The 91,881-nt window shown below is 52.7% G+C and carries 68 protein-coding genes, 1 pseudogene and 1 riboswitch; of the genes and pseudogenes, 29 read left to right on the forward strand and 40 right to left on the reverse strand.

From position 1 onward, the window contains the following. Positions 1-105: 105 nt before the first annotated feature. The gene (locus PLD04_09455; protein ID HXK68557.1) at positions 106-1,290 is read right to left on the reverse strand and encodes a sodium:proton antiporter; all 1,185 of its coding nucleotides are present in this window, start codon (positions 1,288-1,290) and stop codon (positions 106-108) included. A gap of 122 nt (positions 1,291-1,412) precedes the next feature. Further along, positions 1,413-2,441: a peptidylprolyl isomerase gene (locus PLD04_09460; GenBank protein ID HXK68558.1), complete on the reverse strand. Its 1,029-nt coding sequence runs from the start codon at positions 2,439-2,441 to the stop codon at positions 1,413-1,415. A gap of 83 nt (positions 2,442-2,524) precedes the next feature. Between PLD04_09460 and PLD04_09465 the strand changes: the two genes are divergently transcribed. From PLD04_09465 to PLD04_09480, 4 genes are all read left to right on the forward strand, one after another. Then, positions 2,525-3,232, forward strand: coding sequence for a PrsW family glutamic-type intramembrane protease (locus tag PLD04_09465; GenBank protein ID HXK68559.1), 708 nt, complete (start codon positions 2,525-2,527; stop codon positions 3,230-3,232). A 162-nt stretch (positions 3,233-3,394) separates the two neighbouring features. Beyond that, positions 3,395-5,263, forward strand: a complete 1,869-nt coding sequence (locus tag PLD04_09470) for an ATP-binding protein (protein ID HXK68560.1) — start codon at positions 3,395-3,397, stop codon at positions 5,261-5,263. Next, positions 5,260-5,724 (forward strand): response regulator, encoded by a 465-nt coding sequence (locus tag PLD04_09475; GenBank protein HXK68561.1) that lies wholly within the window; start codon positions 5,260-5,262, stop codon positions 5,722-5,724. Before PLD04_09470 ends, PLD04_09475 begins: the two co-directional genes overlap by 4 nt. Continuing rightward, entirely contained in the window at positions 5,721-7,817 is a 2,097-nt protein-coding gene (locus PLD04_09480; GenBank protein ID HXK68562.1) for an EAL domain-containing protein, read from the forward strand. Before PLD04_09475 ends, PLD04_09480 begins: the two co-directional genes overlap by 4 nt. Positions 7,818-7,832: 15 nt before the next feature. Here the strand turns inward: PLD04_09480 and PLD04_09485 are convergent, their stop codons facing one another. The 4 genes from PLD04_09485 to mscL form a co-directional block, all read right to left on the reverse strand. Next, positions 7,833-10,226 (reverse strand): ATP-binding protein, encoded by a 2,394-nt coding sequence (locus PLD04_09485; GenBank protein HXK68563.1) that lies wholly within the window; start codon positions 10,224-10,226, stop codon positions 7,833-7,835. 85 nt (positions 10,227-10,311) lie between these two features. Next, positions 10,312-11,043, reverse strand: a complete 732-nt coding sequence (locus PLD04_09490) for a DUF481 domain-containing protein (protein ID HXK68564.1) — start codon at positions 11,041-11,043, stop codon at positions 10,312-10,314. Continuing rightward, positions 11,040-11,423 carry a DUF2780 domain-containing protein gene (locus tag PLD04_09495; protein HXK68565.1) on the reverse strand — a complete coding sequence of 128 codons (384 nt, stop codon included), beginning with the start codon at positions 11,421-11,423 and terminating at the stop codon, positions 11,040-11,042. Before PLD04_09495 ends, PLD04_09490 begins: the two co-directional genes overlap by 4 nt. A gap of 23 nt (positions 11,424-11,446) precedes the next feature. Beyond that, positions 11,447-11,890, reverse strand: coding sequence for a large conductance mechanosensitive channel protein MscL (gene mscL, locus PLD04_09500; GenBank protein ID HXK68566.1), 444 nt, complete (start codon positions 11,888-11,890; stop codon positions 11,447-11,449). Positions 11,891-12,102: 212 nt separating this feature from the next. Here mscL and PLD04_09505 point away from each other — a divergent pair, with 212 nt between their 5' ends. Together PLD04_09505 and PLD04_09510 are read left to right on the forward strand one after the other, a co-directional pair. Beyond that, positions 12,103-12,975 (forward strand): DUF6498-containing protein, encoded by an 873-nt coding sequence (locus PLD04_09505; protein HXK68567.1) that lies wholly within the window; start codon positions 12,103-12,105, stop codon positions 12,973-12,975. A gap of 61 nt (positions 12,976-13,036) precedes the next feature. After that, the gene (locus tag PLD04_09510) at positions 13,037-14,671 is read left to right on the forward strand and encodes a ChaN family lipoprotein (protein ID HXK68568.1); all 1,635 of its coding nucleotides are present in this window, start codon (positions 13,037-13,039) and stop codon (positions 14,669-14,671) included. 1 nt (position 14,672) lies between these two features. Here PLD04_09510 and PLD04_09515 read toward each other — a convergent pair whose 3' ends face one another. The 4 genes from PLD04_09515 to PLD04_09530 form a co-directional block, all read right to left on the reverse strand. Continuing rightward, entirely contained in the window at positions 14,673-15,530 is an 858-nt protein-coding gene (locus tag PLD04_09515) for a transposase (protein ID HXK68569.1), read from the reverse strand. A 46-nt stretch (positions 15,531-15,576) separates the two neighbouring features. Further along, the gene (locus tag PLD04_09520) at positions 15,577-17,136 is read right to left on the reverse strand and encodes an OmpA family protein (GenBank protein HXK68570.1); all 1,560 of its coding nucleotides are present in this window, start codon (positions 17,134-17,136) and stop codon (positions 15,577-15,579) included. 93 nt (positions 17,137-17,229) lie between these two features. After that, positions 17,230-18,765: an aromatic amino acid ammonia-lyase gene (locus PLD04_09525; protein ID HXK68571.1), complete on the reverse strand. Its 1,536-nt coding sequence runs from the start codon at positions 18,763-18,765 to the stop codon at positions 17,230-17,232. A 67-nt stretch (positions 18,766-18,832) separates the two neighbouring features. Next, on the reverse strand, positions 18,833-19,954 hold the full coding sequence (locus PLD04_09530; GenBank protein ID HXK68572.1) for a hypothetical protein: 1,122 nt from the start codon (positions 19,952-19,954) through the stop codon (positions 18,833-18,835). 962 nt (positions 19,955-20,916) lie between these two features. On the opposite strand from PLD04_09530, the gene PLD04_09535 reads away from it, so the two are divergent. After that, on the forward strand, positions 20,917-21,261 hold the full coding sequence (locus tag PLD04_09535; protein ID HXK68573.1) for a hypothetical protein: 345 nt from the start codon (positions 20,917-20,919) through the stop codon (positions 21,259-21,261). Between the two features lie 176 nt (positions 21,262-21,437). Here the strand turns inward: PLD04_09535 and PLD04_09540 are convergent, their stop codons facing one another. Then, entirely contained in the window at positions 21,438-22,082 is a 645-nt protein-coding gene (locus PLD04_09540) for a hypothetical protein (protein HXK68574.1), read from the reverse strand. Positions 22,083-22,549: 467 nt separating this feature from the next. Between PLD04_09540 and PLD04_09545 the strand changes: the two genes are divergently transcribed. Both PLD04_09545 and PLD04_09550 read left to right on the forward strand, forming a co-directional pair. Further along, on the forward strand, positions 22,550-24,502 hold the full coding sequence (locus PLD04_09545; GenBank protein HXK68575.1) for a hypothetical protein: 1,953 nt from the start codon (positions 22,550-22,552) through the stop codon (positions 24,500-24,502). A gap of 151 nt (positions 24,503-24,653) precedes the next feature. Continuing rightward, positions 24,654-26,273, forward strand: coding sequence for a hypothetical protein (locus tag PLD04_09550; GenBank protein ID HXK68576.1), 1,620 nt, complete (start codon positions 24,654-24,656; stop codon positions 26,271-26,273). 15 nt (positions 26,274-26,288) lie between these two features. Here PLD04_09550 and PLD04_09555 read toward each other — a convergent pair whose 3' ends face one another. The 6 genes from PLD04_09555 to PLD04_09580 form a co-directional block, all read right to left on the reverse strand. Next, positions 26,289-27,224, reverse strand: coding sequence for a peptidylprolyl isomerase (locus PLD04_09555; GenBank protein HXK68577.1), 936 nt, complete (start codon positions 27,222-27,224; stop codon positions 26,289-26,291). A gap of 231 nt (positions 27,225-27,455) precedes the next feature. Beyond that, positions 27,456-31,727, reverse strand: coding sequence for a PKD domain-containing protein (locus tag PLD04_09560; GenBank protein ID HXK68578.1), 4,272 nt, complete (start codon positions 31,725-31,727; stop codon positions 27,456-27,458). 1,550 nt (positions 31,728-33,277) lie between these two features. Continuing rightward, positions 33,278-34,867 carry a ChaN family lipoprotein gene (locus PLD04_09565; protein ID HXK68579.1) on the reverse strand — a complete coding sequence of 530 codons (1,590 nt, stop codon included), beginning with the start codon at positions 34,865-34,867 and terminating at the stop codon, positions 33,278-33,280. A 33-nt stretch (positions 34,868-34,900) separates the two neighbouring features. Then, the gene (locus PLD04_09570; protein HXK68580.1) at positions 34,901-36,130 is read right to left on the reverse strand and encodes a permease; all 1,230 of its coding nucleotides are present in this window, start codon (positions 36,128-36,130) and stop codon (positions 34,901-34,903) included. Continuing rightward, positions 36,120-36,668 carry a hypothetical protein gene (locus PLD04_09575; GenBank protein ID HXK68581.1) on the reverse strand — a complete coding sequence of 183 codons (549 nt, stop codon included), beginning with the start codon at positions 36,666-36,668 and terminating at the stop codon, positions 36,120-36,122. The genes PLD04_09570 and PLD04_09575 overlap by 11 nt, the downstream gene beginning before the upstream one ends. Positions 36,669-36,677: 9 nt before the next feature. After that, on the reverse strand, positions 36,678-38,312 hold the full coding sequence (locus PLD04_09580; protein ID HXK68582.1) for a peptidase: 1,635 nt from the start codon (positions 38,310-38,312) through the stop codon (positions 36,678-36,680). Positions 38,313-38,534: 222 nt separating this feature from the next. Here PLD04_09580 and fsa point away from each other — a divergent pair, with 222 nt between their 5' ends. Both fsa and PLD04_09590 read left to right on the forward strand, forming a co-directional pair. Continuing rightward, positions 38,535-39,185, forward strand: coding sequence for a fructose-6-phosphate aldolase (gene fsa, locus PLD04_09585; protein ID HXK68583.1), 651 nt, complete (start codon positions 38,535-38,537; stop codon positions 39,183-39,185). Next, a complete protein-coding gene (locus PLD04_09590; GenBank protein ID HXK68584.1) occupies positions 39,179-40,357 on the forward strand; it encodes a hypothetical protein in 1,179 nt (392 codons plus the stop codon). Before fsa ends, PLD04_09590 begins: the two co-directional genes overlap by 7 nt. A 21-nt stretch (positions 40,358-40,378) precedes the next feature. Here the strand turns inward: PLD04_09590 and PLD04_09595 are convergent, their stop codons facing one another. Next, positions 40,379-41,452 (reverse strand): mechanosensitive ion channel family protein, encoded by a 1,074-nt coding sequence (locus PLD04_09595; protein HXK68585.1) that lies wholly within the window; start codon positions 41,450-41,452, stop codon positions 40,379-40,381. 219 nt (positions 41,453-41,671) lie between these two features. Here PLD04_09595 and PLD04_09600 point away from each other — a divergent pair, with 219 nt between their 5' ends. Then, positions 41,672-43,738 (forward strand): adenylate/guanylate cyclase domain-containing protein, encoded by a 2,067-nt coding sequence (locus PLD04_09600; protein HXK68586.1) that lies wholly within the window; start codon positions 41,672-41,674, stop codon positions 43,736-43,738. A gap of 621 nt (positions 43,739-44,359) precedes the next feature. Here the strand turns inward: PLD04_09600 and PLD04_09605 are convergent. Both PLD04_09605 and PLD04_09610 read right to left on the reverse strand, forming a co-directional pair. Then, positions 44,360-45,514 carry a pyridoxal phosphate-dependent aminotransferase gene (locus PLD04_09605; GenBank protein HXK68587.1) on the reverse strand — a complete coding sequence of 385 codons (1,155 nt, stop codon included), beginning with the start codon at positions 45,512-45,514 and terminating at the stop codon, positions 44,360-44,362. Between the two features lie 6 nt (positions 45,515-45,520). Next, positions 45,521-46,294, reverse strand: coding sequence for a DUF169 domain-containing protein (locus tag PLD04_09610; protein HXK68588.1), 774 nt, complete (start codon positions 46,292-46,294; stop codon positions 45,521-45,523). A gap of 117 nt (positions 46,295-46,411) precedes the next feature. Here PLD04_09610 and PLD04_09615 point away from each other — a divergent pair, with 117 nt between their 5' ends. Further along, positions 46,412-47,413 carry a DUF1028 domain-containing protein gene (locus PLD04_09615; protein ID HXK68589.1) on the forward strand — a complete coding sequence of 334 codons (1,002 nt, stop codon included), beginning with the start codon at positions 46,412-46,414 and terminating at the stop codon, positions 47,411-47,413. A gap of 30 nt (positions 47,414-47,443) precedes the next feature. On the opposite strand, the gene PLD04_09620 is transcribed toward PLD04_09615, so the two are convergent. Both PLD04_09620 and PLD04_09625 read right to left on the reverse strand, forming a co-directional pair. After that, a complete protein-coding gene (locus PLD04_09620) occupies positions 47,444-50,818 on the reverse strand; it encodes a two-component regulator propeller domain-containing protein (protein HXK68590.1) in 3,375 nt (1,124 codons plus the stop codon). A 98-nt stretch (positions 50,819-50,916) separates the two neighbouring features. After that, a complete protein-coding gene (locus PLD04_09625; GenBank protein HXK68591.1) occupies positions 50,917-51,324 on the reverse strand; it encodes a bacteriohemerythrin in 408 nt (135 codons plus the stop codon). Between the two features lie 79 nt (positions 51,325-51,403). Here PLD04_09625 and PLD04_09630 point away from each other — a divergent pair, with 79 nt between their 5' ends. Continuing rightward, entirely contained in the window at positions 51,404-51,757 is a 354-nt protein-coding gene (locus PLD04_09630; GenBank protein HXK68592.1) for a hypothetical protein, read from the forward strand. A gap of 25 nt (positions 51,758-51,782) precedes the next feature. Here the strand turns inward: PLD04_09630 and PLD04_09635 are convergent, their stop codons facing one another. From PLD04_09635 to PLD04_09675, 9 genes and pseudogenes are all read right to left on the reverse strand, one after another. Further along, the gene (locus PLD04_09635; GenBank protein HXK68593.1) at positions 51,783-52,775 is read right to left on the reverse strand and encodes a M28 family peptidase; all 993 of its coding nucleotides are present in this window, start codon (positions 52,773-52,775) and stop codon (positions 51,783-51,785) included. Positions 52,776-52,809: 34 nt separating this feature from the next. After that, entirely contained in the window at positions 52,810-54,786 is a 1,977-nt protein-coding gene (locus tag PLD04_09640; GenBank protein ID HXK68594.1) for a response regulator, read from the reverse strand. Beyond that, complete coding sequence (locus PLD04_09645; GenBank protein ID HXK68595.1) at positions 54,786-55,166, reverse strand: response regulator; 381 nt, start codon at positions 55,164-55,166, stop codon at positions 54,786-54,788. The genes PLD04_09640 and PLD04_09645 overlap by 1 nt, the downstream gene beginning before the upstream one ends. Further along, a complete protein-coding gene (locus PLD04_09650) occupies positions 55,153-57,348 on the reverse strand; it encodes a response regulator (GenBank protein HXK68596.1) in 2,196 nt (731 codons plus the stop codon). Before PLD04_09650 ends, PLD04_09645 begins: the two co-directional genes overlap by 14 nt. 32 nt (positions 57,349-57,380) lie before the next feature. Beyond that, on the reverse strand, positions 57,381-59,735 hold the full coding sequence (locus tag PLD04_09655) for a hypothetical protein (protein HXK68597.1): 2,355 nt from the start codon (positions 59,733-59,735) through the stop codon (positions 57,381-57,383). Between the two features lie 28 nt (positions 59,736-59,763). Then, positions 59,764-61,350, reverse strand: a pseudogene (pckA, locus tag PLD04_09660) (phosphoenolpyruvate carboxykinase (ATP)). Positions 61,351-61,434: 84 nt separating this feature from the next. Further along, complete coding sequence (locus PLD04_09665; protein HXK68598.1) at positions 61,435-62,367, reverse strand: metallophosphoesterase; 933 nt, start codon at positions 62,365-62,367, stop codon at positions 61,435-61,437. Further along, positions 62,360-63,322, reverse strand: a complete 963-nt coding sequence (gene trpS, locus PLD04_09670; protein ID HXK68599.1) for a tryptophan--tRNA ligase — start codon at positions 63,320-63,322, stop codon at positions 62,360-62,362. Before trpS ends, PLD04_09665 begins: the two co-directional genes overlap by 8 nt. A gap of 27 nt (positions 63,323-63,349) precedes the next feature. Further along, complete coding sequence (locus PLD04_09675) at positions 63,350-63,808, reverse strand: ferritin family protein (protein ID HXK68600.1); 459 nt, start codon at positions 63,806-63,808, stop codon at positions 63,350-63,352. 219 nt (positions 63,809-64,027) lie between these two features. On the opposite strand from PLD04_09675, the gene PLD04_09680 reads away from it, so the two are divergent. The 6 genes from PLD04_09680 to PLD04_09705 all read left to right on the forward strand — a co-directional run bounded on the left by PLD04_09680 (position 64,028) and on the right by PLD04_09705 (position 70,847). Beyond that, positions 64,028-64,771, forward strand: coding sequence for a ferredoxin--NADP reductase (locus PLD04_09680; GenBank protein HXK68601.1), 744 nt, complete (start codon positions 64,028-64,030; stop codon positions 64,769-64,771). Between the two features lie 18 nt (positions 64,772-64,789). Beyond that, entirely contained in the window at positions 64,790-65,866 is a 1,077-nt protein-coding gene (locus PLD04_09685; GenBank protein HXK68602.1) for a metallophosphoesterase, read from the forward strand. A gap of 62 nt (positions 65,867-65,928) precedes the next feature. Next, entirely contained in the window at positions 65,929-67,371 is a 1,443-nt protein-coding gene (locus PLD04_09690; protein ID HXK68603.1) for an ABC transporter substrate-binding protein, read from the forward strand. 36 nt (positions 67,372-67,407) lie between these two features. Next, positions 67,408-69,297, forward strand: coding sequence for an ATP-binding protein (locus tag PLD04_09695; GenBank protein HXK68604.1), 1,890 nt, complete (start codon positions 67,408-67,410; stop codon positions 69,295-69,297). Next, positions 69,272-69,664, forward strand: coding sequence for a response regulator (locus PLD04_09700; GenBank protein HXK68605.1), 393 nt, complete (start codon positions 69,272-69,274; stop codon positions 69,662-69,664). The genes PLD04_09695 and PLD04_09700 overlap by 26 nt, the downstream gene beginning before the upstream one ends. Then, positions 69,651-70,847 (forward strand): EAL domain-containing protein, encoded by a 1,197-nt coding sequence (locus PLD04_09705; protein HXK68606.1) that lies wholly within the window; start codon positions 69,651-69,653, stop codon positions 70,845-70,847. Before PLD04_09700 ends, PLD04_09705 begins: the two co-directional genes overlap by 14 nt. On the opposite strand, the gene thiC is transcribed toward PLD04_09705, so the two are convergent. Further along, positions 70,829-72,139: a phosphomethylpyrimidine synthase ThiC gene (gene thiC / locus PLD04_09710; protein HXK68607.1), complete on the reverse strand. Its 1,311-nt coding sequence runs from the start codon at positions 72,137-72,139 to the stop codon at positions 70,829-70,831. The genes PLD04_09705 and thiC overlap by 19 nt on opposite strands. Positions 72,140-72,163: 24 nt before the next feature. Next, positions 72,164-72,276: riboswitch (TPP riboswitch) on the reverse strand. A gap of 59 nt (positions 72,277-72,335) precedes the next feature. On the opposite strand from thiC, the gene PLD04_09715 reads away from it, so the two are divergent. From PLD04_09715 to PLD04_09735, 5 genes are all read left to right on the forward strand, one after another. Beyond that, entirely contained in the window at positions 72,336-73,295 is a 960-nt protein-coding gene (locus PLD04_09715; protein ID HXK68608.1) for a methyltransferase, read from the forward strand. A gap of 353 nt (positions 73,296-73,648) precedes the next feature. After that, a complete protein-coding gene (locus tag PLD04_09720; protein HXK68609.1) occupies positions 73,649-74,428 on the forward strand; it encodes a cyclic nucleotide-binding domain-containing protein in 780 nt (259 codons plus the stop codon). Next, the gene (gene recG, locus PLD04_09725; GenBank protein HXK68610.1) at positions 74,421-76,484 is read left to right on the forward strand and encodes an ATP-dependent DNA helicase RecG; all 2,064 of its coding nucleotides are present in this window, start codon (positions 74,421-74,423) and stop codon (positions 76,482-76,484) included. Before PLD04_09720 ends, recG begins: the two co-directional genes overlap by 8 nt. Further along, complete coding sequence (locus PLD04_09730; protein HXK68611.1) at positions 76,481-77,032, forward strand: cob(I)yrinic acid a,c-diamide adenosyltransferase; 552 nt, start codon at positions 76,481-76,483, stop codon at positions 77,030-77,032. Before recG ends, PLD04_09730 begins: the two co-directional genes overlap by 4 nt. Before the next feature lie 75 nt (positions 77,033-77,107). Further along, positions 77,108-79,609: a serine/threonine-protein kinase gene (locus PLD04_09735; protein ID HXK68612.1), complete on the forward strand. Its 2,502-nt coding sequence runs from the start codon at positions 77,108-77,110 to the stop codon at positions 79,607-79,609. Between the two features lie 54 nt (positions 79,610-79,663). Here PLD04_09735 and PLD04_09740 read toward each other — a convergent pair whose 3' ends face one another. The 5 genes from PLD04_09740 to PLD04_09760 all read right to left on the reverse strand — a co-directional run bounded on the left by PLD04_09740 (position 79,664) and on the right by PLD04_09760 (position 85,888). Then, on the reverse strand, positions 79,664-81,583 hold the full coding sequence (locus PLD04_09740) for a hypothetical protein (protein ID HXK68613.1): 1,920 nt from the start codon (positions 81,581-81,583) through the stop codon (positions 79,664-79,666). A 69-nt stretch (positions 81,584-81,652) separates the two neighbouring features. Then, a complete protein-coding gene (locus PLD04_09745; GenBank protein HXK68614.1) occupies positions 81,653-82,855 on the reverse strand; it encodes an ABC transporter permease in 1,203 nt (400 codons plus the stop codon). 1 nt (position 82,856) lies between these two features. Further along, a complete protein-coding gene (locus PLD04_09750; protein ID HXK68615.1) occupies positions 82,857-84,056 on the reverse strand; it encodes an ABC transporter permease in 1,200 nt (399 codons plus the stop codon). Further along, complete coding sequence (locus PLD04_09755) at positions 84,057-84,749, reverse strand: ABC transporter ATP-binding protein (protein ID HXK68616.1); 693 nt, start codon at positions 84,747-84,749, stop codon at positions 84,057-84,059. Further along, a complete protein-coding gene (locus PLD04_09760; protein HXK68617.1) occupies positions 84,746-85,888 on the reverse strand; it encodes an efflux RND transporter periplasmic adaptor subunit in 1,143 nt (380 codons plus the stop codon). Before PLD04_09760 ends, PLD04_09755 begins: the two co-directional genes overlap by 4 nt. Before the next feature lie 109 nt (positions 85,889-85,997). On the opposite strand from PLD04_09760, the gene PLD04_09765 reads away from it, so the two are divergent. From PLD04_09765 to PLD04_09780, 4 genes are all read left to right on the forward strand, one after another. Continuing rightward, the gene (locus PLD04_09765) at positions 85,998-86,993 is read left to right on the forward strand and encodes a hypothetical protein (protein ID HXK68618.1); all 996 of its coding nucleotides are present in this window, start codon (positions 85,998-86,000) and stop codon (positions 86,991-86,993) included. Continuing rightward, on the forward strand, positions 86,990-88,114 hold the full coding sequence (locus PLD04_09770; GenBank protein HXK68619.1) for a threonine synthase: 1,125 nt from the start codon (positions 86,990-86,992) through the stop codon (positions 88,112-88,114). Before PLD04_09765 ends, PLD04_09770 begins: the two co-directional genes overlap by 4 nt. 116 nt (positions 88,115-88,230) lie before the next feature. Continuing rightward, positions 88,231-88,806 (forward strand): hypothetical protein, encoded by a 576-nt coding sequence (locus PLD04_09775; GenBank protein HXK68620.1) that lies wholly within the window; start codon positions 88,231-88,233, stop codon positions 88,804-88,806. A gap of 21 nt (positions 88,807-88,827) precedes the next feature. After that, positions 88,828-89,487, forward strand: a complete 660-nt coding sequence (locus tag PLD04_09780) for a lysoplasmalogenase (protein HXK68621.1) — start codon at positions 88,828-88,830, stop codon at positions 89,485-89,487. 87 nt (positions 89,488-89,574) lie between these two features. Here PLD04_09780 and PLD04_09785 read toward each other — a convergent pair whose 3' ends face one another. The 3 genes from PLD04_09785 to PLD04_09795 form a co-directional block, all read right to left on the reverse strand. Then, positions 89,575-90,621: a GSU2403 family nucleotidyltransferase fold protein gene (locus PLD04_09785; GenBank protein HXK68622.1), complete on the reverse strand. Its 1,047-nt coding sequence runs from the start codon at positions 90,619-90,621 to the stop codon at positions 89,575-89,577. A gap of 424 nt (positions 90,622-91,045) precedes the next feature. Next, a complete protein-coding gene (locus PLD04_09790; GenBank protein HXK68623.1) occupies positions 91,046-91,399 on the reverse strand; it encodes a hypothetical protein in 354 nt (117 codons plus the stop codon). A gap of 56 nt (positions 91,400-91,455) precedes the next feature. Next, entirely contained in the window at positions 91,456-91,770 is a 315-nt protein-coding gene (locus tag PLD04_09795) for a hypothetical protein (protein ID HXK68624.1), read from the reverse strand. Positions 91,771-91,881 lie beyond the last annotated feature (111 nt).

Genomic DNA, 91,881 nt, shown 5'->3' on the forward strand with positions numbered 1-91,881 from the left:
ATTGGTTTGCTTTGAGCATTTTACATGCTCGGGGTGCCTCATTATGATTATCAGACCTTATATCTTTACTTTCCCGTTAGGACAAGGTGAAGGAATAAATTCCATTCAAGATTCCTTCGGCAGGGCAACCAGGGCCTTCACGCCGGCAATAAAAATTCCAGTAAGAAAGAGGTTCAACGCGAGGGATACCATTCCCACCGATACGATCCTCGGATCAATTCCATAGGAAAGGGAGATGAGGAGAACACCCGCCCCCACCTCTCCCCTGGGAAACATGGCCACGCTCACGGCAAGCCTTTCTCGCCAGCCGGTTTCCTTTCGGTAGGTCAACAGGGGAAACATCTTTCCGAGGTTGGAAAGAACCGTGATGATCGCAACATGAAAGAGAAGCGTTCCCCAGGGAAGCGGTGCAGCCCCGTCCTGAAACATGGAGGGCATGGATAACCCGACAAGAACCATAAAGATGGCTGAAATCAGGGTCGAAACCTTCTGCTCCTCCGGGCTTTCAGGCCCTTCCTGGTGACCGTTCCGTTGGTCGTCAAGATGGGGATTCTGTCCCTCGGGCCGGGCCATAATCACACCCACAACAAAGGCAGGCAGAAGAATTTCGATGTGGATCGGTACCACATCGTTCAATATTTTAGAAAACTGGTAAAGTGCTTCTGAAAAAGCAGTTATCGCTGCAGAATAGCCAAGAACCCACGGCCAGGATACGGGAATTCGTACCCTGTGCAGGTATTTCCATCCCACCCATAACAATCCGCCCATGATGACGACCACCACAACCAGCTGCCATCGGATCCCCACAATCAGCATCTTGAGGGGGATCATGAGCAGCACGGTGTCCAGATCGTCAAAAATCGCCAGAATTCTCGCCTTTTTAAAGACCCAGGTCGCGGACAGCCCGGCGGCGGCCATCATGGAAAAGAGAACCCCGGCCGATGTGGGGGCTGCGAACCTGCCGGCCAGCAGGGATTCTTTCCATACAGCACCCTGTCCCCACTGCTCGGGAGCGTAAAAGAAGAAAACAAAATAGAGCGTGCAGAAGATCCAGGGAAAGGCGGCTGCGGTTGCTGCAACCAGGTAATCCCAGCCGTAGGAGGAGAGGCGGCTCCGATCGATCTCGAATTCATATCCGACGTGAATCATGATAAATCCGAGACAGGTCATCGTCAGTATCTGGATTCCCTTTAGAACAGGGGCTGTCAGGTCCGCCAGAAAGAAGGGCAGGACCTGGGAAAGCGCCAGCCCGATAACAAGAAGAATCGAAAAGAGAACGACCTTTTTCATGGTTTAATCTCCCGCTCAACGAACATTACGCAGGATCATCTTCCACCGGGAAGAACGATCCTGCGTTGGATAACAGGAGATCGTACGGCTTTCTTCCCTCCATGACGGAGAGGGAGAAAACGTTATTTTTCTGGTTGCGCCGCCGGTGTCTGGGGCGCTGTATCCGCCGGAGGCTTCAGGCTTTCATCCATGTAAGTAATCTCAGCCTTGGATCTCATCTCCGTAATAAATTCCTGGATCTTCTCCCGAAGGCGGGAATTGCCCAGGAAGGTCTTTAAGCGGTCTTTGACTTCGTCGAAGGCCATCTTGGACTCGTCTCTGTGATCGGTGACTTTGATTACGTGCCAGCCGAACTTGGTCTTTACGGGTTCAGAGATTTCTCCAGGCTTAAGGGAAAACGCGGAAGCATCGAATTCCGGCACCATTCGGCCCTTCGCGAAGTACCCAAGGTCGCCCCCATTGGGAGCCGTCGGTCCTTCGGAGAGTGCTTTGGCCAGTTCTGCAAAGTCCTCACCCGCTTTGGCCCGTTTGCAGGCATCCTGTGCTTTCTTGTGGGCGGCTTCCGACTCCGCTTCCGGAGCATTCTCGGCGACCCGGAAAAGGATATGAGATGCCTTTACCTGTTCGGGTCTAAGAAACTGATTGGGATTGGCGTCATAATAGGCTTTGGCTTCACCATCGGTCGAGATTCCGGCGTCCTTGTATTTGTTCGAAATGAAAGCATCGATCAGAAGAGATCGCCTCACCTGGGCCAGAAAATGGTCCCTTGCAATTCCCGCATCCTGAAGCGCTTTTTCGAATTGTTCTTCTGAACCAAAGGATTGGATGACTCCGTCTACTTCCTTTTTGATTTCTTCTTCGGGAACTACGGTATTGGCGTCCCTGGCAGCCTGTTCCATGATCGCCGTTTGAATCAGTGTCTCCGCGGCCTGTTTCCGAAGGGTATCTTCAACGCCGGCGGGGATCTGGCGTCCCGAACTTTCAATCTGAAACCGAAGAAGGTTGACCTGCATGTCAACATCGTCTTCGGTGATGATCATTTTGTTAATCTTGATGGCAGCTTTGGCCTGGGTCTTAGCTTCCTGAGGTACGGCCAGAAGAAGAGTGGCCGTCAGGCAGACCAGTACACCTGTAATGGTTCGTACTTTCATGAAAAACTCCTTTTTTCAGCAATCTGGAATGTCCACTATACCACATGATGGCCTTTTTCCGGCAGGGTATACTATCAGGAACCATGAAGACCCTGATTCTCATCCTGACACTATCTTTTGGGCCCGGACTCTTCTGGCTTGGATATTTCCTCTACCGCGACCGACTTTCACCGGAACCGGCGCGTCTTGTAATGAAGGTCTTCTTTGCAGGAATTCTCTCAGCAGTGCCCGCCATATTGTTTGAGCTGCCCTTTCAGGGCCTGTTTCTGATTTCCACCGTTTTCGTGGCTCCGGTCGTGGAAGAGATCATGAAATACACGTCCGTTGTCGTTTGTGTCGGCAGAAGATCAGAATTTGATGAACCCATGGACGGAATTGTATATGCCTCTGCCGCTGCTCTCGGTTTCGCATCCATTGAAAATCTTTTTTACCTCTCAGCACTCTATGGAGAATCCTCGTTTTCAACGATTGCCTTTTTTCGCGCCGTTCTCACGGTGCCCGGACATGCCCTCTGGTCTTCCATGTGGGGGTTTGCCTATGGCATGTCCCGGTGCCGTCCCGAATCTTCCCGCACCGTTACGCTCGGCGGGGGCCTTCTGCTTGGTATAGCTTTTCACGCACTCTTTAATTTTCTTCTTCATCTGTGGATTCCGGGAACAATTCTGCTCCTTGCAGCCACGGTCTTCTTCTGGAGAAGTACCCTGAAGAGAATCTCTCTAGCCCTGCAATCACGGTCGCCGGATCCGCCCCCTCTTCCAGTCCGGAATCATCCACCTCATTCCGAATCCTGAAATTCCTCTCTGCCGCATACTCCGCGTATTGACGGGGAATCGGATTGACCAGTACAATAGAGTCAAGGGATTTGTAAGGCAATGATGGACCCGTAAGGGAAGGAGGAACATGGTTCCGAATCAGGCTGCCTTCCGCCTCATATTCGAGGTAATCTCAATCCCATGAAGGGTTTTCCGGATCTCTCCATTCAGCGCAAGCTGATGATCCTGATGGTTCTTCCGGCATTGATCTGTATCCTCATCGGCGCAGTTGTGACCATGACAGGAGATCTGCACACATTCCGCAAGGAAACCAAACGTACGACCGAACTTACGGCAAAGATCATCGCCATTCACAGTGTAAGAGATCTCGTATTTCGGTACCGCAGCTGGTCCCAGGAAACTCTGTCCAACCTTAAATCTCTCCCCTCCATTCAGCACGCCTACCTCTACGATGATCAAAATCAGCTCTTTTCCGCCTACCACCGCGAGAACCATTCTCATGGTGCTCCCTCGATCTCCGAACTGCAATCAGGATTTCATGGTGGCGGGTACTTCGTTATCGAACCGATCTTTTATCAGAACGAGCGACTGGGTACGCTTTACCTGGAGGCCTCCACGCAAGAATTACGGGATAAAATCCGTAATTATGTCGTAATCATGGTTCTCTTGATCTGCTTCCTGCTCGCCGTTGCCTTTGCGGTGGCGGCCCGAATGCGGTATGTCATTTCGCGTCCGATTCTGGATCTTGCAATGATAGCGCGGCGGATTTCGGTTGTGGGTGACTATTCTCTTCGAGCCGAGAAAAAGGGAGATGATGAAATCGGAGCCCTCTATGATGGGTTCAATGCCATGTTAAACCAGATACAGCGAAGGGAAGCAGATCTTGACGAGGCCATGAACCAGCTCAGCCTGAGTGAAGATCGAATTCGACATATTATCGAACAGTCCAATGACGCTCTCTTTGTCATGGTGGGCCGACATTTTGTTTTTGCCAACCCTAAATTTGAGGAATACTTCGGTTATTCCGTCCGTCGCGGCGATCTGGAATCCATGGATCCTCTCGAACTGATCGCTCCGGAAAGCAAAGCGCTCATTTCGGAACTGATCCAGAAAAAGCAGGAAGAAGATGCCATTCCACAACGATTTACTTTTCGCGGCATTTCAAAACAGGGACAGATTTTCGATTTTGAAGCAAGTGTCAGTGACATTGTCTGGAATGACCGACCTGCGCTTCTGGGAATCTTGAGGGACGTCACCGAACAGATTGAAACCCAGAGACGATTGCGGGATCAACAGGCAACACTCAGACTTTATGCCAATGAACTGGAGCGAAGTAACCGGGACCTTGAGAATTTTGCCTACATTGCCTCTCATGACCTCCAGGAACCTTTGCGGAAGGTCCAGGCCTTCGGCGATCGTCTGCGTGCCAGGCTGGAAGAAAAACTGGACGACCCGGGGCGGGACTACCTGGAGCGAATGCAGGGGGCGGCCGAACGAATGCAGAGGCTGATCAATGACCTTCTGGCCTACTCCCGGGTGACCAGCCGTGCTCAGCCCTTTGTACGCGTCGAACTTGCGCGCATCGCGGACGAGGTTCTTGCCGATCTTGAGATCCGGATCGAGGAGGCGGGGGCCCGGGTGGAGCGGGATGCTCTCCCGGCCATCGAGGCCGATCCGTCTCAGATTCGACAGCTTTTACAAAACCTCATAGGGAATGCCCTCAAGTTCACCCGGAATGATACCCCACCGATCATTCACATCCGCGCCAAAACCCTGGAAGGACTTCACCACTCAGGAGACCCGATGGTTGAACTGTCCATCGAGGACAATGGGATCGGGTTCGACGAAAAATACCTCGATCGCATCTTTACCGTCTTTCAACGTCTCCATTCCCGAAAAGATTACCCGGGAACGGGAATCGGACTTGCCATCTGCAGGAAGATCGCGGAACGGCATGGAGGAGACATTACGGCCATAAGCCGTGAAGGTCAGGGGTCCACATTCATTGTTCGACTTCCCCTGACCCAGCCGAAGGGAGGAAATATATGAAACCCAACCAGCTACCCATCACAATTCTTATGGCGGAGGACGATCCCGACGACAGGATGTTGACCCGGGAAGCCCTGGCAGAGAGCCGTCTGGCGAACGATTTCTACTGCGTCGAAGACGGGGAAGAACTCATGGATTATCTCTATCGCCGAGGAAAGTTTCAGGACTCCGTGAAATCCCCCCGGCCCGGGCTCATTCTCCTGGACCTAAACATGCCGCGCATGGACGGCCGGGAAGCCCTGAAGGCCATCAAGGCCGATCCCTCCCTGAGACAGATCCCAATTGTGATCCTGACCACGTCAAAGGAGGAGGAGGATATCTTCCGAACCTACGACCTGGGGGCTAACAGCTTTATTACCAAACCGGTCACCTTTGAAGCTCTGGTAGATGTCATGAAAACTCTGGGCCAGTACTGGCTTCAAATTGTAGAACTCCCGGTCGGAAAGAACGCCCAGGCATGAGCGACATCGAGATCCGGGTTCTTCTCATTGATGATGATGAAGACGATTTCATCATCACCCGGGATCTCCTTCGTGAAGTCGATCCGGAGCGTTATCATCTATCGTGGGTCGACTCCTACGATGAAGGACTTATCCAGATTGAAAAACAATTGTACGAAATCTGTCTTCTCGATTACAGGCTGGGAGCCCGGACCGGGCTTGATCTTCTCCGTGAGGCTCTCGGACGAGGCCTGAAAGCTCCCGTCATCCTATTAACTGGCCAGGGAGACCGGGACGTCGATCTGGAAGCCATGAAAATGGGTGCCGCTGACTATCTCGTCAAGGGAACTATCGACGCTCAAACCCTGGAACGTGCCATCCGTTATGCGTTGAAGCACACAAGCACTCTTCAGGCTCTGGCTGAGAGCGAAGAACGGTATGCTCTGGCTGCCAGGGGAGCCAATGACGGCCTCTGGGACTGGAACCTGGAAACCGGAGAAGTCTACTATTCTCCCCGCTGGTTTCAGATGCTTGGACTTCCTGAACTTACCGGTCTGCAAAAAATTGAAACATGGCTGGATCGGGTTCATCCCAACGATATCAATCGCCTTCGCGCGCAGATCACCGCGCATCTGAAGGGCACAACCTCGAGCCTGACCAGTGAACACCGTATTCGCCACAATGAAGGGTTCTATCTCTGGGTGTTGACCCGCGGGATTGCCGTTCGCAAGGAGGACGGGACACCCAACCGGATGGCGGGATCCCAGACGGATATTTCCGATCGAAAATTGGCGGAAGAGAAACTGCTGAAGGATGCCATGTACGATACGCTCACCGGACTGCCCAACCGGGCACTCCTCCTCGACCGTTTGGGGGTCTGTCTGAAGCGGCTCCGCCGCGATCCTGATCACAACTTCGGTCTGCTCTACCTGGATATCGATCGTTTTAAGGTGATCCACGACAGCCTTGGACATTCACTGAGTGATCAGCTTCTGATCTCCGTCGCCAGGCGTCTGGAGGATCTTCTTTCACTGCAGCATACGGTAGCCCGGCCTGGGGGCGACGAATTTGCCGTCCTTGTGGAAGGGATCGAGTCCATCGATTCGGCGAGCACGGTGGCCGACGAAATCCTGAAGACCCTCGCTCCCCCTTTTCACCTGGACGGAAAGGAAATTTTTATTTCGGTCAGCATCGGGATTGCCCAGGGACAGGCAAAATACGAGCGTGCAGAGGATATCCTTCGAGACGCAGATACGGCCATGTTCAAGGCCAAATCCCAGGGCCGCGCCCGAAGTGTTCTCTTTGAAATAGATATGCATGAAAGCGCCGTCGCCCTTCTTGAGCTGGAGACTTCCTTGAGGCGGGCTGTGGACCGTAAAGAATTTGCAATCCATTACCAGCCGATTGTCGATCTTCTGAAGGGGCGAATCATAGGATTCGAAACTCTGGTCCGCTGGCTCCACCCTACCCGCGGGATGATCCTTCCGGAGGAGTTCATCCCTTATGCTGAAGAAACGGGGCTCATCATTCCCATCGATCAGTGGGTTCTAAGGGAAGCATGCCGTCAGGTACGCACGTGGCAGGATTCCTATAAGCAGGATCCGCCCCTGATGATCACCGTCAACCTTTCCAGTCAGCAGTTCACACGATCCGATCTGATCGAAACCGTGGATTCGATCCTCCGTGAAAGCCACCTTGAAGGAAGCAGCCTCGGCCTGGAAATCACCGAAAGTACGGTAATGGGGAATCCGGAGAGTGCCGCCGCCCTCTTTCTTCAGCTGAAGACGAGGGAGATACACCTCCATATAGATGATTTCGGAACCGGGTATTCCTCTCTCAGCTATCTCCATCGCTTCCCGATCGACTCGCTCAAGATCGATCGATCCTTTGTCTCGCGCATGGGAATGGGGCATGAGAAGGTGGAAATCGTTAAGACAATCGTCACTCTGGCCCACAACCTGACGATGACGGTCATGGCGGAAGGCGTGGAGACTCCCGATCACCTTTCCCGCCTCCGTGAATTCACATGCGATTTTGCGCAGGGACACTATTTTTCGCCCCCGATGACCGCGGATCAGGCCACCGCTTTCCTGAACGATTCACCTTCCTGGTAATCGAATCTTTTCCCGTTACCGCGGAATCCAGGCCAGAGCCAGTGTCCGTATGGATATATTCTTTTTAAGAGGACGAACTTCATAGGACTCCAGCTCGGAGAGGGACTGTTCACCCATCTTTCGAATTTCGTCAATCCGGGATGTCAATTCATTTTCGAGATCCTGAAGATCTTTGCGGGCGTCTTCCAGCTCTTTCTCCGCCTGCTTTACGTCCTGGGCCTCTTTTCTTGACCGGCTCATCCCCCGGGCCGCTGTTGTGGCACGTCCAAGAGTTGTCGTACTGATCTTCTTTCTCCCCATGAGAGCACCCAGAAGAGTCGCACCCAGGGAAATGGCGGTCTGGACCTTCTGGTTTCCGGCCTGATCCTTTTCCCGCTCAACCCTTGCCCGGGTGCGCTGGATCTTGTTTTCGAGGCTGTTTCGCTTTACATCGAACTTTCTCCGCAACTCATCCATCTGACGATCGGTCCACTCCCTAAGGGCATGCATCTGACGAATGAGAAAGTCACTTTCAGATTCTCCGGGTCTGGAAATCAATCCCAGGGTCGGATTTTTCTTTAAGGTCAGGACTGCATTCCTGTAAAGCCAGTCCATGCAGTCCCGCTCCCATACAGGATAGGCGCGTCGATCCGATGCCCCGGAAGGCAGTGACAGAAACCGGGCACCATCCTCAGGTTCTCCAAGCAGATCTTCCTCCTTCATCTCCATGGCCCGGGCCTTTTCCCAGTCAGGCATGGAGGGTTCGTCGGGAATCTCGGTCAGGAGGAAGACTGGGTGCTCCAGAGCTACTCCGGCCTTCCCATCGGCGTAATAGATGCTTCCCGAAGCCACGAGCGAGGGAGCATAGGTAACGGTTGATCCCTGGAATTGTCCCTTTGGAGGAAGAAAGACCTGGGGAATGGCCGGATCAAGGGAGGGCCGGGACATTCCTTCGGGACCTGGGGGAGGTGCCGGTTTCTCCGGCAATATAACCTTTCCAACCGGTTCAGGGGTTACGGAAATGTTCTGTGTCAGGGTTCGGAGTTCTTCCCGGGTCATGGGACCCCGCAGGTAGGAAAGTGCCCACCGAGTCTGGAACAGAACGGGCTCCTCCTCATGGATGTTGTTCATGAGAAAGACGCGCTTACCGAGTCCGGAAATCAGACCATCAAGACTCTGCCGGTCATATCGGCCCCCTTCCGAAGCACGAACCCCTTCCAGACCATCGAGAAGGCGGGTTTTATCCCGTTCGGTCTGGAGCCTTCCGATGAACCAGGTCCCTGCATTGGAAAGGGCCTTGTAATCAAGATCGGCGGGATTCTGTGTCGCCAGGACCAGTCCCAGGCCGTACGCCCGGGCCTGTTTCAGGAGGGTCAGAAAGAGCGGCTTGGAGGGTGGGTTGGCCACGGGAGGAAGGTAACCGAAGACTTCGTCCATATAGAGAATGGCCCGGAGGCTTCCCGTGCCGGATTGGCTTCGCATCCACCCCACGATCTGCGTCAGGAGGAGGGTCACAAAGAACATGCGTTCCGCATCATTCAAATGGGCAATGGAAAGAATGGACATTCGCGGCTTCCCTGATGGATTCCACAGAAGATTCCGCACATCGAGGGGAGGTCCCTCCAGCCAGGAGGAGAAGTCGGGGGATGCCAGGAGTCCGTTGAGCCGGGTTGCCAGTTCAAATCGATCTTTTGCCGGATAAAAAGCCTCCAGCTCAAAGACACCGAGACGGGTGAAGGGAGGGTGCTGTACACCTTCAATGAGAGCGGCCAGGTCAAGGCTCCTGCCGGACTTCCAGGAGGTTGAAATGAAAGTGGAAAGGAAGATGAATTCCGGGCTTCGGATCGGATCAGCCTCAATCCCGAGAAGGTTGAGCAGACCGGTCACCGTGGCAGTGACCCTTTCGGAAAAGAGATCCCCATCCCGCAGAATATCTCCTTCGGGAACGGCAAAGGAATGAAGAATGGACAGGGGAATACCCGAACTGCTTCCCGGAGTGTAAAGGACTCTTTCCACTGACGATTCAAAGCGAAGAATCCGGTCTCCATCCTGACCCCAGGAGGCAAGTCCCTTCTTCCAGGTTTCTGCCTGCTCCTTTGCATACTCGGGTGCAGACATATTTTTTCGGGCTGCTTCCCCGGGATCGACCCAGGCAGAAAAATCTTCTCCGGTTAACCGGGGAAAGGTAAGCATGAGGTTGGCCATGTCGCCTTTCGGATCGATGACAATGGAAGGAATTCCATCAATAGCGGCTTCTTCCAGGAGGGTCACTCCCAGGCCGGTCTTTCCACTTCCGGTCATTCCGACACAGACTGCGTGAGTCACCAGATCCCGGGCATCGTAGAGGATCAGGTTCTCCGTATCTTTCCTGCCTTCGGGAGAGACCTCCCGGCCAAGATAAAAGAGTCCGAGCCGTTCAAAATCCTGCATGGTGACCTCCAGTCCTGAACCTTATAATCTAGGTTCTATTGTACCCTCCCGGAGTATTACGGCAGAGATCGGTTTGTACGAATGATCAAAATTTCCTGGATAGTCCCACCATGATATTCATGTCGTTCTTTTTCAAAGTGGGATCAGGGGGCTCGGAATCGTAATTGTCCAGGAGGGTCGCAGTCAGAGCCCAGCTCTGGGTGATGTTTGCGGTGAGACCCAGTTCCAGCTTCGCCAGATAGTTGCTCATATCCGAAATTTCCGGGATGATTTCAAGCTTCTGCCTGAATTCCGAAGTCTCAGAAACTTTCCAGGTAAATTCATTTCCAAGCTTTAATCCCGTAAAATCCTTCGTTTCACCGGTGGATCTGTACTTTGTGTAGACCTGCGTCAGACCGCCGAAGAACGACAGCTTTTTCGTCGGCGTTGTCATCGCAACGAAACCGATCCCGATTCCGGGCCTCAGGCTGTATTCGTAATCTTTGAAGTAGTCCCGGAGGGCCTGAAGCTCATAGTAGCTGAAAGTCCTCTCGGTGTGGTTCCATTCCAGTTTCGTGGAAAGACCCATGGTGTCCGTTGTCTTCTCACCGTCCTTCTCGCTGTAGATGGTGTAAAGGTTGTTTTTCCAGTGAAGGACGGGAGTTAAATCCCTGTTGGCGTTGAAGCTGAAGGAAACGTTGGAAGAATCCGAGTTCCCTCTTGCCATGGCCAGACCAAAACCAATGTCTCCCGTCCAGCCTTCATCGGCCCGGAGTGAGATGGAGCCTGCAAAACCTATCAGCAAAAGAATTCCGAAAATGAGTTTCAATGGTTTCATTTAAGGACTCCCTCGAGCATTGATTTCACAGTATTCCCTCCTTTACTCTGAACAAAAGAAAGGATTACAGGAACAAACTTACCAATCATATCCGCATCAAGGTGCAAACTTTTAAAACCGCCTGCTAAACTGGCCAGCTGACCTAGAGAACCGAGATCACCCCTCATCTTTCCGGCCAACCCACCCAGCATACCTCCCAGTCCAGAGCTTTTAGGTGCGGCCTTAATCAGCTGATCGACACCAGGAACGGCAGATGCAACCTGTGAAAATTCATGATCGGACAGCTTATCCTTTACCAGCTCGAAAATCAGGCCGGCTCCACCCTTCGCCTGAGATTCACTTACACCAAGGTTTTGAGACAATAATTGAAGAAGTTCCATTATCATTTTCTCCTTTGTTCTAATCAGGCAGCATGTAATTCAGAGGTACAGTGAGGACACCGGACGGCCTTAATGGGAATATCCGTGCAGCATTTCGGGCATGCCTTCGTCGTGGGTTCGGCAGGAGGTGCTTCTTCCTTCCGTTTCAGGCGATTCATTTGACGCACGACAAGAAAGATAGCGAAGGCTACAATCAGAAAATCCAAAACGGTATTGATGAAGATCCCGTAGTTGATCGTCGCGGCACCGGCTTCTTTCGCGGCATCCAGTGTCGCGTACTCTCCTCCCGAAAGGCTGATAAAGAGGTTGGAGAAATCGACTCCGCCAATCAATTTCCCAAGAGGCGGCATCAGGATGTCATTCACGAAAGACGAAATGATCTTCCCGAAAGCCGCGCCCAGGATGATGCCGATGGCCATGTCCATCACGTTACCCCGCATGGCGAATTCCTTGAATTCCTTGATCATGAGAGCCTCCCTTTTAGAATGGATCACTTAAATATCCTGTCGATATATCATACCATTCCCGATCGCATTATCAGCTGTGTACTCAGCAGAAAATCGAAAGAGTATTTCTTAAACCATTACATGATATATTGCTCTCAACCAACTGATAGCATTTAGGATAATAAACTAAACCCACTGATAGACAATGACTGTGGTATGCTTTTCCTCACACCATGAAGGCGCATTCCTACTCTCTCGACGTACTCCTCTTTGTCGCGACAGTAAGCCTGGCGGTTGTGAACCACTGGGAGGTCACCGATCTCGTCTGGAGTCTCTGGATCTCAAGCCTGACGCTGGGTTATTCCTTCCTCATGGTTCCCATCGCCTCCATGATCCTGCGCGGCGATCCCGGAACGATGATCGGTCCCGGCAAAAGTCCGAAGGTACCAGCAGGGGCTCCCCGGGCCATTCAGGCTCTTCCCATGAATATCTTTGTCCTCTTCGTTGCAATCTTCATGATCGGGTTTCACATGATCACCTTCTGGATCGTTCTCCTTGTTGGACTCAGCACCCTTCTGGGTATAGGCGGTATGCTGCGGGACCGGCCGGCCTGGTCCTGGTGTCCCGACCCGGGCGCCCTGATTCCCCGCACCCTTATCGTTCTCCCCTTTGCCCTCTTTCTCTTCGGTTTCTTCACGATTCACTTCGTCGGCTTTCATTTCGTACACGGAATTTTTCTCAACGGTTTTTTTCCCATACTCCAGGAATCTCCATTCGGCAAAACAATCGAGGGAACCTTCGAGCACTTTCTCTCCCTTGTTCAGATTTCATTTCTTCGGTATTGGCCCTTTGTCGCCTTCAGCGCGCTTTCCAGGATTCCGGATTATATTCGAGCGTGGAACCACGAAGGTGGTAATTTCATGTTCAAGCCCTACATCAATGTCGTCCGAATGCACATCATGATCTTTGTCTTCGCCTTTGCCGCTGCCGCAGGTTTGAAAGATGCCCTCCTCTATCCCCTTCTCGTGGTTTATTTCTTTCCGTGGGGTGTCCTCTGGCGTTCCCGAAAAGACAAGGTTCAGCAATCCCAGCCGCCAGAATCCTGATCCTCGGTCTTCCCGAAGCATCTGCGATAATGGGGCGAGATTCCTTTTACTGGAGGTAATGATGCGAGTTCTTCTTTTCTCTCTGATGGTTGCAGCCATGGCTTTCGTTTCCACCGGACTTTCTGCCGATGCAGAAGACGAAATCGCTCTCCTCACGCTGGGGGATCCCGGCCGAGCCTTTTCCCTGGCCGCGGCGCCTGCAGGAACCTATGTGGACTGCCGTACGGGAAAGGAACTCACCTTCGACGAGATGGTGGATATTATGGCTCAGGCGCGTATCATTCTCCTGGGCGAGGAGCATACAAACATGGAGCAGCATATCCTCCAGGGTAAGATTCTGGATGCCCTGGCCGAGCGGGGAATACCCCTGATCCTGGGAATGGAATTCTTCCAGCGGGACGATGGCGATGTGCTGAAGAAGTGGATATCCGGAGAGATGAATGAAGAATTTTTCCTTCGCGAATCGGGCTGGTACGACCGGGGCGGTTATCCCTTTGGTTATTATCGCCCGGTAATGGAAAGCGCAAAAAATAACGGCATCCCCGTCGTCGGACTCAATGTCGATCGTTCACTCATCAATTCCGTAGCGAGAAAAGGCCTGGAAGGACTGGACGAAAATGAGAGGAAGGAACTTGGGAAAATCAGGGTCGATGCCGCTCCGGGTCACCGTTTTCTCGTCAGCCTCTTCTTTGGAGAGAGCGGCCCTTCCATGCCCCCCGACTGGCTATCCCGCATGTACGCCGCCCAGGTGACATGGGACACGATCATGGCCCGCTCCATTCTGGACAACCTGATAGAGGACAGGACCATGGTTGTCATTGTCGGGTCGGGCCATGTCATTCACGGCCTGGGGATTCCACGAAGGCTTAAAGAAGAGTCGGAATGGAGAAGGATCAGCATTCCTGTCCTGTCTTTCGTTCCGGTCACTGCTCCCGTGCCGGATCCCGAAATCACCCTGCGGGGTCACCCCACGGGAATGGGAGGATATGGTTCCGACGCCCCGAAAGCCCTCTTTTCCCGTGGTGTCGCCGACATCGCCGGGATCTTCACGAACCCGGGAGAGTACGAAGCCCTCCCCACGTACGGGGTTTCCCTGCGGGAGTCGGATGGGAACATTACGGTCAGTTGGGTCACTCCCGATTCCCTCGCGGACCGGGCGGGTGTCGAACGGGGAGACCGATTCCTGGATGTCAACGGTAATACCTTCGACTCCCTGACGGACCTTCGGCTTCATCTGGCTTCATTTACATGGGGAGACCGGGTGGACATCCATTTGTTACGAGAAGAGGCAACGGTTCACGCGATATTCATTCTCGAACCGGATATCGTTGCTCAAAGGGAACTTACCGTGCCAGGCTGGATACGAATGGATGGGCTGGACGTAAACCTTTCGTATACTGATCCTGCAGATTATACAAAGCCCCTTTCGACTGAAGAGTTGGATGAGCCGCATGGCAGACGCTACCTTATCCTGGATGATCAGGATCACCCGTTACGCATTGAAGTGAGGGAAGGGAGGGATCTCCTCGAAGTCCACGAGCTGGATAAAGAAGGATATATCGTTCGGGCTCTCTATCGGAATCCCCTGGAAGACGGAACGACTGAGGTTAGAAAGGCCCGTGACATGAACGGAACATGGACGATTCAATCCTACGACCGTACCGGCCGCCTTCTCCACTCCAGGGTCAGGTCTTGAATTACGACATTTTTTCTCGACTAATGACTCGACTTATCGTTGCATAATGGAGATTAAGATAATCTGCGATTTCCTTCATTGAGTATCCGTGCTGGAAATACGCTCTAATCACAGCCTGATTCCGATCTGATTTTGATTTCATTTCATTGAATATACTATCCAGGTCTGGTCGTCCGACAAAGCGCTGCGATCGTGGAATTTCCTTCCATTTTTTCTTTTCACCTAAAAGCTGACCAACATGCCGTACAAAATCTTTACCTCCCAGTATCGGTCCTTTCATCTTCTTTTCCAGTTCTATCGTACCCGTTTTCATTCCCTCTTGAACAAAAGTTCGGAAACGACTCTGCGCTTCCTCAGGAGTCTTCCCTCCCATAACCTGTAATATCCAATGCGTAGTGAGCCAAACTGGAAAAGAACCTTTGCCTACCATAGCTCGAAAGCTGCTCCATCTCCATGCTTCTGGCTCCTCAACTAGTTTGGCCCGGACAGGGTTTAGAACAATATAACGGCTGACTTCAAGAAGGTACGCATTTTTATCGATGAGGCATGCCTTAAACCGACCCTGAAAAACTGGCCCGACTCTTTCATATCTGCGGTTGAATCCTTGCCCATACACACCATTAATATGTCTTATAGCTCTTGAAATGTTGGCTTCAGGTGTTTCAATAAGCAGATGGTAGTGATTATCCATCAGACAATACGCATGGATCAGAAAGTTAAAACGTTCTACGGCTGTTTCGAGAACGTAAAGGAAGCGTTTTCGATCTTTATCGTCCAAAAAGATAGGTTCTTTTGCTACACCTCTTGAAAAAACGTGATAAACCGCACCTGGATATTCAACACGTAAAGGTCTCGCCATGCCGACATTTTATCATAAATGTTGCATTTCAAGACCTGACCCCAATTCAGGGCTGGGCTTCCTGGACTACGCCTTCCGCGATGACGATTTCGACCCGGCGGTTTTTGGCTCTTCCTTCATCGGTGGCGTTGTCAGCCCGTGGCCTTTCCATGCCGTAGCCGGCCGCGATCATGCGTCCGGCATCCACTCCCTGCTCCTTCAGGAATTGAAGAACCGAGTCGGCCCGCTGCTCCGAAAGCTTCAGGTTGTACTCCTTTGTGCCGATGGAATCCGTGTGACCTTCGACTCTGAGGTTCAATTCCGGCATGATGATAAGGATCCCGGCCAGTTTGGCCAGAGTAATTTTTGCAGGGTCCTTCAGCGTAGCCTTATTGAAATCGAAGAGGATATCCGGCAGGTTGACGATAAGCCCGCGTGCGGACTGGTTCGTGTCGGCCACCATCTTCAGTGCACCCTCCAGACGTTGAGAGAGCTTCGCTTTCTCTTCTTTCAGGGAGTTCATCCGTTCTTCAAGGTTGACCATGGAGGCCTCGAGGTCCGCTTTCTGTGACTCGAGTTCCGCCTTGGATTCCCGAAGCTGCTCCATGGCAAGCCCGATGGAAGCTTGTTCTTCCTTCAAATTATTTACGGCGGCCTGTGCCTCGGTAACTCGCTCGGCAAGGCTTTCGCGCTCTTCCCGGACACTCTGGATCTCCCGGCTCAGGTTGGACATGTCCTCAAGCAATTGAGCCTTCTGCTGTTCCGCGGTTTCCCGGGCCGCCTGGGCTTGCTCCACCTTGCTCTGCAGGGCTTCCATTTCCGCCCTGCGCCGTGCGATTTCTTCGGCGAGGCGTTCGGCTTCGATCTTACGTTCCGTAATTCGAATCGCTTCGGAACTCAAGGCCACACTCCTGCGTGCGTAGTCCACCATCCCCTTCCGGTTTCTTTTTTCTTTGGATAATCCCCGGGCCTGGGCCAGGGTGATCTTCGCGTCCCTCATAATATCGCTGGCGTAGGTGAGCGCATCGTTCTCCTCTGCCAGTGCGTAAGTTTTTTCCGCCTGCATCAGTTCGAGGGGCATGTCTCCCTTGTATTCAAAGTGAGCGATGCTCTCCAGGTCATGATCCGGCGCGGGCGCAAATCCGCTGAAAATAAACGTTGAGTTGGAGGCTCGCTTGTTGTCAGCGGGTTCCGAGGTGTGCAGGAGAAGTTCCGAAGGTTGAGTTACGAGAAAGTGGGTCTCAGCCGTCACAATCATGGCAAAATTCTTCTGTCCGGTGGAATACTCGGCCTTTCCGCTTCCCTCGTCGATGTAAAGCTCCCCGAGATTTTCCGCAATTCCATCCCTCGTCACGGCCCAGAGAACGTACGCCGTAACATCCCCTCCGAAGAGAACCGGGGCTTTCATGTCCTTGAACTGCAGTTCTATCCTTGCCTGCCCCTGCTCGTAGGTCACCTCGGCTTCCAGTTGACCGTTGGGCGCTCGGTCAGTGTGAGTGAAAGGAATATCAACATCGACCTTTTCCGGGTATTGTACCGCCGTGAGTTTCACGTCCAGGGCAAAACCGGAAACCGCCAGTATAAGGGCAAACATCATGGAAAACATGACACGTAGATAGAATTGCATTTCGACCTCCTCAGGGAGATAGTTTCACAATGGTGCAAAAGGCTGTATTTGTCAATGGGAGAGTTTCACAAATTCTCCCACCTGGCATACGAATCAGGACCAGGAGGTTCCCATCGGCCCGACAGCCGTTTCTACCGCCTCCAGGACCGAGCAGTCTCTGACAGCCGCCATCATATTGTTATGATCCGTAAAGAGCGGGCGGTCCACATCGAGGTGTTCCACGACCTTTCGAATGGCGGAATGGGCGGCACGGGTTCCCTTTCCGGGATCGAATTCCCGGAAGTCCAGGCCCTGGGCCGCGGCAATGAACTCAATCCCCAGGACACCTCGTGCATTATCCAGGATCTGCAAAGTCTTCAGCGCCGCATTCATGCCCATGGAAACAAAGTCTTCCTGGTCGGCTGCTGCCGGAATCGACTGGACGTAGGAAGGATTGGAAAGAATCCTCTGCTCCACGATCATCATGTCGGCCGTGTACTGGCTCAACATGTGGCCGGAGAACATACCGGCTCCCTTTGTAAGGAAGGCCGGGAGGCCGACGGACAGGGCCGGGTTCAGCAGGCGGTTGAGGCGGCGTTCCGACAGGACCGAGATCATCGTGATTCCCGCACCCGCGACATCAAGCGGCATCGAGATGGGGGTCCCCTGGAAATTGGCGCCTGTAAGGACCCGATCTTCGTCGGGCAGAAAGATGGGGTTGTCCGCCACGCCGTTCAGTTCGATCTCAAACTGCTTCCTCGTGTAGGCCATCTGATCCCGGACCGCGCCGATGACCTGCGGCGTGGAGCGCATAGAGTAGGCATCCTGCACCTTGACCTTGAGCTTCCCCGTCTGCAGGTCCGATCCTTCGATCACCTTCCGGATATTGGCTGCCGTGGTCTGCGCTCCATGAAACCCTCTCAGCTGATGGAGTTTCGGATCGTAGGGTTTCAGGTTGGCCAGGAGAGCCTCCAGGCTCATCGCGGCAGCGATTTCGGCCTGGGCGATCCACCGTTCCATATCGTAAAGGAGAAGACAACCGATTCCAGTGATGAGGTTGGAGCCGTTAATGGCCGCCAGGCCATCCCTGGCCCGCAGGCCCGGAACCGGGATGCCGGCCTTCTCCATCGCCGACCGGGTGGCCATCCTCTCCCCCTCGTAGAAGGCTTCCCCCTCCCCCATCAGGCTCAGGGCAATCTGACTCATGGGAGAAAGATCCCCGCACGCACCCACGCTTCCCTTCCGGCATACAACGGGAGTCACACCCCGATTCAGCATATCGATATAGGTTTTCGTAATCTCCGGCCTGCACCCGGAGTGGCCAATGGCATGGACATTGATACGGGACAGCATGGCCGCCCGCACGTGTTCGATGGGACACGGCTCCCCGATTCCTGCGGCATGGTTGTAAATCAGATACTTCTGAAACTCCATCACCTGCTCATCGGAAAGGACCACTTCGGAGAACTCTCCGATGCCCGTATTGACACCGTACATGATCTCCCTTGCTTCAACCTTACGGTCCAGCAGACCCCGGCAGTACTTGATTCGATCCAGAGCCGTCTCATCCAATACAACCTCTTCGCCGTGCCTTGCAACACGAACGACCGCTTCAATGGTCAGGTCTTTCCCCGTGATCCTTACTGACATGTGCAGCCTCCTGGAGCGAGATTGTGAATTCTGTAACGATCTATCATAGAACCCGTCCTCCGGGCTGTCAAGAACGATCGGAATCTGTGGCCGGCGGCTCCTCTTCGTCTTCCTCGCGAGAATCGGGAGGTGTATATCCCCGGATCATATCGGACGGGCGATCCGCCAGCCGCGTAAACCAGTGCCGGAGATCGGCCGCGGAGAACCCGCTGTCCTCACTTTCCGTTTCCGCACCCCGGGTGATATATCCTGCTTCTTTCCAGTCCCTGGCTTCCCGGGCGAGAAATCCTTTCTCACTCCAGACCCGTGCGTCCCCGATACCAAACCCCAGGGACTTCCATGTCCCGGCGATCGCTGGATCGTCAAAGCCTCCATCGACCCAGGATTGAGCCTCTTCTGCAGTGAATTCGAATGCCTGCCAATATCCTGCGGATTCCGGTGTGAAGCCCCTCGCGTTCCAGATCTCTGCCTCGATATCATCGATCCCTGCCTGAAAATAGGTGAGCACACCGGCATACCTGCCCATACAGAGATCCATATCGTGAACCTGTGACCGAATCGTTCCGGTCAGGGTCATAGACATTTCTTCAAGTTGTTCCAGAAATCCATTGGAAACCGTTTCAAGAGGTGAATGAGTCTCCACAAAGTTTCGAAGCCGGAGAACTTCCTGCTCACAAAGTGCAAGATGCTGACGCCAGCGCAAAGAATCGTGAGAATGTTCGAAATGTTCAGAAAATTCCGCAATCCCCTTCAGATAATGGTAACGGGAATGAATGACCCGGGTCAGCGCCGTCAGAATAGATGCACAGTTTCCGGGGTCCCGGAGAGACTCCAGCCGCTGAAGGATCCTTCGAACTCTGGACGCTTCAGCCACCAGTTCCTTGCGAAGGCGGCCAAAGAGCTCAAGGGTGGTCACTCCCTCCCCTGATGTTTCCGATGGATTCTGATGGGTGAGAATGGTCTTCCCCTGCCAGAGATCTTCGATCCAGAGTTCGACAATCCGGATTACCTTGGTAATGTAGTCCAGATCCATCGACTCCAGAGGGTCTTGCCCCAGTTGTTCCGCCACTCCGGCACAGGCTTCCTTACCCCGGTAGCCCGAGATCAGAATGTTCAGGAAGGCATGGGAGAGCTTCAGATCTTCCAGTGAGGCCTGGCTGGCTCCCCCCGTTTCTTCGGTCTGAATCATGCAGATTCATTGTACTTGATCCATCCGGGCCAGACAACATGTGTATCGGGAGTGGGATCGGTGCGTAAAATGCAGGGTGAGAAAAATTTTTTCTTTTTGATGTCCAAGTTAATGCATCTGAAGACTGAAAGAGGACATTGACAATCCCTCAGATTTACCAGAGCTTATTTCTTTTCTACTCAATATCCTAATTCATTTGACATCCTTCCTACCTCTTTGTAGACTTAATACGAATGGGTATTACGGATATATTTCTGAGAGTCTATCGCACTTTTGCATTTGCTGATCAAGAAGTGCTATGGGTTACTACAACGAAAACATCCTTGGTGATTAAAGAGTTCCTGAATCACTTTCATGGTGCTGTTGTATACATTGAGGACATAGAGGTAACGGACCCAATTAGCACAATTGATCGTTGGTGCACGAGGAAGAACCTTGCATCTATAGTGAATTTCTCAATCTTCTATCAAGACCGGAAAATCCTGCAATTTCATGATGACTCACGCCAAATGGCTGTCTCAAGAGAAGCCTTTGATCTAGTCACAGAATTAGCTTTAAAGAGGTGGATTCGTTATGAGTGGATCAAAGGTCGGATATAAAAATTAAGAAGGTGAAGAACATTTTAATTCCAGAAACAGACACCATAATTGGAGTTATAGATAATTTGCTCACTTGAGAGCCTCATAGAGGTTATTTTCCTGCCCCTCTGTTATTCCCCTTATCGGAGACAACTTGGTCTACTGTCCATTACCCACTTACAGACATGAGGTCTTTTCCCGACTCTCTTAATGCCCAGTTGTCAATTCCATCTGGCTCGTGATCACTGCCAAGGCCCACGAGAATATAGGAATCCCCTTTTGACTGGTACAGATACTCATATCCCCAGCCATCTAAGAGTTCTGCACGTCCGAATTCCTCGAACATACTTTGCAGTTCAATATACACAATGTTATTCTTAAGCAATGACCGAACAGGAGTACAAAGACGCCATAGCCAAATTGATGCTCGACATAAGCGTTGAAGTTCCTCTAGAAGCGATTAGGCTTATTGACATTGCAGTGCAAAAGCATCCGGAATCAGCATCCCTGTGGCAGCAAAGGGCTCATCTCATTCTACTTGGCCCAGAAGAGACTCCTTACTCTTTAGATGAGGCACTCAATTGCTACCTGAGAGCACTCGAACTTGATCCTATGAATGTTGAAGTTGTCGAAGATATTGCCCACTTTCACAGCGCAGTTATGGATAATGAAATTGAAGCTCAGAAATGGTTCGAGAAGTCGAAACAAATGAGGAAAAATAGAAATTAGATGGCCCATCATTGAGCGTTCAAGGTTTTTCTCATGATCGTTTTTGGACTTTGTCGCTCATACAGCTTAATAATACTTCTTTTGATCTTAGGTTCAAGTTCCGCTGTCTTCGCTACCAATTATTCCGTTTTTTCAATCATATTTGATTAACCGTTTTCTCGCGCTTTGTATTAGCCCTATGTCTTTTTATGTTCATCTTCCACTCTTTTCATCCATTTTATTAATCTGGATTTTGCGAATATAAATCTTATAAAATACATGTGATATAAAGTAACATATTTAAATTTAGCATATTTTCCATATTTGAAAACGTGATACTTTAACAACAAATCTTTTGCCTCTTGAGAGAGTGGTTCTTGGGGCATATTCAAGTTTAAATGCTCATTTCTGAATAGCATGATCGCCTCTAATAGGGCCAATTCAAATATGGCATGTCCATGCAAATAAAAATATATAATATCAAGAATTCTAAACCACTTACCTATAAAGGAATCAGAATAAGAATAATGAATAGCGCAATAAAAGGATTCATAAATATATACATGAAGTTCACGTTTATTCTGGTTTACTGTACCATCTGGAAAATAAGTGCAACTGCTAAAATGTTCTTGTTTCACGCATGGATTTCTTGGGCCGTTATCATGAAAAATAATAAGATCCAAATCCATTATAATAGTACTGTCGATTTTTTGTAATAGAAAGTCGAGCAAAGCATTTGTATAACCGACTAGAGGCAAAAAGAAATATGTGTCCGCAAATGTGAGGACTACTGGACAAGTGACACGTTCGTGAGCAGAATAGTACACATTTGATTGCCCCATATCGATACCTCATATTATCTATTAGGTCGATCTCCAATATCAACCCCTGTTTCTTTGTCAATGTTTTCAAGGCAGCATGGAAGGCCCTCTTGTCGTCTAACAACCAATTGCAGATGTGTCATCCCCTCTCCATCCAAGAGCAGATCCATCCCCCTGGCGATCCAATTCCACCTTGTCCGCTTGAATCGTACGTACATTCATTATTGGTACTGATTCTTTCTTTTCTTATCTATTATTCTCTGTTTCCTTACGTTAGGCTGGTTCAGTCTCTGTGATGTTCTCCCGTATTTCTCATTCTTTCCCCTGTGTTACTGCACAATTTACTGCACAATCGAAGATCATACACTGACATCGCGGACAGCCTCCTCTTCCCCAGTTCTGTGTTACGATGGACCCAAATCCTGGTCGGTTATCGGGGAGCAGGTCAATATGGAAGACTTAGGATATGCTCCAGTTGGGATGAGAACATGAAGAACGTAATTATTTTCTTCTGCTGTGGCTTATTTCTTTCCTTATCACTCTATCCTGCAGACTGCCCAGAGGTACTTCGTCGGTGGCCTTTCGGTCCATCGTATTCCGTAGGTGTAGATGGCAATATTGCATATTTCGGGAGTGGTGCCTCCATAATCGCGGCAGATGTCACCGACCCTCAATATCCAATACAACTGTCTTATATTCCGGTAGATGGCATCGTCACTGATATTGAAATTTCAGGCTCCTATTTAATTGCAGCCATTGACTACAAGGGAGTAGTCATTGTAGACATTTCCAACCCGGAGCAGCCTGTTCTCGTTGGAAGGATGCAGACCGCACCTTTAGCCAGTGCTATCGATGTCAAAGGAGAGTACATCTATCTGGCGAATTACATGAACGGACTTCGTATTATTGACTGGAGCGATCCAACAAACCCCTTTGAAACAGGGCATTATGATCTTGTGGGTTATGAAGATGTCTCTGATGTGGTTGTCTCAGGTTCCTACGCCTACCTGGCAACATCCTATCCCGGACTACTGATCCTGGACATCTCTGATCCATCGCAACCGCAAGAAGTCGGGAGCTACCAAGAATTTGTATGTAAGGGTATCGCAAAAAGCGGTGACATAATCATCATGGCGTTTGGATGGAAGGGATTACGCTTCATCGATGTTTCCGATCCGACAAATCCCGTGGAGGTGAGTGCCTATTCACCTGACGCATACGTAAATAATGTCTCAGTGATGAATAACACAGTCCTGTTTACCGATCATTATCTTATGGTTCTGGACATCTCAGACCCCCATGCACCTGTGATTGTAGGGAGTTCCAGTGAAACATATAGAGCGGAAGATATTGTTGTCTCCGACAATAAAGCATTCATTGCTGCAAGCAGTTTAGGTCTGCGAATATTTGATCTATCAGAGATCACATATCCTTGTGAAGTAGGATTTTACGACGAAATTGATGCAACCGTAGCTATAAAGGTGTCAGGAAACATCGGCTATGTGGCATCATACGGCGGATTACATACAGTGGATATCACCGAAACAGAAAGACCAAATTATCTGGGTACCGTACCATTTGCATCTTATGGCACATGCAACAGTATTGAGGTCGTAGAAAACCTTGCGTATGTGGCAGCTTACGATGCGGGACTACAGATCGTTGACGTAAGTGATCCTGAAAATCCCATGGTAATCGGCAGTTATAGTACGGAGGGAAAAGCATCCGGGGTAGTGGTAAGCGGTGAGTACGCCTTTATCTCAGACTTCAACTATGGGTTGCGGGTTATCAGCATAGCAGACCCGACAAACCCAGAAGAGGTTGCAACGTACAGTACGTCCGGGGGCTGTCGAAACGTAACTTTGGATGGGAATGTAATCTACCTATCGAATGGTTACAACGGAGTCAACATCATCGACATCTCTGATCCTCACAGCCCAAGAAGTTTGGGACGATTAAGTGTTGCATACGCGTATGATGTTGCATGTTCGGGTCCTTACGCTTACGCAGCTATTGGTTATCCTCTAATGAATCGATCGCGCTCCCCATTTAGGAATAAAGATGATTACGGTGGATCACTAAGGATATATGATGTCTCCAATCCAGCTGAACCGATCTATGTCGGTCAATACAGGTTAAAAGGTCAGGCGGTGAGAGTGGAAGTCTCCGGGGATTATGCGTTGGTATCAGTAAATCCACCAGCCGGTATCTGGGATGGGGGTTCAATTGATGAATATAATGGGATGAGTATTCTCAATGTTACTGATCCATCCTATCCAGTGGAAATGGCGTTCTACACTTCGCCAGGAGTTCCCTATGATGTTACTGTGCATAATGATACTATCATTCTGGCAGAAGGAAGATCAGGATTTGAATTCTTAAGTATATCCGGTTGCACGGATCGTGAGAGAGAACATACTAGACCATTCGATGGACCATAATTTGAAAATTCAACCTCTTGTCATTCGACAACCAATTGCAGATGTGTCATCCCCTCTCCATCCAAGAGTAGATTCATCCCCCTGGCGATCCAATTCCGCCTTGCCCGCTTGAATGGTACACTCATAACAGAGCAGATCGGAGGAGGATTCAATGAAAAAGCTCATAAGCTTCAGTCTTGCTATTCTCGGTTTTTCCTGTCTGATCATGGGACAGGCAGAAGTGAAGGGAACCATTGTTTCCGCAGGACTTTTCAAGAACGGGATCGCCCTTATCACGATGGAGGCTAAACTGCCGGGAAACGGGTCATTTTATCTCTCCCCGATCCCCGAGCCCCTCCACGCAACCCTCTGGGTAGAAGGAGACACCGGGGTCACACTCCGCACCACGACCATGGAGAAGGAAGTCCAGGTGACAGATGGTTCGGCATCCATGACGGGGCGAAAGGTGACGGTCTTTTTTCGAGAGTCGGGTCTATCCCCGATATCAGGTAGGGTTGTTTCCAGCGGAACGTCTCCCGTGCAGCCCTCATGGAGTCGCGACTATTCAGCAAATTCCTACCTGTATTCCAGCCACTATCCGTCTCCACAATCTTCGGTTCCATCCTTACCCTTCATTCTTGAAACCGACCGGGGGCAGGTCAGGATTGACCCCTCTGTCGTAGCCTACACAGAGATTTCCGATCCTGTTCGAACGGTAAGGCGTTCCATTCCAGTGCTGGAAATCTCGGCTTCGGATGAAAAGAAATCTCCGCTCCCGGTCCGGCTTCACTATCTTACCCGGGGATTGTCCTGGGCCCCTGCCTACCGGGTGGATGTAACCGATCCAAAAACTCTGACAATCGAACAGACGGCCGTGATTCGGAATGAACTGAGCGACCTGGACAACACGGAACTCCTTCTCATATCCGGTTTCCCGAACATATCCTTCGGCCACGTGATATCCCCCCTTGTTCCTTCGAACTCCCTGTCAGATTTTTTTAATCAGCTTAACCGGCGTATTACTCCAGGCCATGCAGTTACATCCAACGTCATGACACAGCAGATCGCTCTACCCGATACGTCTTCGTCGGGAGCCTTCGATCCTTCGGCCGGGCTTTCCGGGGATGGACCCGACATCCATTATCAACCCGCAGGGAAGCGGTCTCTCCGCACGGGGGAAGCGCTCTTTCTTACGACCGCAATCGGAAGGGCTTCCTACGAGCGTATCGTGGAGTGGACCATTCCGGACACCCGCAGGGCTGACGGACGAACAATCGAGGAATACCAGCGGCGGGATGATCCCGATGCCTATCAGGATTCTGCGTGGGATGCCCTGATTTTCAACAATCCTCTCCCCTTTCCGATGACGACAGCTCCCGCTGCCATCATAGCCGGAGATCGATTTCTCGGACAGCAGGTCTCAACGTGGGTCAATCCCGGCGATGAGACCACGTTCCATATCACAAAGGCGTTGAGCATCAAGACCCGGACCACGGAGACCGAGGAAGAGGGAACGCGGGAGGTGATTTACATTGGCGGCGATGATTTCCGGCGAACTTCTGTGAAGGGGACCCTTATCCTTGAAAATCGCAGAAACCGTGACGCTCGGGTTGTGATCCGGCGGAGATTTTCCGGCGATCTTCTGGAGGCAGAGGAAAATCCCTCCATCACCCTGCGTGAAGAAGGTGTATGGTCCGTCAACAAACGGAACGAACTGACCTGGGATCTTGTTGTGCCGGCCGGTAAATCGATAACGTTGGGCTACCGCTACTCGGTCCTCGTCGACGTTTAGGCAAAAAAACGTCTGTCAGGGTTGGATAATCCGGGACTCTGTGGAAGCGTGATACACGATTTCCGCCTCTTCACGGAGCCGGAGGATGTGGTCCTGGATTGCCTTTCGGGTCCGTTCCTCCCGAATAAAAGTGACGATCTTATCTCTACCTTCTTCGAATGAGAGGTCGCGGGGTGCCATTTCATCCGTTTTTGTAATGATGTGATATCCAAACCGGGTTGAGACGATTCCTGAGGTTTCACCGACATTCAATCCAAATGCCGCATCCTCAAAGGCACGAACCATCTGTCCGCGATGGAAGAAGCTCAGGTCACCGCCTTCGGAAGCGCTCGGACAATCCGAGGTACTTCGAGCCAGACCCGCAAAGTCTGTCCCTTCCTCAATTCTTCGCAGAATAGCTTCTGCCTTCTCACGGGCCAATTGTTTCTCTTCCTCCGAATCCTTCTCATCACTTTTTACCAGGATATGGCTGGCTCGAATCTGCTCGGGGAGCTTGAATTCGGCTTTGTTTTCTTCATAAAACGCCTTGACTTCCTCCTCCGTCGGATCCTCTACCTCCCTGGCGATTAAGGCCAGGTAATCCTGAATAAGAAGGTTATCCCGGATCTGCCCGTCGTAGAAATCTCGAGATATTCCTGCTTCCTGAAGAAAGGTTGTCAGCTTTTCGTCGGATCCAATACTTGAAATAATTTCATCCAGAACGGCCTTCATTCTGGAATCCTCTACCTCGAGACCCTCCCGCGCACTGGCTGATTTAAGAAGACGATTCTGGACCAGGGCTTCGATCGCGCGCTGGCGCAGCTGGTCAATTTCCTTTATATCCGGCCGCGCTTTCCCCGAGTGAGCCTGTTCCAGTAGGAAGAGTCGTGTCTGCATTTCGATTTCCTCGAAGGAAATGGGACGGCCGTTGACTTCCATGGCCATCTTTTTAGATTCCTGCTGTTGATTCATGAAAAACCTCCATTTGTTGCAGGGGATGCAATAGTAAGGCAATATCCTGAATCATATAAGGATCGATCCCCCACAGAAAGATACGGTCCCCACTATACCACACGAGCAATCCTGCCCCGGTTTATACTTAAGGCACATCGGGTACCTGTTTCCTGCAGGAAGATCTGAATTTCACCAGGAAGTTTTTCCTGAGATAAGCCAAAAACAACCGCAGTCCAAACCATTTCCTTATTATCGGCTCGGGATAAAGATCGGATCCCCTGTCCGGTTATCCACGACCGAAGCATAGGCAAAGAATGTTCCTCCAGGAGTGGCTGTGGAAATTCTTGCATATCCATTTTCAATATTTTCTGTCGTAACCCGGTTAAATATGTTTGCTTCCTGCCAGTACTCCATGGGCTTGAGCGTAAATTGCACCGTTCCAATCCGTTCACCACTTTCCCGATAGAGCACAGCATCGATAACGATTTGTGACGTTGAGGCATTTACCAGACCGAGATTTGTACGATAATTCTCATCTTTTGACAACTGGATAATTGCCGTTCCAGATGAACCGAAGGGGGTACTTTCTTCCCACCGGACAGGTTGAATGAACTGGCCGTACGTCCCCTCCGTTCCCTGGTCGTTATACGTTCTGGATGTACCCATGATCGGGATCGAAGATTTCATCAGGATGGCACCAAAAACTTCCTGTCTTTCAAAAAACATATTGATGATATCGTTGTATTTTTTAGAAGTTCCGGCATTGACTGTAATCGATTTTGGCACAGCATTGCTGTTGTTCTGTCCAGCTTCAAGGAAATAGGCCTGTATCGACGCCGTATTTGAACCTGGATTGTGAAGAACCAGGTCGGTAACCCAATTTGTACCGTACGCTCCCGCCTTCTTCGCTGAAGCGGGAAAAACGTAATCATAGGTTTGTCCTGCCGATCCTCCGGTGACTGTGATGGATTTTGTTCCCGTATCTGAACCATAATCATTGGTCACATGCAGAGATATCGAGAAGGATCCGGAGTTGCTAAAACTGTGCGTTGGATTTTGAGACGAAGACGTGGAGCCATCACCGAAATTCCACGACCACGACACGGGGGAGCCAGTAGAATGGTCAGTGAATGTGACGCTCTGGCCCACATTCGGAATGGAGGGCGTCCAGGAAAAATCCGCGACGGGCGCTTCACCGGAACCACCTCCGCAGGATTGGACATCCAGGATATACACACCTGCAGATCCATCCGCTACCGCCGCGTGGGAAGAATCGGCGGACACCCAGAAGTTGTCCCCCGTAGAATCGTAATGTCCCAATTCAACGGGTGAAGAAGGATCACTGACATCGAGAACCCAGAGTCCCTTCTTGCTTACGGCCACATAGGCCGTATTCTGGTGGAGAAAAACGTTCCTGGCTGATCCGGTCGTAGAAAAATACCCCTTCAGCTTCGGGGAGGTTGGTGAGGCAACATCATATATCGACAGCCCGCTGGCACCGTCCGCCACGTATGCCAGGTTGTTCGAAACTACGATATCAAGGGCCATTCCCCTCGTCTGAAAGGATGTCATGGCCAAAACATTTGCCGGGTTTGCGATATTGATGACAACGACTTTCCCCTTCATGGCGGCCATATCAAAGGTGGCCAGATAGGCATATTGATTCTCTACATCCACACCATTCGGAGGATTCGTATCCAGGCTGTCCACTTCGGCAGGCTGTGAGTTACGAACGTCAAACACCTTGAACCCATGATCCTGGCCTGCCGCATACACATATCCGGATTGATAGGCAATATCCACAAGTCCCCAGGAACTGGAAACAGATCCGGACATTACAGGCTGCTCTGGGCTGGAGATATTTATCACCCGAAGACCGGGGCTGGTTCCCCATTCACCCAGAAAGGCGGTTGTTCCGCTGACATCCAGACTGGCCGCCTGTCCGGCGGTGTTCACCTCCCCCACCTTCACGGGGTTCGCCGGATTTGAAATATCAATGACCCGGAACCCCGCTTCATTGTATGCCGAATAGACATATGTCCCGGAGACAGATACGGCTTTTGCGTAATCAGACCCGGTATACCTGCCCCGATATTCGGGACAATCCTGACGATCGGCGTATATAGCCGATTCACTGCGGGTTTCTCCGTCCGGCGAAGTATAGGCTGATAATGGATCCTCAGAAGCGAAGTGGAAATTCTGGTCCACCAATGTCCTATACCGATCCTCTCGAATCGCGGGGATAAAGATTGGATCCCCGGATTCATTATCCACAACCGAGGCATACGCAAAGTATGCACATCCCTGGGTGGAGCTGGATACGATGGCAAAGGCATCGCTGATCGATTCCGAGGTGATGTCCTCGATAATCCGGTCATCCTGGAGATATTCGTAAGGTTTCAGGGTGATTTCCTTCGAACCGATGAGCGTTCCGGTTCCCCTGTAAAGATCAATATTGACGGTCGTGGTTTTGTCGGACATGCTGGCCAGTCCGATGTTCGTCCTGTAGGCGCTGTTGCTGACAAGCTGCACCAGACGTGCATGGATCGACGTTGTCAGTGCATCATCCCTGGAATATCCGGGGATGTACTGACCATAGGTCCCAAGGTCGGTGACATTGTAAGTTCGCGAGCTTACGGAAAGCGGTGTCGTGCTTTTCAGAAGAATCGATCCCGGAGTTTCTTCTTCCGTGAAAAAATACTGGACCATGTTGGTCATTTTCATTGAACGACCCGACTTGAGAGGAATCGGGATGCCTTCTGAAGTTCGGTTATCCTGCCCATTCTTCAGGAAAAATCCGTACGAGACGTTGTCCGAAGACTGCTCGTTATAGAGAACCACGTCCGTGTACCAGTCGGTCTGGGAGGCTCCGCTCGCCCTGGCACTGGCCGGGATGAGGTATTCGTACGGCATATCCAGATCCAGGGAAACTTTGTCAAGGATGACGTGTGTTGGACTGACGGTCAGGTCGTATGAACCGTTATTTCCCCTGTCCACATTAAGCGTTCCTCCCTTTCCATTGGCCACGGAATACTGGATGCGATCTCCCGCCTGGAGATTCACCCGGTAATAGGTAAGAATGGGAACGGGTTCCATAGTGCGCGTGGTTTCGTTGTACATGCTGCAGGTGTTCATGCTTGAAACCGGTTCAGAACAGGCAGAAGCCGAGATAAAGTCGACGGTAAAGATCGGGCAATTGATATCGGGAAACATACCAAAAGTCGATTCCGCGGCATGAAATCCAAAATTCGTATCGGGGTAAGGTGTCGTCAGAGTTCCGTCCTGGTTGACTGTGAGGATCGAGCCCCCGAACTGATCCTTGATAATCATCGTGCCTAAAGAAAAAACATATTGCATGTTATATATGGTTTCATCGTAATAGTCTGCCAGGATGTTGGCACCCTTCCACGACAGCTCCGTCGCGTAACTGATTGCATTTGAAATTGCGTCTGCGCATCCCCCGCCGTTCAGGATATGGTTATAGATTTCGGTAATGAACATGTTAAAGACCGCATCGTATGTCGACTTTGGGCACATCGTAACCTGGTCCTCAAAAATATTGAACACATTCATGATGGCCGCGGCATTGTTTCCATTCGAAGCATTTTCAACACCGGATATAATCTCCCCCACTGTAACAGCATTTTTTGCCATTTCTATTTTGTTTTTGATCTTTTCCACCGGGCAGGCCAGCGGTGAAACCAGTTCCATAAGGCAGTTCTGAACAGCCTTAAAGTTGGGGGTGACCTCGACAATTTCCTCACGACTGTCGATGGCTTCATTTGTAATAAAATCGATCAGCTCGACATCCACGGCATCTGCGTATATGGGATCCTTCACCATAAAACCCTCTGCCCGAATAAGGGGGCTTGTCACACCAGGCGCAAGGGAAGGAACGGATATGAGGTATTTCCATTTGTCAAAGTAAAGGCGATTCGCATTGGGATACCGGATAAACATCGGTGTATCGTTTCCTGTTCCATGAATATCTACAGAAGATACAGCGACATAGACTCCCCCCCCCGGATAGGTCGAACTTCCAAGATTGGTCACCTTCAGGTCGACGTAGAAAAATTCTCCGGCGCTGATCGGGCTCCCATCATTGACAGAAACATAATAAAGCTTGAGATCGTCGGCCCCACCCCCGCCTGAGGATATTTGCAGGTTGATCGTATACGAACCGGTTCCATGGGTTTGAGTATAGGCATAACAGGATGCGGCTTCGATTATCCAGGTTCCCGTCGCATCCAGGGTTTTGGTCAGCACAGAAGAAATGTTTCCATTCGGTCCATCATCATTGAATTCCCGGACCTCACCCGATGGATCGGAGAGATAGAGAAAAGGATCGAGGTTATTATCGGTTCTCGTCATCGTGATGGTGACCGTATCCCCGATCTTTCCAGAAAAGGAATATCCGTCTGTGAAGAAGTAAGGTCCCCGGTGAGCATCCGTACAGTCTCCAGAGGTCAACACACCGGAAAGGGTCTGGCCGGATGTGATGGTTTGTGTGGAACAGGACATCGTACGTGGTGTTATCCAGTAAAGGGAAAAATCAATCTCGTTGTCGTTTTCATCGATTTCCTCAATAACATTATTGGGGTCCAGGACAAACCTGAAGTTATAATAACCCGGTTCAAGCGTAATTGGGTCCGGTATCCAGGATGCGAAGGAACTTCCTGCCCCGATTAATGCAGTATGACTAATATCTCTATAAAAATCTCCATTTAAATAAATATTAATCTTGAAATCTCTACTCGTTGCTGCATTTCCGTCATTCCCAAAATACATATGGGGAAAGTAGGCACCGTACCCATACCGCATTGGTGGAACCTGGTTTCCAGAGGCTCCAGGATAATCGAAAAAAGCAGCCGCCTCACCCCATGCGGAGGGCGTGTACCAGGTCAGGTTAGGCTTTGCTCCTCCCCCACAACCGGAAAGATCGAGGAGAGTAATGGCGTATGGATAATAAGGTTCAGTGGTAACGATGTAATGTCCGAACATAGAAGCTGCTGAACAATTTGATCCGCATATTGGAGTTGTATCATAGAATCCTATGTAGTTTGGGTTGTCCGGATTTGTTAAATCATAAATGGCGATCCTTGGTTGATCAATTCCATCCCTTAAACTATCTTCTCTCAAGGTTATATAATATTGTGAAACCATTAGGTAATTCTGATTTATCTCTAATTCCTCAATTACATAAGCCCATTGTAAATCGTACGCAAAAGGAAACACATTTTCTAAAGTTGGGTATACAGGGTCTGAGATATCGACGACGGCTATCTTATCTCCAACGACATATGCGCGACTTTCTGAAACCGCCAGCTGACCTCCATTTGTATTGCACGGTGTAATAGATAGTTGTGTCGGATTATCTAAATTCGTAATATCGTGGATTACAATCTGAGACCCCCATATTTCATCCGCTACTAATGTATACAAATAGGATCCAACCAATTTAAAATCATAGTTTATAGTATAAGAAGATCCCCATTCACTCCGTAACCATGGTAAAGAGGGATTACTGAAATCAATAATATAGGTTTTTGTGTAAGTTAGAACATAAACCATATCATTTCTATAAATTATTTCTACACAATCATCTTCTGCCAAATCCTGGAAAATATATTCACCAATCTTATAAGGATTAATGGATGTAAAGTCGATCAAGTAAATACGACCGACTTCCCAATTATTTCCCCATCCATACCAAGCTACTCGATTAGAATCAACATCAATTTTCGGAAACCAATTAGACCCTTCAGTCTGATAAGATGATGAAAAAATGAGTTGATTGGATGAAATGTTATATTTTTCTATAACGTTTGGTTGATCAGCAATAAATACAACATTCTCATTCTGCATCACTATAGCTAATGAATTATCTGAATACTCCATTGTAGACAGCAACTCAGGGCAGTCCTGCGCCAATAATCCCATGGTAGTGATGCACAACATCACCATCATCCCAATCCATTGTCGGTTCATAGACCCTCCTGAAGGCATCATACTATGGGAAAATCTTGTCCGTCAATCTAAATTATCTTCTTTATTATGTAATAGTTAGTGGATCAGCGGAGGATCAGGGAACGGAGGGTCTGAAGGGAGTCGGTTTCCCTGTCTCCCGGGAGGGGAAAGGCATCCCGGATCGTGTCCGCCGCCAGGTTACCCGCCGTGAAGGCTTCGTACATGCGGTGGGCCGTCCAGTTGCCCAGAAGCATGCTGACCCGGTATCCCTGCTCCGCATCGCGTCGATTGGCCTCGGCGCTATCGTAGGGAGATCTTCCTTCTCCGTGTACCATGAACCGCCAGTACAAACCGGCAAGACGATTGCCGCGGCGGAGAGGCTTCAGCTTCCGGGTCGATCTTCGATCTCCTTCCCGCGCCAGCTTGTCCTGCGTATCCTCCGGAGCTTCCAGACGGTAAAGTGGATTGATGATCCGCGTCGCGAAATATCCCTCTGCCAGATAGAGGACCCGCCGGAAAAAGTACCCGGATCGATAGAAGTGCCGGGTCTTATACCCGTGGTGATGGCACAGGAGGGCCCGGACAATTTCCGCGGTCGCATAGTTCAGATTGAGGTTGGGGAGGTACATAATGTCCTCCCCCGGCACGTAGAAGGACCGGTGTTCCTGGAGAAGATGAAAGAAGGGATAACTCTGAAAAATATTCAGAAGTGGAGGAAGAAAATCGATATCCTCCATGACGGAAATATCCAGCTGATCGGGATCAACAGGGCGAACACCAAAAAAACCGGCGAGATGAGTCGTCAGCATCGTCACCTGGTGATCGTATTCCAGGCCTTCCCCATTGCTCTCTCCAAGCTCCCGACTTAGCAGCTCTTCGGAATTTTGAACCCAGTTCAGGTAGGATTCCATCTTGACCCAGGGAGGGGTGTTAAAGAGACAGTAGCGATTCTGTCCCAGGTCCACGGCTTCCAGGCTGTCCGACTCGCCTCGATCCATCTCTTTGAGGTAGATCGTCTCCGAGTTCTGATAGATCGTGATGGAAGGCGGAGCCTCGGGATCCAGAGCCTGGACACGGGCGGGAAGGTGCGTGGGCGCAAGATGGAGGTCCCCGACGATCACAACAATGGGCTGACCGTCTCGTTCCTTCAGACGGGAAGCGACAATTCGGGCAAAGTGTTCGTCTCTCTGTTCCAGAGAGGCGTTCTGTTTGAGGTTCATCCCGATGACACGCAATCCATGCTGACGGGCAAGATTCAAAATATCGCGGTAGTGGTACCACCGGAACCCCCAGGACTGCTGGTACCGAATTTCCTGGAGGAATGATTCTTCATCGATCGTTCCATCCAGAAAGGCGTCGAGGATTCGCTGATCCGCCGAAGCAAACATCTCCATGAGGAGAATCGGCGCGTTCCAGTGTTCCAGGATCGAGGTCAGCACCTGCAGATGGGAAGTCTGGGATCGGGGCAGTGTGTGGAAGTCCCCGAGGTAGATCAGGGGAAATCCAGGAACGTGCTGGAGGACCCAATCCGCACTGCACCGCTTGTATTTTGCCACACGAAACAGCCGTTTGTAGGCGGCATAGTAGCGCTCAATCGCCTCCGGCCTGGGGCCCAGAACTTCCCGAATTTCCCGCTTAATACTTCTAAGGAGCGTCTTTCTCCAGAGGGCCAGGTCCTTGGGTTTGGCGACCATGAAGATATGATAGCAGGAATGATCGAGAAACGGCTACGAGGTTTTTGAAGCCCGGTACCCGGCTTCCTGTACGGCTCTGACCAACTCTTCAGCATCAAAATCCCCGGTCACGGTTGCCTGTCCCTCTCGCAGATCGACTGATACAGTCTCGACTCCGTTTACCTTGCGAATGGCCCGGTTCACGGTACTGACGCATCCCTGACAGGTCATTCCCTGAATGGAAAATTCTTGACCGTTTTCAACATCGACCGGCATGGCCATCGAGCTCCGGTGCGGAATATAGGCTCGCAGGAGCAGAGGGAGGAGAATAAGGGAGGAAATCAGACCGATGTGAAGAGGTAAATGTTCACCCGCTCCGTGGAGCATTTCCGAACCGGTCCCCGACGCCACCCAGATCGCATCGAAGAGCAGACCCATGGCGGTGGAGAATATAACAATCATGGTCAGATACATGGCGAACTGCTTCTTCCCCATCTCTTTCCAGACAAAAGCGGCATTGACCGTATTGGTCGCAGGGCCGGCGATCAGGAACGTCAGAGCTGCTCCCGGCAGGAGTCCTTTCCAGATCAGCGCCGCGGCAATGGGAATGGAGCCGGTGGCGCATACATAGATGGGTACCGAGATGAGGAGCATCAGGGGGTAGGCTACCCAGGGGTCGGACAGGTATTGCTGACCGAAATCGGCGGGGATGATGGCGGAAATCAGCCCACCCAGGAGAATCCCGGCAATCAGCCATCGACCCAGCTCTTCGGGAAGGGTGAGAAACCCATAGGTGAAGACCTCACGGATTTTGTGCCCTGTGGATTTTGTCGGAGCAACGACAGGAGGAAGATCGACGGCCGGCTCCCTTTCCACGAAGAGGCTGGCCAGACCGATCAGAATGCCGCCGAGCAGGGCGGCAAGGGGTCGAAAGACCGCGAAGAGTGCGCCAAGGAATGCATAGGTGGCCAGAATGGAGTCGACACCGGTTACCGGCGTCGCAAAGAGAAAGGAGAGTACGGAAGCCTTGGAGGCTCCCTCCCGACGCAGAGATGCGGCCAGGGGAATCACCCCGCAGGAACAGATCGGGAGGGGAATCCCGAGAATCACCGATTTGAGTACCTTGATAAACCCCGGTCCGCCCAGATGGCGTCGGATGGTTTCCTTTCCGATAAAGACATGGATCAGCCCTGCAAAAAAGAAACCCAGGATCAGAAAGGGGCTGACCTCACAGAAGAGATGCCAGGATTCCCGGAGAAAATCGAGTAAGAGGTTACGGATCATCGACCAGGAGCTCTTCCGCTAACGCCGTGGAAAGGCGGACAAACTCCTGGATAACTTCATCGGCACTGCAGTCTCGAAGAGATTTCCAGAAGGAGGTATCGACAAAGTAATTAACCTCAGGGTCATCGTCAATGAAATCGACGTCCTGGTTGCGAAGTTCATAGTCATAATCTTCCAACAGGGCAACCACCCCTCCATATTCCTTCCAGAAGAGACCCACGGCATCTTCTTCCGTCTTCGAATGGTAATAGGGCCTCATGGTAATGGTGATGTGGCGGGCCAGGTGAGTCTCCGTCTTCTCGTTGACAACAAGAGTCATCCTGGGAATGAAATAGACGGCAAGGTGAAGATCCCCGATGTGAGGGACCAGTTTAATTTCTTCATTTTCCAGCATCCTCCCCTCGACATCGGACGGATCGACTTCCACCCAGCGGCCTTTCTTTCTATGGTAGGCCTCACTTCCACCCAGTTGGATCTGCCAGGAATCAGGAACATCCAGTGCTAACAGGGCTTCTCGAAAGGCGTTGACCCAGTCCATGGTTACCTCCTAGGGCAGGATAAATACAGGTCGGATATCGACCGGAATATCCTTCAGTCGCTCCAAGTCTTTCTTCATCTGCGGGGTAAGGTGGCCGTACTTTTTCAGAAGATCGGCTGCTCCCTGATAATCGCCCTTCGCTTCGACAAGAAGGATCATTTCAAGAAGGCTTTTCAGATGCTCGGGAAAGGTTTCTTCGTTCACGGTATAGTGTCCGCAATCCGACCGCTGAAAAGCACCCTTTTCTTTCAGGTAATTGAATTCCAGGGCCACCCCCTGGCCATGGGCCTCCTCCACGCCGAACCGAATCGAACGGAACATTCCCGCCAGGTAGGTTCTGGGAGATTCGGTCTTCAAAGCTTCCGGGAGAACGCCCTTATCCACGAGATAGAGGACGTTGTACAGTCCCATCACGTCGGCCTTGGCCTCCTCGATGGCGGGATAGAGTTCCTTGAGTTCCTTGGAAACGGTCGTCTTTTCACCGTTCTTTTCCAGGATTCCAGGTCCCAGCCCGTGGGAAATTTCATGAAAGAGCGTATTGTTGAAGAAGCCTTCCGGGGAGACAGAGGCAGCCTGATCGGGCCAGACCAGCTCTTCGGCGATGGGTTTGAGAATGCCTCTGAACTTGGCCTCGATCACGTTTTTCATCATTACCTTTTTACTGCCCTTCTCCTTCCTCACCTCTTCATCATTGGGCAGGTTGTAAGCGATCGTCTGCACCCCCGCCTTCGTGTCACCCCCGGAGTACACCAGGTTCACGACGCGAATCGGCGACTCGCTTCCCCTCGGCGGCGAGGCGAGTTCTTTGGGCAGAGGCAGGTTGGCTTCCATGTCCTCTAAATGATCTGCCACCATGTCCAGCTTCTTTGACTCCTCCATCTCCACGATGGAGATAAAGGCTTCAAAGGCCGTCTTGTAGGACATCAGGCCGTCCTCATAAACCTCGTAAGGCCCGATGGTGGGATCGATGACGGAGTCACGGATGTCCATCCAGTCCCGTTCCGAAGGCGTGTACTTATCGGTCATAAAGGCACCGGCACGGGAGAGCAGGAAAGATTTCAACGAGGCATTTTTCGTCAGGGCCGCGGCCTCCTTCAGAAGATCGGCGGCATGTGCCAGTTCCTCTTTGAAGGCTTCAGAGTAGGGAATCGCGACAAGCTTATCCCCTTCCCGGCGGACGATCGTGTAGGGATCGATCAGGGCTTCCTTTTCCTCCGGATGGCTTTCCAGATAGGCTTCAAAATCCTCTTTGGTGAGATCGGGAGGATAAAAACCGGCACCGGCAGGTTTCGTCACAGTTCCGATGAAGGGTTCGTCCCCATCCAGGCGGTCCCAGGGCCCGAAGTTCAGCCAGAAATAGTCACGGGTCACCGGGTCGGTGATGCCGGCCAGCCATTCCGGGTTTCTGGGGTCGACCTGCCTGAGGAAGATATCGTCCATGATCCTGGCTGCCTCAACGAGCTTTGCGAGCACGGCATGGTCTTCCTCACTGAGGGCCGCACGGTTCCAGGCAATCTCTACCGGAACATACCGTGCCATCCTGTCAGCGATGGTACGCTCGGGCACGGCGCTGCCCTCTTCGCTCTTCGGCTTGCAGCCTCCCAGGGCCAGGGTCATCATCAAAATCACGAGTACGGAACGCATGGCGGATCCCTCCTTGTGCACGTCTTCACTTCGATGATACCACACAATTCCCGAGCCCCGGCCAACCCCTTCGCACCCCAAATGGCATACTTTTAAATGACTCACATATCACATGATACAATCTCATACTCCTGTATCCCGCCAACCGACTCCTCGACTTCAAGACGTTCAGAGAAGGGCGGTTCTGGGGTACAATAGGGGATCGTTCCAAGGAGGTGAAACGTGAAGTTTTTTCTGGACACGGCGATTGTTGACGAGATTAAAAAGGCTCACGAATGGGGCCTGCTGGACGGCGTAACCACCAACCCTTCCCTGGTAGCCAAGACGGGAAAGAAGTTCCGTGATGTGATCAAGGAGATCTGCGCCGTCACCGACGGTCCAGTGAGCGCGGAAGTTCTGGCGACCACGACCGATGAAATGGTGAAGGAAGCCAAAATTCTTGCCGACATCGCGCCCAATGTGGTTGTAAAGATTCCCTTCACTCCGGATGGCGTGCGAGCCGTCCAACTGCTTTCCTCGCTGGGAATTCCGACCAATGTCACCCTCATCTTCTCCTCCAACCAGGCTCTCCTCGCCGCGAAGGCCGGAGCCAGCTATGTAAGCCCCTTCGTCGGAAGGCTGGACGACATCAACCATGACGGCATGGCCCTCGTGGAGGAAATCCTGAACATCTATGACAATTACGGATTCACAACCGAAGTCCTGGTGGCCTCGATCCGAAATCCAATCCACGTCAAGCGGGCGGCCCTCATGGGCGCCCATGTGTCCACGATGCCCTTCAGCGTCCTGAAACAGCTCTTCAGCCATCCCCTGACCGACAACGGCCTTGACCGCTTTTTGAAAGACTGGAAGGAGTCCAAGCTCGAATGGTAACGATCACCACCCCTTCCATTGATTTTCCTTTGCCGGAGAAGGCGCTTGACGGACTCTTTCACGCGGACCGTCCCTACCTTCGTGTAGCCCGGGAGCGTCAGGGACTCGAGGAAATCCGTGATTTTTCCGCGCACGCTCCTCAATCTTCCCGGATCCTGGTCCTGGGAATGGGCGGATCGATCCTGGGTACCCGGGCGATTGCGACGTATCTTGGAAAGGAAGACCGCTTTTTCTTCGTGGACAACCTCGATTCAAAGCTCTTCAGGGAAGCGGAGCGGCTGATCCGGTCGGAGCCGGTCATCCTGGTGCCCATTTCCAAGAGCGGGGGGACCCTGGAAACCCTCTCCATGCTCTCTTTCCTCTACCCCATCCTGGAGGAAGTCCGGGGAAATGAAGCCCCTTCACGTGTGGCGGTTGTCACGGCAAAACCTTCCGGGACCCTGGGTGCGTGGGCCTCGGAAAGAAAGATCCGGATCATACCCATGCCCGAGGACCTGTCGGGACGATTCTCGGTCTTTTCCTCCGTAGGATCCCTGCCCCTTCACCTGGCGGGCATCGATCCCCTGCCCCTGCTGGACGGCGCCCTGGCGACGTGCAACACCCTGGAAACGTCGCCTGGAAGGGAATACTTCCTGAAATGCCTTGCCGTGCTCCTTTCCCGTCCGCACACTCCCCTGACCCTCTTTACGTATGGAGCTCATCTTGCCCCGACGGCGGCCTGGTTCTGTCAGCTATGGGCTGAATCTCTGGGAAAAGACGCGAAATTCGGCCAGTTTCCCTCCCCTGCCCGGGGCACCGCAGATCAGCATTCGGTCCTTCAGATGATCCTGGATGTTCCTGAGGCGACCACAACGTGGGTCTGGTACGCTCCGGAAGACCATTCACCCCGGGTGGGTGATGCTTCCCTGAACCTTCCCGATCTATCTGTCTCCGACTACCTGGGGGCAGCCGCACGCGGCCTCTATGCGGCATTGGAAGAGAGAAAGGTCAACCGTCTCTTTCTGCAAACGAAGGCCAACGACCGGTCCACGATCGGCGGACTGCTGATGACGCTGATGTGCCTCACCCATGCCGCCTCGCTCCATTTGGGTGTATCCACATTCGATCAACCCGCCGTGGAACTGGCCAAACGCTTCACGAAGGAAAACGTGGCGGCCCTGACCCGGAAATAGCGTTCCGATTAGCGGATCTGCTTACAATTCCTTTGGATCCTCAGTTGAATTGATATAGATCGTCTGCGTGGGGAATGCAAACTCGATACCTTCCGCTTTAAAGTTTTCCATCAACGCCAGGTTGATGGCCTGTTGGATATTCATGTACTTGGCGTAGTCGTTTCCGTTGACGTAGTAAACCGTCTCGACCTTCAGCGAAGAATCGCCAAAGGAGGCAAAGTGGGAGCGGTCGAACACGGTATCGTCCTGAGACTGGATAATCGACTGGATCGTTCCCGGAATGGCCTTCAGCTTCTCCAGGGGAGTGTCGTACGTGACTCCGATCGTGAAGAGAACCCGGCGCTGCTGCATTCTCTTGTAGTTACGAATCCGGGAACCGGTAAGATCCGAGTTGGAAAAGATGAGCTGTTCGCCGCTCAGGCTTCGTAATCTCGTCGTCTTGATTCCGATGTATTCCACGACTCCCATGTGATCGCCGACGATAATGAAATCACCGACTTCGAAGGGCTGATCAAAAAGAACGGAGAAATAGGAAAAGAGATCTCCCAGAACCGCCTGTGCCGCGAGAGCCACGGCCACACCTCCGATTCCGAGACCGGCGATCACCGTAGAAATCTTAAAGCCCAGGTTATCCAGCAGGAAAACCAGTCCCAGACCCCAGACCATAATTTTCAGGGCAGGCAGGAGTCCGCGGACCTTCCGCTCTCTTTCCTCCCTTCCCGTTTCCTCGCGGTTCACCACAGCCTGGCGGATCATGTATTCAAGCAGGGTTGTGATCGATTTGACCCCGATGAAGGTCAAAAGAAAGATCCCCGCGATATTGATGCCCCGGAGAACCTGCTCATGGAGTTGAAGGGTTCGCAGGGAAAAGTAAAGCAGGCCGACATAAAGCAGAGGCACGACCATCTTTTCCACGAGCTGGATGATGATGTCGTCCAGGGTGGTCTCCGTCCGGGCCGCGAATTTTTTCAGCCGGCTGATCACAATTTTCCTAAGAATGGCGAGAACGAGAATACCGCCCAGAAGCAGGGCCGCCACGATGGCGTAGTCCTTGACGGTGTTCCCCAGAATGGAATACTGCAAAATCGAATTCATCTTTTTTCCTCCTCACGATTCATGCTGCCGCGCCTCCATCGTTCGAGGCTCCGTGCAGATCATCGCTCAGGGTGGTTGTCAGGTATCGGCCGCGAAGGGTCAGCAAACCTTGGTGCATGACGCGCGGCCAATACCATGGTACCACACCTGATTTGGACCTTTTGCCTGCCGGATCATAAGAAACGGGCCCTCTTCCGTTTCTGCTACACTATCTGCAGGATGTCGAAGGAAACACGAAGCACGGCCGCCATTCTCTTTACCGATATTGTCGGTTTTGCGGCGCTGGCTCAGAAGAATGAAGCCCTCGCCCTCGAACTTCTGAATGAGCATAACGTCATTCTGCGATCCGTCTTTCCCCTATACGAAGGAAATGAAGTAAAGACAACCGGAGACGGATTCCTGGTCACCTTTCCCGATCCGCTTCACGCTCTGGAATGTGCCGTTTCCATTCAGGAAAAGCTTCATGAGCGCAACCAGGGCAGGCCGAAAAGCCACCAGATCCTGATTCGTGCCGGAATTCATGTCGGAGAAGTACAATGGCGGGAAAAAGATCTCTTCGGAGACGCCGTCAACGTGGCATCGCGAGTATTCGGCCTGGCCCGCCCCGGAGGGATCTGCATCACCGAGGAGGTGTACAGGTTCGTAAAGCCAGACCTCGATCGAACTATTGTCTGGCTTGGTAAACGCAGGCTGAAAAATATTCAAAAACCCCTTTCCCTGTATAGAATTCTCTTCCCATGGGAGCCGGCCCCCATGCTGCCCCGGACCCTGACCCGGCTCTTTCTTCCCGGCCATCGGTTCAGACGCTACCTGTTCGTGGGCCTCCTGACCTGTCTTCTGGGTCTGTCGGGGCTTTTCGGTTTGAACACCCTCGCCCGGCATTATGAAGTCGCGGGGCCTCTCCGGCTGCCCTCCACATCCCTTGCAGTGCTTCCCTTTACATACCCCGGTAACCCTCCGTCCGAAGCCATCTTCTGCGACAGCATAACCGAGCGGCTCACCCGTACTCTTGGCCGATTGAGCGATCTGCGGGTCATTTCTTGGTCTTCATCCGTGCAGGCTTCATATCAGGAGACAACGTTACCTGCCCTTGCAAAACGTCTCAATGCATCTCTTTTTCTCGAAGGCACGGTTCTCAGGCACGATCAAACCCTGACGCTTACGATACGGATCCATCAGGCGGTTCCAGAACTCCTTATCCATGAATCGACTTACGAAGACACCCGGGACCGTATTCCCCTTCTTCTTCGGCGTATTGCGATGGAAACCGCGGAAGCAATCGGCATAGCCATCCGAAACCTGGAGAAGGACTATTTCCGTTCAGGACAGTCGTCTGAAGCGGGAGTCATGGCTCTCTGCATGGAAGCCAGAAGAGATATTGTGACGTCGACAGAGGAATCCCTCTGGAGAGCCATCGACCACTATCATCGCGCCATGGATATGGATCCCTTTTCCCCGGAACCCGTTGAAGGCATCGCGGAGGCGTACACCAACCTCGTCATTCAAGGGTGGATCGGCCCGCGGGAAGGATGGCCGATTGTCTCTGTCCAGGCCCGAAAAGCCCTGCAGATGGATCCCGGGTCGGCTTCAGCCGTACACAGTTTATCCCTTGCCCGGATGTATTTCGAACATGACTGGATTGCGGCGGAAAGGGGATTTCGCCTCAGCCTTTCCCTTTTCCCCAACAACGCAGATGCCCGCCGAAACCTTGCCGCCTGTCTTTGTGCCCGGGGACAGAGAGAATCCGCTCAGTCTGAAGTCCGGCGCGCTATGTTAATCGACCCTCTTTCCCACGATGGAGTTTTGCAGGAAAGCCATATCTTTTTCTGTTCCAACCGGCCGGAGGAAGCCGTCAGGATGCTCCTGGACCACCTTCCCTCCTGTTCCCATCCAACATCTACATGGAAAGTCCTTGGAAAAGCCTACCTGCTTCTGGATAAGATCCCCGAGGCCCTGGATGCCCTGGACCGGGCGAAAACAGACCCTCCCGATCCCGAGTGGCTGATGTATCGATTCATGGCATTGAACCGGGCCGGAAGAAACCGGGAAGCCAGTCGACTCATGGATGCCCTGCGCGCGGGAAGCGACGACCTGGCCATCGCGAAGGCGGAAGCCTCGGTCAGCAGAATCGAAGTAGCCTTTACTCACCTGGAGCAGGCCATGGAAGAGAATTCCCCGGAGGTGATCTTCCTCGGCGTTGAACCCCTCCTCTCCCCCCTCCGCGGCGATCCCCGCTACATCGACCTCCTGAAGCGCCTCAACCTTATCCAGGATTCGAAAGATTGAGTGAGATCATTATGATTACGGTCCGCGGAACTACCCCCGGAATTACGGAAATAGTAAATAACTCAACAGCAATGAATACAAAAAACAAGGAAATACGATGTCCCGTCCTAGTGCTTGGGTCATGAAGTCAATAAAGTAATGCGAATGAATGATTTGCTTTATACGATACTCTTTCTACCGTGCTTCACAATATCGGGCATTCTGACATTCGATATTGTTTCAAGCATTAGTAATGTACAGAATAATCTCATGTATTATTTGTATTACTATTTATTATTCACTATATTTATAATAGCTATGTTTTATTACACATACCATGTGTATCGTGTAATAGTTGTGAGATCGAAATATTCCAATAATTTATTCATCGAATTATTAATGATTAAATTTATACCATATTTTGTCTACATACTAATCTTGTTTATAATAAAAAATGTTATCTGATTTTTATAGCTTACCTGTAAACCAAGGATCTGCAAAACCCGAGCCAAAACCTGGAGATCTGTTAGTTGGTTCTTTAAAATGTAAATCTGAGATCGGAACTTGGATGTTGATTCTACGTGGAAATGAGGCAATACGTTTACACTTTTCACCTTCAATATTTAGCGCTTTTTTCTACCTTCAACGATAAATATGTGTTATAAACTCACCCATCCGGTCGAGGGCTTCGTCGATCGTGGGGAGTTCCTGGGCGATGTTGAGCCGGATGTAGGGCGACGGCGATGCCATGAAATTCTCTCCCGGAACGACGGCGACCTTCGATGCTTCAAAGAGCCGTACAGCGAACTCGTACCCGTCATCATATCCTTCGGGGAGCCTGGCCCAGAGAAACATGCCTCCCTCCGCGGGGGACACTCGGAATCCAAGTTCACTCAGCCCGTTTTTCAACCGGGTAAAGGAGTGGCGGCAACGTACCCTCAGGTCCCGTGTAAAGGTCTTCAAAGCCCGGGGAAGGGCAAGGTACCGGGCGATCGCCCGCTGAAGCAGGTAGGGCGAGCTGAGGCCCGTGTAGTCGTGGACGGCCCGGAGCCGTTCCATTGTGTCCGCATCGGCGATAATGTACCCGATCCGCCACCCTGTGATGCAGAGGGTCTTGGAAAAGGCGCTGATAAAGAGATGCCCGGGAAACTCCGGGTCGATTGTCGGCCGGGGAGGTTCCCTGAAATAGATGGCTTCATACACGGCGTCATGAAGCACATGTACGTCATGCTGGAGGGATATTTCCCGTAATCGACTCCATTCCTCCCGGGTCCAGATTCGCCCCAGAGGATTCCCGGGGGATGCGACAAGGATAATTTTCACTTCGTGGCGAACCACGAGGTCCTCGACCCGGTCCAGGTCGATGGCAAGTGTGTCCGGATCCACGGGAACTTCGATAAAGGGTCGGGAAAAGATCGACCCCAGCTTCGGGTAGCTCTCATAAAGAGGACTGAAGGAGAGAACTGCCCCCTTCCGTGCAGGATCGGATGCCAGCATCAGAAAGATGAGGGACATGGCCTCGGTGGCTCCATTAACGACCAGGACATGGTCCGGGGTCAGGGGAACCGGCGATTTGTAGAGGCCGGCGATGGATTCCAGGAGGTCAAAGTCTCCGTTCCCGGGGGCGTACTGGTGGACATCGGGTTCTCTCAGGATTTCCCGCAACGACGTCACCAGCTCTTCGGGAGGTGAAAAACCGGGCCTCCCCTGGGCAAGGTTGACACCCCCGTGGCGAATCGCCATCCGGGAGAAGTGGCTGATCAGGGAACCCTTTGGCCGGGGGGGAATCTCCATCATATCGGGTCACACTTCCGTCGTCTCAGGCCGGGCGGGCCGATACCTGTCAATTCTCTTCTGCACCTTCTCCCACGACGGCGTGATCAGGAAACTCTCCTCCAGATTGGCGGCCATCCGGAGAAATTTCCGGAACGGCACGGCAAAGGTCAGGACGTTGTGGGACACGTAGGGCCGGGCCGACACATCGAACATCCCGAGGACACAACGCGGTCTCTCAGCTCTGTTTTCCAGGTAGGGAAAGAGGACTACCGTGCCGCACCCCGCTGCAAAGGGAGTGATGACACCGAATGGGTCCCCCTCATCAAAATTGGCAAGCGTGAAGAGACCGGAAAGAACGTCGGGGGGAGAAAAAAAGACCACCACTTCCGGTGTATCCCCATTGGCAAGCCTGTCCAGCCTTTTTACAACCAGTACAGGAGCCGGAGCATCGAAGACGGGAGACTTTTCCAGATGTTCCCGGACCAGTTCCGGAGTTTTCTTGTAGCGTTCCCCTTCGACCCTTCCCTCCAGCCCGCAGGAGAGAAAGTATTCGAACCCCTGCATCAGGTCCCGGCTGAATCCGGTATAGCGACGTCCTCCCGTACAGCCAAGAGAGGAAGAACTCAACCGGACATCCACGCCCCGAAGGGCTTTGGCTATGTCGGAAATTACGCATCGATGATCTTCAGGTGGCGGGAGCGTCTCTCCGGGTTCGTCGGTGTACCAGAGAGAAACGGGCAGATCCGCTCCGGGGAACTTTTCACTCCACCATTTGAGGAAGTGTGTAACTTCTGAAATCATCGCAGCCTCCAGGCATTTCAATTATATCTTCCATTCTAACGCATGGCACACTCTTCCTTCCCACGGGTCTCTTGAGGAGGCGGCTTCGACCTGATACGATATCCCCGGAGGTAATCCATGCATATTTCCAATTATTACCGATATATTCTCGGGTTTGGGATCCTGCTGGTTCTTCTGGTTTCCACTCCATTCATTGCGGAAGAACCTTCGGATGTTCCCACAGCTGTCTCAACCTTTTCGATCGTTGCCCGGGATCCGGCCACGGGTGAGCTGGGCATCGCCGTCGCTTCCAGGTTTTTTGCCGTGGGTTCCGTGGTCCCCTGGGCCAGAGCTGACGTTGGAGCAGTGGCAACGCAGGCCTTCGCCAATACATCCTTCGGGGAGCGGGGACTGGAACTTCTTGCACGGGGTGCAACACCGGAAGAAGCCCTCACGATCCTTCTCCGCACCGATGCGGATCCTGATCGCAGGCAGGTAGGAATCGTCGCCGCCGACGGTTCTTCGATCACCTACACGGGAAAGGGCTGTACGCCCTGGGCGGGAGGAAAACAGGGTCCCAACTACGCAATTCAGGGCAATATTCTCACAGGGGAAGAGGTCGTCGAGAATGTCGAAAAGGCATTCCTTTCCACAAAGGGTACCCTGGCGGAGCGGCTCTATGAAGCCCTTGTGGCGGGAGACAGGGCGGGCGGCGATTCGAGAGGGAAGCAGTCAGCGGCCCTTCTGGTCGTCAAGGACAGGGCCGGGTACGGCGGGTTTACCGACCGTGCCATCGATATCCGCGTCGATGACCATCCCGAACCCTTCAGGGAACTGGGACGGCTCCTGGTCCTTGCCCGGGTCAATTACGGCTGGAACGAAGCCTGGACCCTCTTCACGGAGCAGAAGGCTCCGGAGGCTCTGCCCATCATGGAACGGACGGCAAAGCTGGCTCCGGACAACGGGGAGGTCCTCTATGACCTGGCCGTGATCCGCCTGGCTGCGGGAAAGAAGGGGGAAGCCCTGGAGGCACTGAAGGAAGCGGTCCGGGTCAACCCGAAGCTCCGCCAGCAGGCACGGGAAGATTCCGACCTGGAAGGCTTGCGAAGCCATCCAGACTTTGAGAGCGTGACAAAGTAGATTTCCCGGTCTGGATGGTAAGGCTTTTCGTCAATTCGAAACAGATTTCGCCTCGAGTACGATGAGAGTAACGTCGTCCCTCTGATCGACTCCATCCTTCCAGGTTTCGAAGGATTCAAGCATCTGATCCAACAGCTCCTCCACCGGAAGGTGGGCCGCGGCGGCGAAATAGGCTTTGCAGCGGTTATAGTCAAGCAGGTCTTCATCCACATTGTCCTGCTCGAGATAGCCGTCCGTAAGCAAAAGAATCTTGTCTCCCGGCTCGATTCGGAACCGGGTCTCCCTGTGGGGAAGCTTCAGGTCGGTTCCCAGAAATATCCCCTGTAGATCAACCTGCTCCACAATTCCGGAGGCGGCCCGGTACAGAAAGATATTCGGCATGGCCGCAGCAACCACCCTGGCTTCGTGATTCCTGATTCTGAGAAGGGTCAGTGCCATCCACATCCGATCCAGCTTCAGTTCGAGAAGGGTTTCGTTGCATTCCCGGAATATCGTCTCCAGGTCGGGGACTTCCCTCATCCGGGTAAAGAGGCCCTTCATGATCGCCACCATGATTCCCGCCCTTGTCCCGTGGCCCGTAGCATCCCCGATGGCCACAGTAAGCGTGCCGTCGGGCTGGACATGAAAGTCGTAGTAATCTCCCCCCACTTCCGTGGCAGTCGCCATCCGGACCGCAATCCTGAAATCCGGATGTTCGGGGACATCCTCGGGAAGCATGGAGAACTGGAGTTTTCGTGCTTCTTCCAGTTCGTGGCTCTTTCGTTCATTTTCAACCTTGAGAGCCCGGGCTTCCGCCTCCACGGTCCTGGATTGCAGAAGGGCCGCCTGGGCCTGGAGTTCCGCTTCAATCAGCCGGGAACGATCCCTCTCACGGCGCTTCACAAAGGTGACGATCCCCCAGACCGCCGCAATCAGGAGAAGCAGGTAGGCTCCATAGGCCCAGGTGGTTCTCCACCATGGAGGTAAAACGACAAGTTCAATGGAGGCTCCCGTTTCATTCCAGACTCCGTCACTGTTTGTCCCGCGGACGCGAAGGGTGTACGAACCCGAGGGGAGCGTCGAAAACATGACGAATCGACGGGTTCCAAGATCGACCCAGGTCTTATAGAGTCCCTCCAGCTTGTACGCATATCGATTTTTTGCTGGAGCTGCAAAATGGAGCGAGGCAAATTCAAAGGATACCACCCGGTCCCGAGGTAAAAGGACAATCTTATTTGTAGCCGTAATCGATTGGGTCAGGATCGTTCGGCCCTCTTTCGTTTCCCCGATCGGAACGGACTGGTTGAAAAGCTGAAAATCGGTAAAGACAACCGGCGGAACGAAGGGATTGTCCCTGATCTCTTCCGGCTTGAAGGCGTTGAACCCGTTGATGCCGCCGAAAAACATCTCCCCCTTCGGGCTCAGATAGTAGGCGCCGCCATTGAATTCATTGCTCTGGAGACCATCTGAAATCGTGAAGGTACGCAAGGCACCGCTGTCCGGATTATATCGGCATAGGCCGCTGTTCGTGGAAAGCCAGAGGTTTCCCGAATCATCTTCCAGGATTCCGTACACTGCATCATCCGGAAGCCCGTCGCTTTTTCGGAAGGCGGTAAAGGTCCCCCTATCGACATTCATTCGGTTCAGGCCTCCCCCGTAGGTTGCAATCCAGATTCTCCCCTTTCGATCTTCGTGTACGGAGAATACGAAATCGTTGGAGAGAGAGGTATTGTCGGCCGGATTCGAGATGTAACGGGTGAAGGTTCCCGCAGATCGATCCATGAGGTTCAGACCGCCCCCATGGGTGCCGAACCAGAGCCTTCCCTTTGAATCTTCATAGGCGGTACGCACGTAGTTGTTGCTGATCGTGGAAGGATCGTCCGGGTTGGAACGATAGTGGGTAAATCCACCCGTTCCGGGATTGAAACGGTCCAGGCCTCCTCCATAGGTCCCGACCCAGAGAACACCCTGGCGGTCCTGGAAGACCATGCGAAGCTCATCGTGAGCAAGACTGTCCGCCCGGTCGGCATCGTGCAGATAGCGCACGGCTCTGCCGGTCTTCGTATCAAAATGGTTCAGCCCCCCTCCATTCGTGGCCAGCCACAACCCTCCCTTGCCGTCCGGTATCACCATTCGGACGGAGTTGTGGCTGATGGATCCTGGATTGGATGGGTCATATTCATAGTGAGTGAATCGGTTCGTTGCTCGATCAAGACGGTTGAGCCCTCCATCGTTCGTGCCGATCCAGAGAGCGCCGGTTTTGTCTTCTGCAAAGGACCAGACGATGTCGCTGTTGAGGCTCTGCGGATCCAGGGGGTCGTGTTTCAGGTGCAGAAATTTCTTTCGAGCCAGGTTGAAGAGGCTGAGCCCGTTTCCATAGGTTCCCACCCACAAGATCCCGGAACGATCGACACAAAGGGAGTAGATCCGGTTTCCCGCCAGGCTGGTGGGTCGGTTGGGATCGTTTACGTACCGACGGAAGGTCCGGGTCGCGGGATCGTAGCGATGAAGCCCTCCGCCATCGGTTCCCACCCATAGAATGCCGTCATGGTCAAAGACGAGGGCGAGAACAGCATTGCTTCCCAGGCTCGCTGGATCTGAAGGGTCGGAGGTGAAACGGATAAAGTTACTCGATCCCGCAGGGAGGAAATTCAGGCCGCCCCCATAGGTTCCCACCCAGAGGTTACCCTCTTTGTCTTCCAGGATCGATCTCACGTCGTTGTGGCTCAGAGAGGATGGATCCGCCGGATCATTCTGATATCTCTCGAAGGTCCCCGTGGAACGGTTCATTCGATTCAGCCCACCTCCCGCCGTTCCAATCCACAGGGAACCATCCCGACCTTCATAAAGCACACGGATATCGTCGTGACTGATGGTTGATTCATTCTCCGGTTCATGGAAATAGTGCGTAAAAGTTCCCGTTTCCCGATGGTAGCGGTTCAACCCGCCCCCTGTGCCGATCCAGAGGTCGTGGTTCTCATCCTCCAGAACTGCCCAGATAATGTCGTGACTCAGGCTTTTGGGATTTTCAGGATCATGTTGAAAATGAATTACCCGTTCCGTGTTCGGATCGAAGCAGTCCAATCCACGGTGAAAGGTTCCCACCCAGAGCTTTCCTTCATGGTCTTCCCGTATGCATTTCAATTCGTTATGGCTCAGAGAGTTGGGGTCTTGAGGATTATGCTTGAAGATCCTGAAGTTATGACCATCAAACCTGTTAAGTCCATCTTCGGTCACAAACCACATGAAACCCTGACGGTCCTGAACAACGGCGTCGACAATGCTCTGCGACAGGCCCTGTCCGATGGAATAATGGCTGAAAACAGGATCATTCTGCTGGGCATAAAGATCCCGTGAAGACAAACCACCCGCAAAAATGAGCAGGCATGCCGGAACCGATAGGACAGAAAAAATTCTCCCAATCACTCTGCTGCGTTCCTCCTTACTCCCCTTTATACGCAAAGGCGCTGATCCAGGTTCGCTTGATTACTCTAAAAATAGGGACAGTCCCTATTTTTTAATCGTCAGGAGACCTTATCGCGGAGGAAAGCACCCATCTTCACATCCTGGTCGTTGATATGGCTCTGGAACCAGTCCACAAGGGTGCGATTCAATTCCAGGATAAAATCGACCGAGGGAGGGGCAGAAAGAAACCGGGTCCGCATTCTGTACATCTTGTCCCGAAAGATTCGATGCTGTTCTTCGTGCTCTTTTTTTTCGGGGTACCGGTGTTCCGACATGAATTGCTCCTCCGTCGCAAGATGTGTCTGTACATAGCTGACAAGGTAATCCAGCATGGGCCGTAACTCTTCTCCCGCCGTTCCCGCCTTGCACGCAGCAAACAGGTCATTCAGTTTACTGAAGAAAACCCGGTGCTGTTCATCGATCATGGAAATTCCCGTTTCGTGATAGGGCCGAAAGGTAGGTGACATCAACCGCTCCTTTGCTTTCGATTTCGCAACAACTCCCATTATAATGGATTACCGTTCCCGGGCCCGGAGGTTATCTCTTATGAAGGGTGCAGTTTCACAAAAGACATCTTTCCTTTCGATTTTTTCCTGGATTTTCCTCGTTCCTCCCTTACTGCTATTCCTGGGAGCCCTTGCCTATCTGGTTCTTTTCCTGGGATTGGGAATCCGGGTTCCCTGGGCCGTAGCAATATTTTCTTTCATGCGTCACCTTCCCAGGCTCCTTCGAATAGCCTGGATCGTAGGATTTCCCCTTCTCGCCATCGGTGCCGGATCCATCGATCTCTGGCTGGCCCACAGGTCGGGACTTCCCAGGAGACGGATGTCCATCATCGCCGTTTACACGGGAATCGTTCTCCTGATGATCCTTGCACTTCTGGCGATGCGAAGCCGGTAATCCCTCAGCTTAAATAACAATTGTGCTACTTGTGGATATTAATCCATATTTGTAAATTTGATATTACTTCGATAAGTCCTTCGGATAAAATAGCCATTTTTTTATAATCCAACGTATCAGGAAGATCATGAGGAGTATGGTAATTAGGATTTCTGATAAACGCTGTATCTGTAATCATAACCGCAGAGATGTCCTGTAGCCAATAATTCCTGTGGTCCGATGCATCCAACCCGCCTAGATCTGGTCCGTTGTAAGACCAAACCTGGAGATCATTCTCTATCTTTAAGGCCGATTTTACTCTTCTCGTAAGCTTTCGATCTTCCCATCTACCTATAACTGCCAGGAAGTTCCCTTTACTCGGATAAAAAAGGTCAAGAAGAATATTTGGCCAATTCTGGTTTTCCGTATAGTATCCGACCATTTCAAGACAAATCATGCATTCTGCCTTGACTCCTCTTTCTTTGAGTGATCCAGCATGAATGGCACTCCCCATTTCTTCCGAACCGAAGAATGGTGGTTCCTCGGTACAAAAAGAAACGAATTCAATTGGAAATTCCAGTTTTTCAGGACTCAATATTTCAGCAACTTCTAGCAGAACAGCCGTGCCACTTGCGTTATCATCTGCACCAGGGAGATCCCCAAATACATCGTAATGCGCACCGATGACGATTAATGAATCGTTTTGGGGACCATAATTTGCAATTACATTCTTGAATGACTTTCCCCTTGCTTTATAGGTTTGAATCTTCACATCGGCACCTGTTGCCTGGAATCGACTTTCAATATATCCTGCGATATGTTCCAGAGATTCAGGATGATCAGAATTTCGAGGTACTCCATCAGTCAAGAAATGCACTGTTTCCTGAATTCTTTGTGCATTAGCCTTATTTGTCCCCATGCGAGTGGATATGGTGCCCGAGGGTTGAGTAAACAGAACAAACAGGATCGCTAATAGAATAGAAAGTACAATGGTCACCCCAATGAAAATTCTCATTACGCGAACCAGTATCGTTCTCATGTAGACACCCTGGCGAACAACATAGAGTATTTCTTCAACTTGACGAAGTAGAAGGAGACACCATCTCCGTCAGAATTCTGAAGATACGCGGATCCCACTTCCCCGAACTGGTTTCGTCTTCCAGCACAGCCAGGGCCTGGCTCACTTCCATGGGTGCCCGGTAGGGCCGGTCGGACGTCATGGCATCGTAGGCATCGGCCATCCCCAGAATCCTTGCCAGGTAAGGGATTTCATCCCCTACCAGTCCATCGGGATATCCCGACCCGTCAAACCGCTCGTGATGGTGTCGAATAATGGGAAGAATGGATTGAACCGTCTTCAGTTGTTTACAGATCAGCTGTCCCTGGGCCGGGTGCGTCATGATGGTTTCCAGTTCAGCTCCCGTCAGGCGTCCAGGTTTATTGAGAAGCTTTTCAGGCACACCGATCTTTCCGATATCGTGCAGTTTGCCCGCCATCGACAGAAGACGAAGGTCTTCGTTGGAAAGGTTGAGCATCATGGCCAGTTCGACCGATAATTGGGCAACGCGATCCGAGTGCCCGCGAGTATAGGGATCCTTTGCTTCCAGGGCTGAGGCCAGCGAGAGAATGACACTCTGGTGCTGTTCCAGGTCGAGATAGAAAAACCTTTGACGGAGGAGGGATTTCACCCGCGCAACGACTTCCAGACGATGGAGCGGGAGGAGCAGAAAATCATCCGCACCGGCCTCCATTCCGGCCCGGCGATCCTGGACTTCTCGCCGCGCCGTAACCAGAATCACGGGAAGAAGCTCCCATTCCCGCTCCCCCTTAATTCGTCTGCATACTTCAAACCCGTCCAGACCCGGCATTCGGATATCCAGGATAACCAGATCGGGTCGGTAGTCTTCCATGATCCGAAGCAGGGCATCGCCACTGCCCACACAGTGAACCGTATGGCCGGCATCGGCAAGAATTTCCTCCACAACCTCACGATTGGACGGTGTATCATCGGCGACCAGGATCTTCCCATTTGGTACACTGCCCGGTACGGGCAAAAACTGCGTCCATATCGATTCCAGGGACTCTTCCGGATTGGCTTCGTATACGGCCGCATTCAGGAATACGGCTGTGAGATCTTCATGAAAGAGGCCCCGGCTTGATTCATCCTTGATCTTTCGAATCGCTTCTTCCTGGCCATCTTCCATGTAAAGGTCGTCATACCGGTTTGCAATAGCAACGATCTCCGCCGGCAAGCTCAGGGAAGCCCCCGAGATACCCTCGGGATATCCCGATCCATCCAGTCTCTCATGGTGGCGCCGTATAATCATCCGAATATCTCCGAAGGACAGGAGAGGGGCCAGGATCATCGCTCCCAGATCGCTGTGCTGACAGAAGATGCGCTTATCTTCTTCAGAGAGCGCTCCTTCCGGCCATAGAACATGGTCCGGTAAACCGATTTTCCCAATATCATGGAGAATGGCAGCTTTCGCAATCGTTTCCACCGTCGATAAGGGAAGGTTCAGTTTTTTTGCTGTTCTGGCAGCAGCGAGTGCCACTCTTTCCGAATGCCCCACACTGGTGGGATCCTTCATTTCCAGGGCCTGGATCATGGATACGATAATGGTTTCGGATGTGTCCAGTTCATCCCGTAACTGTTTGATCCGAATCAGGGTCCGCACTCTTGCAAGAAGCTCCGGTGCCGATACGGGTTTGTTCAGAAAATCGTCCGCTCCGGCCTCCAGCCCCCGAACTTTGTCAGTAACCTCAGACAGGGCCGTAAACATGATAACGGGGATAAAGCATGTGGGTCGTTTGCCCTTTAACTGCTGGCAGACTTCAAAGCCGTCCATGCCCGGCATCATGATATCGAGGATGATGCAGTCAGGGGGAAAGAGGTCGACGCGTCTCAGTGCTTCCAGACCTCCCGATGCCCTGTCCACTGAAAATCCTTCGATCGATAGAATTTCCTCCAGAAGATCCAGATTTTCTACCTGGTCATCGACAATAAGTACGCGGGGATGTTCCCTGCCTGATTCCTGCCGGGCTGTCATCAGTAAATCTCCGGAAGGAAGGCGCATACTTCCTGAACAAAGGTGCCCACCTGGATCGGTTTGGGGATATAACCGTCGCATCCCCCCTCCAGAAAACGTTCCCTGTCTCCCTGCATCGCATGCGCCGTCAGGGCAATTATCGGAGTTCGTTTCAGGTTTTCTTTCTTTCTGAATTCCTCTACCAGTGTCAACCCGTTGCATCCCGGAAGGTGAATGTCCAGAAGGATCAGATCGGGACTGCCGCTTTCGACCTGTTGTTTCGCTTCGTCCGCATCTTTCGCCGTATGCACCTCAAATCCTGCCTCTTCCAGCAAAAAGGTGACAAGTTCAAGGTTCTGCTCATTGTCTTCGATGAGGAGTATCTGTTTAGGAAGGTTCATGTTGAATCTCCTTGGAGTGCCGTCGAACCAGGTGCTTTACGGAACTGATGAGTTCCTGGGGGCCGGAGGATCCCTTCTGCAGAAGGCCATTGATTTTCCCATGCAGACGCTTCCGCTCAGCCTCCGTCAGATCTTTTGCCGTCAAAACAAGAATGGGGAGATAGCTTGTGCGGGGATCATTGCGCAGTACCGCGGCAACATCAAATCCATCCATACCCTCCATCATGAGATCCAGCATAATGAGAGATGGAGGGTTCTGAGAGGCCAGCTCGAGTCCCTCTTTCCCGTTGTACGCATGGTCCAGCCGGAATCCAATGGGCTCTAGAAGCGCCTCGACCATTTCATGGACCGCACTGTCATCATCAATCAGGAGGATCCTTGCGCTCCGGGTGGATTCGGGCGGTACGAGCTGCGTCAATCGTTTTACTAACGATTCCCCCTCGATAGGTTTAAGAAAATAGTCGTCCGCCCCGAGGGCCACCGCCAGATCCTGGTTCTCCACCATCGACACAATCAGAATCGGGATATTTCGGGTCGTTCCGTCCTGCTTGAGCCGTTTCAAAACTTCCCAGCCATCTATGTCCGGGAGGATGATATCCAGGGTAATGGCGGCGGGTTTGATCAACCTGGCCAGTCGAACCGCTTCTTCCCCGTTTTTTGCCCGAACAGGTATGAAGTGGGCCACCGCAAGATCCTTCGAGATGCGCTCGTACGCATCAGGGTCGTCTTCCACAACAAGAATTCGCGGCAGAGCGGTTGTCGTGACGACAGGGAGGGCAGTTTCAGGCTCCCGCGAAGAGCCATCGGCGATAAATCTTGATGGCAGCAGAATGGTAAAGGTACTTCCCTGATTCACGGCACTGTCCACCTGAATCGTGCCTTTATGGAGCTCCACAAAACGCCGGACCAGAGCCAGGCCAAGCCCCGTTCCCTGGAACTGCCTTGTGGGCGCATTATCGACCTGGCTGAATTCCTGGAAGATCATATCGTGGTTTTCCGGTGCGATGCCGATTCCGCGGTCCACCACCTGGATGGAAATACTGTCAACGCCAAGAGCAGACTCTCCGGCTTCCACATGCGATCCACGTATCGTTATCGTCGAATCGTCCGGAGAAAATTTGACTGAATTGGAAAGCAGGTTATAGAGCATCTGCTTGACCTTGACCGGATCGGCATGAAGAGGCGGCAGGTGCTCAGGAAGATCAACTTCAAAGGATATATTTCGCTTCGCCGCCATACCCTTCATCACGGTGCAGACACCGTGAATCACACCTTCCAGGGGAAACTTCTCTGCGTTCACTTCCATCCGTCCGGCTTCAATCTTGGAGAGATCCAGAAGGTCGTTGATGATCCCCAGCAGGTGGATTCCCGAGGTGTGAATGTTCGAAAGAAACTTAAGATATTTATCTGAAAGCTCGCTTTCCAGCCTCGAGATCAGAATTTCCGAAAACCCGATAATCGAATTGAGGGGGGTTCGCAGTTCATGGCTCATATTGGCCAGGAACTGGCTCTTCATCTTGTCCGCATGCCGAATCTGGAAATTGGCTTCATCCAGTTCCCGTGTCCGTTCATCCAGAATTGTCGTAAGACGGGTGAGTTCAGCCACTTTTCGACTCTCATTTTCCCGAAGCAGCTTGACCTGTTTCTGCTTTCTCTGGAGTTCCGTGGCACCCCGGAAAAAGAAGAATGTCGATCCAAACAGGCAGGCCATCATTGCCAGCTTTTCCCAGAATACTCCATCCAGACCGGCAATTTCACCCCGGATGGCAAGCACTCCCAGATAGGAGAAGGTGTCCACAATGGAAAGTGCAACGGCCCACTCCATCCCGGCGACAAATGCCGCACCACTTACGTTGGCCAGATACCAAGGGAACCAGGGGCTGGCCACGCCTCCCGTAAGATAAACACCACAGGATATTAAAAAACTGTCAAAGAGAAGCCAAACCCAGTCCAGGTTGAGTTTCCAAAAATAGATATACGCAACATAGAAAACGATAGAAGAAATCACGGCCAGGACCAGTACCGTGAATGCCTGAAGAAATGTTCCCTTGATGAGTCCCAGCTGCTGAAGCGCAATCGCAAAGAGGGCGGCGAGGGTATAGACGAATGCTCGATTCTTTTGTACGGAGAGTTTGAAGCGTTTCAGCCCGGGGTCAACCGGGTACACAGGCCCAGCGCCCATAAAATCATCATACCTGTTTCAGGAATCGCTGTCTACCTGTCTCCGGATTTCATCAATCGGGGTAAGGGTTCGCTGGAACGGGGAACCAGGGCATCTCTTCGAAGCCGAAAGGCACCTCTTCCGAAAGTAAACGAAATGACCGCACTGCCATTCTCCACTGCCTTCAGATCTCTAACCGGGATTGCAGGGTGATTCGGATCCAGACTCCAGCTGAGACCGCCATCCATGGAGATAAAGAGACCAAGATCACAGCCGGCATAAAGGATATTCGAATTCAGGGGATCCAAAAGGATCGTGTAGAAAGGGGTATCCGGCAGAGAAAGCCCCACTTCGCTCCACTCAGGCTGATTAGCCTGAATGTCATCCGTGCGATAGATATGGGGATGGCCGTACCCCCCCAGGACGACATACCAGATCGCCGGATCATTTCTGAAAGCGACAAGCTGATTCATCGGACCGCCCGGGAGTCCGGAGCCAATTTCATCCCAGTTCTGTCCCCTGTTCAGGGTGCGGTAGAGCGTTCCTGCGATGGTTCCGGCAAATAATGTGTTGCACGTGGAATCGGTTTCGCTGAATGCCAGAACACGGATTTTAAATCCAAGCGGATCGAGAGGGTCGGGGCCAATAGAAGACCACGATTCCGCGCCATTGGTTGAAATCCAGACGTTATCCGATCCCGCAACCAATACCGAAGGATCGGCCGGACAGAGCGTGAAGGGAGAGTGGAAGGAAGCCCGGGTGGTATTGGCATCGGTCAGGCCGTACATGGACCAGAGATAGGAATATCCCCCGTTGGTTGTTTTCATGATATTGAGATACTGGTACGAAGTGTACCAGGTCGTGTCCGGTGACCGGGAATCGTATGCCGTGGCTCCCCCATCTCCTTCCCCCACCTTGATCCAGCGGGATTGTCCCTGATAGAGAAGGGTTCCATTGTCCTGGTTCCCTGCCAGCATTCGCGACGCTCGCGTGGGGTGAAGGGAGGCACCGGGGTAGAACTGGGTCAAGCCCAGGGTCTCATTTCTTGAAATCCAGACACGCTGGACCGGATCAGCATAAAAGATACCCCCGTCACTGCCGACCCACCGCTCGCCGTCGGGACCGAAGGCCATGGCGTGATAGTCCACGTGCATATCGACCCTGCACTCATTGACCCAGGTTTGCCCTCCATCGGTGGATTCCCATAAACCGATTCCACCCACCCACACCTGGCCGGTCGGACCTGCCTCCAGGAGAAGGTCATACCAGCAGCTGCCGATGTCATAAAAGGGATAGGTACAGAGATCGGACAGGTCCCAGTACTGGCAGGAACCAGAAGGAGCAGGAAGTTCAAACCAGGTCAGACCGGCGTTAAACGATTTGAAGATTCCCAGCGGCCTTCCCGTCCCGGCATTCTCGAACACGGAATAGATCGTTGACAGGCTGGTGGGATCCTGTGCGATATCGATACGACCCACGTGTTCCGTGGGCAATCCATCCAGGAGACGAGTCCAGGTGGTTCCCCCATTCTCTGTCTTCCATATACCGCTGTATCGGACTGCCGCAAAGAGGATATCCGGATCGATGGGATCCTGAACCAGATCCGTAACGGTTGCCAGGGGTTGTGCTGTATATTCCCCCGTCAGGAGCGGAAGCCAGGTCAACCCATGGTCCCGGCTCAGCCAGACACCACAGTCCGGAGTCGCTCCGGTGCAGGAGGAGGCGGGATAGTTGACTCCATTGGCCACCCAGAGCCATCCGGGACGATCCGGATGGATAAGAATCTTCGTGATGGCCGTATCGGAAAACAGGTCTTCCGCCAATGTCTCCCAGGTGAACCCGCCATCCGAAGAGCGAAGAATTCCCGTACCGTAATAATCCCCGCATCCCATGTAGGGGTCCCCCGTACCTGCAATTACCGTATCCGGATGGAGAGGATCCACGGCCAGGGCAGCCACCGCCGGTGTTCCCAGATCATCTGTCAGGGGGATCCAGTGATTTCCGCCATCGGTTGTCTTCCAGACCCCTCCCCTCGCACCGGAAAGGTAGACGATGGCGCCATTGGAGGGGTGCGGGGCGATGGCCGTGACGCGGCCGGAATAGCCCTGCACCCCATCCAGCAGAGGAAACGGCCCCATTGCCTCCCAACCCGGATCGGAAACCGGACTGGCCGCCCGGTTTTTCATGGAATGAAGGTGACGTTTTGCACTCGAAAAAGCGCCGGGTGGAGGATTCGCAAGCCCCGATTGTGCTTCTTTCCACCAGGACACACGGCCGGCATGAAGGGAATGACTTTCAGCGATCTTCTCTTCTTCACAGGGGCCGCCCTGCACCGTTCCCGAATCGGCAGGAGACTGACTCCCCCACAGGTAAAGTGAGAAAGTCAGGAAGAGGATGGACAACCCCATGGATGGCCTGTTAAAAACCCGCTTTATGTAAGATCTCCCCCATTTCTTCGCGGTAGGGTTCCAGGGTAGAAAGGAAATTCCGATAGAGTTCCTTTGCCTTTGCATCATAGGCGGATGGATCCTGCCAGGCAGAGCGGGGATCGAGCAGTTCCGAGGGCACACCTTCCACGGCATCCGGAATATCGAAGTGGAATGTGGGATCCTTGCGGAAAGATGCCCTGTTCAGATTCCCGGAGAGAATGGAACGGACGATGGCGCGCGAATAGGCGATATGAATTCTCTCCCCCGTTCCAAAGGGCCCCCGGCACCAGCCCGTATTGACAAGCCAGCAGGAGACCTCATGCGAAGCGATCTTTTCTCCCAGGAGCCTGGCGTAGACCGTAGGCGGCAGTGTCATGAACGGGGCACCAAAACAGGCTGAAAAGGTCGCCATCGGTTCCTTCCCCACACCGGCTTCGGTCCCGGCAACTTTAGCCGTGTACCCGGCCATAAAGTGCGCCTGGGCCTGAGCAGGGCTGAGACGGGCTACGGGAGGAAGAATTCCGAAGGCATCCAGTGTAAGCATGATGATGTGGTTCGGGTGCCCGCCGCGGCCTTCAGCCACGGCATTGGGAATATGGGTGACCGGATAGGCGGCCCTTGTATTTTCTGTCAGAGAAGCGTCATCGAGGTCAGTCCTTCGAGTGACCGGATCGATGGCGACGTTTTCCAGGATCGTTCCAAAGCGTCGGGTGGCTTCGTAGATTTCGGGTTCTCCCTCACTCGAGAGACGAATCACTTTCGCGTAACAGCCGCCTTCAAAATCAAAGACGCCCGTGTCGGACCAGCCGTGTTCATCATCCCCGATCAGCCTGCGGTCCGGAGAGGCGGAGAGGGTTGTCTTTCCCGTTCCGGACAGACCGAAAAAGATGGCTACTTCGCCGCTTTCCCCCATGTTGGCCGAGCAGTGCATGGATAGGACACGTTCCAGTGGAAGGTGATAATTCATATAGGAGAATACCGATTTCTTAATCTCTCCTGCATAGGAAGTTCCCCCGATGATAACAACCTTTTTCCCGAAGTGGACAAGAATGAAGGCTTCGGAATTCGTTCCGTCCAGTTCGGGGATGGCCCGGAATCCCGGAGCGTCGATCACCGCAAATTCGGGTACAAATTCACTTCCTTTTGACCAGTCCGGTCTTACAAACATGGTTCGCGCAAAGAGGGAGTGCCATGCGGTTTCGGTAATGACGCGAACGGGGAGACGATATTTCGGATCGGCTCCCGTGATCACATCCTGGACAAAGATGTCCCTGCCCTGCAGGTAGGCCGTGAGCCGGTAGAAAAGACGATCAAAGGCCTCGGGTTCAAAGGGACGATTCTCCGTCCCCCACCAGATTCTGGATTCTGAGGTTGGTTCCCGCACGACAAACCGATCATGGGGTGATCTCCCGGTGTGGTGCCCGGTGCGGACCACCAGGGGGCCCAGATGGGCCAGAAGACCTTCCCGCCTTCGAATGGCCTGCTCGTAGAGCTGGGGGGTCGGAAGGTTAAAGTAAATGGTGCCCAGGTTCTCAAGACCGTGGCGGTCGAGGCCGTAGGTGCTTGGATTCCAGCCGATTGTGCTGTTGCTCATTGCATCCTCCTTCTCTTCACGGATCCATCCCGCGAAGAGGATGATTCTTCTATTGTACAACGTCTGCGGACAGGGAAAATAATTTTATGGAAGAAGAGGTCTTGTACCTTTCAGGGTAATGACCTGGATCCGGTCCGGGAGGATTTCCAGGGCCTCCGCCGGCCCGTCTTCATACGCCTCGGACATTCCCGTATCGATCATGATGAGGGCTCCGCCGCAGCGGGATTCAATCCCGTCTTCCGTAATCGTATGGCCGACCACAACCCGCTTTGCGCCATAACGCTTTGCAACAGCATCGATCTCCGCGCAGGCCTCGGAATCATCCTTCTCGGTAAAACCCCGGTACCAGAGAGGACCTTTCCGGTCAAATCCCATCCGAAGCCTTCCTCTGCGATATTCACGGATTTCCATCCGAACCCGCTGGTTGATCTGGCTCATCGAATAGCGTCGATGGTGGGGACTCAAGCCCCCGTGTACAAAGAGGATATCGTTAATCCGGATTACCGTGTTGCGGTTTCGAAGCCATGCCCCGTAGGTTCCCAGGGGTCCCATCGACCGCAGAAAGTTGGGCATGCCGCCAAAGGTTACGACGTCTTCCGCGCTCAGATAGCGGTGATCTCCGGTGATATTCATGTACTCGTGGTTTCCCAACAGGACGTGGACATAGCCTCCCGATGCACGGGCCTGGGGCTCCAGTTCCATAAGAAGATCCCACGCGATGCGCGTCTTCGACCCCCGATCCATGATGTCCCCTGTCTGTACCAGGTGGGTCCTGCCTCCCACCCATTGGAGCGAACCATCGACCAGCCCTGTTGCCTTCAGGAGAGATTCAAGCTTGCCGGCGTCCCCATGAATATCCCCGATCGCTACGATACGCTCTACGCCGGCCCAGCTGCAGGGCGGTCCGGCGGTTCCAGCGGAAGGCAGACTGCCAGAGGCAAAAATCCCGGATAAGACAACTGCCAGAACCAGCAGAATCGATAAAAATACCCTTCGGGAGAATGCTGAATCAGTCAAGCCCGCAGGCCACCCTGGCTCGTGAGAGTGTTTCCCGGGCTATGGGTCGCACACGGTTCACGCCTGATGCAAGTACGTCTTCCACAAATCCCTTGCGTGCGGAAATTTCCTTTCTCCGTTCCCGGGCTTCTCCAAACTCAAGATTGATGAGCTCGATCAATCGTTTTTTGACATCGGAGTATTTCAGTCCACCCTTTCGAAATTTCTCCGCCCACTCGCTTGTCTCCTCCTTCGCGGCAAAGAGTTTCAACAGGTTATAGACATTATTGGTATCCGGATCCTTGGGAGCCTCAACGGGAGCACAGTCTGTCACGATGCTCATCACCGCCTGCTTGAGGGCCTTCCCCTCGGAAAAGATCTCGATAGTATTGCCATAGGACTTCGACATTTTCTGCCCGTCCACACCCGGTACGACCGCGGTTTCTTCCCGGATCATATCCTTCGGGATGACAAAAACCTCACTGTAGAGATTGTTAAACTTCTGCGCGATATCCCGCGTGACTTCGATATGCTGCTTCTGATCCTGCCCGACCGGAACGACATCGGCATTGACAATCAGGATGTCCGCGGCCATGAGGACCGGGTAGGCGAAAAGGCCATGGTCGAAGGGAATACCCCGGGCAATTTTATCTTTATAGGAATGACATCGCTCCAGGAGTCCCATGGGGGTGACCGAGGTCAGAATCCATTGAAGTTCTGTCACCTCAGGAAGGTCACTCTGCCGGTAAAACACGGCCTTTTCCGGATCCAGCCCAAGGGCGAGATAATCGAGGGCGACATCGCAGGTGTATTGGTGTAGCAGAACCCGGTCCCGAATCGACGTCAGGGCATGGTAATCGGCGATAAAGTAATAACAGTCGTGCTGGCGGTGCAGATCCAGGTGCTGACGGATTGCGCCAAAGTAATTCCCGAGATGGAGAACCCCGGAGGGTTGGATGCCGGATAAAACTCTCATTCTTTCACTCCCGATTGCATTGGAATTCTATGATACTTCATTACTAGTATCGAACGAGTCAAGCCGGGCCTGGAGATAATTGACATGTCTCTGCTCAAATAGGGCTAGACGCTTTAAAAGATCAGCCTGCTCCGGCGTAGCTGCGAGGGTGGCACAGTGTTCATAATGGTCCCTGGCTTCTCTTTCCGTTTTGATGGCATATCGATATAGGTCCTCAAGAGAACGGGTTTCCAGGTCAAAGAGGTTGCGCTGCGATTCCGGTCCGCGGGGTGGAATACAATCCTGTTTCACATCCGGCAGGGTTTCTATGATTTCCCGCAGCATCCCGGCATGGGATTCTTCCTCCGCGGAGAGATTAAGAAATTCCTGCTTCAGATCAGAATCCTGAACCATATCTGCCATCATGCGGTAGAAAACCGATGAATCCTCCTCGGCATGGATGGCTTCCAGGAGGACGGGGGCTAATTCGTTGCAGGGTTTATTCATAGAGCACTCCTTCCGGGGGATTATGTCATACGGAGGAAACCCGGTCAATGAATCATTGACCGTATCTGGAATAGTATAATTCTCTCCGGTGTTTTGAGCCTTGAGACCCGGTAAGGTCACACTCTCGGAGGAAACCATATAATGTCGCGTTCCCAATCAGCGCTGAATGCTGTAGTCGGTCAAAAAATCGAACTCGGACCTGATCATATAATCCTTCGCGTGATCCCCGATCGATGGGAATTTCCCTCGTTCTCACCCGGTCAGCATGCCATCCTTGGGCTTCCGGGATCGGCTCCGAGGGTTGCATGGTCGGATTCTGAACCGCGGACACCTCCTCCCGGTCATATTATCAAGCGTCCGTACTCTATCGCCTCCTCTTCCGTGGATCATGCCTATCTGGAGTTTTACATCGATCTCGTCCGGTCCGGTGCACTTTCACCGAGAATTTTTGCCCTTCAAACGGGAGACAGAATCTGGCTCTCAGAACAGACCCGGGGCCTCTTTACCCTCGAACAGGTTCCTTCTGACAGGAATATCCTTCTGATCGCTACCGGAACGGGACTTGCTCCCTATATGAGCATGGTCCGGACCAACCTGGGCACGCAGACCCACCGCACGCTTGCGGTGATTCACGGTGCACGCCACTCCAGCGAACTGGGCTATCGATCCGAGCTGCAATCGATCCGCCGTCTCTGTTCGAATTTTTTCTACCTGCCTGCCATATCCCGCCCCGAGCAGGAGCCGGTCCCCTGGACCGGCGCAGTGGGAAGGATTCAGGACCTTTTTATTCAGGGAGAAATCGACCGGCTCACGGGGAACCCTCCGACAGCAGAAAACACCCACATCTTTCTTTGCGGAAATCCGGAGATGATCATGGATATGGTCGAAAAATATGAGGAGCGAGGGTTTAAAGAGCATTCCCGCCGCTCTGCCGGGAACCTCCACGTGGAAAGGTTCTGGTAAGTAGTGGGCGGCCGTTTCATGATCTTTCTTCTCGTTGCCGTTACGATTTACAGTCTCACCCATTACTACCTGTACAGGAATCTTATTCAGGTCTTCCGGCCCGGATTTCTCCCCTCCCTTATTCTGGGAATTCTCTTTATTCTTCTGGGCGCCTCCTTCTTTCTTTCCCGGATCTTTCACGATACTTGGCTTCCGATCCAGTGGATTGCCTATACCTGGTTTGGAATCGTTTTCATTACCTTTACCGTTTTGCTGCTGAAAGACATCCTTCGCATCTTCTTTCCCTCCTATTCTCTGCTCCTGACGCGGGGCGCCCTCGTGATCTCACTGATCCTTATCCTGGTCTCCCTGCTCCAGGGCCTGCGGCCTCCGGTTCTTCGTGAATTCACAATCCAGCGGATTCAACCGCAATCCGGGCAAGGGGCGGTTCGTCTTGTTCATCTGTCCGATCTGCATCTTCAGGCTCTGACCAGCACGCGATGGGTGACCTCCCTGGTGGACCGGGTCAATGAACTGGATCCCGATCTTGTCCTGATCACGGGGGATCTTCTGGATGATCGATCCTCGAAACTGCAGGAGTTTATCCCGATTCTGAGACAAATGGTTGCGCGCCATGGAGTCTGGGCCATTCCCGGCAACCATGATTTCTATGTCGGCATCGATCGTTTTGAGTCATTCTCAGAGGAAGCCGGCATTCACACTCTCCGAAATTCGGTTATCGAACTGCCGGAGCTGGGTGTCAGGCTTGCAGGATTGGACGACCAGACAGCCAGACAAATGGGTCTTCCTCTCCCCTCTCTGAAGGATGTCCTCGGCGACAACCCGGATCACCTGGAAACCATTCTCCTCACCCACAGGCCGGACCAGGTTGATCCAGCTGTCCGCCTGAATGTCGACCTTGTCCTGTCCGGTCACCTTCATGCGGGGCAGATCCCCCCGATGGACATCATAATCTTTTCGGCTTTCAAATACCCGTACGGCCTCTATACGATCGGTTCCAAGCATGCATTCACAACGGCGGGAACCGGCTGGTGGGGGCCCAGGATGCGCCTTTTTCTTCCTTCGGAGCTGGTAGTCCTTACGTTGAACCCTTGAAGTGAATCCGCTCCCGCCGAGGACCATAATCCCCGTGGGAATCGGGTGATATAATGGATTGAGTGAGGGGCTTACATTTTCTCTACCTGATTCTTCTTTTGACTGCCATTCCGGCATGTCGGAATACGCCGGACATATTGACCGTAGTGCACTCCACCCCCCCCCTCAGCCTTGATCCGCTCACGACGGTGGATATGAATACCCAGTACGTGCTCTTTAATGTCTACGAGGGTCTGGTCGGATATGATGCCGGTCACGGTATTGTTCCGGTTCTTGCGGAATCCTGGAGTAACCCGACCCCGACAACCTGGGTTTTCCAGCTGAGAAAGGGCGTCTATTTCCACGACGGCAGTGAGTTCACGTCCCGGGATGCCGTCTGGTCCCTTTCCCAGGTCAAGGCAAACCCCGATCACCCGCTCCGCCACCATTTCGATCCCATTATTCGGATCGAAGATCCGGACCCGCATACTCTCCTCCTCGAGACCCGGAAGGAAACCACAATCATCCTCCATCATCTCACTTCGATTCGGATTGTAAAGGAGGGAAGTCCACTGGCGGGAGGTACAGGACCTTATATAATCGAGAAACAAGAGGATCGGGAGATCCGGCTGAAAGCCAATCCCCATTACTGGAAAGCCCTGCACCCGATCCCGACAGTCATCTTTCAATACATGCCGTCGGAAGACGACCGGATTCATGCCATCGAGGACCTTGCGGCACGACACCAGCCCTTCATCCTTCTCGATTTCACCAAAGACATGGATAAAATCAACGTTCCGGTCGAATTGAAGACCATTCTCTCAAAAACTATAACTTATCTCGGTTTTAACGTTACCATTCCTCCCTTCGATTCAAGGGACTTTCGTAAAGCGTTGTACCAGGCAATCGACGTCGAACGAATCATAAAAACCCGTCTTCATGGAAGCGCGGTTTCAGCTTCCCAGGTTATTCCCGTCCATGCATTCGGATATGACCACAACCTTAAACGATACCCTTTTGACCCCGAAGCAGCGAAGGCTGTCCTGAACCACCGATCTTACCCCGCAGACATCGATCTCTATCTCTCCACAAAGGGCATGGACACAGCCCAATTTATTGCGGAAGACCTGGCCAAAGCCGGGATCACCCTTCATCTGAATGTGACCCCCTGGCCTGAACTTTATGAACGAATGGCGAATCGAAATGTGGGATTTTACTTTACAGGATTTTCGAGCACATTCGGTGATGGATTGTCAACGCTGGAAGCACTGTTTTCATCCGATGGAGGTTTCAATACCTTCGGATTTTCAGACCCGGAGGTGGATCGGCTGATCGATTTTGCCCGGACGACTGAGAACGATCTCGAACGATTGCGGGCAATTCAGCTTATCACGTTGATCATCCATGAGAATGTCGTTCTCATCCCTCTCTACAACAGGCTCGACCGCCATCTCTGCTCCGCAGGGCTTTTCTGGAATCTCCGGGGGGATGGAGCCCTGAACCTCTCCGAGATCAGGATTCCCTGAGTGGCGTTTCGACTCCAGCCATGACGGGTTCATACGATGGCCAGCATTAAGCGACATCTGACCTTCGGGTATAGCCTCCTTGCCATTCTTGTGGTCATCATCGGTACGGTCTTTACCGTCTCGACAAATCGAAGAACCGCGCGAAAGGATCTTCAGAACTCTGCCGAGGCCTTTGTCAGGCTCTCGGCTTCGAGACTCAACTCTATCTTTGACGTTTACTACGAGTCCGCCTACCAGATGTTTTTCGAACAGTGCCAGGATGTCCTCCACGAGAGCCGTGACATTTCAAGGGTCGAAATCATCAGCATGGACGGGACTATTCTATTTTCAACCCGGGCCTTTTCCGATCCCTCGTTCATTCCGGAACAGGCCCGTTTCGGTCACGTGGATCCAGGAGAACTCCGGGCCGTCCAGAGCCTGAATATGACATCGGAGGCCAACGACCATCTTGTTATCTACTTTCCCGTCATTGAGACCTGGGGACCCCACAGGCACACGCTTCGGTACACCTTTTCTCTGAAAAGACTTACTGCATCAACAACCTCGATGATTATTCAGGCGCTGATCATTGCGCTTCTTACCATCGTTCTGATCCTCATTTTCACTCAGCCTCTGGCGAAAAAAATAGTGAATCCGCTGCGGGATCTGGCCTTCCATGCCGACATGCTGGCCCAGGGAGCATCAACGAAACAAATTGAGATTCATCGGAACGACGAGATCGGTGATCTCATGCGTTCCTTTAACTCCATGGCCGAACAGATGACGGACCAGCTGGAAACCCTGCGGAAAACCAATCTTCAACTGGAAAACGCCAACCGGGAACTTAAGACTCTGGATCAGATGAAAAATGATTTAATCGCTTCCGTTTCTCATGAACTCCGGACTCCCCTGACAACGGCCAAGGGGTATGTCGAATATCTTCTTCATATAGCGCCGGAGGTTTTACCGCGAGAGGAGACCGAACGGAGTCTTTCGACGGTCCTCCGCAATATTAATCGATTGAGAGGCCTGATTGACGGACTCATCGATCTGTCTCTTCTTCAGCGAGAGAGCTTTTCCGTGGATATTCTCCCCTTTTCTCCCGAAGATGTGCTTTCTTCACTGAAGGAGACTTATCTGAACGCGGCTCATCCAAATGGAGTCAAAGTTCACTTTCATGACCATCTGCCCCCCGACTGTCAGATCAAGGGGGATCGGGACCGGGTGATTCAGGTCATGGAAAATCTAATAAACAATGCGATTAAATTCAACAAACCCAGGGGATTCGTCGATGTATTTGCAGAGCCTCTGGATGGAAGAATTCAGTTCCGGGTAAAAGATTCAGGAATCGGCATCCCCAAAGATTCCCTGCCGCGCCTGGGTACGAAGTTTTTCCAGGTGGACGCCTCATCCAGAAGAAAATACGGGGGATTGGGACTGGGTTTATCCATCGTTTCGTCCATTCTCCAATCCCATGGGGTCAGCCTGCAGGTAGACAGTGAGATCAACGAGGGATCTACCTTTTCTTTCTCGCTTCCCATGGTCAAAGATGAATCATTAAAAAAGGTGGGAAAGGTTCTCATCTATGAACCCAACAGGGACTTCGGTTCCATGGTGCAGGCGCGACTGGCGGAAATGGGTCTGCACTGTATTGTCGCGAGCAGTCTTGACTCGTTTACAGAAACTCTTTCCCGCGAGAGAGTTCACCTACTGATTGCCGACCCTGTCTCTGAAAATGAGGTGTGTGACGAGACTCTTCTTCTCCGTTTTCGCGATTCCGGGCATAAAATGACGCCATTCATCTTCGTCACATCCGTGGATCGTTCCCAGTTATCGGTTTCACCCCACACAGTTCTTCGAAAACCCGTCAGCCTCTCCCGGCTGACACGCACCGTTCAAACCGTTCTGGAGGAGGTAAGGGATGCCCCGGACGCTGCTGATCATTGACGATGAGCACGATCTATTGACCTTCCTGAAACAGGTATTTTCCTCGGAAGGATTCGAAGTCACCACCGCCCTGGATGGAGAGACGGGAATCACTGCGGCCAGGGAAATCCATCCATCTCTTATTCTGCTCGATATCATGCTGCCCGGCATGGACGGATGGGAAATTCTCCGCGTTCTGCGAAGTGACCGTGAGACCTCGGACATCCCCGTAGTCATGCTGACTGCCCGTACCGACCCGGAATCGAAATGGGAAGGATGGCAGGGGGGGGCCGTGGATTATGTCACTAAACCCTTTACGCTGACGGACATTATCCAGAGGGTCAAGGAGATTGTCGTTCAGACGGAGTCATTACGTGGAGAACGTTGAGAGCCTGAAATATTACAGCCTTCTCTTTGATATCACCACCGGGTTGCGCACGCTGCCTTTCCATCTGGAGCGTATTCGATCTCAAGTGGAACGATTTGGCCGTCTTCATGTGATCCACTTTATCCTTCCAGAAGGCCGGGATGTCGAGTCACGCATGGGATGGGAGGATTATGAAACTCACCTTGCACGGCTTTCCGAGCTGTTAACAAAACATTGCGATCTGCATAAGGACTACATCCTGACACTTAACGCCGTCGGCGGAGATGAATTTACGCTCTTCACACCGGACACCTGTGCGCCGGTTGATCTTATCCGTGAGCTTGAAGAGGCACTCTTCCCGCACGTCAAGGGAATTCTTCGTCCCCTCATGGGCCATGCGACATTTCAGAAAAAAAGCGGCGTACGATGGGAAAGAAACCTCTATTCAGCCCTGACGGAAGCCCGTGTCCAGGCACTTGCCAAGGTCAGGGAACACGAGCGGAGCCTCCATAGCTACGTGCATACGTTTATTCACAACTCCGATTTCAGTCTTCACTTTCAGCCCATTGTCAACCTTCTCGATCAGAATGTTCTGGGTCGCGAATGCCTTCTTCGTCTGGCACCCAATGCCCCCTTTACAACGACAGAACTTTTCTTCGCCTATACGGAGAAAACCACCCATATCACTACGATTGAGTCGATGATCTGGCGGCAGGCTCTGGAAACCTTTCCCTTTGAAGGAGACGAACTGCTTTTCTTCAATATCACACCGTTGACCCTGTTGACTTCTGACTGGCTGGAATCCGTCAAGAATCCGGATCGGATCGTTCTGGAAATTACGGAACGGGTAAAAATTCCAGACTGGACATCCTTCAGGACCAGAGTGACCCAGCTGCAAGAACTCGGGTTACGCATCGCTCTTGATGATGTTGGTTCAGGCTATGGTTCTCTTCAGGCGATTCTTGAGATCCAGCCTGAATTTATCAAAATTGATCATTCCCTCGTACGGGGCGTCGATACCCATCCGATCAAGCGGAATCTGATCGTATCTCTTCTTGAAACAGCCAGGGAGCTTCCGGCTGAGGTCATTGCCGAGAATATTGAGACCGAGAGCGAACTGGCCACCCTGATCCAGCTGGGAGTATCTCTGGGCCAGGGTTTCTGTCATTGTCTTACTCCCGAAAATCAATCGGAACTTTCCTGAGATCCCTCGTCATCGGAAAGATTTTTCACAAGATCCATCGGGCAGTACGGACCGCACATGGTGCAGGCCCGTGTTTCTGACTTTCTCTCCTGCCTCACCTCTTTCATGGTGTGAGGATCCATTGCAAGTTCAATCTGCCTGTCCCAATCCAGGTTAAACCGGGCCCGGCTCATGGCATGATCCCGTTCCATGGCACCGGGAAACCGACGCGCGACATCGGCGGCATGGGCGGCAACCCGAAAAGCCATGACTCCGGCATATACTTCTTCCGGAGAGGGAAGGGCCAGATGTTCAGCGGGGGTTACCGCACACAGATAATCGACCCCGATCCAGCCGGCAAGGGCACCTCCGATGGCACCGGTTATATGATCCCATCCGGCGGCAATATCGGTCACCAGAGGCCCCAGGACATAAAACGGAGCTCCATGGCACAGGCGCTTTTGTAAAATGACGTTGGTTTCGATCTGATCCAGGGGAACGTGACCGGGACCTTCCACCATGGATTGGACACCGGAATCGCGGCATCGAAGAACCAGATCCCCCAGCGTGTTCAGTTCATCCACCTGAAGGGTGTCGGTCGCATCGTGGAGCGATCCCGGTCGTAAGGCGTCTCCCAGGGAAATGGTCACATCGTGGGACCGACAGATGTCCAGGACGTCATCAAAGCGCTCAAAGAGAGGGTTTTCCCTTCTATGATGCAGCATCCAGGATGCCAGTAAGCCACCGCCCCGGGAAACAACCCCGGTCAAACGACCGGAGGATCGCAGATGTTCCACTCCGCGAAGGCGAATTCCAGCATGGATCGTCATGAAGTCCACTCCGTCCCGGGCCTGATTTTCGATGACTGAGAGAAGATCTTCGGCAACAAGGTCCAGAAATGATCCTTTCCGGGCTGCGATATCCGCTTCCGCCTGGTAGATGGGGACCGTTCCAAAGGGAACGGGACAGTCGTTGATCAACGTCCGACGGATTGCATTCAGATCTCCCCCGGTGGAAAGATCCATCACCGTGTCCGCCTTCGCTTTCAGGGAGGCTTCGAGCTTCGCCTTTTCCTGGGCCATCCGATAATCATCCTGCGATGTGCCCAGGTTCGCATTCACTTTGATTCGAGTTCCCTTTCCAATGGCCAGAGGAACCCCCCCCATCTTCACATGGGCGGGGTTGGCTAACACTACAATCGTTCCGTCGCCGACCCCTTTCAACAGAGCATCCCGGGAAATCGGCTCTGACTCGAGTATGGTTTCCATTTCAGGGGTGATAACCCCATTCCGTGCCTTGAGGAGTTGTGTCATGGGTACCTCCCACGCGAAGAAGGAGAGGTCAGTCACTTCTCTTCCTCCGCCGGTATGATCCGGATCAGGTTCAAAGGGTTCATCGACGGATCGTTCGACATCTCAGCCGGGCGCCCCCGGCACCCCCGCTCAAGAATCATGGTACTCCCCTATTTTCGCCTTGTCAAAACCTGAACATGAGCGGTACAATCGGTTTATGGAATTGTCGGGTTTGTTGTCTCATCTCTCCAGCTACTGGATCTCCAGAGCACTTCTGACCGCGGTGGAGCTCAATCTCTTTACCCATATTCAGCGGGGTTCCACCGATATATCGACTCTGGCGGATACGGCGGGAGTCAGCATCCGCGGGTTGCGGGCCCTCATTCCGGTATTAATCTCCATGGGCCTGATCGCGGAGGATCAAAAGGGGATGGTTCTGACACGACTCGGTGAGGCCCTGTCCGAAGACAATCCTCATCACCGCCTGGGCATCTTCTGGCATCACATCAACTTATGGAAAAAGTGGTCTGAATTGACGGCAACCGTGATCACGGGCAACCCCGTGGAAGAAGATCTTGACCTGGAAAGCTTCATTCTCGCCATGGCTCACGGAAAGACTGAATCTTTCGATGAGTACTTTGGTGACCTCTCCTTTGAAGGCGTCCATTCGATCCTCGATCTGGGCGGAGGTCCCGGGAGCTTCTCTCTGGCTTTTCTGACCGTAGCCGAAGAAGCCAGGGTCACCCTTTTCGATCTACCAGAAGTCATCGAGCTGGCCCGGCAGATCCTGCCTGCCGAAGTGATCGAATCCGGGCGCCTCCATCTTCTTCCGGGGGATGTCTGTCTCGACTCCATCGGGAAAGATTACGATCTGATCTGGGTATCCTCCATCATTCACTCCTTCGGGGAGGATGATGTCCGAATGATGATCGACAAGTGTGTTCATTCCCTGACCCGGGGCGGCAGGCTGGTCATTCGTGAATTTTTCCTGGATCCGGGAGGAAACGGCCCACTCTTTCCAGCACTTTTCTCTCTGAACATGCTGGTTAATACGCCCGAGGGTCGATCCTACACAACGGAGGAAATCCGATTGAGAATGGAGGAGCTGGGATTGAGGGAGATCCGGATGCTTGAGTCGACCGGAACATCACGAATGCTTGTGGGAATGAAGCCCTGACGCCCTCTTCACGTGAATCGACCCCCAGACAGGAAATACTTGCACTGCTGGAGGAAGGGTACTGGACATCAAGACAGCTTTCGGAGCACCTGGGTCTTTCCGAAAGGGAAATTCTGGATCATCTTCACCATGTGGAACGATCGGCAAACCGCACGCTTATGGTTGAACCCCCCAGATGCAAATCCTGCGGATTTCAATTCCGCCAGAGGGACCGTCTGACGCGTCCCTCCCGCTGCCCGCGTTGCAGGGGAGAAAGAATTGCACAACCCGTCTTCAGCCTTAAGCGGGAAGAGTGATACCCGGGCAGTCTAAAACACGTTGATGTCCCCCGGAAAACCTGATACACTAACTCTATGACAAAGGTCAAGGTGGTCACAGGATCAGACCGCAATTTTTACGAAAAACTCCTCGTCAAATTTCCAATCGGCGCAACCATTTTCCAGGAAGGTGAACTGGGTACAACGATGTACATTATCCAGCGCGGGAAGGTGGAGATACGAAAGAGTATCGGCGGAGCGGAGCAGATTCTGTCCATCCTGGAAAAGGGCGATTTTTTTGGAGAGATGTCGATCCTGGAAGGGGCGCCCCGCAGTGCTTCCGCCCATGCCGTGGATGAAGTTGAGGTTCTTGAAATCGATGAAGCCACCTTTGACCAGATGTTGCGCACCAACCAGGAAATCGCCGTTCGGATGCTGCGCAAATTGTCACGCAAATTACGACAGACCACAGAATTACTCGAACAACTGGCCGGACGCACACTCTCCATGGAGGCACCGAAGCCGACGCGCCCATCAGGCCCTGTGGACAGCCGGTATAAGCTCGTGTCGGAAGACGATCCCGAGATTATCTATCAGATCCAGCAGGAGGGAGATACGATTATTGGGAGGAAAGATCCGGTCACCGGAATCTTCCCCGATATCGATCTGGGTAAGCTGGATACCCATCGATCGGTGAGTCGCCGCCATGCCATAATCGTGATGAAGGACGGCAAACCATGCCTGAAGGAAGAAGTGGGCACGATGAACGGCACGTACCTGAACGGTGAGCAGATCACCAAGGGAGAACTGCACCCGATGAAGCCCGGCGACACGATCCAGATCGCAGCGGTAAAGTTACGCCTGGACGTTGCCTGAACCATCCAGAGGACTATTCACGGAAGTACGGTTTCTCCGGGGGGTTGGCCCCAGGAGAGCGGAAGAGTTATCCCGCAGGGGAATTCGCACCTGCTGGGATCTTCTCCGCCTTCTCCCCCTTCGTCTTGAAGATCGTTCCCGCCTGACGCCTATCGCGGGACTGGGGGAAGAAGGGGAAACGTATACCATTGCGGGACGGGTCCTTTCCATCCAGGGCCGTCCTGCCCGCCGCAGGTCCATGTACGTCGTCACCGCCCTTGTGAGCGACGATTCAGGGACCATTGGTATCGTATGGTTCAACCAGAAGTATGTGCTGGATAAAATTTCTCCGGGACATGAAGTTGTCTTCCACGGGAAACTGGCCTTTTCGCCCCAATTTCAGCTTGTGAATCCGGTCTGGGAGCCCATCGAGTCCGGTGGAGAACGCACGGGCCGGGTCGTCCCGGTCTATCCATCCATGGGTACGCTGAAAAGTCCTCAAATTCAGAAATGGGTTTCCCATGCCTTCCAGGTTTGTAAGGATGAAATCCAGGATCCATTGCCGGACTGGCTCCTGAGGGATCTGCACCTTCCAACTCTTTCCGAGGCCCTCAGCGTGATCCATGGCGATGGAGAAATCGATTCCTACTATTTCGGCAGAAACCGTTTAGCCTTTGATGAGCTGTTGAGCTTTCTCCTTGTGATGGATCAGCTTCGGGAGAAAATCAAGGATCTGGGTGGGGCCAGAACCTTTACCATCACGGATGAAACGAGAGAACACGCACGACGGATGCTGCCCTTCAAGCTCACCGCAGCGCAGGAAAGGGTTGTCAGGGAAATCGTTTCCGACCTCACCTGCGGAAGGAGAATGCACCGTCTGCTTCAGGGTGATGTAGGATCAGGGAAAACCATTATTGCGGTCCTGATTTCCTTAATCTCCATGGGAAACGGGTATCAGGTAGCCTTCATGGCTCCGACTTCCATCCTGGCGGAACAACATTTTCTTACCCTGTCGTCCCTCTTCCAGAACTCACCCTATTCGATTGCCCTGCTCACGGGTTCAACTCCAGGGAAAGAGCGAAAAAAAATTCTGGAAGATCTGAAGGATGGAACTCTTTTCTTTCTTGTCGGCACCCACGCCCTGATCGAAAACCCGGTTCAATTTCGCCAACTGGGACTGATTATCGTCGACGAACAGCATCGTTTTGGCGTGGAGCAACGCAGAGCCCTTGCAGAGAAGGCTGACGGCCCCCACTATCTTGTCATGACGGCTACCCCCATACCGCGGACTCTGGCACTGGCGCTGTACGGTGATCTGGATATTTCCACAATCGACGAGCTTCCACCCGGGAGGCGCCCCATCCAGACGCACCTGCGAAATGAATCGAGCCGTGAGAAAATTTATGATTTTATTCGGGAACGATGCAGGGAAGGGGAGCAGGCCTATATCGTCTTTCCCCTGATCGAGGAGAATGAAACCATCGACACACGATCCCTTGAAGTCCATGGAAAAGAACTTGTCGGGAAGATGGCCCCCCTGAACGTCGGGATTCTTCACGGCAGGATGGATGGAAGTACGAAGGCCGGGATCATGCGTGATTTCGCTTCCCATAAGATTAATATTCTTCTCTCCACAACGGTAATTGAGGTAGGAATTGACGTACGCGAAGCGACGATCATGGTAATCGAAAATGCAGAACGCTTCGGCCTTGCCCAGCTCCATCAGCTGAGAGGACGTGTGGGCCGGGGTTCCCGGCTCTCTCACTGCATACTGATTCACGGAGATCATCTCTCAGAAAAGGCTTCGGAAAGACTGGAGGCATTCGTCCAAACCACAAACGGATTCGACCTGGCGGAACTTGATCTCTCCTTCCGGGGTATGGGAGACCTGACCGGGTCCCGGCAGTGGGGCCTGCCCGGCTTCAAAATCGTGGATCTGAGAAGAGATATCGGTCTTCTGAGCCGCGCCTTTGATGGACTCAACCGCCTAAAGGCCAGGCAGACTGAGCATGAACTGAGGGAATTGAAAGAGACCCTTTCTCTGTTATGGTCTCAGGAAGAGGAGGTCATTGCATGAGTGGAAAATTTCAGGTCTACACGGGAGACGGAAAGGGAAAAACGACGGCAGCGATCGGGCTTGCCATCCGGGCCGCGGGAGCAGGCTTTCGCGTCGCCTTCCTCCAATTTGATAAGGGTCACGATCCCTCAAGGGAGGAACACTATGCAGAGCGGCGGATCCTCCGAATTACCCCGGGAATCGATCTCTTTCCTACGGGAAAAGAACGGATTAATCCCGATGGGACCTTTCGCTTCGGAGTTACCGGGGAGGACCGTGATGAAGCCCTCCGGGGCCTGCACGCTGCACGAACGATTATGGAATCGGGACAATACAAGGTCGTCATCCTGGATGATGTGATTGGTGGAATCTCTTACGGTCTTGTAATGCTGGATGAAATTTTGGAACTGGTCCATATCCATGCGGCCAACCCCGCCTTTGAACTTGTCATGACAGGGAGAAATGTGCCGAAGGAACTGGCGGACAGGGCCCATCTCGTATCGGAAATGAGAAAGGTCAAACACTACTTTGATGAAGGCTTACCGGCCCGGAGAGGGATTGAGTTTTAGGATAGTATCCCACATCGAATAAAGCAGTAAGTCTTTTTTTATTAGCATCTTAGTGATATTTCCCTGTGGTACAATATGGATCTGGACACGAAGACCTTTTCACCGGATTCTCCTCATCAGACCGATGCTCCCCTATCCTCTGGAGAGGTACTGCTAGACCGATTCAAAATCCTCTCCCGGGTAGGAAGCGGGGGCATGGCCACCGTGTACCACGCCTATGACCAGGTCCTCCAGAGTGATGTCGCCCTGAAGGTATTTCCCCGCGACAGCCTTTCCGAGCGAGCCATTGAACGGATTCGGAGAGAGGTCGAAGCCTCCCGGATGATCGCATCCCCCGCCCTGGTCCGTTACCATGATATCCATTTCGATTCCAACAGCATCATTCTATCCATGGAATTCCTGGAATACGGAACCCTGCAGAATCGACTGGACCGGGAGGGCCCGCTGAGCGAAACAGAGATTCGCCCGATCCTCTCCCAGCTTCTCCCCGCCCTTTCCAGCCTGCATGAAGCGGGAATCGTGCACCGGGACATCAAACCTGCCAACATCTTTTTAACGAAAGACGGATCGATCAAGCTGGGGGACTTCGGAATCGTTCACCTTTCCATGGAAGAGGGAGTGACACAGACGGGGGAAACCCTGGGAACCCCGACCCACATGGCACCCGAACAGTTCGCAGGAGAACAGATCGGCCCTCCCTGCGATTACTATGCACTTGGGATTACCATCTACCATCTGCTCACAGCCAATCCTCCGGTGACAGGCACCTACGGCTCCATCGCCTCGGCCCACCTCGAACATCGGATTCCCTCCCTTCCCCAACCGCTGGCATCTTTTTCTCTTCGTCGGCTCCTTCGCGGTCTTCTCCAGCGCAATCCCGAGCAGCGGCTGGGAAAGAAGGCCATCCAACGCTACCTGCTGGGCCATGGTCCCCGCCTGCTTCCCCAGGAAAAGGCCCTTCTTCGTTACGGGTTTTATCTTCTGGCCCTGACCGCCCTGTCGATTCTGATTTACCAAAACTATTTCTCCCCAAAGCTTACGGACGTAGCCGCGGAGGGAAGGACAATCCGCGGGTATGCCCACAACCGCCTGTTATGGACCCGCACCCTGCCCTTTCCCGTTCTGGGCTGTACGCTGGCAGACCATGACGGGGACAAAGATCCGGAAATCTTTCCCACCTATCACATTTCGCACCTGCTGGGCGAAAACCGTCCCTCCTACTGGGTCCTTGGGTCGGATGGATCCGATCTGTTCCCACTGCAGATCGACATCCGCTGGATCAGTTCCTACTTCAGCCTGTTCCCTAGAAACTATATCGTGGAACCTCTGATCGTCCGGAGCTCGGACGGTCATGAACCGGATATCTTCATCCGTATCCGGCACCTCGATTACTACCCCTGTGCTCTCTACTACCTGCCGGCAGGATCTTCCCACGCAGAGACCCTGTCCATTCATTCCGGTGTCATCTACGATATCGCCCGGCTGGGAAATCGGTTCGTCCTATATGGATTCAGCAATCGCCTGCTTCACAACGCCTTTGTCGCCGTGACCGACCCCGTGACAGATCGGGAAACACCCTTACTCTCTGTCGTGGATGATGTCAACCACTACACGTTTAAACATATCCGGTCCTACCATCTGATCGGAAACGCTCCGAATTTATTCAGACTCAAGCGCGACCGCGACAGGCTCCTTGTGCAGCTCGATCAGAATCGAACCGTCACCATCCTTCCCGATGGGAGCCTTGATGGAATGAAACCTGACGCAGACACGGAAACTTTGAATTTTCTCTATGCCTACCAGGCTATTCAGGAGATCTATCGTCAGCGCAAATTTGACAAGGTCGAGCAGCTTTCAACCGAGGAATCAAGGAGAGCGGCCGCCCTGGAACTGGAAGGCTATGCCGCTCTATTTGACTCCCTCTCGGCCGAAGCACTCTTTTCCATGAACCGGAGAGAAACAGCCATCCAGCGCTGCCTTACCTCCGCTTCCCAATTTCCCGACTACAGCAATGATCTCTATGTCAGGGCAGGTCTCTTTGCCTATATGGCAGGGGATTATGCCGCCGCTCGAAAGATCTGGGAGGACTCCTCCTACCTTATCAATAAGAGCCGCAGGGAAGAGATTCAATCGTTCTCTCTGTACGCTCTCATGCTTCAGGGGCAGGTCGGCGAGGCGATGACTATTCTGGACAACCTCATCCCCAACGTGCCGCGGGACAACATCTGGCAGCAGTACCGCCATTATCAGAAGGGATGGGGGCTTCTACTTTCAGGCCGGGACCGGGAAGCTATGGATTTTCTGCGCCCCGTTCTCCGTCAACCCGACCTCTACCACCACGCCATCGCCTTCTTTCTGGCGGCCTACCGTTCAGGTTCTCTTGACCCGAAGCTGGCAGCATCCTTTCAAAAATCGGCCGGTTGTAAGAATATCGAACTGGATCTGATCTCTGCATTGACCCGCGGAAATCCGGATGAGACCAGGCAGATCCTGGAAGAAATCCGGGAAAATCAGACCCAGGACCCGGATAACGCCATTCTCTATCCCCTCATCATGAAGGTACTTTCGTTTCAGTAGCCTGTTGTATCTGCATTCTTTGATTCGGCAACTTCTATCCGGTCGGGGAAAGGGCTAAGATTGCGTCAGATCGGCAGAGCTTTTTCGTTCGGCGGCGGTTTTGGGATCGTTAATCCCCTGTGCGATCCAGTCTCTGGCTTCCCGGGGAGTAAAGCCCTCCCGGGCCCAGCCTGCGGCGATATCCGGCAGGGTAAATCCCGCCCGGATCCACGGGTGAGCCGAAGATGCGTTGAATCTCATCTGAATCCAGGGAGTGGCTTCAGCGGGAGTGTATCCCCGGAGCTTCCAGCCGCCTGCGGCACCGGGTTCGACGACTCCGGCCTCCAGCCAGTCCACCGCGCTCCCGGGATCAAGTTCATAGGCGGACCAGTACAGAGCCTGCTGGGGATTGAAGCCCGCTTTCTGCCAGAGATCCGCCGTCATGGCATCCATACCTAATGCCTCGTATGAAATTTCCAGACCCCGATATCGAAGAAGCATAATGTCCATGTCCGCTACCTGGGATTTGAATATTCCAGGAAGGAATAATGTCTCCTGTCGAACTTCTTCCGCGAAGGATGCCGTCACCGCAGCCGACTGCTTCATGGTGTCAAAGAGAACGCTGGCCCGGCCCACATCCTGCTGACAGTAAAGAAGGTGCTGACGCCATCGGTCGGCCACATCGGGACGATTAAACTGATCCCCATAGCTGACCAGGTTCTTGATGAAGTGGTCTCTGCCATAGGCATACCTGCCCATGGAAGCGATCAGAATCTTCAACCCCTCCTCGTCCTGCTGAAGATTTCCGTGAAGAATTCTGCGGACTTTTGGCGCAAGCGCAGTCAGCTCCTTTTTCAGTTTTCGATAATACTCCAGGGCTTCCTGCGCTTCCGGCGATACCTCCTGTGCCTTTCCGTGGAAAAAGAGGGGCGTCCCGGCCCACATTTCCTTCGCCCATGCTCCCGTTCGATCCAGAATGGTCTTTGTCTCCTCAAAAGCATCCGGCTGGTACTCCCTGGATCCGAGCTGACCAAGAATATTCAGGGCCACGAACCTGCCCTGATAGCCGGCATAGAGCAGATTAAGGATCCCGTGCGTATCATTCAGATCATCCGTGACTTCAACCTGCGTCTTTTCCGCGGGCTGAGTCGGTTCCTCGGATGGTACAGCCTCCCGCTCCGGAATGGTGATCCCCATCGACCGGGCCACATCTTCCAGATCCGAACGCATATAGGCATGCTCATCCCGAAAGGCGGGGTTGACCACAAGCCAGGAGACCTGTCGATCCAGGATCTCCTTCAGGAAGCGATCGGTGGGAATTCGCGCCACATCAAACTTTGGGTCTCTGCCTCGAAAGTAATCCCGTCCCGCAGAGGCACTTCCATCATAGTTGAATGTGAAGGCAAGCCTCTGATTCTGATTATTCTGGATCATGATGTCCGTGTCATAGGTAAGGACAAACTGGGCCTCTTTGGAAAAATACTCTTCATATTCAATATAGCCCAGCGTCCTCGCGATCCCCTTTCGATCCAGGTTAAGGGCATGGTCACTGCCGCGATCGATCACGCACCCTCCATAGTCCCTGGAGAGGAACTCCCAGAGACCCTGACGCCAGCTTTTGGAAAGGAAAGGTATGGCGTCCTCGCTCTGTATTACTCCTGTATCGATCGCGAAGGAGCGGGCCAGGGTATCATTGGTAAAGGCAAAGGGAATGAAATGGCCCTCGGCGGTTGTCATTCCTGAGCAGGGTGGATCCCCCACATCCTGCCATTTCACATGGACTTCCGATTCAGGGAGTTCTCCCCGGGCCACCTTTTCCTCTCTCTCTTTTCGAGCAGATTCCATCCGCTGCATATGGTCCGCAAAATCGGCGGGAGAAATGACGAGGGTTAATTTCTGGTCGCGCAGGGCTTCCCCCAGCTCCTTGAAGGTTGCCTCCCCCTGTGCCGCACGCCGAAGAATCGGGGAGAGATCCGAGGATTCATCCTGAGTCATCGTTCACCTCCATAGCAGTCGTTAGAAAAAGGTACAGCTTGCCCTGCATATACTCCGCGATGCATCCAATTATTCAGCCCGCAGCGCCTCAACCGGATCCAGCCTGGAGGCTCGCCGGGCGGGAAGAAACCCACTGAACATTCCCACAAGCAGGCTCATCAACAGGGCTGCAATTACGGCTTCCGGCGGAGTCTTCAGAGGAATTCCGGGCACAAGACCCCGGATGAGAGCCTGAACAACAAACCCGAGCCCAAGTCCGATGACACCACCGAAGATGGAGAGGATCACCGCCTCAAGAAGAAAGATGCCCTGGATACCCCGGGGCGAGACACCCAGTGCCCGAAGGAGACCGATTTCACCGGTCCGCTCCTGCACGGAAATCCACATGATCGTTAAAATTCCGACGGCTCCCACCAGAAGGGAGATTGCGGCAATGGCACTGACAGCGACGGTAATAATAGAAATAATTTTCCCAAAGGTGTCCAGCATCTGATTCTGTGTCGTGATCGTAAAATCCTCCTCACCCCGGTGACGTTCCTTGAGGAGAGCCCGGACCCCTTCTGCGACGGGATCGACAAGGCCTACGGTGCTGGCAACCACATCGATTTCCTGAAGTTCGGGAAGATTAAAGAGAGCCAGGGAGGTGGCGACGGGAATATACGCCGCGTCATCCAGATCGAATCCAAGAAGCTGTCCCTTGGGCTCCATGACGCCCACAACGAGAAGGCTTCTTCCCCCCATGCGGACTCGTTTTCCAAGAGGGCTCTCTTCCCCGAAAATTTCATGGGCCAGCTTGGGTCCCAGGACCGTGAAGGCTCCCTGGCGATGGGGATCGATCGCCGGAAGAAACATCCCCTGGGCCACGCTGAACTGCCAGGCTTCCAGGGCTTCATGGCCCACACCGTAGATATAGACACTCCGGCCCTTACCCTCCGCTTCAACCCGGGCCTGTCCCATGGCCACCGGTGTGAGCACCCGGACTCCGGGAATGTGGCGGAGGGATTCGGCGTCATCGATGGTGAGGAACTGTGTCGTACCTCCGAAAATACCGGGGATTCCAACGGTTTTCACATTCCCTGGATTAATGGCAATGATGCTCGTCCCGAACTGGGTGAACTGGGACACGATGTAGTCACGGGTACCCTCTCCCAGAGAGGTCAACAATATCACGGCAAAGACACCGATTGCGATTCCCAGTGCGGAAAGGCCGGATCTCAACCTGTGCCCTCTCAGGGCACCAATGACATAGCGGGAAAGTTCCAGGATATCCACCCTACCTCCTGGCCAGTGCCGTAACCGGTTCCAGGCGGCTGGCCCGTACGGCCGGCCATGCCCCGAAAATTACTCCGACCCCGATGGAGAGAAGGAGCGCGGAAAGAACGCCCCAGATCGGCGGGTTCGCAGGAAAACCGGGATAGAAAGCCATAAAGATCCGTATCCCTGCAATACCGGCCCCCAGGCCCAGCAATCCTCCCAGAAGGGAGAGCATGACGGCATCCAGGAGAAAGACTCCCATGATCTGCCGGCGGAATGCCCCCAGGGCCTTAAGGAGACCAATCTCCGTTCTCCGTTCTGTCACAGAAATCAACATCACATTCATGATCCCGATCCCCGCCACCCCGAGAGAGATGGAGGCAATGGCAACCAGGGCGAGGGTCAGGGCGTTGAGGATCGATGAAAAGGCCGTCAGGACCGCGTCCTGGGTAATCACCGTGATGTCTTCGACCCGATGGCGATCCTTCATCAGCTTCAATACGTCCTTTTTCGCCGCGGCCATCTCGCCCGCCGACCGCACTTCCAGAAGGACACGGAAGAGGGTGGTACGGTTGAAAATCTGCATGGCCGTGCGCACCGGTACGATAACCACGTCATCCATATCGAATCCAAGTGACCGCCCCTTGGGGGCCAGTACACCCACAACCCTGAATCTCCATGTGCCGATCCGTACGATTTTTCCCAGAGGACTTTCGGGTCCGAACACTTCGTGGGCCACCTTGGTACCAAGGACGACTTCCGTCCCTCCCTGATCGGGATCTCCCGGAGAGAGAAACCGTCCGGACTGTATTTCCAGGCGCCGGATCGGCAGAAGTTCGCTTGTAGAACCCAGGATGGGGACCGATCGTGCCCGCGAACCGTATCGAACCTTTTCGGTGGCAACACAAACCGGAGCTCCGCTTCGTACAAGCGGCAGCCGGGTTCGCATCGTGACATAGTCATCGATGGTAAGGTCGTGGGTGGTGCCCCCGTAGGGTGCGGCGCCCGATGTCTCCACCTTACCGGGTAAGACGATCAGCAGGTTGCTCCCAAGGCTCATGAATTCCTGCGTTACATAACGCCGAGCACCCTCCCCCAGCCCCGTAAGAACGATCACCGCTGCGACACCCACTCCCATTCCGAGCAGGGTCAAGGCTGTACGTAATCGATGGCTTGTGATGGAGGAAAGGGAAAACCGGAATCCGTCGAAGAAAAACATTCAGTTCCCTCCCGTCCTCCCGGGATCGGCTCCATTGACCAGGGATCCATCTTTCATGCGCAGGATTCGCGATGCACGTTCGGCAATCCCCGAATCGTGGGTGACAACGATCAGTGTCATGCCCCGCCGGTTCATCGATTCGAGGAGTTCCATGATTTCTCCTGCGGAGTGGCTGTCCAGGTTCCCCGTCGGTTCATCCGCGAGGATCAGGGAAGGTTCCATGACCACAGCCCTGGCAATGGCAACCCGCTGACGTTCTCCCCCGGACAGCTGCTCGGATTTGTGGTGGAGACGATGGGATAAACCCACGGAAACTAAGGCTTTTGATGCCCGGTCCCTGCGCTCGGACCTTGGAATTCCGGCAAAGAGCATGGGCAGTTCGACGTTTCCCAGCGCGGTAAGGCGGGGCAAAAGGTGGAAAAACTGGAAGACAAACCCAATCTCATGCCTTCGTATCTGAGATCGTTCATCCTCCGAAAGGCCTCCGACCTCTTTTTCCCGAAAGAAATAGTTCCCGCTGGACGGGCGATCCAGACAGCCGATGATATGGAGAAGGGTCGATTTTCCCGACCCGGAAGGGCCGATAAGAGAAACATGCTCTCCCTGCTCAACGGAAAGTGTGACATCCTTTACCGCGTGAACATCTTCATCGCCGACGGTAAAGGTTCTCCAGAGATGGTCGAGATGAATCACGAAGATGGAGAGACGGTTACCCGGGCACCGGCCTTGATCGAGGTGCTGTCACGAGCTTCGACGACGCGGTCTCCCTGTTTCAGCCCGTCGATGACTTCGGTTTCCTGCCAGTTGGAAAGGCCGGTTTTGATCTTTTGTTCCCTGAGCCGATCCCCTTCGATCACGAGAACAACGTTGTCATCCGAGATTGCAGAGGTGGGAATCCGGAGCACGTCTTCCTTTCGATTCAATATGATTTCGACATCGGCAGAGGTGCCGGGAAGGATGTCGGCATTGGAAGCGTCATCAAATTCCGCTTCCACCTCTACGGTGCGATTCTGTTCCAGCTGATCCAGGACATAGGGGGCCACACGGACCACCGTACCCATAAACTTCTGTCCGCGCCGCGAATCCACCGTGAGATACGCCTTCTGTCCCACGGAAACGCGCTCGGAGTCCATCTCGTCAATCGGTGCACTGATGTAGACGGAAGAGGCATCCAGCAGATCGATCACGGCAGGAATGGGAACGCCGGGAGGAGATGGAGTGATCCACTCCCCGACTTCCGTGGAAAGATCGGCAATCACACCGTCAAAGGGTGCTCGTATTTCAGTCTGGTCGAGATAGGTCTGGGACAACTTTACTCGTGCTTCAGCCTGGGATATGGCTGCCGTGGCAGCGTCGCAGGCGGCCTTTGTGCGGTCCCGTTCCGTAGACAGAACATCCAGCTGCTGTTCCGTGGAAATGCCATCCTGTGCCAGGGATCGTCCCCTCTCCCATTCCTTGAATGCCAGATTGGCAGCCAGACACGCCTCCGTCTGCTGTGCCCGGGTCAATACCACATCCTCCTTTGCCAGGGCCAGCTCCGCCCGCTGAACCGAGTCGTCCAGTCTCAGCAGTAGTTCTCCTTTATGGACCGATTGGCCCTTCCGGAAGGGAATGGAGATTACCCGGCCTCCGATCTGTGGACTCAGGCTTGCTCGGGTTCTTACCTTCACTGTACCCGCCCTTGTATTGGTCACGGTCTCTTCGACGGTACCCAATTCGGCGGTCACCGCCCGGACCGGGATCTCCTTCGGGGCAAAAAAGAGGAGCTTCGCGCCATAGAGGATTCCGATACCAATGAGGACCCAGACAGCCCTCAGGATCCAACGTTTCATAACCTTCTCTCCAGCATGTTTTTTCCACTATACCATGATCCGTGGATCATTTCCGTGCCCGCTTGCGGGAATGGGGGTGTTTGTGTATCGTGGATGGGGAGGTATATCCATGACCCTCACTCGTCTCTGCCGCCTTTTCGGATCGCTTCTCCTGATTATCGGTTCCCTTTCCTGTTCGACGCTCTCCTCGCTCAACGGGCCCTACCCCGATCCGAACACTCCGGGAACGGTACCCCTGATCTTTGGAGCCGGTGTCCTTTCTACCGGTATGAACGAACGGGATTTCACCCTCTCACCCGACGGAAGAGAACTGTACTACACGATCATGCTCCCCGACCGGCACGGCGTTATCATGAAAATGGAGCGGATAAAACAGACCTGGCAAAAACCTGCCGTGGCAGCCTTTTCAGGAACATACAGCGATATTGAACCCTCGTTCTCCCCGGATGGGAACCGGTTGTACTTTGCCTCGAACCGACCCCTTCCCGGGGAAGAATCCCCTGCGGATTACAACATCTGGTACATGGATCGTGACGATTCCGACTGGTCCGCACCACGCCCGATGGGACCACCCGTTCAGGGAGAGGGCAATGAATTTTATCCATCGGTAACCCGTGATGGACTTCTCTGTGTCACGGCGGAATATGATTCGACGATTGGCGGAGAAGATATCTTTTTCTTCCATCTGGAGGGGGATAAAATTTCAGGCCCCCATAACCCCGGTACCGCTATTAACGGCGAGGGGCCTGAGTTTAACGCGGCCGTATCTCCTGATGGCTCCTTCGTTCTCTTTTCGTCGTACGGGCGAAAAGACGGCCTGGGAGGCGGAGATCTTTACGTATCGTTCCGCGGGGAAGACGGAATCTGGCGAGAAGCCATTCATTTTGATCCCCCGATCAATTCCACTTCTCTCGATTACTGCCCCTCCCTTACACCCGACGGAAAGTACCTGGTCTTTACAAGCCAGCGAAAAGCACCGGGGCCGAAATCCCCTCGAATCTCAGCCCTGTCCGATGTTACCGGTATCTACAGCCAGGCCGGAAACGGTCTGGGAGACCTCTACTGGGTTTCGAAGGCCGCGATCGATCAGAGGAACTCCCCTTGAATCCAGATCCGCTCTCTTCCATGACGGTTATCTGTTCCCGGTGCGGCCGGGAGGGATCCCTGGCTTCTGTCTCCTGGAAGTGTACATGCGGCGGTTGTGTCAACCTCTCGATACCGCTCTCTCAAGCCTCATTTTCGGTCGATCCGTCCTTGCCCGGGTTGTGGCGGTACAGGGAATTGCTGCCTCCCATTCCGGATGAGTGCATGGTCTCCCTTGGAGAGGGGTTTTCTCCCCTCGTGCCGGCTCATCTTGGGGGCTTCGATCTCCTGGTCAAGTGCGACCATCTCTTTCCATCGGGATCCTTTAAGGATCGCGGGACTTCCGTAATGATCAGCGCGGCGAAATCCCTTGACATACGGGAAATTTTGGAAGATTCCAGCGGCAACGCGGGGGCCTCGGTGTCCTTCTATGCCGCACGGGCCGGGATCCGATGCACGATTGTCGTTCCCGCCTCGGCTTCTTCGACGAAAAAAGCCCAGATCACAGCTTCGGGAGCAACTCTGATCGAAGTGGACGGAGACCGGGCGAAAGCGGCCCGTAGGGCAGAGGAAATGGCTTCCGGGATCTACTATGCCAGTCATGTATACAACCCCTTCTTTCTCGAAGGAACCAGGACAGCGGCCTATGAACTTGTCGAACAGCTCAACGGAATTGCTCCGGACCGAATCGTCCTTCCCGTGGGAAACGGCACACTGCTTCTTGGGCTTTATCACGGTTTCACCGGCCTGCTCCGGCAGGGCATCGTATCCCGGATTCCTGAACTCTTTGCGGTTCAGTGGGAGGGGTGCGCACCTCTTTACAAGTCCTGTAACCACTTCCTTTCTTTTGCATCCTCAGATAGTCTTTCCAAATCCCTGGCGGATGGGATCCTGATCCAGAAACCGCCGAGACTCGCAGAAATGGTCCAGGCCATCAAGGACTCCAAGGGACATGTGATCACCGTGACCAACCGGGAGATTGAAGAAGCCTGGAGGATCCTCGGTAAGGCCGGCTTCTATGTCGAACCGACCGCTTCGGTTGCTTTTGCGGCCATCCGGGCCATGCCTGAAGAATTCCACTCAAGAGATAAAAACGTTCTTTTCCTTACCGGTCATGGTTTGAAAACAGGAATTCTCACCTGAATATAAAATATCAAGACAAAGTCGTACTTGCCCTTCGGAAAATTTGCCATACAGTCTATTTAGGACTATAGTTTAGGTATCGATGGCCACAGCAAATCCAGGTAAGGATGGGTCCTATGGCAGGTAATTCGGACAGAACACTCCCCGTAAAAGGAATGGGCGTAAAATCAATGGTCAAGTTCGCGAGAGAGATCGGTGGTGAGGAAGGCTTCACCCGGCTAATGGACCATTTGTCTGAAGACAACAGAGCCCTGCTGTCGGGAACGATCCTATCCACAGATCGATTCAGTGAAAAGACCAACCAGGCCCTGATCAACGGCATCGTTACCGTCCTGCTGGAAGGAGATCCCGAACGAGCCGTGGAAATCGGAAAATCCCTCATCGACGACGGCCTGAATATCGCGTACAAGATGTTTTTCAAGTTCGGAAATCCGGGATGGATTATTTCCAAGGGCTCCCTGCTCTGGAAGATGTACCACGAAGTCGGAAGCCTGGAAGTCTTCGATGTGGAGACGAAGAGCTGCCGTGCCCGCCTATCCTTTCCCTACCTGGACATTGCCTTTTGCCGTGTCATCGTGGGCTGTATTCTCCGGGCCCTGGAACTGTCCGGTGCAAAACGAGTCCTCGTCGACCACGAAGCATGCGTAGCCAAGGGGCATGATATCTGCGTCTACCATGTCCGCTGGCTCTGACTAACAATTCTTCTTCGATCCATGAATAAGTTACGAGTTCTGACTCTTGCGGCTCTTTTCTCAGGGGCTATTCATATCCTCTCCGCTTCCTCCGGGCCTGAAGCTGTGTTCTATGTAACCAAACCGCTTACCATCCTACTGATCCTCGCGATCGCCCTGGGCGGGCGTAAAACCGGGATCTCCGGATATCGCCTGTGGATTGGACTTGGACTCTGTCTATCCCTCCTGGGGGATATCTTCCTCATGCTCCCGCAGGACCTTTTTCTTCCCGGACTTGTTGCCTTTCTCCTCGCCCATATTGCCTATATCGCCGCATTTCGAAGCGGACGGAGGTTCAAAGTGAAACTCCTTTCTCTTCTTCCCTTCCTCCTGTTCTCCACAGCCGTCTTTCTCTACCTGTCCCCCGTTCTGAAAGAGATGAAGCTCCCCGTTCTTGTCTATGTAGCCGTCATCACCACAATGGGCTGGCAGGCCCTGGATCGATACCTGGAGAGCAAGACAGGCCCGGCCCTGTACGCTTTGCTGGGGGCAATCCTTTTTTCACTTTCCGACACGATCCTGGCCCTGGACCGGTTTCATGGAAGCCTCAAGCTGGCAACGCTTCTGATCATGTCGACGTATTACCTGGCGCAGTGGCTCCTCGCCCTCTCCGCAAGGCTGGAGGAGAGCCATGAAGGATAAGAAATTACCCTGTGTAGTTTATCTCAATGAATCATGTATCAGGTCACGGATTCATCATAAAACCGGGGAAACTGGATACAATTATATTTAAAGCAGGTTCATGACCCTATCGTGTAGTTCGGGATTGTCTTTCTTTAGAAGCCGCATACCTTTCTGCAGGCAACTCTTCCACTTCTGGCCCCTTGAAACAAGGTCTTCATTCGCCAGGGGCAGGTCTCCTGGACGATCCTCCGCAAGGAAGGCCAGCAGTTGTGATGCCTGATGCAGATCCTTCTCACTCTTTGCAGCCATAGTCACATCTCGTTTTGCGGCTACGATGAGCTTATGCAGGGCGAATCTGGCTGGATCTGGGACATTGACCAGAATCCCGTCCCCGTCAATAATGGCACCTCGAATGGAATGATCGAGGAGATACTGGAGGAAGGGAACAGGCTGAGCGGCGGCTCGAAAGCGGCGAATGACTACGGGATCGTGCTCATTCCGTTTCCAGGCAGGCGTGACCAGGTCAACACGAAGGGCTTCCCCGCGGACTTTGAACGAGGTGGAAGGATCTTTAGAATTCAAGGAAGGGACAGGGAAAAACCCCATATTCAAACGCTCCAGGGCTCCTGGAAGATCTGCGTCTACCCTCTCTGTCCCCACGACCATGGCGCGGTCCCCTGCAATATCGATATCCTCTGTTCGAAGCGATCCACCTCTCCACCGCACTCCAAGGATGTTTCCCAGCACCAGAAACGCCTGCGTGCCCACCAGGACGGCATCAAGGGAGAAAAGGCCGGCGTCCGCGAGGGAAGATAGGACCCGTGCATGGTGATGACCGGTGGTGAGGCACCCCCCGGCTCTGAGCTGAGCGCAAAGCCGTTGAATCTGACGCAGTTCCGGGGTGTGCAGATCCCTCTCTTTTTCAAAACGTGCCACCAGGGCAGCGAGGGAGTTATCTTCGGGTCCGAGATAGATCTGGCGTTTCGTACCGCCGGGTTCAGAGTGCTGGAAGTAGAGGTAGGTTCGCCCCTTGATGATCTTCCGCACAAAGGTGCCGGGGACACTGCCCAATGATCTCCCGGCTTCCAGGGCTGTCAGCTGATCCATCAGTTCTGCATAAAGCGTGCGGGTTTCCAGGGGTAATCTTTCCATTCGGTCTCCAGTTATACGCAGAGTATCACATTTCTGCGTATAACTCAAGAAGGAGGATTGAATAGAAAAAAATTCCGTCAGTTCAAAAGTGCATCCAATGCCCCCAAGAATGGACTGCAGCTGGATTTCACCAATCCCGCTTTTCTTCAATCTTATTTGCTGATTCAACATTCGACTTCCGACCCCGATTTCACCCTCATTTTTATTAGAAATAAAGATATAAGTTCTGACCCCCCTGTCTTTCATTTTAGTCATTAGTGTTAACAGGCCCTAGAAAGATACTCGAATGAGAAGAACACTTATGGTAATAAGGAAGTTTCGGGGATTTCTTTGACAGTATATCCTTCAAGAGGATTACCACCTTATTAAAATGGTAAGAAAATATTGTGCGCCATATAAAAAGAACAGAATATAGAATTATATATTATTCAAGATTATTTATTAATTTTATTGGTACAATTACTTTACCATCCACGCCATACAAGTCGAAAATAAAATATTCATCAGTAATATTAATATTTGGGTTATAGTCTTCTGCTTTTCCAAGCCCCACAAGATATAATGGATTTTGGCGTTGAATAAGGAAGTCACCTAATTTATATATTCTATTATAGGAACCAAAGTGAATTCTGTATGCTGTTGTCCCATTTACATCTATAACATATGGCACTAATTTAGTACCGTAAATAAATAAAAACTCGTTACCATTATGCTCAACAAAAAATATTGGAAGGTCTATCTTTTTTCCATCAACATCCATTACGGCATTTGTGCTCAAGTGTTTCCAGATTTTCCAACTATATGGGCGAAAATATAGTATGGATATAATTGCTATCAGTGTAATAATGCAATATGAAATAACTTTAATCCATTTCTTGGCGTATATCTCCTAATAATCGGGTCTTCGTCACCCTTTAATCCTAATGTGGTAAAATATGTAGTATTAGCTTTCACTTTATCTATACCAGCATAAATAACGATATAATTACCAACATAGATTGCAGTATGTCCATGATCGTTTCTGTCTCTGGATCTCCAAGCCCATATATCACCAATTTCCCTGCCGATTCTTACTTGAGGTAAGTGGGGTATCTTAACCGTAGGGTTCCCTAGATCATTTGCAATGTAAGGATTCAGTTTACCTAACAATTTACGAATTACTCCTCCTACTAATGAAAATGTTTATCTGGGGACACAATACCTAATTCTCCTGTTTCAGCTTCTTTCTTCCCGGTTTTTGGGGCTTCAAGATCCGATCCA

It is taken from the genome of Thermoanaerobaculia bacterium, assembly GCA_035593605.1.
In the GTDB taxonomy this organism is placed as follows: Bacteria; Acidobacteriota; Thermoanaerobaculia; order UBA2201; family DAOSWS01; genus DAOSWS01.

Bases quoted from the DNA above. Each gene is read 5' to 3' on its own strand.
- PLD04_09590 (HXK68584.1), top strand. From the start codon at position 39,179: ATGGTAACGATCACCACCCCTTCCATTGATTTTCCTTTGCCGGAGAAG.
- PLD04_09600 (HXK68586.1), top strand. From the start codon at position 41,672: ATGTCGAAGGAAACACGAAGCACGGCCGCCATTCTCTTTACCGATATT.
- PLD04_09650 (HXK68596.1), bottom strand. From the start codon at position 57,348: ATGGGCGCTGGGCCTGTGTACCCGGTTGACCCCGGGCTGAAACGCTTC.
- PLD04_09455 (HXK68557.1), bottom strand. From the start codon at position 1,290: ATGAAAAAGGTCGTTCTCTTTTCGATTCTTCTTGTTATCGGGCTGGCG.
- PLD04_09520 (HXK68570.1), bottom strand. From the start codon at position 17,136: ATGCAATTCTATCTACGTGTCATGTTTTCCATGATGTTTGCCCTTATA.
- PLD04_09480 (HXK68562.1), top strand. From the start codon at position 5,721: ATGAGCGACATCGAGATCCGGGTTCTTCTCATTGATGATGATGAAGAC.
- PLD04_09700 (HXK68605.1), top strand. From the start codon at position 69,272: ATGCCCCGGACGCTGCTGATCATTGACGATGAGCACGATCTATTGACC.
- PLD04_09555 (HXK68577.1), bottom strand. From the start codon at position 27,224: ATGAATCAACAGCAGGAATCTAAAAAGATGGCCATGGAAGTCAACGGC.
- PLD04_09540 (HXK68574.1), bottom strand. From the start codon at position 22,082: ATGGGGCAATCAAATGTGTACTATTCTGCTCACGAACGTGTCACTTGT.
- PLD04_09785 (HXK68622.1), bottom strand. From the start codon at position 90,621: ATGGAAAGATTACCCCTGGAAACCCGCACGCTTTATGCAGAACTGATG.
- PLD04_09625 (HXK68591.1), bottom strand. From the start codon at position 51,324: ATGTCACCTACCTTTCGGCCCTATCACGAAACGGGAATTTCCATGATC.
- PLD04_09550 (HXK68576.1), top strand. From the start codon at position 24,654: ATGAAAAAGCTCATAAGCTTCAGTCTTGCTATTCTCGGTTTTTCCTGT.
- PLD04_09655 (HXK68597.1), bottom strand. From the start codon at position 59,735: ATGGGGTTGTCCATCCTCTTCCTGACTTTCTCACTTTACCTGTGGGGG.
- PLD04_09515 (HXK68569.1), bottom strand. From the start codon at position 15,530: ATGGCGAGACCTTTACGTGTTGAATATCCAGGTGCGGTTTATCACGTT.
- PLD04_09465 (HXK68559.1), top strand. From the start codon at position 2,525: ATGAAGACCCTGATTCTCATCCTGACACTATCTTTTGGGCCCGGACTC.
- PLD04_09565 (HXK68579.1), bottom strand. From the start codon at position 34,867: ATGGTCGCCAAACCCAAGGACCTGGCCCTCTGGAGAAAGACGCTCCTT.
- PLD04_09490 (HXK68564.1), bottom strand. From the start codon at position 11,043: ATGAAACCATTGAAACTCATTTTCGGAATTCTTTTGCTGATAGGTTTT.
- PLD04_09510 (HXK68568.1), top strand. From the start codon at position 13,037: ATGCGAGTTCTTCTTTTCTCTCTGATGGTTGCAGCCATGGCTTTCGTT.
- PLD04_09495 (HXK68565.1), bottom strand. From the start codon at position 11,423: ATGGAACTTCTTCAATTATTGTCTCAAAACCTTGGTGTAAGTGAATCT.
- mscL (HXK68566.1), bottom strand. From the start codon at position 11,890: ATGATCAAGGAATTCAAGGAATTCGCCATGCGGGGTAACGTGATGGAC.
- PLD04_09630 (HXK68592.1), top strand. From the start codon at position 51,404: ATGAAGGGTGCAGTTTCACAAAAGACATCTTTCCTTTCGATTTTTTCC.
- PLD04_09645 (HXK68595.1), bottom strand. From the start codon at position 55,166: ATGAACCTTCCTAAACAGATACTCCTCATCGAAGACAATGAGCAGAAC.
- PLD04_09615 (HXK68589.1), top strand. From the start codon at position 46,412: ATGCATATTTCCAATTATTACCGATATATTCTCGGGTTTGGGATCCTG.
- PLD04_09460 (HXK68558.1), bottom strand. From the start codon at position 2,441: ATGAAAGTACGAACCATTACAGGTGTACTGGTCTGCCTGACGGCCACT.
- PLD04_09525 (HXK68571.1), bottom strand. From the start codon at position 18,765: ATGTCAGTAAGGATCACGGGGAAAGACCTGACCATTGAAGCGGTCGTT.
- PLD04_09545 (HXK68575.1), top strand. From the start codon at position 22,550: ATGAAGAACGTAATTATTTTCTTCTGCTGTGGCTTATTTCTTTCCTTA.
- PLD04_09765 (HXK68618.1), top strand. From the start codon at position 85,998: ATGACCCTCACTCGTCTCTGCCGCCTTTTCGGATCGCTTCTCCTGATT.
- PLD04_09695 (HXK68604.1), top strand. From the start codon at position 67,408: ATGGCCAGCATTAAGCGACATCTGACCTTCGGGTATAGCCTCCTTGCC.
- trpS (HXK68599.1), bottom strand. From the start codon at position 63,322: ATGAGAGTTTTATCCGGCATCCAACCCTCCGGGGTTCTCCATCTCGGG.
- PLD04_09530 (HXK68572.1), bottom strand. From the start codon at position 19,954: ATGATTCAGACCGAAGAAACGGGGGGAGCCAGCCAGGCCTCACTGGAA.
- PLD04_09570 (HXK68580.1), bottom strand. From the start codon at position 36,130: ATGATCCGTAACCTCTTACTCGATTTTCTCCGGGAATCCTGGCATCTC.
- PLD04_09715 (HXK68608.1), top strand. From the start codon at position 72,336: ATGGAATTGTCGGGTTTGTTGTCTCATCTCTCCAGCTACTGGATCTCC.
- PLD04_09610 (HXK68588.1), bottom strand. From the start codon at position 46,294: ATGATTTCAGAAGTTACACACTTCCTCAAATGGTGGAGTGAAAAGTTC.
- PLD04_09635 (HXK68593.1), bottom strand. From the start codon at position 52,775: ATGAGAACGATACTGGTTCGCGTAATGAGAATTTTCATTGGGGTGACC.
- PLD04_09595 (HXK68585.1), bottom strand. From the start codon at position 41,452: ATGAATTCGATTTTGCAGTATTCCATTCTGGGGAACACCGTCAAGGAC.
- PLD04_09560 (HXK68578.1), bottom strand. From the start codon at position 31,727: ATGTCCTGTTCCACACAAACCATCACATCCGGCCAGACCCTTTCCGGT.
- PLD04_09485 (HXK68563.1), bottom strand. From the start codon at position 10,226: ATGCAGGATTTTGAACGGCTCGGACTCTTTTATCTTGGCCGGGAGGTC.
- PLD04_09675 (HXK68600.1), bottom strand. From the start codon at position 63,808: ATGAATAAACCCTGCAACGAATTAGCCCCCGTCCTCCTGGAAGCCATC.
- thiC (HXK68607.1), bottom strand. From the start codon at position 72,139: ATGACACAACTCCTCAAGGCACGGAATGGGGTTATCACCCCTGAAATG.
- PLD04_09505 (HXK68567.1), top strand. From the start codon at position 12,103: ATGAAGGCGCATTCCTACTCTCTCGACGTACTCCTCTTTGTCGCGACA.
- PLD04_09735 (HXK68612.1), top strand. From the start codon at position 77,108: ATGGATCTGGACACGAAGACCTTTTCACCGGATTCTCCTCATCAGACC.
- PLD04_09605 (HXK68587.1), bottom strand. From the start codon at position 45,514: ATGATGGAGATTCCCCCCCGGCCAAAGGGTTCCCTGATCAGCCACTTC.
- PLD04_09780 (HXK68621.1), top strand. From the start codon at position 88,828: ATGAATAAGTTACGAGTTCTGACTCTTGCGGCTCTTTTCTCAGGGGCT.
- PLD04_09750 (HXK68615.1), bottom strand. From the start codon at position 84,056: ATGTTTTTCTTCGACGGATTCCGGTTTTCCCTTTCCTCCATCACAAGC.
- PLD04_09580 (HXK68582.1), bottom strand. From the start codon at position 38,312: ATGCGTTCCGTACTCGTGATTTTGATGATGACCCTGGCCCTGGGAGGC.
- PLD04_09730 (HXK68611.1), top strand. From the start codon at position 76,481: ATGAGTGGAAAATTTCAGGTCTACACGGGAGACGGAAAGGGAAAAACG.
- PLD04_09535 (HXK68573.1), top strand. From the start codon at position 20,917: ATGACCGAACAGGAGTACAAAGACGCCATAGCCAAATTGATGCTCGAC.
- PLD04_09760 (HXK68617.1), bottom strand. From the start codon at position 85,888: ATGAAACGTTGGATCCTGAGGGCTGTCTGGGTCCTCATTGGTATCGGA.
- PLD04_09740 (HXK68613.1), bottom strand. From the start codon at position 81,583: ATGACTCAGGATGAATCCTCGGATCTCTCCCCGATTCTTCGGCGTGCG.
- PLD04_09575 (HXK68581.1), bottom strand. From the start codon at position 36,668: ATGGACTGGGTCAACGCCTTTCGAGAAGCCCTGTTAGCACTGGATGTT.
- PLD04_09720 (HXK68609.1), top strand. From the start codon at position 73,649: ATGACAAAGGTCAAGGTGGTCACAGGATCAGACCGCAATTTTTACGAA.
- PLD04_09475 (HXK68561.1), top strand. From the start codon at position 5,260: ATGAAACCCAACCAGCTACCCATCACAATTCTTATGGCGGAGGACGAT.
- PLD04_09470 (HXK68560.1), top strand. From the start codon at position 3,395: ATGAAGGGTTTTCCGGATCTCTCCATTCAGCGCAAGCTGATGATCCTG.
- PLD04_09775 (HXK68620.1), top strand. From the start codon at position 88,231: ATGGCAGGTAATTCGGACAGAACACTCCCCGTAAAAGGAATGGGCGTA.
- PLD04_09640 (HXK68594.1), bottom strand. From the start codon at position 54,786: ATGACAGCCCGGCAGGAATCAGGCAGGGAACATCCCCGCGTACTTATT.
- PLD04_09685 (HXK68602.1), top strand. From the start codon at position 64,790: ATGATCTTTCTTCTCGTTGCCGTTACGATTTACAGTCTCACCCATTAC.